The organism is Flavobacterium inviolabile, assembly GCF_013389455.1.
GTDB lineage: Bacteria > Bacteroidota > Bacteroidia > Flavobacteriales > Flavobacteriaceae > Flavobacterium > Flavobacterium inviolabile.
This window is the reverse complement of the sequence record NZ_CP058278.1, coordinates 1,614,803-1,730,145: the sequence shown is the minus strand read 5'-3', so window position 1 is coordinate 1,730,145 and position 115,343 is coordinate 1,614,803. Positions and strand designations below refer to the sequence as shown.

The 115,343-nt window shown below is 39.0% G+C and carries 98 protein-coding genes, 4 tRNA genes and 3 rRNA genes (2 of these 105 running past the window's edge); 33 read left to right on the top strand and 72 right to left on the bottom strand.

The window, feature by feature from the left end:
- Window positions 1-772, bottom strand: partial view of a Na+/H+ antiporter NhaA gene (nhaA, locus tag HW120_RS07605; RefSeq protein ID WP_177732834.1) — the 5' portion only. Its footprint begins 383 nt before the window's first position; only the first 772 of its 1,155 coding nucleotides appear in the window; its start codon is at window positions 770-772; the stop codon falls past the left edge of the window.
- A gap of 176 nt (window positions 773-948) precedes the next feature.
- Here nhaA and lipA point away from each other — a divergent pair, with 176 nt between their 5' ends.
- The 3 genes from lipA to HW120_RS07590 are packed head-to-tail and all read left to right on the top strand — an operon-like array spanning window position 949 to window position 5,088.
- The gene (lipA, locus tag HW120_RS07600; protein WP_177732832.1) at window positions 949-1,821 is read left to right on the top strand and encodes a lipoyl synthase; all 873 of its coding nucleotides are present in this window, start codon (window positions 949-951) and stop codon (window positions 1,819-1,821) included.
- 38 nt (window positions 1,822-1,859) lie between these two features.
- Window positions 1,860-2,864 carry a type I glyceraldehyde-3-phosphate dehydrogenase gene (gene gap / locus HW120_RS07595; RefSeq protein WP_177732830.1) on the top strand — a complete coding sequence of 335 codons (1,005 nt, stop codon included), beginning with the start codon at window positions 1,860-1,862 and terminating at the stop codon, window positions 2,862-2,864.
- Between the two features lie 34 nt (window positions 2,865-2,898).
- Window positions 2,899-5,088: a tetratricopeptide repeat-containing hybrid sensor histidine kinase/response regulator gene (locus HW120_RS07590; protein WP_177732827.1), complete on the top strand. Its 2,190-nt coding sequence runs from the start codon at window positions 2,899-2,901 to the stop codon at window positions 5,086-5,088.
- Here HW120_RS07590 and HW120_RS07585 read toward each other — a convergent pair.
- Window positions 5,082-5,894: a purine-nucleoside phosphorylase gene (locus tag HW120_RS07585; RefSeq protein ID WP_177732825.1), complete on the bottom strand. Its 813-nt coding sequence runs from the start codon at window positions 5,892-5,894 to the stop codon at window positions 5,082-5,084. The genes HW120_RS07590 and HW120_RS07585 overlap by 7 nt on opposite strands.
- Window positions 5,866-6,891, bottom strand: a complete 1,026-nt coding sequence (lpxK, locus tag HW120_RS07580; protein WP_177732824.1) for a tetraacyldisaccharide 4'-kinase — start codon at window positions 6,889-6,891, stop codon at window positions 5,866-5,868. Before lpxK ends, HW120_RS07585 begins: the two co-directional genes overlap by 29 nt.
- A gap of 106 nt (window positions 6,892-6,997) precedes the next feature.
- Here lpxK and HW120_RS07575 point away from each other — a divergent pair, with 106 nt between their 5' ends.
- The 6 genes from HW120_RS07575 to rluF all read left to right on the top strand — a co-directional run bounded on the left by HW120_RS07575 (window position 6,998) and on the right by rluF (window position 12,175).
- On the top strand, window positions 6,998-8,092 hold the full coding sequence (locus HW120_RS07575) for a Nif3-like dinuclear metal center hexameric protein (RefSeq protein ID WP_177732822.1): 1,095 nt from the start codon (window positions 6,998-7,000) through the stop codon (window positions 8,090-8,092).
- Between the two features lie 3 nt (window positions 8,093-8,095).
- Window positions 8,096-8,875: a zinc ribbon domain-containing protein gene (locus HW120_RS07570; RefSeq protein ID WP_177732820.1), complete on the top strand. Its 780-nt coding sequence runs from the start codon at window positions 8,096-8,098 to the stop codon at window positions 8,873-8,875.
- A gap of 34 nt (window positions 8,876-8,909) precedes the next feature.
- Window positions 8,910-9,767 carry an alpha/beta fold hydrolase gene (locus HW120_RS07565; RefSeq protein WP_177732818.1) on the top strand — a complete coding sequence of 286 codons (858 nt, stop codon included), beginning with the start codon at window positions 8,910-8,912 and terminating at the stop codon, window positions 9,765-9,767.
- A 43-nt stretch (window positions 9,768-9,810) separates the two neighbouring features.
- Complete coding sequence (locus tag HW120_RS07560) at window positions 9,811-10,206, top strand: hypothetical protein (RefSeq protein WP_177732816.1); 396 nt, start codon at window positions 9,811-9,813, stop codon at window positions 10,204-10,206.
- Window positions 10,207-10,270: 64 nt separating this feature from the next.
- Window positions 10,271-11,287, top strand: a complete 1,017-nt coding sequence (locus tag HW120_RS07555; RefSeq protein ID WP_177732813.1) for a TQO small subunit DoxD — start codon at window positions 10,271-10,273, stop codon at window positions 11,285-11,287.
- A 72-nt stretch (window positions 11,288-11,359) separates the two neighbouring features.
- Window positions 11,360-12,175: a 23S rRNA pseudouridine(2604) synthase RluF gene (gene rluF / locus HW120_RS07550; protein WP_177732811.1), complete on the top strand. Its 816-nt coding sequence runs from the start codon at window positions 11,360-11,362 to the stop codon at window positions 12,173-12,175.
- Between the two features lie 378 nt (window positions 12,176-12,553).
- On the opposite strand, the gene rrf is transcribed toward rluF, so the two are convergent.
- The 9 genes from rrf to ffh all read right to left on the bottom strand — a co-directional run bounded on the left by rrf (window position 12,554) and on the right by ffh (window position 24,038).
- Window positions 12,554-12,663 (bottom strand): 5S ribosomal RNA (gene rrf, locus HW120_RS07545).
- Window positions 12,664-12,805: 142 nt separating this feature from the next.
- Window positions 12,806-15,687: ribosomal RNA gene (locus tag HW120_RS07540) — 23S ribosomal RNA — on the bottom strand.
- Between the two features lie 115 nt (window positions 15,688-15,802).
- A tRNA-Ala gene (locus tag HW120_RS07535) sits at window positions 15,803-15,876 on the bottom strand.
- 79 nt (window positions 15,877-15,955) lie between these two features.
- A tRNA-Ile gene (locus HW120_RS07530) sits at window positions 15,956-16,029 on the bottom strand.
- A gap of 85 nt (window positions 16,030-16,114) precedes the next feature.
- Window positions 16,115-17,630, bottom strand: a 16S ribosomal RNA gene (locus tag HW120_RS07525).
- The 16S, 23S and 5S rRNA genes sit together here with 2 tRNA genes alongside, the layout of an rRNA operon.
- Window positions 17,631-18,310: 680 nt before the next feature.
- Window positions 18,311-21,088 (bottom strand): M4 family metallopeptidase, encoded by a 2,778-nt coding sequence (locus HW120_RS07520; protein ID WP_177732809.1) that lies wholly within the window; start codon window positions 21,086-21,088, stop codon window positions 18,311-18,313.
- Window positions 21,089-21,248: 160 nt separating this feature from the next.
- Window positions 21,249-21,743, bottom strand: coding sequence for a GNAT family N-acetyltransferase (locus tag HW120_RS07515; RefSeq protein WP_177732807.1), 495 nt, complete (start codon window positions 21,741-21,743; stop codon window positions 21,249-21,251).
- A gap of 3 nt (window positions 21,744-21,746) precedes the next feature.
- On the bottom strand, window positions 21,747-22,637 hold the full coding sequence (locus HW120_RS07510) for a bifunctional 5,10-methylenetetrahydrofolate dehydrogenase/5,10-methenyltetrahydrofolate cyclohydrolase (RefSeq protein ID WP_177732805.1): 891 nt from the start codon (window positions 22,635-22,637) through the stop codon (window positions 21,747-21,749).
- 63 nt (window positions 22,638-22,700) lie between these two features.
- Window positions 22,701-24,038, bottom strand: coding sequence for a signal recognition particle protein (gene ffh / locus HW120_RS07505; protein WP_177732803.1), 1,338 nt, complete (start codon window positions 24,036-24,038; stop codon window positions 22,701-22,703).
- A gap of 393 nt (window positions 24,039-24,431) precedes the next feature.
- Here ffh and HW120_RS07500 point away from each other — a divergent pair, with 393 nt between their 5' ends.
- The 3 genes from HW120_RS07500 (at window position 24,432) to HW120_RS07490 (ending at window position 27,953) form a co-directional block, all read left to right on the top strand.
- Window positions 24,432-25,703, top strand: coding sequence for an NAD(P)/FAD-dependent oxidoreductase (locus HW120_RS07500; RefSeq protein WP_177732801.1), 1,272 nt, complete (start codon window positions 24,432-24,434; stop codon window positions 25,701-25,703).
- Between the two features lie 321 nt (window positions 25,704-26,024).
- On the top strand, window positions 26,025-26,978 hold the full coding sequence (locus HW120_RS07495) for a hypothetical protein (protein WP_177732799.1): 954 nt from the start codon (window positions 26,025-26,027) through the stop codon (window positions 26,976-26,978).
- A gap of 216 nt (window positions 26,979-27,194) precedes the next feature.
- A complete protein-coding gene (locus tag HW120_RS07490; RefSeq protein ID WP_177732797.1) occupies window positions 27,195-27,953 on the top strand; it encodes an SDR family oxidoreductase in 759 nt (252 codons plus the stop codon).
- 235 nt (window positions 27,954-28,188) lie between these two features.
- On the opposite strand, the gene HW120_RS07485 is transcribed toward HW120_RS07490, so the two are convergent.
- From HW120_RS07485 to argS, 5 genes are all read right to left on the bottom strand, one after another.
- The gene (locus HW120_RS07485) at window positions 28,189-28,395 is read right to left on the bottom strand and encodes a hypothetical protein (protein WP_177732795.1); all 207 of its coding nucleotides are present in this window, start codon (window positions 28,393-28,395) and stop codon (window positions 28,189-28,191) included.
- A gap of 111 nt (window positions 28,396-28,506) precedes the next feature.
- Entirely contained in the window at window positions 28,507-30,192 is a 1,686-nt protein-coding gene (locus HW120_RS07480) for an MBOAT family O-acyltransferase (protein ID WP_177732793.1), read from the bottom strand.
- 14 nt (window positions 30,193-30,206) lie between these two features.
- Window positions 30,207-31,628 (bottom strand): GDSL-type esterase/lipase family protein, encoded by a 1,422-nt coding sequence (locus HW120_RS07475; protein WP_177732791.1) that lies wholly within the window; start codon window positions 31,626-31,628, stop codon window positions 30,207-30,209.
- Window positions 31,618-33,075, bottom strand: a complete 1,458-nt coding sequence (locus tag HW120_RS07470; protein WP_177732789.1) for an SGNH/GDSL hydrolase family protein — start codon at window positions 33,073-33,075, stop codon at window positions 31,618-31,620. Before HW120_RS07470 ends, HW120_RS07475 begins: the two co-directional genes overlap by 11 nt.
- Before the next feature lie 30 nt (window positions 33,076-33,105).
- Complete coding sequence (gene argS, locus HW120_RS07465; protein ID WP_177732787.1) at window positions 33,106-34,881, bottom strand: arginine--tRNA ligase; 1,776 nt, start codon at window positions 34,879-34,881, stop codon at window positions 33,106-33,108.
- Between the two features lie 296 nt (window positions 34,882-35,177).
- Here argS and HW120_RS07460 point away from each other — a divergent pair, with 296 nt between their 5' ends.
- Window positions 35,178-37,568 carry a TonB-dependent receptor domain-containing protein gene (locus HW120_RS07460; protein WP_177732785.1) on the top strand — a complete coding sequence of 797 codons (2,391 nt, stop codon included), beginning with the start codon at window positions 35,178-35,180 and terminating at the stop codon, window positions 37,566-37,568.
- Between the two features lie 66 nt (window positions 37,569-37,634).
- Here the strand turns inward: HW120_RS07460 and HW120_RS07455 are convergent, their stop codons facing one another.
- Together HW120_RS07455 and HW120_RS07450 are read right to left on the bottom strand one after the other, a co-directional pair.
- Window positions 37,635-38,306: a sterol desaturase family protein gene (locus HW120_RS07455; protein WP_177732783.1), complete on the bottom strand. Its 672-nt coding sequence runs from the start codon at window positions 38,304-38,306 to the stop codon at window positions 37,635-37,637.
- Between the two features lie 98 nt (window positions 38,307-38,404).
- Entirely contained in the window at window positions 38,405-39,412 is a 1,008-nt protein-coding gene (locus HW120_RS07450; RefSeq protein ID WP_177732781.1) for a 3-oxoacyl-ACP synthase III family protein, read from the bottom strand.
- A 226-nt stretch (window positions 39,413-39,638) separates the two neighbouring features.
- Here HW120_RS07450 and HW120_RS07445 point away from each other — a divergent pair, with 226 nt between their 5' ends.
- Complete coding sequence (locus tag HW120_RS07445) at window positions 39,639-42,056, top strand: S9 family peptidase (protein WP_177732779.1); 2,418 nt, start codon at window positions 39,639-39,641, stop codon at window positions 42,054-42,056.
- Window positions 42,057-42,094: 38 nt separating this feature from the next.
- Here HW120_RS07445 and HW120_RS07440 read toward each other — a convergent pair whose 3' ends face one another.
- The 6 genes from HW120_RS07440 to HW120_RS07415 all read right to left on the bottom strand — a co-directional run bounded on the left by HW120_RS07440 (window position 42,095) and on the right by HW120_RS07415 (window position 46,892).
- Window positions 42,095-42,502, bottom strand: coding sequence for a thioredoxin domain-containing protein (locus tag HW120_RS07440; RefSeq protein WP_177732777.1), 408 nt, complete (start codon window positions 42,500-42,502; stop codon window positions 42,095-42,097).
- A gap of 14 nt (window positions 42,503-42,516) precedes the next feature.
- Complete coding sequence (locus HW120_RS07435) at window positions 42,517-43,464, bottom strand: ABC transporter ATP-binding protein (protein WP_177732775.1); 948 nt, start codon at window positions 43,462-43,464, stop codon at window positions 42,517-42,519.
- A gap of 91 nt (window positions 43,465-43,555) precedes the next feature.
- Entirely contained in the window at window positions 43,556-44,869 is a 1,314-nt protein-coding gene (locus tag HW120_RS07430) for an ABC1 kinase family protein (RefSeq protein WP_177732773.1), read from the bottom strand.
- Window positions 44,870-44,890: 21 nt separating this feature from the next.
- On the bottom strand, window positions 44,891-45,562 hold the full coding sequence (locus HW120_RS07425) for a TetR family transcriptional regulator C-terminal domain-containing protein (RefSeq protein ID WP_177732771.1): 672 nt from the start codon (window positions 45,560-45,562) through the stop codon (window positions 44,891-44,893).
- Between the two features lie 144 nt (window positions 45,563-45,706).
- Entirely contained in the window at window positions 45,707-46,402 is a 696-nt protein-coding gene (locus HW120_RS07420) for an OmpA family protein (RefSeq protein ID WP_177732769.1), read from the bottom strand.
- 13 nt (window positions 46,403-46,415) lie between these two features.
- Window positions 46,416-46,892 (bottom strand): lipocalin family protein, encoded by a 477-nt coding sequence (locus HW120_RS07415; RefSeq protein ID WP_177732767.1) that lies wholly within the window; start codon window positions 46,890-46,892, stop codon window positions 46,416-46,418.
- Between the two features lie 177 nt (window positions 46,893-47,069).
- Here HW120_RS07415 and htpG point away from each other — a divergent pair, with 177 nt between their 5' ends.
- From htpG to HW120_RS07365, 10 genes are all read left to right on the top strand, one after another.
- Window positions 47,070-48,947 carry a molecular chaperone HtpG gene (htpG, locus tag HW120_RS07410; RefSeq protein ID WP_177732764.1) on the top strand — a complete coding sequence of 626 codons (1,878 nt, stop codon included), beginning with the start codon at window positions 47,070-47,072 and terminating at the stop codon, window positions 48,945-48,947.
- A 342-nt stretch (window positions 48,948-49,289) separates the two neighbouring features.
- Complete coding sequence (locus HW120_RS07405) at window positions 49,290-50,084, top strand: DUF2059 domain-containing protein (protein WP_177732762.1); 795 nt, start codon at window positions 49,290-49,292, stop codon at window positions 50,082-50,084.
- Window positions 50,085-50,276: 192 nt separating this feature from the next.
- Window positions 50,277-51,176, top strand: coding sequence for an EamA family transporter (locus tag HW120_RS07400; protein ID WP_177732760.1), 900 nt, complete (start codon window positions 50,277-50,279; stop codon window positions 51,174-51,176).
- Between the two features lie 65 nt (window positions 51,177-51,241).
- Entirely contained in the window at window positions 51,242-51,595 is a 354-nt protein-coding gene (locus HW120_RS07395) for a DoxX family protein (protein WP_177732757.1), read from the top strand.
- Window positions 51,596-51,634: 39 nt separating this feature from the next.
- Window positions 51,635-52,315 carry an aquaporin Z gene (gene aqpZ / locus HW120_RS07390; RefSeq protein WP_177732754.1) on the top strand — a complete coding sequence of 227 codons (681 nt, stop codon included), beginning with the start codon at window positions 51,635-51,637 and terminating at the stop codon, window positions 52,313-52,315.
- Between the two features lie 405 nt (window positions 52,316-52,720).
- Window positions 52,721-53,002, top strand: a complete 282-nt coding sequence (locus tag HW120_RS07385) for a TIGR03643 family protein (RefSeq protein ID WP_177732751.1) — start codon at window positions 52,721-52,723, stop codon at window positions 53,000-53,002.
- Between the two features lie 166 nt (window positions 53,003-53,168).
- Window positions 53,169-55,766: a toxin-antitoxin system YwqK family antitoxin gene (locus HW120_RS07380; RefSeq protein ID WP_177732748.1), complete on the top strand. Its 2,598-nt coding sequence runs from the start codon at window positions 53,169-53,171 to the stop codon at window positions 55,764-55,766.
- 3 nt (window positions 55,767-55,769) lie between these two features.
- Complete coding sequence (locus tag HW120_RS07375) at window positions 55,770-56,723, top strand: alpha/beta hydrolase (protein WP_177732745.1); 954 nt, start codon at window positions 55,770-55,772, stop codon at window positions 56,721-56,723.
- A gap of 45 nt (window positions 56,724-56,768) precedes the next feature.
- Complete coding sequence (locus HW120_RS07370; protein WP_177732742.1) at window positions 56,769-58,616, top strand: M61 family metallopeptidase; 1,848 nt, start codon at window positions 56,769-56,771, stop codon at window positions 58,614-58,616.
- 150 nt (window positions 58,617-58,766) lie between these two features.
- On the top strand, window positions 58,767-59,492 hold the full coding sequence (locus HW120_RS07365; RefSeq protein WP_177732738.1) for a DUF4369 domain-containing protein: 726 nt from the start codon (window positions 58,767-58,769) through the stop codon (window positions 59,490-59,492).
- A 91-nt stretch (window positions 59,493-59,583) separates the two neighbouring features.
- Here HW120_RS07365 and HW120_RS07360 read toward each other — a convergent pair.
- The 7 genes from HW120_RS07360 to idi form a co-directional block, all read right to left on the bottom strand.
- Window positions 59,584-59,657, bottom strand: a tRNA-Thr gene (locus HW120_RS07360).
- A 99-nt stretch (window positions 59,658-59,756) separates the two neighbouring features.
- A tRNA-Thr gene (locus HW120_RS07355) sits at window positions 59,757-59,830 on the bottom strand.
- Between the two features lie 80 nt (window positions 59,831-59,910).
- Window positions 59,911-60,177 (bottom strand): hypothetical protein, encoded by a 267-nt coding sequence (locus HW120_RS07350; protein WP_177732735.1) that lies wholly within the window; start codon window positions 60,175-60,177, stop codon window positions 59,911-59,913.
- Window positions 60,178-60,234: 57 nt separating this feature from the next.
- The gene (locus HW120_RS07345) at window positions 60,235-61,209 is read right to left on the bottom strand and encodes a type I phosphomannose isomerase catalytic subunit (protein ID WP_177732732.1); all 975 of its coding nucleotides are present in this window, start codon (window positions 61,207-61,209) and stop codon (window positions 60,235-60,237) included.
- Between the two features lie 127 nt (window positions 61,210-61,336).
- Window positions 61,337-61,795, bottom strand: a complete 459-nt coding sequence (locus tag HW120_RS07340; protein WP_177732729.1) for a peroxiredoxin — start codon at window positions 61,793-61,795, stop codon at window positions 61,337-61,339.
- Complete coding sequence (locus HW120_RS07335) at window positions 61,795-62,205, bottom strand: 6-pyruvoyl trahydropterin synthase family protein (protein ID WP_177732726.1); 411 nt, start codon at window positions 62,203-62,205, stop codon at window positions 61,795-61,797. Before HW120_RS07335 ends, HW120_RS07340 begins: the two co-directional genes overlap by 1 nt.
- 5 nt (window positions 62,206-62,210) lie before the next feature.
- Window positions 62,211-62,738, bottom strand: coding sequence for an isopentenyl-diphosphate Delta-isomerase (gene idi, locus HW120_RS07330; protein ID WP_177732723.1), 528 nt, complete (start codon window positions 62,736-62,738; stop codon window positions 62,211-62,213).
- 282 nt (window positions 62,739-63,020) lie between these two features.
- On the opposite strand from idi, the gene HW120_RS07325 reads away from it, so the two are divergent.
- Window positions 63,021-63,965 (top strand): S41 family peptidase, encoded by a 945-nt coding sequence (locus tag HW120_RS07325; RefSeq protein ID WP_177732719.1) that lies wholly within the window; start codon window positions 63,021-63,023, stop codon window positions 63,963-63,965.
- A gap of 50 nt (window positions 63,966-64,015) precedes the next feature.
- Here HW120_RS07325 and HW120_RS07320 read toward each other — a convergent pair whose 3' ends face one another.
- Entirely contained in the window at window positions 64,016-65,575 is a 1,560-nt protein-coding gene (locus HW120_RS07320; RefSeq protein WP_177732716.1) for an NAD(P)/FAD-dependent oxidoreductase, read from the bottom strand.
- 130 nt (window positions 65,576-65,705) lie between these two features.
- On the opposite strand from HW120_RS07320, the gene HW120_RS07315 reads away from it, so the two are divergent.
- Entirely contained in the window at window positions 65,706-65,945 is a 240-nt protein-coding gene (locus tag HW120_RS07315; protein WP_177732713.1) for a hypothetical protein, read from the top strand.
- Between the two features lie 34 nt (window positions 65,946-65,979).
- Here the strand turns inward: HW120_RS07315 and recQ are convergent, their stop codons facing one another.
- Window positions 65,980-68,175 carry a DNA helicase RecQ gene (gene recQ, locus HW120_RS07310; RefSeq protein ID WP_177732710.1) on the bottom strand — a complete coding sequence of 732 codons (2,196 nt, stop codon included), beginning with the start codon at window positions 68,173-68,175 and terminating at the stop codon, window positions 65,980-65,982.
- An 87-nt stretch (window positions 68,176-68,262) separates the two neighbouring features.
- Between recQ and HW120_RS07305 the strand changes: the two genes are divergently transcribed.
- The 4 genes from HW120_RS07305 to lptB all read left to right on the top strand — a co-directional run bounded on the left by HW120_RS07305 (window position 68,263) and on the right by lptB (window position 71,237).
- Window positions 68,263-69,228, top strand: coding sequence for a KpsF/GutQ family sugar-phosphate isomerase (locus HW120_RS07305; RefSeq protein ID WP_177732706.1), 966 nt, complete (start codon window positions 68,263-68,265; stop codon window positions 69,226-69,228).
- On the top strand, window positions 69,228-70,043 hold the full coding sequence (gene tatC / locus HW120_RS07300) for a twin-arginine translocase subunit TatC (RefSeq protein WP_177732703.1): 816 nt from the start codon (window positions 69,228-69,230) through the stop codon (window positions 70,041-70,043). The genes HW120_RS07305 and tatC overlap by 1 nt, the downstream gene beginning before the upstream one ends.
- A 3-nt stretch (window positions 70,044-70,046) precedes the next feature.
- Window positions 70,047-70,391: a carboxymuconolactone decarboxylase family protein gene (locus HW120_RS07295; RefSeq protein WP_177732700.1), complete on the top strand. Its 345-nt coding sequence runs from the start codon at window positions 70,047-70,049 to the stop codon at window positions 70,389-70,391.
- Window positions 70,392-70,496: 105 nt separating this feature from the next.
- Window positions 70,497-71,237 carry an LPS export ABC transporter ATP-binding protein gene (lptB, locus tag HW120_RS07290; protein ID WP_177732698.1) on the top strand — a complete coding sequence of 247 codons (741 nt, stop codon included), beginning with the start codon at window positions 70,497-70,499 and terminating at the stop codon, window positions 71,235-71,237.
- A 36-nt stretch (window positions 71,238-71,273) separates the two neighbouring features.
- Here lptB and HW120_RS07285 read toward each other — a convergent pair whose 3' ends face one another.
- Together HW120_RS07285 and HW120_RS07280 are read right to left on the bottom strand one after the other, a co-directional pair.
- Entirely contained in the window at window positions 71,274-72,158 is an 885-nt protein-coding gene (locus tag HW120_RS07285) for a glycoside hydrolase family 25 protein (RefSeq protein WP_177732695.1), read from the bottom strand.
- Between the two features lie 6 nt (window positions 72,159-72,164).
- Window positions 72,165-72,908 carry a CDP-alcohol phosphatidyltransferase family protein gene (locus HW120_RS07280; RefSeq protein ID WP_246297050.1) on the bottom strand — a complete coding sequence of 248 codons (744 nt, stop codon included), beginning with the start codon at window positions 72,906-72,908 and terminating at the stop codon, window positions 72,165-72,167.
- A 157-nt stretch (window positions 72,909-73,065) separates the two neighbouring features.
- On the opposite strand from HW120_RS07280, the gene HW120_RS07275 reads away from it, so the two are divergent.
- The gene (locus HW120_RS07275) at window positions 73,066-74,136 is read left to right on the top strand and encodes a putative type IX sorting system protein PorV2 (protein WP_449404286.1); all 1,071 of its coding nucleotides are present in this window, start codon (window positions 73,066-73,068) and stop codon (window positions 74,134-74,136) included.
- Between the two features lie 20 nt (window positions 74,137-74,156).
- Window positions 74,157-75,278 (top strand): lipoprotein N-acyltransferase Lnb domain-containing protein, encoded by a 1,122-nt coding sequence (locus tag HW120_RS07270; protein WP_177732692.1) that lies wholly within the window; start codon window positions 74,157-74,159, stop codon window positions 75,276-75,278.
- Between the two features lie 6 nt (window positions 75,279-75,284).
- Here the strand turns inward: HW120_RS07270 and HW120_RS07265 are convergent, their stop codons facing one another.
- From HW120_RS07265 to HW120_RS07155, 23 genes are all read right to left on the bottom strand, one after another.
- Entirely contained in the window at window positions 75,285-76,670 is a 1,386-nt protein-coding gene (locus HW120_RS07265; RefSeq protein ID WP_177732689.1) for an exopolysaccharide biosynthesis polyprenyl glycosylphosphotransferase, read from the bottom strand.
- Window positions 76,671-76,771: 101 nt separating this feature from the next.
- A complete protein-coding gene (locus tag HW120_RS07260; RefSeq protein WP_177732672.1) occupies window positions 76,772-77,788 on the bottom strand; it encodes a glycosyltransferase family 4 protein in 1,017 nt (338 codons plus the stop codon).
- A complete protein-coding gene (locus tag HW120_RS07255) occupies window positions 77,760-79,103 on the bottom strand; it encodes an O-antigen ligase family protein (protein ID WP_177732669.1) in 1,344 nt (447 codons plus the stop codon). Before HW120_RS07255 ends, HW120_RS07260 begins: the two co-directional genes overlap by 29 nt.
- On the bottom strand, window positions 79,093-80,166 hold the full coding sequence (locus HW120_RS07250) for a glycosyltransferase family 4 protein (RefSeq protein WP_177732666.1): 1,074 nt from the start codon (window positions 80,164-80,166) through the stop codon (window positions 79,093-79,095). Before HW120_RS07250 ends, HW120_RS07255 begins: the two co-directional genes overlap by 11 nt.
- Entirely contained in the window at window positions 80,148-81,158 is a 1,011-nt protein-coding gene (locus HW120_RS07245) for a glucosamine inositolphosphorylceramide transferase family protein (RefSeq protein WP_177732664.1), read from the bottom strand. Before HW120_RS07245 ends, HW120_RS07250 begins: the two co-directional genes overlap by 19 nt.
- A gap of 1 nt (window position 81,159) precedes the next feature.
- Window positions 81,160-82,278 (bottom strand): glycosyltransferase family 4 protein, encoded by a 1,119-nt coding sequence (locus HW120_RS07240; protein ID WP_177732661.1) that lies wholly within the window; start codon window positions 82,276-82,278, stop codon window positions 81,160-81,162.
- 28 nt (window positions 82,279-82,306) lie between these two features.
- Entirely contained in the window at window positions 82,307-83,305 is a 999-nt protein-coding gene (locus tag HW120_RS07235) for a glycosyltransferase family 2 protein (RefSeq protein ID WP_177732658.1), read from the bottom strand.
- Window positions 83,302-84,840 (bottom strand): glycosyltransferase family 2 protein, encoded by a 1,539-nt coding sequence (locus HW120_RS07230; protein ID WP_177732655.1) that lies wholly within the window; start codon window positions 84,838-84,840, stop codon window positions 83,302-83,304. Before HW120_RS07230 ends, HW120_RS07235 begins: the two co-directional genes overlap by 4 nt.
- Entirely contained in the window at window positions 84,837-85,985 is a 1,149-nt protein-coding gene (locus HW120_RS07225) for a glycosyltransferase family 4 protein (protein WP_177732652.1), read from the bottom strand. The genes HW120_RS07230 and HW120_RS07225 overlap by 4 nt, the downstream gene beginning before the upstream one ends.
- Window positions 85,985-87,379, bottom strand: coding sequence for a UDP-glycosyltransferase (locus HW120_RS07220; RefSeq protein ID WP_177732650.1), 1,395 nt, complete (start codon window positions 87,377-87,379; stop codon window positions 85,985-85,987). The genes HW120_RS07225 and HW120_RS07220 overlap by 1 nt, the downstream gene beginning before the upstream one ends.
- A 20-nt stretch (window positions 87,380-87,399) precedes the next feature.
- Entirely contained in the window at window positions 87,400-88,521 is a 1,122-nt protein-coding gene (neuC, locus tag HW120_RS07215) for a UDP-N-acetylglucosamine 2-epimerase (protein WP_177732647.1), read from the bottom strand.
- A gap of 12 nt (window positions 88,522-88,533) precedes the next feature.
- Window positions 88,534-89,574 carry an N-acetylneuraminate synthase gene (gene neuB / locus HW120_RS07210; RefSeq protein WP_177732644.1) on the bottom strand — a complete coding sequence of 347 codons (1,041 nt, stop codon included), beginning with the start codon at window positions 89,572-89,574 and terminating at the stop codon, window positions 88,534-88,536.
- Window position 89,575: 1 nt separating this feature from the next.
- The gene (locus tag HW120_RS07205; protein ID WP_177732642.1) at window positions 89,576-90,247 is read right to left on the bottom strand and encodes an acylneuraminate cytidylyltransferase family protein; all 672 of its coding nucleotides are present in this window, start codon (window positions 90,245-90,247) and stop codon (window positions 89,576-89,578) included.
- A complete protein-coding gene (locus HW120_RS07200) occupies window positions 90,247-91,338 on the bottom strand; it encodes a glycosyltransferase family 4 protein (RefSeq protein WP_177732639.1) in 1,092 nt (363 codons plus the stop codon). The genes HW120_RS07205 and HW120_RS07200 overlap by 1 nt, the downstream gene beginning before the upstream one ends.
- Before the next feature lie 15 nt (window positions 91,339-91,353).
- On the bottom strand, window positions 91,354-92,442 hold the full coding sequence (locus HW120_RS07195; protein ID WP_177732637.1) for a glycosyltransferase family 2 protein: 1,089 nt from the start codon (window positions 92,440-92,442) through the stop codon (window positions 91,354-91,356).
- Between the two features lie 3 nt (window positions 92,443-92,445).
- The gene (locus HW120_RS07190) at window positions 92,446-93,441 is read right to left on the bottom strand and encodes a glycosyltransferase family 2 protein (protein ID WP_177732634.1); all 996 of its coding nucleotides are present in this window, start codon (window positions 93,439-93,441) and stop codon (window positions 92,446-92,448) included.
- A gap of 1 nt (window position 93,442) precedes the next feature.
- On the bottom strand, window positions 93,443-94,234 hold the full coding sequence (locus tag HW120_RS07185; protein WP_177732632.1) for an FkbM family methyltransferase: 792 nt from the start codon (window positions 94,232-94,234) through the stop codon (window positions 93,443-93,445).
- Between the two features lie 201 nt (window positions 94,235-94,435).
- Window positions 94,436-95,455, bottom strand: a complete 1,020-nt coding sequence (locus HW120_RS07180) for a glycosyltransferase family A protein (protein WP_177732629.1) — start codon at window positions 95,453-95,455, stop codon at window positions 94,436-94,438.
- A 45-nt stretch (window positions 95,456-95,500) separates the two neighbouring features.
- Entirely contained in the window at window positions 95,501-96,640 is a 1,140-nt protein-coding gene (locus HW120_RS07175; RefSeq protein WP_177732626.1) for a glycosyltransferase, read from the bottom strand.
- Window positions 96,641-96,693: 53 nt separating this feature from the next.
- A complete protein-coding gene (locus tag HW120_RS07170; RefSeq protein ID WP_177732623.1) occupies window positions 96,694-97,680 on the bottom strand; it encodes a glycosyltransferase family 2 protein in 987 nt (328 codons plus the stop codon).
- The gene (locus HW120_RS07165) at window positions 97,677-98,579 is read right to left on the bottom strand and encodes a glycosyltransferase family 2 protein (RefSeq protein WP_177732620.1); all 903 of its coding nucleotides are present in this window, start codon (window positions 98,577-98,579) and stop codon (window positions 97,677-97,679) included. Before HW120_RS07165 ends, HW120_RS07170 begins: the two co-directional genes overlap by 4 nt.
- Window positions 98,564-99,397, bottom strand: coding sequence for a class I SAM-dependent methyltransferase (locus HW120_RS07160; protein WP_177732617.1), 834 nt, complete (start codon window positions 99,395-99,397; stop codon window positions 98,564-98,566). Before HW120_RS07160 ends, HW120_RS07165 begins: the two co-directional genes overlap by 16 nt.
- A 5-nt stretch (window positions 99,398-99,402) precedes the next feature.
- Window positions 99,403-100,680, bottom strand: a complete 1,278-nt coding sequence (locus tag HW120_RS07155) for an ABC transporter ATP-binding protein (protein WP_177732615.1) — start codon at window positions 100,678-100,680, stop codon at window positions 99,403-99,405.
- 190 nt (window positions 100,681-100,870) lie between these two features.
- Here HW120_RS07155 and HW120_RS07150 point away from each other — a divergent pair, with 190 nt between their 5' ends.
- On the top strand, window positions 100,871-101,611 hold the full coding sequence (locus HW120_RS07150) for a tyrosine-protein phosphatase (RefSeq protein WP_177732612.1): 741 nt from the start codon (window positions 100,871-100,873) through the stop codon (window positions 101,609-101,611).
- A 32-nt stretch (window positions 101,612-101,643) separates the two neighbouring features.
- Here HW120_RS07150 and HW120_RS07145 read toward each other — a convergent pair.
- The 13 genes from HW120_RS07145 to HW120_RS07085 form a co-directional block, all read right to left on the bottom strand.
- Window positions 101,644-102,869 (bottom strand): IS3 family transposase gene (locus HW120_RS07145; RefSeq protein WP_394353016.1). Its coding sequence is split into 2 segments (ribosomal slippage): window positions 101,644-102,521 and window positions 102,521-102,869, totalling 1,227 coding nucleotides; the frame shifts between segments, so codons are not numbered across the junction.
- A 95-nt stretch (window positions 102,870-102,964) separates the two neighbouring features.
- A complete protein-coding gene (locus HW120_RS07140) occupies window positions 102,965-105,340 on the bottom strand; it encodes a GumC family protein (RefSeq protein WP_177732609.1) in 2,376 nt (791 codons plus the stop codon).
- Between the two features lie 6 nt (window positions 105,341-105,346).
- Window positions 105,347-106,126 carry a polysaccharide biosynthesis/export family protein gene (locus tag HW120_RS07135; RefSeq protein WP_177732606.1) on the bottom strand — a complete coding sequence of 260 codons (780 nt, stop codon included), beginning with the start codon at window positions 106,124-106,126 and terminating at the stop codon, window positions 105,347-105,349.
- A gap of 37 nt (window positions 106,127-106,163) precedes the next feature.
- Window positions 106,164-107,993, bottom strand: a complete 1,830-nt coding sequence (locus tag HW120_RS07130; protein WP_177732603.1) for a polysaccharide biosynthesis protein — start codon at window positions 107,991-107,993, stop codon at window positions 106,164-106,166.
- A gap of 197 nt (window positions 107,994-108,190) precedes the next feature.
- Window positions 108,191-109,354 (bottom strand): DegT/DnrJ/EryC1/StrS family aminotransferase, encoded by a 1,164-nt coding sequence (locus HW120_RS07125; protein WP_177732599.1) that lies wholly within the window; start codon window positions 109,352-109,354, stop codon window positions 108,191-108,193.
- Window positions 109,355-109,493: 139 nt separating this feature from the next.
- Entirely contained in the window at window positions 109,494-110,084 is a 591-nt protein-coding gene (locus tag HW120_RS07120; protein ID WP_177732596.1) for a sugar transferase, read from the bottom strand.
- 49 nt (window positions 110,085-110,133) lie between these two features.
- Window positions 110,134-110,778, bottom strand: coding sequence for an acetyltransferase (locus HW120_RS07115; protein WP_177732593.1), 645 nt, complete (start codon window positions 110,776-110,778; stop codon window positions 110,134-110,136).
- A 9-nt stretch (window positions 110,779-110,787) separates the two neighbouring features.
- Complete coding sequence (locus HW120_RS07110; RefSeq protein WP_177732590.1) at window positions 110,788-111,390, bottom strand: sugar transferase; 603 nt, start codon at window positions 111,388-111,390, stop codon at window positions 110,788-110,790.
- Window positions 111,390-112,607: a glycosyltransferase family 4 protein gene (locus tag HW120_RS07105; RefSeq protein WP_177732587.1), complete on the bottom strand. Its 1,218-nt coding sequence runs from the start codon at window positions 112,605-112,607 to the stop codon at window positions 111,390-111,392. The genes HW120_RS07110 and HW120_RS07105 overlap by 1 nt, the downstream gene beginning before the upstream one ends.
- A 5-nt stretch (window positions 112,608-112,612) precedes the next feature.
- Window positions 112,613-113,377, bottom strand: a complete 765-nt coding sequence (locus HW120_RS07100; protein ID WP_177732584.1) for a polysaccharide deacetylase family protein — start codon at window positions 113,375-113,377, stop codon at window positions 112,613-112,615.
- Between the two features lie 9 nt (window positions 113,378-113,386).
- Complete coding sequence (locus HW120_RS07095; protein ID WP_177732581.1) at window positions 113,387-114,421, bottom strand: GNAT family N-acetyltransferase; 1,035 nt, start codon at window positions 114,419-114,421, stop codon at window positions 113,387-113,389.
- A 27-nt stretch (window positions 114,422-114,448) separates the two neighbouring features.
- Window positions 114,449-115,267, bottom strand: coding sequence for a glycosyltransferase family A protein (locus HW120_RS07090; RefSeq protein ID WP_177732579.1), 819 nt, complete (start codon window positions 115,265-115,267; stop codon window positions 114,449-114,451).
- A protein-coding gene (locus HW120_RS07085; RefSeq protein ID WP_177732577.1) for a glycosyltransferase crosses the window boundary here: on the bottom strand, window positions 115,267-115,343 show its 3' portion. It continues 991 nt past the right edge of the window; the window shows 77 of its 1,068 coding nt (coding positions 992-1,068); the start codon falls outside the window, past its right edge — the gene reads right to left on this strand; the stop codon is at window positions 115,267-115,269. The genes HW120_RS07090 and HW120_RS07085 overlap by 1 nt, the downstream gene beginning before the upstream one ends.

Genomic DNA, 115,343 nt, shown 5'->3' with positions numbered 1-115,343 from the left:
GCAATATAAAAAAGGCAACCGGTTTGTGCAGGGCATGCTGCATTTTATATGAAATTGTTTTCTTGCTGCCGTCTCCGAAAGGAATCACAAAAGCCAGTAAAACACCGGTAATGGTGGCATGCACCCCCGAATTCAGCATAAAATACCACATTAAAACACCACCCAGCAGGTACGGAAACGGATTATTCACTTTCAAACGGTTAAATACAAATAAAACTGCCATGATGCCCAGCGCAATGCCCAGGTTCATCACCGAAAGATGATCGGTATAAAAAATCGCGATAATCAGTATGGCTCCCAAATCGTCAATAACGGCCAGTGCCGTTAAAAACACTTTTAGCGATAAAGGCACGCGGCTTCCCAATAGTGACAGTACCCCCAATGCAAAAGCAATATCCGTCGCCATCGGGATTCCGGCTCCGGACTGTGTTGGCGTACCCTGATTGAAAAACATATAAATTCCCGCCGGAATCAGCATCCCTCCTAAAGCGGCAAATAGGGGCAGTAACGCATTTTTAATACTGGAAAGTTCTCCTTTATAAATTTCGCGCTCCAGCTCCAGACCAATCAAAAGGAAAAAGATGGTCATCAGTCCGTCATTAATCCAATGCTCAAACGAATGACTTCCGATCCGGAAATGCCAGATGTGTTCATAATATTCCTGAAACACGGAATTTGCTAACAACAGGGAAATAATGGTGCAGACGATCAGGACTATTCCTGATGATTTTTCATTTTCAAAAAAATCAGCAAAGAGTTTGGTTGCTTTCATAAATAATAGGGAGATAAAATCAGATTAGGCTTTTTAACGATAATCACAAAGATACCATTTTTTAAATTAGCGGTTTTACAGGTAAAAATCACGCTGATTTCATCTATTAAAAATGCGTTAAACGGATTCGGAAATACACAACATTACTTTATCTTTGCACTTCAAATTTGTATGCAATGGAAACTGTTTTAGACACAAATATACTCCCGACAGGCAAGCCGAAATGGCTACGCGTAAAATTGCCGACCGGTAAAAAATATACCGAATTACGCGGACTGGTAGACAAATACAAGTTAAATACGATTTGTACCTCGGGAAGCTGTCCGAATATGGGAGAATGTTGGGGAGAAGGAACGGCTACTTTCATGATTTTAGGAAATGTATGTACCCGTTCCTGCGGATTTTGCGGTGTAAAAACCGGACGTCCGGAAACAGTGGATTGGGATGAGCCGGAAAAAGTGGCCCGTTCCATTAAAATCATGAACATCAAACACGCGGTTATTACCAGTGTGGATCGTGACGATATTAAAGACGGTGGTTCCATTATCTGGAAAGAAACCGTTAAGGCCATCCGCCGTATGAATCCGGAAACCACTTTGGAAACCCTTATTCCTGACTTTCAGGGAATGGAAAGAAACATCGACCGTATCGTAGAAGCCGATCCGGAAGTAGTATCGCACAATATGGAAACCGTAAGACGGCTGACCCGTGAGGTGCGTATCCAGGCAAAATACGACAGAAGTTTAGCCGTTTTAAAATACTTAAAAGAAAAAGGAATCCGAAGAACAAAATCCGGAATCATGTTAGGCTTGGGTGAAACCGAAGAAGAAGTGATCCAGACAATGCGGGATTTACGCGATGCAAATGTGGATGTGGTGACCATCGGTCAGTATTTACAGCCCAGCAAAAAACACTTACCGGTTAAAGAATTCATCACCCCGGAACAATTTGCCAAATATGAAAGCATCGGTAAAGAAATGGGATTCCGTCATGTAGAAAGCGGCGCTTTAGTACGTTCTTCCTACCATGCACAAAAACATATCTTATAATCATTCCGATTATATAACACCTGAATACTGTTAGTTAAATGAATCAGAAAATAAAAATTGCCATTAATGGTTTTGGTCGTATCGGACGTAACCTGTTCCGACTTTTACTCAATCATCCATCAATTGAAGTTGTTGCGATAAATGATATTGCCGACAACAGGACCATGGCACATTTAATAAAGTATGACAGTATTCACGGCGTACTTCCGAACAAGGTTACTTTTGACGAAAACGCCATTATAATTGACGGTCATTCCTATCTGTTTTTCCATGAAAAAGAAATCTCCGGATTAAACTGGAAAGATCTGGATATTGACATTGTTATTGAAGCTACCGGAAAATTCAAGACTTATCCTTCGGCCGAAGCCCATATTAAGGCAGGCGCCAAAAAAGTAATTTTGTCTGCTCCGGCAGAAGATGAAAACATCAAAACAGTTGTACTGGGTGTTAACGAACATATTCTGGACGGTACAGAGCTAATCATTTCCAATGCCAGCTGTACGACCAACAATGCTGCTCCTATGATTCAGGTAATTCAGGAATTATGCGGTATTGAACAGGCCTATATCACCACGGTTCACTCCTATACAACCGATCAGAGTTTACACGACCAGCCGCACAAAGACCTGCGAAGAGCCCGTGGCGCTTCACAGTCCATAGTACCCACCACAACAGGAGCTGCAAAAGCACTGACTAAAATTTTCCCGGATCTGGATGGGAAAATCGGAGGATGCGGTATCCGGGTTCCGGTTCCGGACGGTTCATTAACAGACATTACCTTCAATGTAAAACGTCAGGTTTCGATTGAAGAAATCAACAACGCTTTCCAAAAAGCGGCAGCAACAAACCTAAAAGGAATCCTTGATTATACCGAAGATCCAATCGTTTCGGTTGATATCATCGGAAATCCGAATTCGTGCCTGTTTGATGCCCAACTTACTTCCGTGATAGACAAGATGGTAAAAGTTGTAGGGTGGTATGATAATGAAATCGGCTATTCTTCACGAATAATTGATTTAATTATCCACACATATAACAAATAATTAACTATATTTATACTGATTTTTAAACAAAGAAATGAGGTATATTCTGTTTTTATTATTTTTTCTACCATTAAAAAGTTTTTCACAGGAAAAAATTACCCCAATAAAAGTAGATAGTATAACCTACTATCTGGAATTATCGAATTTCCACAAGAACAACTATACCTATAATAAAGCGCTTGAGTTTGGTAAAAAAGCAGTCAATTATGCTTCCAAAAACAATCTTGAAAAAGGATTAGCCGATACCTATCTGGCTATTGGCGGTATATACTACCAGTTAAAAAAGACGGATGACGCGATTGAAAATTTCATCCGCAGTCTTGCTATTTACAACAACCTGAAACCTTCTTCCAACATTGCCTTCTGTTACTATAACTTAGGCTTGTGTTATCTGGATAAAAACAGTTTTTCGATAGCCGAAAATTATTTCGACAAAGCCATTTCCATTTATGAGCAAATCCAGATTCCGGATGCGATTGAGCTAATCAACCTTCAAAAAGGGATCATCTACAAAAAGAAAGGCAATATCAACCTGGCTACGGCGCTGTTCAAAAACATCATTGCCAAAAGCAATATCGACAACCTTTTCGAAACCAAGGCCGAGGCCTATTATCAGCTGGCGGAAATCAACGAGGCCAACAATCCGAAAAAAGCAATTGATTATCTGGAAAAAGCCAATGTACTGACGAACAACAATAACATTTCACAAAAGCTGAAAATCATCCGGAAGATCAGCACCCTCTACAACAAGACCAATGCGGTTAACCAGTCTTTCTACTATTTAAAACGATATGTACACCTAAAAGATTCCCTGACTGCCATTAACAATGACAGTATAGGCGAAGCGGCTTTTGAACGGTATATTGCCAACGAACAGCTGAAAACCATTGAAAAAATGGACAAAGAGAATAAGGAACAGGAAAAATCCATTAAATTCTCCAAACTGATCAGTATACTAAGCATTGCCCTGATTTCGATCTTATCCCTGTTAAGTCTTTCGCTATACAAGAATAACATCATCCGTAAAAAAACCAACCAGCTTTTAAAAGAGAAAAACCTCGAACTGGAAGTTGAAAAAGAAAGAGCCGAAAGAGCTTCAAAAGCGCGTGCCGAATTCCTGTCGACGGTAAGCCACGAGCTGCGTACACCGTTAAATGCCATCAACGGAATCACCCATATTTTAATTGAGGACAAGCCTAAGGAAAGTCAGCTGGCCTACCTGAACTCCCTTAAATTCTCAGGAAACTACCTGTCTACCTTTATCAATGATATCCTCGAGATCAACCGTGTGGAATCGAATGCGCTTGAGGTTGAAAAAATCAATTTCAACATACGGGAACTGTTTCAGAATATCATGGATTCCTTTATTGAACTTGCGAATAACAACAATGTTATCTGCCATCTCGATATTGATGCGAATATTCCGAACAACCTGGTTGGTGATCCTACCAAACTTTCCCAGATATTGATCAACCTGATCAACAACTCCCTTAAATTCACCAAAGATGGCGATGTCTGGATACAGGCAACCCTTAAAAAACAGATGGATGCTGTTGTGGAACTTCATTTTGAAATCCGCGACACCGGAATTGGTATCCTGAAAGAAAAACAGGAAACCATCTTCGACAGCTTCACGCAGGGTTCAGTAGAAATCAACCGTAAATATGGCGGAACCGGTTTAGGACTGTCCATTGTTAAACGTTTGGTGGAATTATTAGGCGGTAAGATCAACCTGGAAAGCGAGCTTGACGAAGGAGCCAAATTCTATTTTGACCTTTCTTTCCCTATAGGCGAAGAAATACTTGTTGAAAAGAAAACCGGCCTGGGCTATGATGAGCAATGGCTGATTGGTAAAAAAATCCTGTTGGTTGAAGACAACAAGATCAACCAGATGATTACCAAGAAAATGCTGGAACGCAAACAGATGGACTGTACCATTATTGAAAACGGAGAAGATGCCATTGAACACCTTCGCAATCATAAATATGATCTGGTACTAATGGATGTACATCTACCGGGAATCAACGGAACGATCGCCACGGAAGAGATCCGGAAGTTTGACAACATAACCCCTATTATTGCCTTAACGGCGATCTCACTGGATGAGAACAGGGAAATGCTGCTTTCGTATGGAATGAATGAGGTGATTACAAAACCTTTCGATCCGGAAAAGTTCTACGAGATTATTGCAACCACCATCATTTTTCAGAGCAACAATCAATAAGCTGCTATCAGGTTTTTAATCAGGTTACGCACATGTGGTTCTGCCGCTTTTGCTGCTTCCAGAACTTCATCATGAGTAATGCTGTCGATACTGTGTTCGTCACCCATATCGGTAATTACAGAAATACCGAAACACTCCAGGTTCATGTGTCGGGCAACAATTACTTCCGGAACGGTTGACATTCCCACACAGTCACCGCCTATGGCTTTCACCATTTTATATTCTGCCAGCGTTTCAAAAGTAGGTCCCTGTAATCCCAGGTAAACCCCGTCTTTCACATCTATATTTAATGAAGCTGCAATTTCTTTTGCTTTGGCAATCATTTTACGGCTGTACGGCTCACTCATGTTTACAAAACGAGGTCCGAAACGCTCGTCATTTTTCCCGCGCAACGGATGCTCCGGCATCATATTGATATGATCTTTAATAATCACAACAGAACCCACGCGATATTCCGGATTCACACCACCGGAAGCATTGGAAACGATAAGTTTTTCCACTCCCAGATAACGCATTACACGCACCGGGAAAGTAACTTCTTTCATATCATATCCTTCATAGAAATGAAAACGTCCCTGCATCGCCACCACTTTTTTATCGCCTATGGTTCCGAAAACCAAAGCCCCTTTATGTCCCTGAACGGTAGAAACCGGAAAATTCGGGATCTCACTATACGGTAAGGTAAATGCTATTTTAATATCTGCTGTAAATCCACCCAAACCGGAACCTAAAATAACACCATATTCCGGTGTAAAATTGGTTTTCTCCTTAATGTAATTAACTGTTTCTTGTACTTGCTCCCACATAATCTAAAATAGTTTTATCAAATTCATCTTTATTACCCACAAAAGAACTGATGATTGGCAGGTAGAATAATTGTTCTGAAGGCAATTTCCCTGCCAGCCGCACATAATCCTTTTCGGTGGTAATTATTATTTTATTATTCGCTTTTTGTTTTATTTCGGCTATATCCTTATCGGTAAAATCATGGTGATCCGGAAACGCCATACAATTGTTTTTAGCAGTTTTTAAATGATTAAAAAACGGCTCCGGCTTGGCAATACCGGCTACCAACAACACTTTATCGCTGTCTATGTCCTTAACGGCTATTGAATTCTCTTCAGAAAAAACAGCATCATGGTATTGGATAAAAGTAAAAAATAATTGCTGATGTGAAGCCAGTTTAAACCTGGTTTTAATTTCGTTCTGCTGAATGGCCGTCAAGTTTTCCGGACATTTTGTAACAACCACGATATCGGCACGGTTCACACCGCTTCTGCTTTCCCGTAAATTACCAGCTGGTAAGATCAGATCGTCAGTATACAAATCATTATAGGCTGTAAGCATGATATAAAAGCCGGCTTTTACCTTTCTGTGCTGAAAAGCATCGTCCAGCAGGATCACTTCCGGTTTTTCCTGTTGCTGCAATAACTGTTGTATTCCGTTGGTTCTGTTTGCATCGACCGCGACCATCACCTCCGGGAATTTCCTGTAAAACTGAAACGGTTCATCGCCCAATATTGCGGCATTGGAAGCCGCATCGGCCAAAACAAACCCTTCCGATTTCCGTTTATAGCCCCTGCTCAATGTCGCAATCTTATACTTTCCGGAAAGCAGCCGGATTAAATATTCGATTTGCGGGGTTTTACCGGTACCGCCAACACTAAGATTACCAACAGCAATAACAGGAAGGTCAAAAGAATGGGACTTCAGAATCCCTTTGTCAAAAAAAAGATTCCGTATACCCGTAATACCACCATACACTATAGCAAGCGGAAAAAGTATTTTTCTCAGAAAATTCATATTACGAAAGTAGCTATTTTTTATCTTTGAATATAACTTTCACGGTAAAGTTTAAGCTTTAGACTCCTTAAAAGAGTTGGCTTCACCAATTAAAAATATAATCCAAATGAAAATTAAAGAGATACTCGCGATACTGGAAGAAATGGCTCCGCTTGCCTATGCCGAAGATTTTGACAATGTTGGTCTGTTAGTTGGCGATGCCAATGCTAATGCTACCGGTGTCCTGGTTTGCCATGACGCTTTAGAGACGGTAATTGATGAAGCAATTGCCAAAAACTGCAACCTCGTGGTGTGCTTCCACCCGATACTTTTCTCCGGATTAAAAAAAATAACCGGGAAAAACTATGTGGAGCGCGCTGTCATAAAAGCGATCCGCAACGATATTGCCATATATGCCGTTCATACCGCTCTGGACAATCACCAGCAGGGTGTCAATAAAATTTTCTGCGATGCTTTGGGACTTACCCATACAAAAGTATTGGTTCCGAAACAGCACTTTATCCAAAAACTGGTTACCTATACCATTCCGGAAAATGTTGCCAAAGTGCGCAATGCCCTTTTTGATGCCGGAGCCGGAAAAATAGGCAATTATGAAGACTGCAGCTTTAACTCCACCGGAACGGGAACCTATATGGGTAATGAAAACAGCAATCCGGAAATTGGAGAATGTTTTGAATTTGTAGAAGCTGCGGAAATTAAAATCGAGGTCACTTTTGAAAAACACCTGCAGTCCAAAATTCTGAAAGCCCTTTTTGCCAGCCATGTTTATGAAGAAGTCGCTTATGAAATTTACGATCTGCAAAACACCCATCAGAACATCGGATTGGGAATGATCGGTGAATTTGACCATCCGCTTGCGGAAGCTGATTTCCTGGCACTTGTTAAAGAAAAAATGCTGGCCGGTGGTATCCGTCACAGTGCGTTTACCGGAAAAGCCATTAAAAAAGTCGCCGTACTGGGTGGTTCCGGAAGTTTCGCCATTAAAAACGCTATTGGTATGGGTGCCGATGCTTTTTTAACTGCCGATTTAAAATACCATCAGTTTTATGAAGCCGAAAACAAGCTTCTTTTAGCCGATATCGGGCATTTTGAAAGTGAAAGATATACAAAAAACTATATAGTTGATTATCTTACGAAAAAAAATGCTAATTTTGCAATCATTTTATCGGAAGAAAATACAAATCCAGTTAAGTACTTTTAAAATATGGCAAACATCAAAGAACTAAGTGTAGAAGATAAGTTACGAGCACTTTATGACTTACAGTTAATCGATTCACGCATTGATGAAATTAGAAACGTGAGAGGAGAATTACCTCTTGAAGTGGAGGATTTAGAAGATGAAGTAGCTGGATTAAGCACTCGTTTAGAGAAATTAAAAAGCGATTTGGATTCTATTGAAGAGCAAATCAAGGAAAAAAAGAATGCTATCGATGGTCACAAAGAGGCGATCAAGAAATATACAGAACAACAAAAAAATGTTCGTAATAACAGAGAATTCAACTCTTTAACAAAAGAGGTGGAATTTCAGGAATTGGAAATTCAGTTAGCGGAAAAACACATCCGTGAGATGAAAGCTTCTATCGAACATAAAAAAGAAGTTATTTCACAAACCAAAGAGCGATTGGATGCAAAACAATCTCACTTAAAACACAAAAAAGCAGAATTAGACGATATCATGTCTGAAACTGAAAAAGAGGAAACGTTCTTATTAAACAAATCTGCCGAATATCAGTCACAAATTGAAGACCGTTTATTAGCAGCTTACAACAGAATCCGTACCAGTGTTAGAAATGGTTTGGCAGTTGTTTCAATCGAAAGAGGTGCTTCTGCAGGTTCTTTCTTTACAATTCCGCCACAAACACAGATGGAAATTGCTTCCCGTAAAAAAATTATTACAGATGAGCACAGTGGAAGAATTTTAGTAGACAGTGCATTAGCTGACGAAGAAAAAGAGAAAATGGAACAATTATTTTCTAAAATATAAGTAACTTAAAGCCTCCAAACGGAGGCTTTTTTTTATGAGACTACTCAACAAAATACTATACTATATACTCACAAAGTCTATCGGATTGTATATTAATCTGATGAGTTTTTTATTTCCGGAAAAATCGGCACAGCTTGCCTATCGTTTTTTTACAGAACCCAGAGAAGGAAAACTCGATCCGAATAAAATTCCGGGTATTCTGAGCGAGGCTCACGCCGAAGCAGTCTCCTTTGGAAACCAGACCATACAAACCTATACCTGGAAAGGTAACGAACACCGCATCCTGTTAGTACACGGCTGGGAAAGCAATGCTTCCCGCTGGGAAAGAATCATCGTTCAGCTGCGGCAATCCGGAAGCACCATTATCGCACTTGACGGTCCGGCACAGGGACTTTCCAGCGGACGTGAATTCAACATTCCGGAATATGCCCGGTATGTCGATACCATTATGCAGAAATTCAATCCGAAATTCCTGATTGGTCACTCCATGGGCGGTGCCACCTGTATATTCTACCACTACACCTATAAAAACCCGATGCTGGAAAAAATGGTTATTTTAGGCGCTCCGAGCGAATTTATGATCGTACTGAACAACTATAAAAAAATGCTCAGTCTGAATAAAAAAGTATCCCGCCTGCTGGAAAAAAGAATAACCGAACGCTTTAATATTGATCCCAATGAATTTTCAGGCGACCGGTTTGCTTCCGATTTCACACTCAAAGGCTTGATTGCCCATGATGTGGACGATCTGGTGGTTTCCTTTAACGAAGGCAAGAAAATAGCCCAAGCCTGGAAGTCGGCAGAATTTATCGAAACCAAAGGACTCGGACACAGTTTACACGACGACCATTTAAACCAGCGCATTTACCGTTTCCTTTTTGAAGCCGATTAAGTTTTAACTATTTTCTTCGTTTTAAATAGCCTATTTTTGACAGATGAGGATTGGGCAAAATAAAACGGTTTCTTTTCACATCGGATTTATCCGGCTGGTGATGCTGTCGCTTTTGCTGATTCTAGCATCGTGCAATACGAAGAAATCGATCCATACAATACTGGATGTTCCGCTCACCAAAACATTAAACCTTTCCCAAACGGTTTACTTTGACAAAAGCGATTGCTCGTTTACCGAAAACTCCGAATCGTTTACATTCCAACAGCAGCATACGGCTGTGGCATACCTGGTTCCGGAAGTTCCCGTTATTCGCTGTTCCGGTTTTACCAGAAATACCATTGGCAGGCTTACTGTCAATCCGGAATATAACAGTACCAAAAAGAGGAACCTTCATCCGCTCTATCTGCTCTATAAAAAACAAAAGATTGCCTTATTGTAATTTTTAAAATCCGCTTTGCTAAAAAACCTAGCAACATGCTTTATTCATTTTAAAAATTACAACTATGACTATTCCACACAATAGCCCGACTTTTTATTGGGCAGGATTTTTCACGCTTTCCCTTCGCATCGTTACCGGCTGGACGTATTTTTCGGCTTTCTGGAGACGCCTGATACTCGAAAACAAATTAGATCCCGAAACCGCCGGATATATAGGCGAAAAATTCAATCATTTCCTCCCAAATGCATTGGGAATACAACCGTTTATCGAATACCTCGTTACCCATCCCGATGCCCTCTGGTGGTCTATGATCAGCTTTACAATCATCGAAGGAATTGTAGGTTTGTTTTTTATGCTCGGGCTCTTTACCAGATTAATGAGCATTGGTGTTTTCTTCCTTGCTCTGGGTATTCTTTTAGGCGCCGGATGGTTAGGCACCACCTGCCTGGACGAATGGCAGATCGGCGTTTTGGGATTGGCTTCCGGATTTACGGTTTTCTTTACCGGAGGAGGAAAATTTGCTTTAGACAACTATCTCCCTTTTTTAAAACAGAATCCTTTGGCGGCATTCCTCACTTCCGGTCCGCTGCCGTTATCTAAAGAAAAGATGCTCTTTACAGGAATAACCGGTACGCTGTTCATTACCTTTATGACACTGTTTACCAATCAGTATTTTCATGGTGGTGTCTGGGGAACCCTGCATAACAAATCGGTAAAACCGAAAATAGCCCTTGAAACCCTGCAATATCACAACAACGCACTTCATTTTTCTGTTTACAGAACAGAAGGAGCCGATGTGTACGGTTCTTTCCTGATTGGCATCAGCCTGCAGGATGCTGCTGCCAAAACCGTATTTGCCTTGCAACATGACGAGCTGGCGGCATTCCCGGAAGAACAGATCCAAAACAAACATGTCGCTAAAATCAAACCCGGCAAACACAGCCTGGTTATTCCGCTTGGCGCCAAGGCTGTAATTACCCTTAATGCAAAAGAAATACAGGATTTACCCCGGGGAGCCTATACATTAGTATTGACAGATATTAGCGGAATTCAATGGTCAAAACCATTAATTATTGAATAAAAAGCCCTTCTTTTTGCTGATTATTTCGTTTTTTAATTCTTAGAAGTCTTCAAATTAGCTTATTTTTGTAAAATGGAAGAAAATGTAAAACGCCTTAATAAATTCTTATCCGAAACCGGATTTTGTTCCCGTCGTGAGGCGGACAGGCTTATTGAGGAAGGTCGTGTAACCATTAACGGGATCGTTCCGGAAATGGGTACTAAAGTGACTCCTGATGATGAAGTAAGAGTAGATGGAAAACTGATTCGTGAGAAAACAGAAAAACCGGTTTATCTGGCCTTTAACAAGCCTGCCGGAATTGAATGTACCACCAATCAGGATGTCCGCAACAATATTGTGGACTACATCAATTATCCGAAACGTATTTTCCCGATTGGCCGGTTAGATAAAGCCAGTGAAGGCTTAATCTTTATGACGGATGATGGTGACATTGTCAACAAAATCCTTCGTGCGCGCAACAATCACGAAAAAGAATATGTCGTTACGGTTAACAAACCAATCACCGATCGTTTTATTCAGCGAATGGGTAACGGTATTCCGATATTGGATACGGTAACCAAAAAATGTAAGGTTGAACAGATCAGTAAATTCGTTTTCCGGATCATTCTGACGCAGGGATTAAACCGCCAGATCAGAAGAATGTGCGAATACCTGGATTATGAGGTTACTGCCTTAAAACGTATCCGTATTATTAATATTTCACTGGATGTTCAAGTTGGCCGTTACAGAGATCTAACGGATGCTGAAATCAAAACACTGAACGAGTTGATTGCTCCTTCCAGCAAAACGGAAGAAGCCAGTTTACCGAAACCGGCACCAGGCAGAGAAGTAAAAAAAGTATTTTCTCCCAGAACGCAGAACAACCGAAATTTTAGAAACAAAAAATAAATTTAATAGCAAAGCAAAGGGACACTAATGGCTACGTTCTTAACGACAGCGATCAGTTATTTGTAAAAAAAGCATAATATAAAGGGGTAAAACCTAAAAAATAAAGCCGGATCATTAAATGATCCGGCTTTTTATGTGCGTTATTATTGACAATATCTTTTATTAAAGGAGGATTTCCCAGTCCTTCACACTTCTTTTCTCTTACTTCTTTTCTCTTACTTCTTTTCTCTTACTTCTTTTCTCTTACTTCTTTTCTCTTACTTCTTTTCTCTTACTTCTTTTCTCTCACTTCTTTTCTCTCACTTCTTTTCTCTCACTTCTTTTCTCTCACTTCCTAAAAACAAAAAACCCTATCCGTTTTGGATAGGGTTTTCAAAAGAAAGGCGGCGACATACTCTCCCACAGGATTGCAGTACCATCTGCGCAGGCGGGCTTAACTTCTCTGTTCGGAATGGGAAGAGGTGAGCCCCGCCGCAATAACCACCTTAATAGGTACCATTGCTTTGAGCAAGGTTTCATTGAGTTTGATTTTTTAAACCAAATTCGAATGAACAATATCTTAACATACTGAGATAAAAATTATTTAATCTTAAAAGAAAGTTGCTTCCCCCACCGAAGCGGGGGAACCGCGTACATAAGCTTACGGGTTATTAGTACTACTCGACTATGACATTACTGCCTTTACATCTATAGCCTATCAACGTGGTCATCTTCCACGACCCTTAAAAGAAATCTCATCTTGTGGTGGGTTTCGCGCTTATATGCTTTCAGCGCTTATCCCTTCCAAACGTAGCTACTCTGCGGTGCTCCTGGCGGAACAACAGATACACCAGAGGTTTGTCCAACTCGGTCCTCTCGTACTAGAGTCAGATCCACTCAAATTTCTAACGCCCACAGTAGATAGAGACCGAACTGTCTCACGACGTTCTGAACCCAGCTCGCGTGCCACTTTAATGGGCGAACAGCCCAACCCTTGGGACCTTCTCCAGCCCCAGGATGTGACGAGCCGACATCGAGGTGCCAAACCCCCCCGTCGATATGAGCTCTTGGGGGAGATCAGCCTGTTATCCCCGGCGTACCTTTTATCCTTTGAGCGATGGCCCTTCCATGCGGAACCACCGGATCACTATGCTCTACTTTCGTACCTGATCGACCTGTATGTCTCTCAGTCAAGCTCCCTTATGCCATTGCACTCTACGCACGGTTACCAAGCGTGCTGAGGGAACCTTTAGAAGCCTCCGTTACTCTTTTGGAGGCGACCACCCCAGTCAAACTACCCACCAAGCAATGTCCCCCGCAACGCGGGGTTAGGCCTCAGATAAGCAAAGGGTGGTATTTCAACAATGACTCCACAACTCCTAGCGAAGCCGCTTCATAGTCTCCCACCTATCCTACACATCACTTATCCAAGGGCAATACTAAGCTATAGTAAAGGTGCACAGGGTCTTTTCGTCCCACTGCGGGTAATCGGCATCTTCACCGATACTACAATTTCACCGAGCTCATGGCTGAGACAGTGTCCAGATCGTTACACCATTCGTGCAGGTCGGAACTTACCCGACAAGGAATTTCGCTACCTTAGGACCGTTATAGTTACGGCCGCCGTTTACTGGGGCTTCAATTCAATGCTTCTCCGAAGATAACATCTCCTCTTAACCTTCCAGCACCGGGCAGGTGTCAGGCCCTATACTTCATCTTACGATTTTGCAGAGCCCTGTGTTTTTGATAAACAGTCGCCTGGACCTTTTCACTGCGGCCAGCATTGCTGCTGGCGACCTTTCTCCCGAAGTTACAGGTCTATTTTGCCTAATTCCTTAGCCATGAATCTCTCGAGCACCTTAGGATTCTCTCCTCGACTACCTGTGTCGGTTTACGGTACGGGTACTTATAATCTAAGTTTAGAAGGTTTTCTTGGAAGCCCTTAGGTACACTATCTCTTTGTCCGAAGACTCCGAGTACTATCGCATTTCACCAGTCCCTGCGGATTTGCCTACAGGGCCTATAGCTAAGTGCTTTAACGAACTATTCCGTCAGTTCGCGGTACTTTCATCACTCCGTCACTCCATCACAATTATAAGTAGTACGGGAATATTAACCCGTTGGCCATCGACTGTCCCTTTCGGGTTCGCCTTAGGACCCGACTAACCCTCAGCTGATTAGCATAGCTGAGGAAACCTTAGTCTTTCGGTGTGCGGGTTTCTCGCCCGCATTATCGTTACTTATGCCTACATTTTCTTTTCTAACCAGTCCAGCAATACTCACATATCACCTTCAACCCTGTTAGAATGCTCCCCTACCACTTGCGAATAAATCGCAAATCCATAGCTTCGGTAGTATACTTATGCCCGATTATTATCCATGCTCGTCCGCTCGACTAGTGAGCTGTTACGCACTCTTTAAATGAATGGCTGCTTCCAAGCCAACATCCTAGCTGTCTGGGCAGACAAACCTCGTTTTTTCAACTTAGCATACATTTGGGGACCTTAGCTGATGGTCTGGGTTCTTTCCCTCTCGGACATGGACCTTAGCACCCATGCCCTCACTGCTGGTAAACATTATATAGCATTCGGAGTTTGTCAGGAATTGGTAGGCGGTGAAGCCCCCGCATCCAATCAGTAGCTCTACCTCTATATAACTTAAGCCAGCGCTGCACCTAAATGCATTTCGGGGAGTACGAGCTATTTCCGAGTTTGATTGGCCTTTCACCCCTACCCACAGGTCATCCGAAGACTTTTCAACGTCAACCGGTTCGGACCTCCACTGTGTGTTACCACAGCTTCATCCTGCCCATGGGTAGATCACACGGTTTCGCGTCTACCACTACTGACTATGGCGCCCTATTCAGACTCGCTTTCGCTACGGATCCACACCTGAAGTGCTTATCCTTGCCAGCAACGGTAACTCGTAGGCTCATTATGCAAAAGGCACGCCGTCACCCCACGAAAGGGCTCCGACCGCTTGTAAGCGTATGGTTTCAGGATCTTTTTCACTCCGTTATTCACGGTTCTTTTCACCTTTCCCTCACGGTACTGGTTCACTATCGGTCTCTCAGGAGTATTTAGCCTTAGCGGATGGTCCCGCCAAATTCAGACAGGGTTTCACGTGCCCCGCCCTACTCAGGATACCACTATCCTTATCTTCTCTTACTTATACGGGACTATCACCCTCTTTGGTTAACCTTTCCAGGTTATTCTAATTCAATCCGCAAGAAATGTCGTGGTCCTACAACCCCAATATTGCCGTAACAACATTGGTTTGGGCTAATCCGCGTTCGCTCGCCACTACTTACGGAATCACTTTTGTTTTCTTCTCCTCCGCCTACTTAGATGTTTCAGTTCAGCGGGTTCACTCACCTATCGGTGTACTATGTCTTCAACATAGTGGGTTGCCCCATTCGGATATCTGCGGATCACCTCGTATGTGCCAATCCCCGCAGCTTTTCGCAGCTTATCACGTCCTTCATCGCCTCTGAGAGCCTAGGCATCCCCCATACGCCCTTATTTTGCTTATTGTACTTTTATCTTAAATTCTACTATTGCTAGCAGAACCCAAAATTACTGTGCTTTCTATTTTTTAAATATTTTCTTATCTCAATATGTCAATGAACGGTTTTTCCTCTCGGAATCGTGGAGAATATCGGAGTCGAACCGATGACCTCCTGCGTGCAAGGCAGGCGCTCTAGCCAGCTGAGCTAATCCCCCAATTTGTCCCGAATTTCGAATTCAGAATTAAATTGTGAATCCCAACTTCCAGAATTTCCTTCTCTTAAGTCTAAAATAGTAGTCCCGGGCAGACTCGAACTGCCGACCCCTACATTATCAGTGTAGTACTCTAACCAGCTGAGCTACGAGACTCTGTTTCTTTCTTAAGTGTATTATTTGAACTAACAGCGAGAGTAATATTTCCCTTTCGATAAACTAAATATTTATCATTCTCTAGAAAGGAGGTGTTCCAGCCGCACCTTCCGGTACGGCTACCTTGTTACGACTTAGCCCCAGTTACCAGTTTTACCCTAGGCAGCTCCTTGCGGTCACCGACTTCAGGTACCCCCAGCTTCCATGGCTTGACGGGCGGTGTGTACAAGGCCCGGGAACGTATTCACCGGATCATGGCTGATATCCGATTACTAGCGATTCCAGCTTCACGGAGTCGAGTTGCAGACTCCGATCCGAACTGTGACCGGTTTTATAGATTCGCTCCTTATCGCTAAGTGGCTGCTCTCTGTACCGGCCATTGTAGCACGTGTGTAGCCCAGGACGTAAGGGCCGTGATGATTTGACGTCATCCCCACCTTCCTCACGGTTTGCACCGGCAGTCTCGTTAGAGTTCCCGACATGACTCGCTGGCAACTAACAACAGGGGTTGCGCTCGTTATAGGACTTAACCTGACACCTCACGGCACGAGCTGACGACAACCATGCAGCACCTTGTAAAGTGTCCGAAGAAAAAACTGTTTCCAGTCCTGTCACTCTACATTTAAGCCCTGGTAAGGTTCCTCGCGTATCATCGAATTAAACCACATGCTCCACCGCTTGTGCGGGCCCCCGTCAATTCCTTTGAGTTTCATTCTTGCGAACGTACTCCCCAGGTGGGATACTTATCACTTTCGCTTAGCCACTGAGCTTGCGCCCAACAGCTAGTATCCATCGTTTACGGCGTGGACTACCAGGGTATCTAATCCTGTTCGCTCCCCACGCTTTCGTCCATCAGCGTCAATATATTAGTAGTAACCTGCCTTCGCAATTGGTATTCCATGTAATATCTAAGCATTTCACCGCTACACTACATATTCTAGTTACTTCCTAATAATTCAAGTCTAACAGTATCAATGGCCGTTCCATCGTTAAGCGATGGGCTTTCACCACTGACTTATTAAACCGCCTACGGACCCTTTAAACCCAATGATTCCGGATAACGCTTGGATCCTCCGTATTACCGCGGCTGCTGGCACGGAGTTAGCCGATCCTTATTCCTACAGTACCGTCAATCTACCACACGTGGTAGGGTTTCTTCCTGTATAAAAGCAGTTTACAATCCATAGGACCGTCATCCTGCACGCGGCATGGCTGGATCAGGCTTGCGCCCATTGTCCAATATTCCTCACTGCTGCCTCCCGTAGGAGTCTGGTCCGTGTCTCAGTACCAGTGTGGGGGATCTCCCTCTCAGGACCCCTACCCATCATTGCCTTGGTATGCCGTTACCACACCAACTAGCTAATGGGACGCATGCTCATCTTGTACCGTTGGAACTTTAGTTATCAAACCATGCGATTCGATAACACTATGAGGTATTAATCCAAATTTCTCTGGGCTATCCCTCTGTACAAGGTAGATTGCATACGCGTTACGCACCCGTGCGCCGGTCTCAAGGAAGCAAGCTTCCTCTACCCCTCGACTTGCATGTGTTAGGCCTGCCGCTAGCGTTCATCCTGAGCCAGGATCAAACTCTTCATCGTATATTTTTAATATTGTCGATAAATTATCTAGCTTATTCTTCTACTCGAAAAATCTTACTCTCTCTTTATATGCTGTCAATCCAATATGTCTATGAACGTGTCTTCTTTTTTATTCCCCTCAAAGCCTAAGCTCTGAGCCGCTAGCCTTTCAGTTAGCGGATGCAAAAGTAGAAATCCTTTTTTAATCTCGCAAGATTTTTTTTAGTTTTTTTTTCAAGCTTCTCAAAAGCTTCTTAACTCAAAAATCCTACGCAATCTCTCAATGAACTTCCCGTTTTTGCGGGCTGCAAAGGTAAAACCTTTATTCCATTTAGCCAAATCTTTTTTGAAAAATTTTTTAATCCCTTTTTCACTCCGATTCAACCTCAATATCTAATGAACTTCGCCTTGATTGCGGGTGCAAAAGTAGCACCTTTTTACTCTTCTCCAAACTATTTCTAAACTATTTTTTGCCTTTCTACAAAACAATTACTTAACAAACTGATTACTAATCCTTAATATAACAAATTATTTTTAGGGGATTTTGGTGCAAATCCCGCTTATCCGCCACCATCCCTATTAAAACAAGGCTTCCGCAATGGTTTTTGTTGTATTTTCTTTTTACAGTACTCCTTATATATAGTATAAAAGACGAGTAAAAAATCAAAAAAAAGCCCCGGGTGATACCCGGGGCTACGCTTTTATTGCTTTAAAAATTTCTTGGTGACCACTTTTTGACCGTCATTTATTTCAAATAAATATGTTCCGGCATTTAATTTGGCCATATTTATTCCTTCATCGGTCAATTCTCCCTGCTGTATTTCTTGTCCCAACAGGTTTATGACGCGAAAAGTTACCGGTCTGCTATCTGCCAAAGTGACTTTCAGCACTTCATTTACCGGATTCGGGTATAAAACAAAATCAAAATTATTCTTTTCACTACCTAATATATTTGCAGCAATCGTATTTTGAATGGCTGCCGCACCTATATTAACTGTATAATCTTCCACTTCACCATAAGAAAATGTTTCACATGCCGTAGCATCTGCTCCATATTTCATCGAAACTCTCATACGGGTCGTTCCGGCTGATGCTGTTGTGGGTACTGTAAAGGTTGCCGACAGGGTTGCATTACTCGCCGAAGATCCGGCAACAACTTTTTCGGAAGTTTCAAAAGTTCCGTTTTTGTTGTAGTCAATCCAAATATTCCAGTATTCAGTATAAGCTGTACTGGCAAATCCTGCACTTATATATATAGTGTTTGCTCCATAAGGTAAATTAGCAACTAAATTGGTAAAGTTTCCATAACCGGAATTGGACGCTGTCGTATTCACCATATTATTCAGCGCTACATAATCGATATACTCATAAGAAGCATTACTTCCTTTAGAAGTACAATAGGCCGTTCCGCTTCCGGCGGCTGTTGTTACCGAAACAGCATTACCGGATACCGACAGATTTCCGGCAGCATCTTTTGCTTTTACCGAAAAGGTATAAGCCGTTGAAGCCGTCAGCCCGGTCACAGTTGTAGTTAATCCGGTTACAGTTGTTACCAGATTTGTACCATTATATATATTGTATCCGGTAACCGCTACATTATCGGTAGCGGCATTCCAGGTCAGGACCACACTATTGGCTGTAATATTGGAGGCTACTAAATTCGTTGGTGCGGTTGGCGCCGTCGTATCGGTGGTTCCGGCATAGGCCGCACCGATTCCAACAGCATAAAAGGCGTTTGTAGTTGCAATAACTTCAGCCGATCCCGCTCCGTATAAATCAACTGCCGCCTGGATACCATAAGTTCTTGCATTGGCAAAGGTGGAATTGGCCGACAAATAGACACTTTCCAGACGATATGCAATTTTTGCCGCTTTGTCAATCGTGATTCCGGTTACATTATAAGTACTTCCGATGTCGTTCGTACCTGATTTCCCCACTGCCAGGATATAGAACCAATGGTTTAATACTCCGCTATTGGTATGTACTCCGCAATAATCATTGGATAGTGTTGGCGTTCCACAGTTCGGATTTACCCAGTAGGTTCCGCCATACGTATTGGGCTGTCCTTCACTTTTCGGATTACTCATAGAACGCAGTGCTGCATGACCGGATCTTCTTTCGATATCTTCCCCTATCAGCCAGGTAGCTTTATTCGGTGCGGCATAATATTCCACTGCCGCTCCCCAAATATCGGAAAAGCCTTCATTCATGGCTCCGGATTCTCTTTGATAAGCCAGATTGGCCGTATAGGTACAAACAGCATGACCAATTTCGTGTCCGGCAACATCCAAAGCCGTTAAAGCATCAAAGTAGGTATCACTTCCGTCACCATACAGCATCGCACTTCCGTTCCAGTAGGCATTATCCAGTTTGTATTGGTAATGCACATAACTGTTTATCGCTGCTCCGCTATTGTTATAACTGTTTCTTCCGTGTTTTGCCTGCCAGTAATCATAGGTTTTTTCAGCTCCCCAATGGGCATCCAATGCGGCATTGTTTTTATTGACACTGTGTTCTGCCGTTGTCCAGTTATTATCATTATCCTGAAAGTTGATTGCCGCACCAAAGTTGGAACCGGTTTGCAGGTTATAGGTATTGATTCCGCCACCCCGGGTGGCATCTTTTAAAATATAAACACTTCCGCTTAACGTTGTTTCAATGGTTTGCGCTCCGCTATAACGGGTTGCTGCATTTCCGGCAACCATTTTCTGTAGAGCAGTTGCCGCTTTTTCGTTATCTGCAGCATGATTGTGTCCGCAATTTTTCTTGGGCAACACCAATCCGTCCGAAGTATGTCCGAAATGTGTTGCGTGTTTTATCGTCGCATTGTAAAACAACGCCTTTCCGGTTACTGCATCGATATACAGATCTCCTCTGCTGATCGGCTCTACCGCATAGATATCAAATTTATACGCCAGGCGCAACTGGTCTTTTGCCGTACTTTCCCCTTCAAAAACCGGAAGCAGTACCAGTTCGCCCTCCGGCTTTGTATATCCCAGTGCCGCGGCAGACTGTGGATCATCCCAAAGGTATTTGACTGCCCCGGTATGGATCATTGCGCGCTGCAAAGCCTGCGTTTTTGATAAAGCCGGTGCTACATTAATATTGTTAAGTTTATAAAATTCACCACTCATGGATTCCAGTTTCCCGGATTTTGAGTGTAATGTATAAGTTGCAAATTCGATTTTCACGCCCTGAAAAAAGAGCTGGTATTTTTCATGTATAAAACCCAGGTTATCGGCTTCCGATCTGATCTTTGCAAAGGAGGTGTTTTCTTTTAGTCCCAATTGTTCCTGAAAAACCTTTTGAGCATCATTCTGTTTGTAGGTTGCTTTTTCATCGAAAACAATCAGTTTGGGCAAACCATTTTCTCCGATTACTTTTTCTTTCACCCCTCTTTTGTCCTGGGCATGGGACGAAAGTGCCAGCATGACTACCACAACCGGCAGCACATACCCTTTTAGTAGATTTTTTTTCATTTTTTCGGTAATTTTGGTTAAAATTTAAACTTTGTGTTATAAAAACACCATCAAATTTATTTCATTAACCGCAAAATGACCGACCATTACTACACCATAAGTGTATCTTAAATCCGGGCAATAAAAAACCCAAGATACTGATCCTGGGTTTTTTATATTTCTAAAATGGTTTTTCCATGATGTAATCTTCCATCAGATAGCCGTTGCCAATATCGATGTCTTCTTCTGCTATTACTTCAAATCCGTTCTTTTTGTAAAACGCAATGGCTTTGTTATAGCGGTTAACATTTAAAAGCAATGCCTGGTTTTCGTTAAGCTTTACCGCTTCTTCCACTGCTGCCAATAATGTTTTTCCAACTCCTTTACCCTGCGTTTGCGGCAGAACGTATATTTTGTGAAGTTTGGTTTTTCCGGAATTCTGGTAATTCACTTCATAAGAAGCAAATCCGTAAAAAACACCGTCTTCTTCTGCTAACAGAAAAACATGCCCTGATTCCATTTGCTTTTCCAATGACGGAATTGCATATATTTTATCAAGCATATAAGCCAGTTGCTGCTCCGACAAAATGGTTCCGTAAGCATCCGGCCAGATAGCATGAGCCAGATCCCTGACGGTTTGCAGCTGATCTGAAGATATTACTCTGGTAATAATCATATATTATAATGCTGTTTTTAATCTTTTTTGTTCTCTTGCCAATAAGGTATTTTTCATTAGCATGGCGATAGTCATTGGTCCTACACCACCCGGAACTGGTGTGATAAAAGAGGCTTTTTTGCTAACGTTATCAAAATCAACATCTCCGGTAATCACATAACCTTTTTCAGCTCTTTCATCTGCAACACGGGTAATTCCCACGTCGATAATAACCACATCGTCTTTTACCATTTCTGCTTTCAGGTAGTTTGGTACACCCAAAGCGGTAATGATAATATCGGCCTGACTGGTGATTTGCGTGATGTTTTTAGTATGGCTGTGTGTTAGCGTCACGGTTGAGTTGCCCGGAAATCCTTTTCTTCCCATTAAAATACTCATCGGTCTTCCTACAATGTGGCTTCTTCCGATTACCACCGTATGCTTTCCTTTTGTTTCTACGTTGTAGCGCTCCAGTAATTCCAGAATTCCAAATGGTGTTGCCGGAATGAAAGTTGTCATATCCAAAGCCATTTTACCGAAGTTTTCCGGATGGAAACCGTCTACGTCTTTACTTGGGTCGATAGCCATCAATACTTTTTGGGTATCAATCTGATCCGGTAAAGGCAACTGTACAATGAATCCGTCGATATTGTCGTCTTCATTCAGTTCCTTGATTTTTTTCAGCAATTCGGTTTCTGAAGTCGTACTGGGCATTTTTACTAAAGTAGATTCAAAGCCTACTTTTTCGCATGCTTTTACTTTACTGCCCACATACGTAAGACTCGCTCCGTCATTACCAACGATAACCGCTGCCAGGTGAGGCACTTTTTCCTTGTTGTCTTTCATTTTCTGCACTTCGGCAGCAATTTCATTTTTGATTTCGTCCGAAACCTTTTTTCCGTCTAGTAGTTGCATTCCTGTGTATTTGTGTTGTTGTTTTTATGTAAAAAAGAAGACGCGACAAATCGCGTCTTTATTTTATCTCATTCCTTTCATTCCTCCCATCATTCGCATCAGGTTTTTCCCTCCTGCTCCCTGCATCATCTTCATCATTTTGCTCATCTGGTCGAATTGTTTCAGCAGTTGGTTAACCTGCTGGATGTTGGTTCCGGAACCTTTTGCAATTCTGGTTTTTCTTTTTGCATCCAGTAATGCCGGTTTCTGTCTTTCGGATGGTGTCATCGAGTGGATAATCGCTTCAATGTGTTTGAAAGCATCGTCTTCAATTTCTACATCTTTAAGGGCTTTTCCGGCTCCGGGTATCATTCCGACAAGGTCTTTCATGTTACCCATTTTCTTAACCTGCTGTATTTGTGTCAGGAAATCGTCAAAACCGAATTCGTTTTTAGCGATTTTCTTTTGTAGTTTTCTGGCTTCTTCTTCGTCATATTGCTCCTGCGCTCTTTCCACTAAGGATACCACGTCACCCATACCTAAAATACGGTCGGCCATACGGGAAGGATAAAACACATCGATTGCTTCCATTTTTTCACCGGTACCGATGAATTTAATCGGTTTGTTTACTACCGATTTAATAGAAATCGCTGCTCCACCACGGGTATCACCATCTAATTTGGTCAGGATCACCCCGTCAAAGTTCAAACGGTCGTTGAATGCTTTTGCTGTATTCACCGCATCCTGTCCGGTCATGGCATCCACTACGAATAGGGTTTCCTGCGGTTGGATTGCTTTGTGAACGTTAGCAATTTCGGTCATCATTTCCTCGTCAACCGCCAAACGTCCGGCTGTATCGACAATAACCACGTTGAATCCGTTTGCTTTCGCATGCTGGATTGCATTTTGAGCAATCTGAACCGGGTTTTTATTTTCAGGTTCGGAATATACTTCTACTCCGATTTGTTCTCCCACTACATGCAACTGGTTAATTGCCGCAGGACGGTAGATATCACAAGCAACCAATAACGGTTTTTTGTTTTTCTTTGTTTTCAGGAAGTTTGCCAATTTTCCGGAGAAGGTTGTCTTACCGGATCCTTGTAAACCAGACATCAAAATCACAGAAGGGTTTCCGGAAAGATTCACACCTGCTACATCACCACCCATTAATTCGGTTAATTCGTCTTTAACAATTTTAACCATTAATTGTCCCGGCTGTAACGTAGTCAATACGTCTTCACCTATTGCTTTTTCCTTTACTCTAGTGGTAAAATCTTTGGCAATTTTAAAGTTAACGTCGGCATCCAATAAAGCTCTTCGAACTTCTTTTAAGGTATCGGCAACGTTTACTTCTGTAATTTTTCCATGACCTTTTAATATATGAAAGGCTTTATCGAGTTTATCACTTAAATTATCAAACATGATTTTGTGTTTCGTTTAATGAGGTGCAAATTTAAGAATTTGATTTTGAAGTTTCACAGATTCATTTGATAAAAAAACAGGAATTGTACCGGTAGTGTTATTGTTTTGTGAATTGTTCGTTTTACGGTTTGTTTTTTGACCTGTTTGCAAAGCAATTTTTCATCAAAAACAACTCCAATCCAGCATTATACTTTTTGCAATGAAATTATAGAATACCGGATTTTTTTTACTGCATTGTCTGCAATTTTACTCAAACGCTAAATTTTTCTTAATATTAATCCAAAAGTCAGCTTTTCGATTGGTCATCCGTTTTAAAAGGGATAAATTTATAGTGTAAAGCATTAACACGAATATGGCTTATAAAACAGTCCGTGTTTTTAAAATCACATTAATATGAAAATAGTAATAATAGGCGGTGGTTTTGCAGGTATCAATCTGGCAAAAAGCCTGGCCAACAATAAGGATTTTCAGGTTACATTAGTTGACAAAAACAATTATAATTTCTTCCCCCCTTTGATCTATCAGGTGGCTACGGCTTTCCTGGAACCTTCGAGCATCAGCTATCCTTTCCGGAAGTTGTTTTTTGGCAAAAAGAACATCACGTTCCGCCTTGCCGAATTGATCCGGGTGGATGCCGCCGCGAATAAAGTGATTCTTTCCAATGGAGAACTGGAATACGACCAGTTGGTTTTTTCCACCGGAGCGGAAAGTAATTATTTCGGTATGGAGAACGTACAGAAAAATGCCATTCCGATGAAAACGCTGACGGATGCCGTGGAGATGCGTAACCGTTTGCTACAGCAAATGGAGAAAGCCGCTATTTGTGAAGATCCGCGAAGACGAAGACAGTTATTAACGATAGTCGTGGCCGGCGGCGGCCCTACCGGAGTAGAGCTTTCCGGAATGTTTGCCGAAATGCGCAACGGGATCATGCGAAAGGAATATCCGGAGCTGGCAACAACACTAAGCGATATTTACCTGGTGGACGGCGGTTCGGCGGTATTGGCACCGATGAGTGTCAAATCACAGCAAAACACCTACAAAGCCCTGACGGATCTGGGTGTAAAAGTACGTTTGAATGCACAGGTTAAAGATTATACAGACGGCACTGTTTATTTTGCCGACGGTAAAACGATAAAAACAGAAATCCTGATCTGGGCAGCCGGAGTGAGCGCAAAAGTTTTTGACGGTATTCCGGCGGAAGCTTACGGCCGTGGCCGACGTATGCTGGTAGACGAGCACAACAAACTGACTTTATTCCCGAATATCTATGCTGTGGGCGATACCTGCCTGCAGGTTACCGATCCGCAATTCCCGAACGGGCATCCGCAGCTGGCTCAGGTAGCCATACAGCAGGCGCTTCATTTGGCTAAAAATTTTAAGGCGATGGTTACGAACAAACCTTTAAAACCTTTTAGCTATAACGATATGGGATCGATGGCGATTATCGGTAAAAACAAAGCGGTTGTGGATTTAGAAAAACCAAAAGTGCATTTTAACGGTTTCTTTGCGTGGCTGGTATGGTTGTTTATTCACTTAATGTCTTTAGTGACTTACCGCAACCGATTACAAACGTTATACAACTGGACCGTGGCTTATTTTTCTAAAGACCAGCCTCTGCGTATGATTATCCGCCCGGGTAAAAACGGAGATACATCGTCTTAGGTGTGAGGTTTAATTTATGAAGTATGAGGTTTGATTTACGATAATCCCTCATACTTCTCATATCTGACCTCAAATATTAGATATATGAGGTTTGATTTACGATATACATCCTTTAAATATTAGAAGTATGAAGTATAATTTACGATATATATATCCCTCATATTTCTAATTTCTAATTTCTAATATCTAACTTCTTACTTCTCACCTCAAATATCTTCCTAAATCCCAGCACTTTGAAGTTTTACACTATTTTATTTTTACATAAGAAAAAAATATCCTTCCTTAGTATCCATTAAAATATTAAAACTTCAATAGTTGAATATGAAAATCAGAAAAATACTATATACCGGTCTTTTCCTTATTGCGACTGTAAATTCTTTTTCGCAAGTGAACGAGCTGGAAGCATTTCGAAAAAAGCTAACGCTTTTTATTTATTACGATCTAGGGAAAATCGATTCCATTCCCAAAACAGCATTAAATACCGTTAAGTTAAAAAAAGAGGCTCAGGATGCCTTTATCCGTTTTATACTAAACAAAGACAGTAAAAACTTAGACAATTTAAAACAGCAGGCAAAAAGCGGTGGCGGCAGCTATTGGTTTAATCAATATTCCTATTATTTCAACAATCAAAGAAGAATTCCAACCGTTAAATCTCTTGATAACAATGTAAACTATAACATTTCCTTTTATGGTTTATATGATTATCAGTTATCCAATTTTGTTTCGATGTATATGCAACCGTATACAGTGAATGGAAAAGAGTATGTGGTATATTATTACAGTACCAATGGAGAAGGCACTTACTATGTGAAAGATCTTTCCAGCAATAAGATTGTCTACAAAGGTGCTGCACTAACTTCCAATGCTCCTATTCACAGGCTGAATAAAATTGACGACAAACATCTTCTTATCGTAGAAGATATGGGCGATAATGGGCTACGAGCCATCGTACTGGAATCGGACATGCAAAACTGGACTTCCGTTAAGGGTTTTAAAGGAAATGCCTTTACCGAAAACACTAAAGATTTTTCTAAAAAGGTATTTACAGACAAGCGTGCCTATCTGCGTTTGGCCAGCAACCGGACCATCGCCACTCATTACGGCTCCCGCTACCTGAACATTGCTTTTGACGAAAATTCCAAAACAATTTCATACAAACAGAACAGTGCTACTCCAAAATCAATAGAGGCAACGTGGAAAAATAATCAATTCACTATTGATGATTATTATTTAGGCGAGCATCTTAGTGATAAACCGGTACCCATGCCGGATTAAATCTGGATACGAGGGTTGATTTATGAGGTTTGATATACGAAGTTAGATATATGATATTCATTCTTCGTACATCGTACTTCAAAAATCACACTTCATCCCTCATACTTCATCAATCACACCTCTTACTTCTACTTCATCTTCTATTCCGCAAGAATCGGGTTTTATGACAGCTCCAACCGGAGCAATTTTGCAACATCACTTTAAATCTTTAAAACGATGACAAAATTAAACGGTAAGGTAGCCTTTATAACCGGTGCTACCAGCGGTATCGGAAAAGCTACTGCTATAGATTTTATTAGTAACGGTGCTTCGGTGATTATTACCGGGCGCTTCCAGGACACGCTAACCACTACACTGCAGGAGCTTGGCAGACAGGCCAAAGGTTTTGTTTCCGATGCCGGAAAGATGGACGACTTATTGCAACTGGCCCAAAAAACACAGGCAATCAGTCCTCATATTGACATACTATATGTTAATGCCGGTTTTGGGAAATATGCTCCTATTGAAGCTATCGATGAAAATCATTTTGACGAGCAGTTCAATGTACTTGTAAAAGGTACGCTATTTACCGTACAGCAGCTACTGCCATTAATGAAGGCCGGCGGAAGTATTGTTCTGAATACTTCCATAGTAACCGAGATCGGGATGCCGCACGCCGCAGTCTATTCGGCAGCCAAAGCAGCAGTACAGTCTTTTGTAAAAACATTTGCCGCAGAATTAGCCGCGAAAAAAATCAGAATTAATGCCGTTAGCCCGGGACCAATTGTTACGAATTATTTTGACCGTTCCAATTTAACAGCAGCGCAATATCAGGGTATGACGGATTATGTGCTCCCGCAAGTACCGCTTGCCCGTTTCGGTCAGCCGCAGGAAGTGGCAAAAGTTGTAACGTTTCTTGCCTCGGATGAAGCTTCCTTCATTCACGGAACCGAAGTGTTTGTTGACGGCGGTTTTCCGAGGATAAAGGGGAATTAGTAAAAAGCAAAGGGCAAATAGCAATTAGTAAAAAGTAATTAGCAAAGGGCAAAGGACAATTGCCTTTTGCTTTTTGCATTTTGCATTTTGCCAATTTATCTTTTACCAATTATCAAGATGTAAAACTACACTGTAAAGCATCATGCAAATAATACCTTCGTTTTTAACTATCACCCGGGTTATAAAATAAAAAAGCCACTCAATGAGCGGCTTTCTTTCTGTACAATACTATTCCTTATGCTTTTTTAGCATCTTTTGAACAACAAGCTTTTTTCTCAGCGCTAGCTGTAGCTTTATCAGCTGAGCAGCATGCTGCTTTTTTAGTGTCTTTTCCTTTAGCTGAACAGCACTCTTTTTTGTCTTTTGGTTTTTGCTCCTGAGCATTAACATTCATTGAAACTGTAAAAAGCGCTACCGCTGCAATTGCCATTAATTTTTTCATTGTTTTGTATTTTAAATATTAGATTTCTGTTTCGATTCTTTTTGAATTGCTCCAAATTTAGCAAAAAAACGGAAGTATCCTTATTTCTATTTCTTAATTTTTCCTTATAATTTAAAACTGAAAGTAAATAAACGGCTGCGGTCCTGCAGATGCCGTAGCATAAACCAACCAGTAAACCAATCCCAATATAATTGCTTTTAGCACTAACGGTAAGGCTCTGAAAGCCCCCTGCATGGCATTGACCACTTTTTCCGGCAGGAAATGCCAGATGAATCCGATTGCCATTAAAATGAATACGTTTTTATATCCTTCGGCAATAACTTTCCAATGTTCCGGTTCGAAGGTTACCTTACCAATGTTTCCAATCACTTCCAAAGCTGTTGTAAAGTCTTTGGCACGGAAGAAAATCCAGCAAAAGGTTACAAAGTGGAATGTCAGAATCACGGCAAAGAACGTCCAGATTGCTCCTCCGAAAGTTTTTTTCGAATCCTGTTTTGACGGGAAGAATTCAATAAATATTTTATGTACCGCCAGAGCTACTCCGTGTAAAGCACCCCAGATGATAAAACGCAAGCTCGCCCCATGCCATAATCCGCCCAATAACATCGTGGTTAACAGGTTTACGTTCGTAAACATATTGCGCTCTCTGTCTTTAGACAATAGAAACGTCAGCGAGAAAACCACTAAAGAACATACCGCAATGATCAACGGAATGTTACTGGTTGGTGCATAGGTGATTCCCCAAACAATCAGTCCGAAGAAAAACAATGCCGGAAACAGGAATCCTGCGAAAGTACCGTTACGGTTCCCTCCTACCGGTATGTATAAAAAGTCTTTTAACCAGGTGGATAACGAAATATGCCATCTTCTCCAGAATTCGGTAATGGATGCCGACTGATACGGCGTGCGGAAGTTGGTTGGCAATTTAAATCCTAACAACAATGCCACCCCGATAGCCATATCCGAATAACCGGAAAAATCACAGTAAATCTGAATGGCATAACCATAGGAAGCCATCAGGTTTTCGAAAGCGGTATAACTGGACGGTGCATCAAAAACACGGTCGACAAAGTTGATCGAGATATAATCGGAAATAACCGTTTTTTTAACCAATCCGCCAATGATTAACAGTAAAGCCCTGTTGACATCGTCTTTGGTCAGATTTAGTTTCTGGTAGATCTGCGGCAAAAAGTCTTTGGCACGAACGATCGGTCCGGCAACTAATTGCGGAAAGAAGGACACGAAAAAGAGGTAATCGATATAGCTCTTGGTCGGCTCGATTTCCTTACGGTATACTTCTATGATATAACTGATTGACTGAAAGGTATAAAACGAAATACCTACCGGTAAAATGATTTTCTGAAAATCCAGATGTCCGCCGGAAAGGGCGTTATAGTTTTCAATAATAAAGTTCGTGTATTTGAAATACCCCAAGAAACTCAGGTTCAGAATCACACTGAATGCCAGGTAGAGCTTTTTAGTCAGTACCCTGCTCTCCCGGTGCAATATATTTCCCAGGTTATAGTCCACTACAGAAGAAGCAAGCAGTAACAGGAAGTAGATACCGCTGGATTTATAATAGAAAAACAGGGAGAAACAGATCACGTAAACCAGTCTCAGGTGGAATGTTTTCCGGGTCAGGATATACACACTGTAAAAAACCAAAAACAGTCCCAGGAACAAACCGGTATTGAATAACAACGGTTCTTTAGGATTGTAAATAAACCAATTTTTTACTGTTTCGGCAGTAAGGCTGGTGAAAAGCGACGTTATATTTTGGGCGAACCAATCTTGCATATTCAAAAACGTAATCAATTTTTCGTACTTAATTTATAACTCTCGTAGGCTTGCAATAAGGCTTCTGTGAAAAGCGTGCCTTGTTTTTCATATCCGGCTTTGGAATAATGCACTTTATCTCCTGCCATTAATCCTTGTCTGTAATTTTTGTTCACACCATACAATCCTCCGAAAATGGAAAACAAATCCCAGGAAGCATGGTTCCGCATTTCTGCCTGCACATTGATTTCTTTAGCATAATCCGCAGCATACGTATTTAACGAACGTCTGTATAATAATGACGGAGGCGGTGTCATGACTAAAATTTCAACATCAGGATTTTTCTGTCTGATGTTTTCAATAAACTGGTTCAGCTGACTCATATAGGCAGGCATTTCCATTTTATCGAACGTTTCATTCGTTCCCAGCGACACGACCAAAAGATCGGGCTGCAATACCGGAACCTGTTCAAAGAACAGCGGGTATTTGTTATAGTCGGAGAATTTAGCACCGTTAACACCAATACTGCTATAGATTACTCCGGGTGTATTTTTCCCGAATACCAGTCCGTTTAAAGCAAACTGCGATGCTTTTTTATTGGGCAGCAGGTATATTTTTTTTATGGCCTCTTCCGAAGTATAACTAAACGCATTGGCTTCTTCCGTTAGCGACAACGGAATAAATTCGGAGCGTTTGATGCTTTTTTTCTGCATTTCATTCGTAGGGATCCGCAATACTTTTCCGGCACGAATGTTATTATTTTTCAGACCGTTGGCACGTTTGATCTCGGCAACGGACACATTGTATTTATCGGCTATAATGGAAATCGCTTCGCCTTTTTTAATCTTGTGGTTGATTTTTTTAGGGACGTTGGATTCCAGCACTATTGTTTTGGAACTGGTAGCCACATCAAACAGGTTTTGTTTCTGCGGGGTAACAATTTTTAAGGTATTGAATTCGTAAGCCGGATCTTTTACATTAATCTCGATTGCAAAGTCCTTGGCCCTGGTTGTCAGTCCGATTCCGCTTAATCCCACCGGAGCACCGTTTACCGGGTAAATATTCCGGTAGCTGTTCCATGATTCGTTTGACGAATACCGCACATAATAACTTCCGTTTGTTTTAGCCAGGTTATACGGAAAAGAGAATCCCAGTCCGGCATTTCCAAATTTGTCCTGCAATGCTTTGCGGATCACACCGGTAAACAAGTCGGCCTGAATATGGGAATCGCCAATATGGACAATATTTACTTTTCCGGTTTTGGTTGTTTCCAGCTGGTACAGTTTGTCAAAAAACTTTTGCAGTGCTTTCTGATTCGCGATTGCATTTTCGCCGTAAACCACCGGTTCTTCAACCATCAGCGTATCGAGTACTACTTCCGTAGAATCGACTACCTGTGCAGCAGCGGGACCGGTAAAAAACAGGTACAGCAGTACAAAACAAAGTTTATTCAACATGAGTGGTATCTTTTTTCACCATAACGCTGTCTTTCTTTACTAACGGCTTCGCCACCGGAGCTTTTCTTTTGGCTCTCAGTTTTTTGTACTGTTCGTATCCCTGACTGATCTGGTTATAAATTAAATCGGATATTTTTTTAGCACCTCTGTGATTGAAGTGTGTATAATCTTTATTGGCCGCAGCCGGAACTTCTTCCACCCATTTCACCATCGAACCGTCACCGCCCATCAGCGTATACAGGTTGATAAAACCGGCTTCCGACTGAACCGCATATTTTTTCTGGGCAACCGTTAGCGGCACTACTGCCGAATCGGTTTTCATTTCCAGGTCGTATTTGGTCGACTTGTCGGCTGTGGATACGATCAGAATCGCAACACCCGGGAAGCATTCTTTTAAATGATTTACCACCGCGTTCATTTTGCGTTCGTACCAACCGTAATTGTAAGAACCGTAGTTCAGTACATTGGTTCCGTAATGCAATACGATCAGGTCATATCCCAGTTTTTCCTGGAACTGACGCATAACATCGGTATTGAAAGTAGTGATAGGCAAACCGGAGTTTCCTCTGTTTGAAAAGTTATCGACATGTACGCCTTTACCATCGTCAAAATTGAAGCCATAAACCGGAATGGAGTCCGCTTTTACGAAATCGACTTTTAAACTCTTTGTTGTATTCCCGATAGTCATGGTGTTGACCAATCGCGACGGGTTCAGTTTTTTGTAAATCGTATCGTTGCCAACTTTATAAGCGATCTTTCCTTCTTTGTTTCCGGATCGACCGTAAAAAAGGGTTGGATTATACAGTTCCGAAAGGTTTTTCAGATTACTGGCTTTATACTTCACCCATTCCACATGGGCAGTATCGTTAGCAAAGAAAACGTGTCCGTTTACGCCGAAAGGACTTTTCGGGTGTTTGATATTCAAATAGGACTGCGTTTTCCAGTTGGTCGAAAATTCGTGTTTGATGGATCCTCTGGATGCTGCCGATTCGGAAGTGATGTTTACAAAGCCAACTCCATTACCGCCAAAACGGGTCTGGAAGTTGCTTCTGAAATCCTGTACGATCATATCGCCATCGGTCATGGAATCGCCAAAGTAAGCAATACGCACATTTCCCTGCTGATTGGTTTCCAGCTGGAATAGTTTTTCAAAGAAGTTAACCAAATGCTGGAATCCTTTGTAATCCTGGAATGTTTCGGTTGGAAACACGATACCGTCAACAGCCTGAAATTTAATGGGCTGCATAGAGATAGTATCTTCTTCATTTTGATGCGCATCTTTTTCAATAGCTTCCAAAAGCATACTGTCGATGACCACATTTTTGGAGCTTCCGGGTTTTTCCGTAAAGAGTTTCTTTGGCAGAAAGGATTTGAAAGCAATAAAAGCTACTATCGAAATGGCTATGATAGTGAGCGATTGAAAAAAATATGATTTTGGCTGATTCACCGCTTCTTTATTTTAAACGTTTATCCTGAATTACATTCTCTCGGGCACACTGATCCCTAAAAGTCCGAAAGCAGACTTTATGGTTTCTCCAACTTTCTTGGATAATTGTACTCTGAACACTTTTTTGTCTAAGTCTTCTTCTCCTAAAATGGAAACGGTCTGATAGAAAGAGTTGTATTCTTTTACCAGGTCGTATGTATAATTCGCAATTAACGCCGGACTATGGTTGGCCGCCGCATTCTGAATTATTTCCGGATAGAGTTCAACTTGTTTTAGCAGTTCTTTTTCTTTTTCGTGCAATACTGTTATGGTCGTACCGGAAAGGTCGAAATCTGCTTTTCGCAATATCGACTGGATTCTGGCATAGGTATATTGTATGAACGGTCCTGTGTTTCCGGCAAAATCTACCGTTTCTTCCGGATTGAACATCATTCCTTTTTTAGGATCCACTTTCAGCATAAAATATTTTAATGCCCCCAATCCGATAACTTTATATAATTCTGCTTTTTCAGCATCCGTATAACCGTCCAGTTTTCCTAATTCTTCCGAAATGGCTTTTGCTGTTGCCGTCATTTCTTCCATTAATTCATCGGCATCTACAACGGTTCCTTCACGCGATTTCATTTTTCCGGTAGGCAATTCCACCATACCGTATGATAAGTGGTACAGGCTTTCCGCCCAGTCAAAGCCCAGTTTTTTAAGAATCAGGAACAACACTTTAAAGTGATAATCCTGTTCGTTACCTACAGTATATACCATTCCTCCTACATCCGGGAAGTCTTTCACACGCTGAATAGCCGTTCCGATATCCTGTGTCATGTACACCGCCGTTCCGTCTGATCGCAATACGATTTTTCGGTCCAGTCCGTCTGCTGTAAGGTCAATCCAGACGGAACCGTCCGGATCTTTTTCAAAGATGCCTTTTTCCAATCCAAACTGTACGACTTCTTTCCCTAATAAATAGGTATTGCTTTCGTAGTATTCTTTATCGAAATTCACACCCAGGTTTTTATAGGTAACTGCAAAACCGTCATAAACCCACTGGTTCATTTTTTTCCACAAGGCTACAACTTCTGCATCACCCGCTTCCCATTTGCGAAGCATTTCCTGAGCTTCAATAATAATTGGAGCCTGTTTTTTTGCTTCTTCTTCTGTTTTACCCTGAGCCATCAAATCGTTGATCTGATTTTTGTATTCTTTATCAAAAGTCACATAAAAGTTTCCAACCAGTTTGTCTCCTTTTAATCCGGTAGTTTCCGGAGTCTGATCCTGTCCGAATTTCTGCCAGGCAATCATGGATTTACAAATATGGATCCCTCTGTCGTTAATGATCTGTGTTTTGTAAACTTTTTTTCCGGAAGCTTTTAAAATTTCAGCAACCGCAAAACCCAACAGGTTGTTACGAACGTGTCCCAAGTGTAACGGTTTGTTCGTATTGGGTGAAGAGTATTCCACCATTATTGCTTTTTCACCTTCTTTAGGTGTTACAAAGCCATATTGTTCGTTGTTTTTTATTTTCCCGAAGAAATCCAGGTAATATGCATCGGCAATAACGATATTCAAAAATCCGGAAACCACATTAAAAGCCTGTACTTCCGAAGTATTGTCTACCAGATATTGTCCTATTTTGCTTCCCAGTTCTGCAGGATTGCTTTTGATTACTTTTAAAAGCGGGAAAATTACCATTGTAATATCGCCTTCAAACTCCCTGCGTGTTACCTGAAACTCAACTTTTTCGAGTGTAACATCAAATAAAGCCTGAACCGCTTTTTGTATCTGGGGCGTAAGAATTTGTGATAATGTCATGGTGATTTATTTTTAAGGGTGCAAAGATAAGCTTAATTCAGCAATTTGTAAATTTGAAAATAATAAAAATATCCTTTGACAGCCAATCAGTTACATTTTTTATTTCACATTGAAACTTTTTTTTGAAATTTTTTGTAACAAAACACCCCTTTTTCTGTCTATTCATAGTGGTTCTTCGTTAGCGAAGTCTTTATTTTTCGTTAAATTTTGCATAAAACAGTACCTTGTTATACAAATTAGCTTAAAAAGCCATACATTTGCAACAGCAACAAACATCAATAAAAAACAAATCAGACATGAAACTAAAACTATTCTTAATCTGTATGCTTACCGCAATTGGTAATTTATACGCTCAAAATCCCGGAAATGTCACGGGTAAGGTGGTCGACAAAGCCACCAAGGAACCCATATCGTATGCAACGATTGCCATTAAAGAAGACAACAAAGTAATAACCGGTGGTATTACAGAAGACAACGGTTCTTTTAACATCACCAACCTGGCTCCTAAAAATTATACCTTAGAGATCCAGTATATGGGTTATAAAACCTTAACGAAAACTTTTTCGATTACTGCCGATGCCAAAACCGCTGCTTTGGGCACTATTGCTTTCGAACCGGAAGCCAAACAGCTGGAAGGTGTTACCGTAGTAGCAGAACGTTCTACGATTGAACAGAAAATTGACCGAAAAGTTATTAATGTAGGCCGTGATTTAACAACAGCCGGAGCAACTGCTTCTGAAATTATGAGCAATATTCCGTCTGTAAATGTGGATCAGGATGGAAAAATATCGCTTCGCGGTAATGAAAACGTGAGAGTATTGGTAGACGGAAAACCAACCAATATGGATGCTTCGCAACTATTAAAACAGATCCCTTCGACTTCAATCAAAAAGATCGAGTTAATCACGAATCCTTCGGCCAAATACAATCCGGAAGGGATGTCGGGAATTATCAACATTGTCCTGCATAAAAACTCCAATGACGGATTTAACGCAAATTTCAATACCGGAATTACCTTTGCCGATGTTCCTAAATTCAACAATACTATCGATATGAACTACCGTAAAGGGAAAGTAAACTTTTTCGGTACGTATGGCAACACTTTGGGAGATCGTTTAAACAAAGGAGAGATCAAGCAATTTGATGACAATTCTTTACAGTTATTCGATATTGTTAACGACAACAAAACTCACATGTTTAAAGCGGGAATGGATTTTTATATCGATGATAAAAACACGATTTCGGCCTATACCAACCAGAGTTTCACCTCCGGTTTAGGAAACGTAAATACCGACTTATATTTCCCGAACAGTGCCAACAATATTTCACAAAAGGATATTTATGATACGGACAATGTGAACAGTGCTTACAACTTAGCTTTTAAACATTTATTTGCCAAAGAAGGACACACGCTGGACATTGAAGCCAACTACAACAATACCAAAAACACTCAGGATGCATCTTTTAACCCTGTAGGTGGTGGTTTAACGCCATACGGCGATCACATTAAAGATACCCGAAACAGTACGATTATCAATGTGGATTATGTAAATCCACTGGATAAAAAATCGACTTTAGAAATAGGTGCTGAAGCCCGATTGATGCGAACTGACAACGATTACCTGACCAGTCGTTTCAACACACCAAACGCTAAATTCAATTATGATGTGGACATTTACTCTTTCTACACCACTTTTGGTCAGCGTTTTAAAAAGATCAGCTACCAGCTTGGTGCCCGTTTGGAAAGTTATAAAGTTCAGGCTGATTACGTTCAGAACAATCAAAATGCACCCTTTAAAAACGACTATATAACGGTATATCCGTCGGCTTACTTTACGTATACACCAACAGAGAAAAACCAGTTCCAGTTGAGCATGAGCCGTCGTGTTGACCGCCCAAGTGTGGAGCAGACAAAACCTATCAGAGAGTTTAGTACCCCAAGAGTTACTTCTATCGGTAATCCGGAATTAGTACCACAGTTTACCAACTCTATCGAGGTGAATTACACCAGAACGCTTAAAAAGGGAACGGTTACTGCCGGGATCTATTACCGCGACATCAGTGATGAGATCACCCGTACATTCTATCCGGACCCGAATGCCGATCCGGAAACGAAAAAGATTATCATGAGCTACACGAACTTTGATAAAAACAATGCTTACGGATTTGAGGTTTCGGCTAATTACAAGTTCACTTCCTGGTGGGATGTTCAGCCAAGTGTTGATTTCTCGAACATTCGTCAGAAAGGTGTTGTAGCGATTAAAAATGATGTAACCGGTGATTTTGACTATACGTTAAAACAAATTAATGCTGCTGCTTTTAATGCCCGATTGAACAACAACTTCAAGGCTACAAAAAGTTTACGTTTCTCTTTATTCGGATTCTACAGAGGTCCGGTAGACGGCGTACAGGCAAACAGCAAAGCCATGTATAAAATTGATGCCGGAAGCCGTTACAGCTTCTGGGAAAACAAAGCTTCTTTGAGCTTGCGTTTCAACGATATCTTCAGAACTATGAAATACGGTTTTGAAAGCCAGAACCCTTATCCGGGTGAAGGGGAATTCCGTTGGGAAAGCCAGTCGCTATTTGTAGGATTCAACTATATGTTTGGTGGTGGCAAGAACAGAGCTTTACAGCGTAAACAACGTGAAGACAATACCAAACAAGCCGGTGGCGGTTTATTCTAATCTGAGTTTTTGATTTTTATTATATTTATTTGGAAGACCTCGAAGTAAAAAAGCTTCGAGGTTTTTTTATGGCTTTTTCTTTTCAAACAAAAGGGCTTTGGTTTTTTCGGGATCTTCTTTTGTTTTGGTTAAATCGAACATCGTTCCGAACACCCGGTCCCAAAAGGTATTACTGACGCCAAATCCCAATTGTTCATCCTTGTAGTGATGCAAGTGATGGTTCCGCCACAAAGGCTTCATAAACTTAAAAGGCGGCGCAAAGGCATGAATGGCATAATGCATGGAAGCATACAGCAGATAACCAAACATAAATCCGGGAAAGAATGCCCAGGTGTAATCCCTGAGAAACAGGTAATGCAATCCGAATAATGTGGCGGCCAGGATCAGGCTGGGTACCGGCGGCATGAACAGCCGTTCCCGATCCCGGGGATAATCGTGATGATTGCCGTGAAGAACGTAGGCGATCTTTTTTAGCTTCGGATTATCGGTAATAAAGTGAAACAAATACCGGTGGGCTATATATTCAAAAAAAGTCCAGAATATCATTCCTGCAAAAAACAGATAAATGACATTCCGGACTTCTATAGCAAATTTTGTATGTGCCATAAACAATAAATATCCCAGTATCGGGATGTACATACCCCAGATTACTGCGGGATGTGTTTTCGTGAGCATTTCCAGGTATTTGTTCTCAAACAATCTGGCCTGCCCTTTGTTATGAATGGTTTTATGATTCATCGTACCCGGTTTTAGTGAAACAATTCACGAAAGCATCAGTACGAAATTTACAACATTTTCTTTACATTCAAAAAATTAACATTCAGAATTTTAAGCGTTTACCATTTTATAACGGCACTCGCCCAGGTAAATCCGCTTCCGAAAGCGGCCAGTACTACCGTATCGCCTTCTTTAATTTTCCCCTGCTCCCACGCTTCCGTTAAAGCAATCGGAATAGAAGCAGCAGTAGTGTTACCGTATTTCTGGATGTTGTTATACACCTGGTCGTCTGTTAGCTTGAATTTCTGCTGAATGAATTGCGAAATCCTGAGATTTGCCTGGTGCGGAATTAACATATCGATATCGGAAACCTGTAAATTGTTTGCCTGAAGTCCTTCCATGATGACCTCACTAAAACGTACCACCGCATTTTTAAAGACAAACTGCCCGTTCATATACGGATAGTAGCTTTCGTCATTCGGGTCGTTATCGGCTATAATATCCGAAACCCAGCGTTTTCCCATTCCCGGTGCCTTCAACACTAATTCATCGGCATGTTCGCCTTCCGAATGCAGGTGTGTTGATAAAATTCCTTTACCCGGTTCGTCAGTTCTGCTCAATACGGCTGCTCCGGCTCCGTCACCAAAAATAACGGAAACACCGCGGCCTCTGGTTGTCATGTCCAATCCGGTAGAATGTACTTCGGAACCGATAACCAGAATATTTTTATACATGCCTGTTTTGATAAACTGATCGGCAACCGAAAGCGCATATACAAATCCGGAACACTGGTTTCTAACATCCAGCGCACCAACCGTCCGCAATCCTAAATCACGTTGAACGGCAACACCCGGTCCCGGAAAATAATAATCAGGACTTAAGGTTGCAAAAACAACAAAATCAATATCTTCTTTAGCCACTCCGGAGCGTTCAATGGCAATTTTTGCCGCCTTCACTCCCATGGTTGTTGTGGTATCCTCTCCTTTGATCACATGACGTCTTTCCTGAATACCGGTTCGCTCCTGTATCCACTCGTCATTGGTATCCATTATTTTTGACAAATCGTCATTAGTCACTACATTTTCGGGAACGTAATAACCTAATCCTGAAATCTTTGATTGATGCATTATTTTTATTTTTTTATTAAAAACAGGGATGCAAATTTACACATTATAAAAAAAACTACGACTATTCCGAAGCATTTTTTCAATTATCACAAACAGCCTCCCGGACAGCCGGATTTCTTTTAACAAAACTTAAAGCTTTTTTGTAACATGTAAACAGTATATTCGACCTATAATTTCAGAATCAACTGTGAACGCATTAATATCTATTTAATCCCTTAACAATTTTATGAAGCTAATTTACAAATCCGTATTATTCCTGCTGCTGGGCACCTCATCGCTTATTGCACAGGAAAACGTTACGTATCAAAAGCCTTCGGCAAGTATTTTGCAACTGGCCGATTTTGAAAGAGCACCATCGGTAATCATGGATACCAAAAAAGAATGGATGCTGTTAAGCTACAGAAACACCTATAAAAATCTTGAAGACCTGAATCAGGAAGAACTCCGTTTGGGCGGTTTGCGCATCAATCCGATCACCAACATTTCCAGTTCGGTTACCTATACCAACAACCTGAAAGTGCGCAGGGTGAAAGACAAAAACGAGGTTCAGGTTCAGGGCTTACCGCAAAATCCGAGAATCAGCAGCCTGGCATGGTCACCGGATGAGAAAAAAATCGCCTTTGCCCATACTACTGCAACCGGAATAGAATTATGGATCCTGGATATTGCTTCGGCAAAAGCGAGTAAGCTTACCACTGCAACGATCAATGCCAATATCGGCAGTCCGTTTAGCTGGTTTAAAGACGGACAGAGTCTTATTGTAAAGATGCTTCCTAAAAACAGACCGGCTTTAATTGATGCCAAAAAAGACCTGCCAAATGGTCCTATTGTTTCCAATAGTGAAGGTAAGGTTTCTCAAAATAGAACCTACCAGGATTTATTAAAGAACAGAACAGACGAGGCTAATTTTGAAAATATTGTAACGTCTGAACTATACAAAGTAAACCTGGACGGAACAGCTTCGTTGTTTAAACCGGCAGATATGTATGCCGGAGAGAGTTTCTCTCCTGACGGGAATTATGTAATGTTAACCACCCTGCAAAAGCCGTTTTCCTATATTGTTCCGTTAAACCGTTTCCCTCAAAAAACAGTTGTTTATGACAAAACCGGAAAAGAGATCAAAGTTGTGAACGAAGTGCCTTTAACGGAGATCATGCCAAAAGGTTTTATGGCAGTACGCAAAGGAAAAAGAAGCATGAGCTGGAGAAATGATGCTCCGGCTACCTTGTATTTCGCAGAAGCTCTTGATGAAGGAAATCCGGAAAACAAAGTGGCTTACCGCGATGAAGTGTTTTTATGGCCGGCACCTTTTACCGCCAATCCAACTTCTCTGGTAAAAACACAACAGCGTTTTGACGGCATTACCTGGGGTAACGATAAGATCGCCATTGTTTCCGACAGCTGGTACGATACCCGTAATGTTAAAACTTACCTGATCAATCCGTCGAATCCGTCGGAAACGCCTAAAGTTATCTCCGACAGAAATTCTCAGGATATTTATTCGGATCCGGGAAATTTTGAAACGGTAAAAAACAGCTACGGCAAACAGGTTCTGGCGTTAGAGAACGACAATGCTTTTTTAATTGGTGACGGTTATACCAAAAACGGGCAATTCCCTTTTATTGACGAGTTCAATATTAAAACCTTAAAAACAAAACGTCTTTATCAGTCGGCTTATACCGATAAAATGGAGCGTATTTTCTCTATTGAAGATTTCAAAAAAGGCGATGCTTTAATACAGATTCAGTCAAAAAGCGAATATCCGAATTACTACTTCCGTAATTTTAAAAAGAAAAACCAGTTAACCCAGATAACCGATTTTAAAAATCCGTTTGAAAGCATTAAAAATGTTTACAAAGAGGTTATCAAATACAAACGAAAAGACGGTGTTGAACTTTCCGGAACGTTATACTTACCGGCAGGATATGACCGAAATGCTAAAAAAGAAAAATTACCGCTTTTAATCTGGGCATACCCTACAGAGTATAAAGACAAGAACAGTGCCGGACAAACCTCATCCAACCCGAATGAGTTTACTTTCCCTAACTACGGTTCTTTTGTGTACTGGGTAACCAAAGGTTATGCTGTGCTGGATGATGCTGCTTTCCCGATCATCGGAGAAGGAACGACAGAACCAAACGACACTTTTATCCCGCAATTGGTTGCCAATGCCGAAGCAGCTATAGATGCAGTAGACAAACTGGGTTATATCAACCGTAAAAAAGTAGCGGTTGGCGGACACTCTTATGGTGCTTTTATGACTGCCAATTTATTAACCCACTCTAATTTGTTTGCCTGCGGAATTGCCCGAAGCGGTGCCTACAACAGAACACTAACTCCTTTCGGATTCCAGAGCGAGCAACGTAATTACTGGGAAGTTCCGGCTATTTACAACGGAATGTCACCGTTTATGAATGCGGACAAAATGAAAACACCGCTATTGTTAGTGCATGGAGAAGCCGACAATAATCCGGGAACCTTTACTTTACAGACGGAGCGTTATTTCCAGGCTTTAAAAGGATTGGGAGCACCGGCAAGAATGGTTATCCTTCCAAAAGAATCCCACGGTTATGCAGCAAAAGAAAACATACTGCATTTGCTTTGGGAACAGGATCAGTTCCTGGAAAAGTATCTTAAAAACTAAATAAAAAAAATCCCCTGAACAGTGTTCAGGGGATTTTTTTATGATGCTGATTCTTGTTTTATCCTTTGTATTTTCCCGCTTCTTTCCATAGAAAAGGTAGCCGTTTCTTTGTCTACATGGGTATAAATAAGCAGTGCTTTTGCATACAGGTTTTGTTTGTGGTAGCCTTCTTTTCCGGTTTGTACCAGATAGTCGGCAAAGAGTTCCATATTTTCGGCCGAAAAGCCGGGATTTTCTAACAGGAACGGAATCAGTTGATCGGCATCAAGGTCTAAAAACTCCTGCCAGTCCAATCCCAGTTCCTCTTTCAGTGCCACATTGTCGGCCAGACTGCTTTGTGAAATACCGCCACCGCCGCCTTTTCCGCCTTTCATCCGCTCCATCAATCTTCTTAAGGCAAAACCCAGTTCGCTGATTTGCCGCATTAAAACATCTTCTTTTGGCATAATGTCTGTTTTTTTTAACTTATCATCAATGTCACTTCCTCGTTCATTGCTAAAGCGGTTTCATGTTCAAAGAAAATTACTTTTCTGTTGAATACCGCTTTTATCAGGTAGTGACTTCCTTTATAATAGGATTGTTTTGCTGTGACTTTCATCATCCCGTTCTCAACAACCCGCAGCTGATGCGGATACAACAGCAGCAGTTCATCGTCCCCGGCATCCACAACCGTAATATCCGAAAGTTTCAGTTCGTTTACTTCCCCAAAAAGGGAGGCAACATATTTATTCACCGGATTGTTATAAATATCGGCCGACAATCCTTTATCTACGATCTTACCGTCAAACAACACAAAGGTTTCGTCTGCAAAAGACAAAGCATCCGTACTGTCGTGTGTAGCAATAATACAGGTCACTCCTTTGGCTTTCAGGTAGGCAAAAAGGTTACGGCGCAACGCATTTTTCCGGAAATTGTCAATATGGCTGAATGGTTCATCCAGCAGCAATACTTCCGGTTCCAGTGCAAGCACTCTTGCCAGCGCGACACGTTGCTGCTGTCCGCCGCTCAGAAATTTTGCTTTTACATTCGCATATTCGGTCATTTCTACAATCTCCAGCAATTCCTGAATGCGCTGTTTTTTTTGTTCCGGGTAAAAATTTGATAAAAACTTACCCACATTTTCGGCTACGGTAACATACGGCATCAAATCAAAATCCTGCGCCAGGTACTTCATAAACGGCATGCCGGGCACCAGATGGAATTTCGGACCTAATACTTCCGTATCGTTCCAGAAAATCTGTCCTTCATCCAAATCATACAATCCGTAAATCAATTTCAGAAGCGTACTCTTACCACAACCGCTTTCGCCTATAACGGCTATATTTTGTCCTTTTTTTATTGTAAATTCAATGTTTTTGATTATCGTTTTTTCATGATAACCAAAAGATATATTTTTAACGTGAAGCATTCTTAATTTTTAAAGACACAAAATTACAAAGTTTCTGCATACGGAAACGCATCCAATTTTGCCATTCGCTTATTCTTGATGTTTTGGGCGTTTACTGCGGAATATATTGTTCGAAATTCCGGGTGTTGATGCGGGCTTTCAGGTCGTGCAGCAAATTATACAATCCGAAAAAAGTACGGTTGATATATAAAAAGTGCTGGGAACCACGGTTGCCGTTCATCTTGCGCAATTGAGTATCTTTAGAGAACTCTTCACCCATTCTGGCAATATTTTCAAAAAACACCTCATCGGAAAAATCAAAATAATCCCCGTGGAACGGCTGGGTAAACAAACTCAGCAGCTGATGGAACAAACCGGAGAAATATTCAATTTCTTTTGGCGTATCATCTGTTCGCAGGATTTCCAGTTCAAACAGTTTTTCCCGGAACAGTTTCGGATCGTCAATAACTTCCGGCCGCGCCAATTCGAAATACGGCACATAAAATTCTTCCGGTACGTGTTTGATGCATCCGAAATCGATTGCAATCAGGTTGGTCTCTTTATCGATTAGGAAATTCCCCGGATGCGGATCGGCATGTACCTGTTTTAAATGGTGCATCTGAAACATATAGAAATCCCAGAGTGCCTGTCCGATGCGGTCACCCGTTTCCGGATCGTTGTTTCGGGCAGCAAATTCCGAAAGGTGCTCCCCTTCCATCCAGTCCATTGTAATGATCTTCTCGGAAGACCATTCCGGATAGTAAACCGGAAATCTGAGGTTTTTTATTTTTTCACAGGCTTTTGCTATCGCTATTCCCTGTTTTAATTCCAGTTTATAATCTGTTTCTTCCAGCAGTTTGTGTTCTACTTCTTTGAAATATTTATCGGAATCTTTTCCCTGCAGGTTGAACATTTTAATCGCAAACGGCTTTACAATTGCCAGATCGGAACTGATGCTATCGGCAACACCCGGATACTGGATTTTTACAGCCAGCTGTTTTCCGTTTTTAGTAGCCTTATGTACCTGTCCGATACTTGCCGCGTTAACGGAATCCGGTGTAAAGCTGTCGTAAATTGCTTCCGGATAATGTCCTAAATACCGTTTAAAGGTTTTCCGAACCAGCGGTGCTGATAAGGGCGGAACGGAAAATTGTGCCAAAGAGAATTTCTCCACGTATGCTTTGGGCATGATATTCTTTTCCATGCTGAGCATTTGCGCTACTTTTAAGGCGCTTCCTTTCAGGTTTTTCAACCCGTCATAAATATCTTCCGCATTGTTTTCGTTCAGCTTGTCTTTTGTCAGCGAAGGATTGACCATTTTTTCGCCGTAATAGGCCAGATAGTTTCCTCCGACTTTGAGACCGGTTTTCACAAGCTCTCCTGCCCGTTCAATTTTATTGGTCGGGATTTTATTTAACGTTTTCATGGCTTTTTATTTTCGTTCCTACTAATTGAAGCGCTCCTTCCAGACAAATTTCCCCAAATCGAAAAGGCTTTCCAGAGGTGTGGTGTCCAGAATATCAAAAGTTGCTTTTACGGACTTTTCAATCATAATATCGGTTTTTTCAAACCCTATGGAAGTATCTTCAACCCAGAATTTCAGGATAAACAGAAACTGAACCCATGCTGCTTCGGATAAAACAGGTTTGGCTATTTTATCTATTTTCTCATGTTTGTCTGTGACTGTAGTCTGAATTTCTTCCTGAATGAATTTTTTGAAACGGTTGCGCAATTTTCGCAATTGCTTTAAATTCTGCAATCCCTGTTTATTTTCTTTCAGTACAAAATAAACATAGCTCCTGTTTAGCGTGAGTATTTCAAAAAAGGTAAAATATAGTGACAGTAGTTTATTCCTGTTCGAGTAGGTTTCAAAAGCTTCCTCATTTTTAAGTCCGCTAACGGCATTTTCAAATAGCTTTATCCATATTGCTTCTTTCAAACCGTCTAAAGAAGGGAAAAAACTATAAAAAAGTGTTTCTTCCATTTTGCTTTCTTTACAAAAGTGAAACACACTTGCCGGTTCCTGATGTTTTTCCAGAACCTGATTCATGTAGGTGGAAATAATCGTTTCTTCTGTAATGGTTTCTTTTTTTCCGGCCGCTCTCTTCGTCATCGCCATAATAAAAAATGTTTTAAGGTTTTGTAAAGTTACAAAGCGTTTTATCCCGTAATCAAAAAAATAAACAAAATATTTGTTAAAGTTCTTTCAAAAAAAAAGACCACCTGATCGGTGGTCTTTTTTGAATATCAATAAGGATAAGAATTAGTTTCCTGCTTCTTTTTTAGCATCCTGAACCATTTTCTCGTTAGCTGTAATTGCAAACTCTACACGACGGTTTTTGCTTCTTCCGTCCGGAGTATCATTTGTTGCAATCGGATCAGCAATACCCATTCCGGTTGTTTTGAAACGGTTTCCGGATAAACCTTTTGTCGCCAAGTATGCTTTTACAGAAGCAGCTCTTTGTTCTGACAAGTTCAGGTTGTATTCTGCTTTACCTGTATTATCAGTATATCCGTAGATTACGATATCCGTATCCGAATAGTTTTGGAATACCGGTACCAATTTGTCTAAGTTTGCTTTTGCAGCCGCTGTTAATGTTGATTTGTTGGTATCAAAACGAACAGCATTTTCACCTAAAACCAGTTTAATACCTTCTCCTACTCTTTCTACCTCAGCACCCGGAACAGCCTGTTCGATCTCACGGGCCTGTTTGTCCATTTTATTACCGATAACACCACCGGCAACACCTCCAACAACACCACCTAAAACAGCTCCTAAAGCACCGTTTCCTCCTTTTCCAAGGTTATTTCCCAATACCCCTCCTAAAACAGCACCGGCTACGGCACCGATTCCTGCTCCTTTTTGAGTATTATTAGTATTTTTTACTGCTTCACAACTCGTTAATACCGAGGTTAACGTGAATACTGTTGCTAATGTAAATATTACGATCTTTTTCATATACTACTGCTTTTTAGTTTGTTTTTTCAAATTGATATACCACATCTGTCAATTTACCGCCAACGTTAATTTTATCAATCAACTGGAAAGAAGTTTCCGACTGATTCGCGATTCTTAATACATAACCTTCTTTTACTTTTTTCGCTTTTTCTCCGGCGTCAAGAAGTTTCAAAACAAACTCTCCTTCTTTATTTACAAACCATGTAAATGCAGAACTGAATGCAGGGCAATTTGCCTGTTCGAAAGCCATGTTCCCTTTGTTGTTATTCGAAATAAATTTCCAGCTGCTACCTTCAAAGCACTTTGAATCGGCTATTTGGAAAGAAGTAACCTTGATGTATTCCGAACCGGGATAACTAACAGAGCTTAACACCCAGTTACCTTTGATTGCAACCTGAGAAGTTCTGTCTAACTTCGTGTTGGTCACTGACGTTGACTTACATGAAAATAACATCAATGTAAGTGCACTCAAAAAAATTAATTTTTTCATATATAGCGCTTTAAAATGTTAACACAAATATACTACCTACAGAATTAATTTGTTAAATTTTGAATGATAATTTTTCCTGAAATTTTAACATAACCGTCATTTTGTCACTTTCACCAGATTTGGTACTTAATTTGTATAAATACCGGAAAAGTTTAACATCAAAAATATATTCTGAATATGACTACAGGAAAAATTAATGTCTCGGTTGAAAACATCTTTCCTTTAATTAAGAAATTTTTATACAGCGACCACGAGATTTTTCTTCGTGAATTGGTTTCAAATGCCACGGATGCTACTTTAAAACTAAAACATTTAACCAGTATTGGCGAAGCCAAAGTAGAATACGGCAATCCGGTTATTGAGATAAAAATTGACAAAGACAACAAGAAAATCCACATCATCGACCAGGGATTGGGGATGACAGCCGAAGAGGTTGAAAAGTATATCAACCAGGTAGCTTTTTCGGGTGCGGAAGAGTTTCTTGAGAAATACAAGGATACTGCCAAAGATTCCGGAATTATCGGTCACTTCGGATTAGGATTCTATTCGGCTTTTATGGTTGCCGAAAAAGTGGAGATCATCACCAAATCCTACAAGGATGAACCGGCTGCACACTGGACGTGCGACGGCAGCCCGGAATTTACACTTGTTGCTGCAGACAAAACAACCCGCGGAACCGAAATTATTCTGCATGTTGCGGAAGATTCGTTAGAATTTCTTGAAGAGGGCAAAATCCGTGAACTGTTAACCAAATACAACAAATTCATGCCGGTTCCTATTAAATTCGGAACCAGAAGCGAAACTATCAAAACCGGAGAAGGTGACGATGCCCAGGAGGAAACCGTTGAAGTGGACAACATCATCAACAACCCGAATCCGGCCTGGACAAAACAGCCAAGCGATCTAACGGAGGAAGACTATAAAAACTTCTACCGTGAATTGTACCCGATGCAGTTTGAAGAGCCGTTATTCAACATTCACCTGAATGTGGATTATCCGTTTAACCTGACCGGTATTTTATATTTCCCGAAAATGTCCGGTGATTTACAAATTCAGAAAGATAAAATCCAGTTATACCAGAACCAGGTTTTTGTAACGGATAATGTGGAAGGTATTGTTCCGGAATTCTTAACCATGCTGAAAGGGGTTATCGATTCGCCGGATATTCCGCTGAACGTTTCCCGTTCGTATTTACAGGCAGACGGTAACGTAAAGAAAATATCCAATTATATTACCCGTAAGGTAGCCGATAAATTAAAATCGCTGTTTACCGAAAACCGTGAGGATTTTGAGCAAAAATGGAACGATATTAAAATCGTACTGGAATACGGCATGCTTTCCGAGCCTAAGTTCTATGAAAAAGCAGGTGCCTTTGCCTTATATCCAACGGTTGACAACAAATATTTCACACTGGAAGAATTAAAGGAAACTTTAAAAGAGAAACAAACGGATAAAGATGACAAACTGGTTATTCTGTATGCTTCAAACAAAGACAGTCAGCACAGTTATATTGATGCTGCTAAAGAAAAAGGCTATGAAGTCCTGCTAATGGACAGCCCGATTGTTTCGCATTTAATTCAGAAACTGGAAGCGGATAATGAGAAACTGACGTTTACCCGTGTAGATTCGGATCACATTGACAACTTAATCAAAAAAGATGATACGCCTATTTCGAAATTATCGGATGAAGAGCAAAACAATCTGAAAACCGTTTTAGAGGAAATCGTTCCTAAAGCGAATTATACTGTTCAGCTGGAAGCGATGGACAGCAAAGCAGCTCCGTTTATCATTACACAGCCGGAGTTTATGCGTCGTATGAAAGAAATGAGCCAGACCGGCGGCGGCATGTTTGGAATGGGGAACTTCCCGGAAATGTATAACCTGGTTATCAATACCAATTCTGACCTGGCAACTACCATTTTAAATACTACCGACAAACCGGCTCAGGAAAGTCTGGTAAAACAGGCTTTGGATTTAGCGAAACTTTCTCAAAACCTTTTAAAAGGAGAAGAGTTAACCGCTTTTGTAAAACGTAATTTTGAGCTTATCAAATAAGCTGCATCATTATATTCGATTTATAGTGAAAACGCTGTCAGTATTCCTGACAGCGTTTTTTTTTAATCCCCACAAATCCAGTTTAAACCTGTAATTACTGATTCGTTTTTCCTGACCAGTATTAAAGCGGTAACCATTTATTTTTGACGATTTGATTTTCAGTAAGATAATTGGAATACAAAGCAATCTGCCGGCCGGCTTATAGAATCAACAACTGCTTTTATCACGATTCGCACTCAAAACGCACCAATAATATTTTATTAATACAATAATAATATACCGTTTGTAATCATTTTAAGACGTTTTTCATACATTTGGCATACAAAACCTTAAATCTTTTTTATGAAAAAAATTACTTTTTATGCCCTGACATTATTTATGTCATTAACAGCTGGTACTGCTTTTGCGCAATCTACTGCACAACAAAATCTTGACAATGCTATCGGAATGGCCGAAAACATTAAGCAGGATACGCCGGTTGCTAAAAATGCTGCCGTACAATTAGCCAAACAAATTGTGCTTTTAAATGCACCTAATGCACAACAGTTTTATGATGCGATGTTTGTACAGGTTGCTTCCATCCAAAATAATGCTGACGATGTTGATTATTTTGTAAATGAAGCACGGATTGCTTCTCAGAATGCTTTCACTACTGCCGGTGTAAATGCGATTACTGCCGATCTGGTTAACTTAAACGATCTGTTAATTGGTTTAACCTATCAAATTAACGATGCCTTACAGGCTAACGACAACAATACTGCTTTAAATCTTATCCCTAATGTTAAAAATGTATTGGATTTACAAAACAGTACTACTGACAATTTAATCGCTGAGATTAACGCTATTGCCAGTGCTATCAAAACATACAATGTTTGTATTCAGTTAGTGGATCATTTGGGAAATCCTGTTTATTATACAGATTTACACGGGTATTATGCTCATAACGATGCTACCAATGCCTATATCACTCCGGAAAGAGACGAAAACTGTTTCTACAATTTAGCTCCGGGTACTTATACTTTCGATTCTCACGATGGTTATTTCAGCGGAACTTCTCCGGCAACCGTAACTTTATCAGACAGTCTGGTAAATGCTAACGGTGTGATCATTGTGAACTTAGTATACTGGTCTGAATAATCAGGATATACATTATCATACAGAAAAGGACTAACTCAGGTTAGTCTTTTTTGTTTCCGCAAGACAGCAAAAGATTGTTATTTTTCATCACAAATAAATGCCATTTTAGCAATTAACTTTTTTTTTCATCGCTTAATGGTTCTAAATAATAACTAAGCCATATCTTTGCAGGCTGTTTTAAAATGAATAAAAATGTCAGGAAATAACGTATTAAAAGGAGTTTTTTTAGTAGGATTAGGTGCAACAAGTTACGGGATGTTAGCAACATTCGTAAAACTGGCCTATCAGGAAAACTATACTACTGCAGAGGTTACCTCTTCTCAATTTATCTTAGGAATCATCGGGATTCTGATTATTAATGCCTTTCAGAAATCTAAAAATAAAGGTACCGTAATCAAAAAAGCGACCAAAAAGAATATTGCACAGCTGATGCTTGCCGGAACATCCCTGGGCATGACCAGTGTTTTTTATTATCTGGCGGTAAAATACATTCCGGTTTCGATTGGTATTGTACTGTTAATGCAAACAGTATGGATGGGTGTTTTACTGGAAATGTTTATTGACAAAAAACTGCCATCGCTTCAAAAAGTGATTTCTGTTGTTATTGTATTGGCAGGAACGGCACTGGCGACCAACATACTTACCAGTGAAATAGAACTTGACTGGCGAGGTTTGATGTGGGGAATGCTGGCAGCAGCTTCTTTTACAACGACTATGTTTACGGCAAACAGTGTGGCAACCGAAATATCGTCGGCACAACGAAGCCTGTACATGCTGTTGGGTGGTGCGGTTATCGTTTTCGGGTTTGGTATTTTTACCCAAACCACTCCTTACAACTTTGATATCTTCTTAAAATGGGGAATTGTGCTTTCCCTGTTCGGAACCATTATTCCGCCAATGTTAATGAACTCCGGTTTCCCGCACACCGGGATCGGACTGGGAAGTATTGTCTCTTCCTTAGAACTTCCGGTATCGGTAATGATGGCTTTTGTGATCTTAAATGAAGAGGTCGTTTTAACACAATGGTTAGGAATAGTACTGATAATTTTAGCGATTGTGATCATGAACATTTCTTTCAAAAAAAAGGAATAATATAGAATTTTCCTGTAAAAATGATTATATTCGTGTAACGGATATAATCATTTAATTACCTGAAAATGAGTTTACCTTGGCATTTATATCTCATGTCTTCGCTTTATATCATAGCAGGCATTAATCATTTCAGAGTTCCAAGGTTATACCTGAAAATCATCCCTCCCTACTTACCGAATCCCCGATTACTAAACTATATCAGCGGCATTGCAGAAATCGTTTCAGGCATACTGTTATGCTTTCCTGAAACCAAATCTTTTGCTGCCTGGGGAATAATAGTGCTTTTATTTGCCGTATTTCCGGTTAATCTATACATGTACCTGAATGATAAGGCTTCCTTAGGCTTATCAAAATGGGTGCGTTTTATCCGATTGCCCTTACAGATCATCCTTATTTACTGGTCTTACAATTATACATGATTGCATTTATTACCCATTGTTTAACTAATCCCCTTTATTATGAAAAAATTTGTAGCAGAATTTATCGGAACTTTTTGGTTGGTTTTAGGAGGTTGCGGTAGCGCAGTTTTAGCCTGTAATTTCCCGGATGCGGGAATCGGATTCGTAGGAGTCGCACTGGCATTCGGACTTACAGTACTCACCATTGCTTATTCTTTGGGCCATATTTCCGGAGCACATCTTAATCCCGCAGTTTCCATAGGTTTATGGATGGGCGGCCGGTTTGAAGCAAAAGAACTCGTTCCTTACATCGTGGCACAAATACTTGGAGGTATCGCAGCTGCGGCTGTCCTTTATGTAATCGCAACCGGTAACGGAAGCGATATCGGAGGTTTCGCCTCCAATGGTTACGGAGAGCTCTCTCCCGGAAAATACAGTATGAATGCCGCCTTTCTAACCGAGGTGGTCATGACTTTTATTTTCCTGATTGTCATATTAGGCGCTACCGATGAACGGGCTCCGAAAGGCTTTGCCGGAATTGCGATTGGTCTTGCCTTAACGCTGATTCACCTGATCAGTATTCCGGTTACGAATACTTCGGTAAATCCTGCCAGAAGTATCAGCCAGGCGGTTTTTGTGGGTGGTGAAGCCATCAGTCAGCTTTGGCTGTTTATTGTCGCCCCGGTATTAGGCGCTATTATCGCCGGAATTGTGTACAAATCCATTTTTAGCAAAGAATAATGATTCAAAAATACCTTACACTAAAAAGCACCACCAGTTGGTGCTTTTTTATTTATTTTACAAAATGCACCAACACATCAAGCAACAAAAACACATTATGCCTTTATTTTTAAAAACTGTTTTTATTCTGAAAACAACTTTAAACTTTATTTCCACTTCCAAAAGGCCGGTAAAAGCATTGCCTTTAAAATTTTAAAAAAAGCAAAAAACACGGCTCAAACCCGAACATATCTTACATTTCAAATATTTTTTGATACTTTTTTTCAAAAGCAAAAAGTATTTTGGTCTGATTTTTGAAAATTCAAAAAAAATAAAAAGTTGCTATTGCTCAATTATTTTTTTTAGTAATATTGAGTATAGAATTTAACCATTTAAAAAAAATTATCTGAATTAATTTTTCATCTGATGAAAAAAAGTAAAGTTTTAGAATTCGACAAGGAAACAATTGACAGAATTGTCGCTATGGCTCAGGAGGAAAGAAAACCTTTTGAAGTATTAAAAGAAGAGTTTGGAATTTCTGAAAGTGAAGTAACAGAAATGGTTCGCAAAAAGTTATCGAAAGATAATTTTGAGCTTTGGAAAAAAAAGGTTGCTGCTAATAAGCCTAAACCGAAACCTCAAAAATATAATGAACTGGAAGACGATGATTTAGACAGCAAATATTACTTTAAAAATAAATTTGACTAAAAAATGCCCGCAGCCGCGGGCATTTTTTTATACTTTTCCCCGATAAAACCGTCTGGAAACAGCCCTGCCGGAAAGCCTGAAAATCACCCTTTTAATTTTAGCTGTTTCCTTTCCGTTTCCCAATTTTTAGCCGTAAATTCACACTATAATTTAATTTTTTACAGCCATGAAAAAAACAATAATCGCCGCTTTACTATTCTTATCCGGTTATGCCTATTCTCAGGACACTTTATGGATCAATCGGTATCATAAAACAACACAAAAAGAACTTGCCAAGTATTTCAGAATTGACAGGAAAGACAAAAACGGTACTTTTCTATCCACGGAATATTATCGGAACGGAACAAAAAAAGCCGAAAGATTTACAGCCGAAAAAAACAGCTTACTCTTTAACGGCCCTGCTAAATTTTACTCCAAAAACGGCCAATTGTCTTTAACCGCCAATTATATAGACGGCATTATTGAAGGTACAGTAACCTATTATCTTAAAGACGGAAGCAAATCGGAAGCAGTTTTTAAACACAACATGCTTTACAATGGGAAAATAACGTTTGAAGAAGATGATAATTCTTTCACTTTAGAAGCTAAGGACGGGCAGTTTCTTCATTCCGAAGTATACCCCATTAAAAATCCGAAATTAAGACAGGAAAATTTTTATGAAGGTATGCAATTAGTCCGGCAGATTTCACACAATAAAGACGGTGATCTTATCAGTGATGTTACCCTGACCGACAATACGATTCAAAATGGTCTGGAAGCCATTTATAACTCTTATCCTTTCTTCTTAAGCACCGTAAGTAAATATGCCGACGGAAAAGTGACCGAAGTGACCGCTTTCTATAAAAACGGTTCGGTAAAATCCCATTCGGTAAAGGACAAGGCTTCCCAACGGTATACGATCTATTACCATCCCGATGGTTCCCAAGCGGGTGATCTGACCGAACAACTGGACGAATATGATTATTCCTCTCCTCTGGACGGTATACAGCTTCATTATTTTTATGACGATCAGGAAGAAGGTAAAGATCAGGATATCGTGGAAACCTGCTCGGAATACAAAGATGGGGCTCTTGTAAAAACAAAAAAATACCGTCCGGACGGCAGCTTACTGAAAACAGATCTGTACAATGACGACGGAATGATAATGACAACCGACAATTATGACCGTTTTGGCAAAATAAGCAGCAGTCTGAGTTATAACCCTGATTCTTCCAAGCCGTTAGACGGAACCGAAATAGCAGACAATATTATCCGTATTTACAAAGACGGTATTATTATTTCGGAAACTATTTATTACAGTAACCAGAAACCTTTTAAAAAATTTGAAGGCAAAACGGCCGTCTTTTTTGATAAAAAAGGAAAAAACATCGGTACCCTGACCTATTCCGATTCCTATAGTCCGGGCAATTACGATACACCTGCAGACGGAATGCTTTATACGATGTATGACGATATTATCAGCTATGCTCATGAGTATAAAGGCGGAACTTATGCCAAATCCATAGTGTACAATATGACCATTTCCGATGAACTCCTCCCGGAAAAAGTGAGTTTTTACAAAAACGAAAGACTCTCAAAAGACATCAGCTACTATAAAAACGGAAAAATAAAATCCGACATCACCTATGGCACCTATGATCCCGAAATGGGCATCTTCTATAATGAGAAGGGTAAAAAAATAAGCGAATACGACTATATAAAACAAAACGGAACCCTTTATACTTTCTTTGAGGGCAGCGATGATATTCAATCCATTCAGAAATATGCAAACGGAAAACAGCTTTATGAAAAGCTTTATACGTTTAATTCCCCTATCTCTTCAAACGGCAACAAGTACCAGTTAATAAGCGAAATCGACTATAACAAATCGGGAGTGTTTTATCAGGACGGAAAGCCGTTATATACTACACAATACAAAGACGGAGCTCCTTATAACGGGAAAGTCATCACCACTGACGGTTACTATTCCTATCAGATTGACAATTATGCAAACGGAATCAAACAGGGCGAGCAACTCACACTGGACGCCTCAACGAAAGAACCGATCAGCAAATCCATTTATGAAAACGGCATGTTAGCGGAGACCACTACTTACAAAAACGGGATCATCGCCACGAAAGCGCAGTACGTCGATGATCTTATTAACGGGGATTATATTTTTTATAACAGCAAGGGAGAAGAAATTTCCAGAGTAACCTATAAGGATGATCTACCGTTTAACGGCCAGGCTATTATTGAAGAAAGTGAAAACAGCACATCCAAAACAACCTATCAGAACGGACAGCTCACAGAACAAAGTACTTTTTCCGGAAACATCCTGATCAATAAGAAAACACTGTTGGATGCTGCGGCCCTGAGCTACCAGACAACGGTTTATTATGATAATGGCAAACTAAAAATGAGTTATTCCGAAAAGGATGGTATGCTACACGGTAAAGTGACGTATTTTAATCCGAAAGGCAAAAAAGAATATCAAGCCGATATTACTGACGGTAAATTAAGCAGCGGAACCGTATGGGTAACCTCATATTTCCTGAACACCAGCTCAAAATACCTTAAAGTGACCAAATCAAAAAACAACCTGCACATTATCGGAATCGGAGAATCCGATAAACCTAATTTTGAAATGAACCTGACAATGATTAATCCGGAGGATACGGTATTCCGTGAAATCGAAAATATCAATTTATACATCCTTTATCCGAGCAAATATGACGGGCAAAATACCGATGAAACAGCTCCTCCAATATCTATAAAAGACTAAAACATGATAAAAAACATAATTCTTACAGGTTTCCTTCTTATAGCCGGTTTAAAAAGTTATGCCCGACAACAGCCTTTTGCTGTGGAAGAACTACAGGTTAACGAATTACTGAAAGGCGACCTGTATTCACCGGCAAAAAGTCAGCCGCAAAAAACAACGCTCATTATTCTTATTGCCGGTTCCGGACCGACTAACCGGAACGGAAACCAGCTGAAAGGCAGGAACAATTCGCTAAAGTATCTTGCCGAAGATTTATGCAAAGACAACTATGCCGTTTTCACATACGACAAGCGAGTTATTGCCCAGATAATTGCCGGAACTGTCAACGAAAAAGAAATGCGTTTTGACGACATGATTGCCGATGCCGTTACTGTATTTGACTATTTGAAAAACAAATACCATTATTCAAAGATCCTTTTTGCCGGACACAGCGAAGGCTCCCTGATCGGGATGATCGCCGCCCAAAAAACAAAAGCGGATGCTTTTATCTCTTTAGCCGGTCCCGGAAGACCGATTGATGAAATTCTTGTGGAACAGATAACCCGCCAGACGCCTGCTTTAAAAGAGGAACTGGTTCAGAGTTTTGCCGCCCTGAAAAAAGGAGAAACCATCGAGATTAAAAAACCATTGCTGGCCTCGATTCTCCGGGAAAGCGTTCAGCCGTACATGAAATCCTGGATGCAATACAATCCGCAAACAGAGATCAGTAAATTAAAAGTTCCTGTACTGATCATAAACGGCGACAAAGACCTTCAGGTTCGCGTTCTGGATGCCGAGTTATTGCAAAAATCAAAACCGGGTGCCACGCTAAACATCATTCCGAACATGAATCATGTCTTTAAAAACATCACCGGCGACGAAGCCGAAAACTTAGCTTCCTATTCCGATCCGGATACCCGGAATACACCGAAACTTTCGGAAAAAATTAATCTTTTCCTAAAAAAGAATAAACTGTAACAAAAATCGAATTCCAACTACAAATAGTAAACTAAAAATAAAACGATGAAGAAACTTATCTGTACATTGGCACTGGCAGTGATGGTTATGAGCTGTAAAACAACTCAGGAAAAAACATCCGCTACCACTATAAACGAGGTAAAAGTTGCCATTGACCTTAAAAATGTAACGGATGACAAAGTAATGGTAACCATTACTCCTCCAACCTTTACTACAGAAACAGCAACATTCCATATCCCAAAAATTATCCCGGGTACTTATTCGGAAGACGATTATGGTAAGTTTATTGACAATTTCAAAGCACTTGATGCAAACGGAAATGCACTTGCCGTTTCTAAAACAGATGACAATACCTGGCAGATATCCAATGCAAAAGCCCTGGCAAAAGTAACGTATCTCGTTAACGATACTTATGATGTGGAAGGAACGCATGATATCTTTTCACCAGCCGGTACCAATATTGCGGCTAACGAAAACTTCATGCTGAACACGCATGGTTTTGTAGGATACTTTCAGGGGAAAAACGAAATCCCGTACACGGTAACCGTTTCCCATCCGGCAACATTATGGGGTGCTACATCTTTAGTTGACAATGATCCGAGCAATGAAGTGGATGTTTTCCACACGCCAAGATATGCCGAACTGGTTGACAGCCCGATCATGTATTCCAAACCGGATTATACCACATTCAATGTGGACGGTATGGATATCCTGATCAGCGTATATTCGCCAAACGGAACTTATACGGCAAAAGACATCACTCCGGAAATGGAAACAATGATGCGTGCGCAGAAAAAATTCTTAGGTCCGGTAAACAGCACTAAAAAATACAGTGTGTTGCTGTATTTATCCGATATGAAAAAACCGGATGCCAAAGGATTCGGAGCTTTGGAGCACACCACTTCCACAACCGTTGTTATGCCGGAAATGATGCCTAAAGCACAGCTTTTAGAACAATTGAAAGATGTGGTTTCCCACGAATTTTTCCATATCGTTACACCATTAAGCATTCACTCCAAAGAAATCCAGTATTTCGATTACAATACTCCAAAAATGTCCGAACACTTATGGATGTATGAAGGAGTTACCGAATATTTTGCAAACCTGTTCCAGGTAAACCAGGGCTTAATCACAGAAGACGAATTCTACAACAGAATGGCGGAAAAAATTGAAGCATCAACCCGTTTCAACGACAAAATGCCGTTTACAAACATGAGCAAGAACATCCTGGACAAACAATATAAAGATTCGTATTATAATGTTTATCTGAAAGGAGCGCTGATTGCGATGTGCATTGACATTCAAATGAGAGAAAGCAGCAACGGAGCAAGAGGAATCTTAAGCTTAATGCAGGCACTATCGAACGAATACGGTAACAACAAACCGTTTAACGATGAAGATCTTTTTGCTAAAATTACCGCATTAACCTATCCGGAAATCGGTGCATTCCTAAACAAATATGTAGCCGGTGATACTCCGATTCCTTATAACGACTATTTTGCCAAAGTGGGTGTTATCAAAGGAAGCGTTAAAAAACCAGCCAATCCGTTCTTAAAAGGTGATATGCCTTATATCACGGTAAACCCTGCGACAAAAGAAATTATGATACCGCCGGGAATGGAACTAAACGGTTTCATGAAAAAAATTGGTCTTAAAAACGACGATACCCTCTTAGCGATTAACGGTACCGCTTATAATCTGGATAACATTTATGAGCTGATCATGTCCAGCATGGATTGGAAAGAAAACGACCCGATCACGATTAAAATAAAACGCAACAACAAGGAACAGACTTTAAAAGGAAAAGTAACCTTAACCATGGAAGATGTGGAAGGATTACACTTTACAGACAACAGTAAAGCAAAAATCAAAGAAGCCTGGTTAAAAGGATAATGCTTTATCCGGAATATTCTCAAAATCCCCAATAGCTATTGGGGATTTTTTATATCCGAAATTGCCGTATTAAACCATACTATTTCAACAACTTCCTTAGCATCTGAATATTTTTTTCTTTACTTTGCAAACTTTAAAATCGTAACCCTAATGAAAAAAACACTTATAGCCTTATTTTCGCTGGCCTTATTAACCGCTTGTAATAAAGAGAACGAATCAGCAAACAACCTTCATCTTACAGGAACAGTTAACGGATTAAAGCAGGGTAAACTATACTTAAAAAAAATCGTTGACACTTCATTTGTAACGATCGACAGTTTCCTGATTAAAGGAAATTCCAATTTTGAGAGCAACTTAAAAATTGATTCTCCGGAAATGTACTACCTGTTCCTGGATCGCGGTACTTCCAATTCTATCGACAACAGCCTTATGTTTTTTGCAGAACCGGGTGAAATGAAGATTACGACCGACTTAAAAGAGTTTTACGCAAAAGCAAAAGTTACAGGCTCAAAAAACAACGAACTATACGAAGACTACAAAAAAATAAAATCACGCTTTACAGACGAAGAAAACAAGGTTTTAAGCCTAAGTCTTTATGCGCAGAAGTTCAACAAAACAAAAATGATGGACAGCCTGAACGAGCGTAACGAAAAGCTAATCATCCGACGTTATCTGGATGCGGTGAATTTTGCGGTAAACAATGCCAAATATGAAGTAGCACCTTATATTGCCCTGACGGATATTTACGATACCAATCTGAAATATATGGATACCATTCAGAAATCGTTATCGCCTGAGGTGGCTCAATCCCATTATGGTAAAATGCTAAAAGAGTTTATTGCGAAAAGAAAACAGCAGGAACAAACTCCACAATAAAAATAAAAAGCGGCTTATTTTCATAAGCCGCTTTTTTTAAACCTTTATAAATAAAAAAAACCACTTTCTTCAAGTGGCTTAAAGACGATTGAGCCGATGGAGGGACTCGAACCCACGACCTGCTGATTACAAATCAGCTGCTCTAGCCAGCTGAGCTACACCGGCATCTCAATTCGGTTGCAAATATAAGGTTGTTTTTCAAACTCCCAAATATTTTTATTCTTTTTTCAATAAAAACCGCAAAAACATGCAGTAAAAAAATTGAGCCGATGGAGGGACTCGAACCCACGACCTGCTGATTACAAATCAGCTGCTCTAGCCAGCTGAGCTACACCGGCGTCTCAATTCGGGTGCAAATATAAGGTTGTTTTTTAAACTTCCAAATATTTTTTTCACACTTTTTTATTGATTTTTCTGACTACAATGCGTTGATTTTATCAACCAATTGATTAGCAGCAATTTCAAGATCTTTATTAATTTGTTTGAAATGTAATTTTTTATTTTCAACATTTTTTTGGTTCACTTTAGTGATCAAACTGTCAAATGTTGTAATCGCTTCTTCTACTAATGCGTCTGAAGCCGCAGTTGGTTTTCCTGTAGTAGTCATTTCCCAAATGTAAACTGCTTCAATAATATCACCTAAAACGTAGTTGATGTCTTTTTTTAAGTTTTTAACGCTTGCCATTTTTCTTTGATTTTTAAATTTCGTTGGCAAAATTACAACTAATCTTTTGATTAAAGGTTATGAAATGAATATTTCTAACAGCGAAGCCTGTCCTGAAATTTCAAAATCGGTAATAACCGCAGGAATTAAAACGGTATCTCCTTTTTTAAAGTCGGTTTTTTCAGCCGTATCCGGAATATGAATCGAGAAATCACCTTCCGTACACACCAAAACGGTAAAAGAATCTCCGTTTTTAGCAAAGGACAGCACTCCATCCAAAGGAATATAATTTGTAGTAAAGTAAGGACAATCTATTACCAGATTGGACTTGTTGTTTTCTTTTGCATAAGCAATCTGTGCATTACCTGCCGAATAATCGATGGCTTCCAATGCCAGGTCAATATGCAGCTCTCTTGAATGCCCGTTTGCATCTACCCTGTCCCAGTCATAAACCCGGTAGGTAATATCGGAAGTCTGCTGAATTTCGGCAATGACAATTCCGGCACCAATGGCATGGATCGTTCCGGTTTCCAGAAAGAATGCATCGCCTTTTTTAACCTTAATTTCTTTTAGTATTTTGGTCAACGTTTTATTTTCCAGATGGTGCACATATTCTTCCGACGATGAAGGTTCTTCAAAACCGATTATGATCCGGGAATCTTCATCGGCCTGCATAACATACCACATTTCGGTTTTCCCGAAAGAATTATGCCTGATTTTCGCTAATGCATCATTGGGATGTACCTGAATGGACAAATCTTCCTTAGCATCCAGAAACTTGAATAACAACGGAAATTCATTACCGAATTTTCCGTACACTTTTCTACCCAGTAATGCTTCCGGCTGTAAGGCTAAAAGTTCATTAATGTTTTTTCCGGCTAAGGCTCCGTTTTTAACGGTACTGATATCTCCGGGAACAGTTGAGATTTCCCAGCTTTCGCCGGTAGTTTCGGAAATAATCTCTTTATGAAGTAACGAATATAATTTGGTTCCTCCCCAAATTCTGTCTTTCAAAATGGGGTTAAAAATAAGTGGATACCAATTTACCGTCATAGATTTATTTGTTCATTAGGTTCGCAAAAATGCAAAAAAGTTTTTGAAATAACCAATCTGAACCCAAATCATTTTTAGAAAGCAGTGTTAAATACAAACGCAAAGACCGGATTGTTGCATTCCCGGCTTATCCTTTCATTGCCTTTACCGCTTCCAAAGCTTTTGGCATGTGCTGCGTTGCATTCATACTGTTAAAGACAAAGCGGATTATTCCGTCACTATCCGCAACATACGTTACTCTTCCCGGCAGCAGTCCTAATAAATTAGTCGGCACTCCGAAAAGATTCCGGATATGTTTTCCTTTATCAGACAATAGTATAAACGGCAGCCGGTACTGGTCTGCAAATTTTTGATGAGAAGCACTGCTATCGCCGCTAATCCCGATTACTTCGGCGCCCAAAGCCGTAAAATCTTCGTATAAATCCCGGAATCCGCAGGCTTCTTTGGTACAGCCGGGCGTATTGTCTTTTGGGTAAAAATAAATCACCAATGGTTTCTTCCCTAAAAGAGAAGCCATATTAAAAACGGCACCCTGCGCATCTGTCGCCTGAAAGTCCGGTATTTTATCTCCTGTTTTTAAACGCATCACGATCCTTTATAGGTTACAAAATTTCTGGGTGTTTCATACAAAACAACCTCCAGTTCCTTGTCTGAAGCAATTTTTGCCCTGATCTTATTCCAGATAACAACCACAATATTTTCTGCCGTCGGGTTTAAATCCGCAAATTCCGGCACATCCATATTAAGGTTCTTATGATCGAATTTATCTTCTATCTCATTCCGGATAATCGCAGCTAAATCCCCCAGATCCATTACATATCCGGTTTCCGGATCAATTTCTCCGGTCACACTCACAATCAGTTCATAGTTATGCCCGTGATAATTAGGATTGTTGCATTTCCCAAAAACTGCCTGATTTTTCTCAAAAGTCCAATCTTTGCGATACAGACGGTGTGCAGCATTAAAATGGGCTTTTCGGCTTACAGTAACTTTCATAGCAATTAAACTTTATGAGCTTCTAAATAGTGATAAAACTTGTCAAAAATTATTTTGAACCATACCGTATAGATATCCGGATGTACTTCCATATCTTCTTTTACCGCTTCAATGGACATCCATTTCCAGCTTTCCACTTCTTCCGGATTGATCTCGGGTGCTGCATTGTAGTAACCGATCATTACATGGTCAAGCTCATGTTCTGTCAGTCCATTATCGAAAGGTGCCTTATAAATAAACGAAAACAATTCTTTTAACTCAGCGGTGAATCCCATTTCTTCACGCAGTCTTCTTACACCTGCCTGAATATTGGTTTCTCCTTCTCTCTGATGACTGCAACAGGTATTGGTCCACAGCAAAGGAGAATGGTATTTGTGCTGCGCCCGTTGCTGCAGCATGATTTCATTATCAGCATTCAATATAAAAACCGAAAAAGCACGGTGCAATACTGCCTTTTCATGTGCTTCCATTTTTGGCATTAAGCCAATTTGTTCATCCTTTTCGTTAACTAATATTACTCTTTCTTCTGTCATAATTCTTGATTACCTGTCAAAAGTACAAAAAAAGAAATGCATTCACTTTTGCCCTATTTTATAATTTTCACCAATTGCACCGCCAGAAAGCATAAAAACCAAAGGGTAATCCTCCGGGCAAACACCAAACAATCCAGAATATAACTATTTTTGCTGCTACAGATTCCATCACAACACAGCATATTCAACTGTATTAGCAGACAGGTACGTAAAATAACCGGATGTACCGGAATAATTTAGCACTGCCTGCGTTATTACAAAATACCAAAACACCAAAAGTTCATGAAAAACATACTCTGCTCCTTTTTAATACTGACATTACTTATCGGGTGCGATAAAAAAGAACCGGCAGCTTCCCCGGAAGTACAGGCCTATATTAACGAGGTCGTTACTTTATTAAAAGCAAAATCCGTTAACCGGAAAAACATTGACTGGGATAAATTCAAAGCTTCCGTTTTAAAGCATGCCGAAAAAGCCGTCAGCATACAGGATGCTTATCCGTCTGTTGAATATGCCGTTACCCAGCTGCATGACCATCACAGTTATTTTGCTGCGGCAAATAATAATGAGGACAGCGAAAAAGCGCCGCCCACTTTAACCGACGAAACCGTTCCGTCCGATATTGGCTATATCCGAATCCCTTACTGTATGGGTGATGAAGATCAGCTTGAAGCGTATCGCAACAAGGTACTGGAACAGCTGAAAGAGCGGGATAAAGCTAATTTAAAAGGCTGGATTGTTGACTTAAGAGGAAATTTCGGAGGCAATATGAGTCCGATGTTAACCGGTATTGCTCCGGTATTAGGCAACGGAATCGTTGGCTATTTCATTGATCCGGACAATAATGCAGAACCCTGGATCTGTAAAGACGGAAAAGTACTTTACGGTACAACGACAATTGAAGATATACACGAATTTTATTCCCTGAAAAAAGCAAACCCTTATGTAGCGGTATTAACCGATTCGCTAACCGCCAGCTCCGGAGAAGCAGTCGCGGTAGCCTTTAAAGGCAGACCAAAAACCAGAAGTTTTGGAACCAAAACTTTTGGTGTTTCCTCGTCAAATGAAGTGTACATTCTTTCCGATGGTGCCAGAATCAACCTTACGGTAAGCACCTTTGCCGACAGAAATAAGCAAAAATACGGCAGTTCAATAATTCCGGACCAAAAGTGCGCCCCGGAAAAAACACTGGAAGAAGCTGTAAAATGGCTTCAGAAAAACAATTAATTGCTTCAGCTCCTGATTATTTACGGAAAGTAATCAGGAGCTGATGTATGCTAATGCAAACTTTCCGCTGCTTTCTGTGCGCATTTCTCGCCGTCGATAGCAGCCGAAATAATCCCGCCGGCATAACCCGCTCCTTCACCGCAGGGATACAATCCTTTAATCTGCACATGTTCCAGCGTGTCATTGTCACGCGGAATACGAACCGGTGAGGACGTACGGCTTTCCGGTGCATGTAAAATTGCTTCGTTTGTCAGATAGCCCCGCATTGATTTTCCGAATGCGACAAAACCTTCCCGCATTGTCTGCGTTAGGAATCCCGGAAATACTTCTCCTAATTCTACCGATGTTGTTCCCGGTACGTAGGATGTTTTCGGAATGGAATCCGATATTTTATGCTGCGTAAAATCCACCATTCGCTGTGCCGGAACTTTTTGAGTACCGCCCGCCACCTGCCAGGCTTTTTGTTCAATTGCTTTTTGAAATTCCATTCCTGCCAAAGCACCGAATTTGGCAAATGGCTGAAAGTCTTCCAATTTTAATTCTACTACAATACCGGAATTTGCCGTTTCCTGATCGCGTTTGGAAGGCGACCATCCGTTTGTAACCACTTCTCCCGGACTTGTTGCACAGGGAGCGATTACACCTCCCGGACACATACAGAACGAATACATACCGCGTCCGTTAACCTGCTTCACAATAGAATAAGGTGCCGGCGGTAAAAATTCTCCTCTGAAATCGCAGGAGTACTGAATACTGTCGATTAATGTTTGCGGGTGTTCTGCCCGAACTCCTAAAGCAAACGGTTTGGCTTCTATAAAAACTTTTTTACGGTCTAACAGTTCAAAGATATCACGGGCCGAATGTCCGGTTGCCAATATTATTTTCGGAGCTAAAATCTGTGTTCCGGTATGGGTTTCCACACCATAAACCTCATTATTTTTAATCAGGATATCTTTTACCCGGGTTTCAAACAAAACCTGTCCGCCATGTTCAATAATTTTCTCGCGGATATCCTGAATGATCTGCGGCAGTTTGTTGGTTCCGATATGCGGATGTGCTTCAACCAAAATTTCCGGAGAAGCGCCATAGGCCACCAATAATTCCAGAATACGGTTTACGTCCCCTCTTTTTTTAGACCGGGTATACAGTTTCCCGTCAGAATAGGTTCCGGCACCGCCTTCTCCAAAACAATAATTCGAATCTTCATTTACAATGTGATCCCTGTTGATTGCTTTTAAGTCACGACGTCTGCCACGAACATCTTTTCCTCTTTCAATCAGGATCGGTTTTAAGCCCAACTCGATTAACTGCAAGGCTGCGAAAAGTCCGGCTGGTCCGGCTCCCACAACAATTACTTCCTGCGCATTGGTTACATTTTTATATTCCGGCAGCTGTATTTTTGTTTCACTAAAATTTTCGCCCTGAAAAAAAACAGTTACTTTTAAGTTAATCTTAATCGCTTTCTGGCGCGCATCGATGGAGCGTTTCAATACCGAAACATGTTGGATTTCCGCAACACCTGTGTGCATTAATTTCGCGATATGCTCGGTCAGTAAAGCGCTGTTTGCCGCTATTTCCGGCGTAACCTGTATTTGTAATTCTCTTGGCATTTTTATCGGGTTGATTTTAAATCAGAGTGCAAAAATAGTGATTTGCACCGGAATTGATGATCAGCCATCCATTTTTCAGGCAGCGATTTGAATTATCATTCGTAACTTTGTTCTTTAATTTCCTTTAAATATGTCAAGACAAATAAAACTCATTTGGGATTTCCGGGGTCCGGCTGCCGCAAAAACAGCCGAGCATCACGAGATCCATCTGAAAGAATATATTGCTATCGAAAAATTAGATTTAAACATTACCGGATTTGAAATCCTTAACGATATGTATGCAACAGCTTTTATGGTTGTTACCGACGATACTATGATTGCTGTCAGGGATGCCCTGAAACCGCATCGGGGAGAATTGTATTCGGAATAAAAAAAGAGGCATTATATAATGCCTCTTTTTTTATTTAGTTTGCTACCTCACTGATAAACTTAATGCGCATCAGTCGCAATTCTTCGGTATCGTAATCGCCGTCAAATTCTTTTAAGGCATCTTTAATATTATCCGATTCGGATTCCATAAAATACTCGTGGATTTCTTCCTGCTGGTCGTCATCCAGTATTTCATCTACCCAGTATTTGATATTTAATTTCGTTCCCGAATAAACAATCTGTTCCATTTCTTTAAGCAGGGTATCCATATCCAGTCCTTTTGCCGCAGCAATATCGTTTAACGACAATTTCCGGTCAATATTCTGAATAATGTACAGCTTTAAAGCCGAATTAGCCCCGGTAGATTTTACAACAAGATCATCCGGACGAACAATGTCGTTATCTTCAACATAACGGGCAATAAGTTCAACAAACTCTTTTCCGTATTTTTTAGCTTTACCTTCACCTACACCGTGGACATTTCCTAATTCTTCCAGATTAACAGGATATTTTAACGACATGTCTTCGAGTGACGGATCCTGAAAAACAACAAAAGGTGGAACCCCGATTTTCTTGGCTACTTTTTTTCGCAGGTCTTTAAGCATTGCCATCAAAGCTTCATCGGCCGTTCCGGTCGATTTTGCCGATGTAACAATTGCCTCATCCTCCGTTTCGTTATATTCATGATCTTCCGACATCATAAACGAAACCGGTTTCTGAATAAATTCCTCTCCTTTTCTGGTCAGCTTTAAAACACCGTAGGTTTCAATATCTTTCGACAGCAATCCATCAACCAATACCTGGCGGATTAAAGCCATCCAGTATTTTTCTTCAAAGTCTTTTCCTTTTCCGAAAAATTTCTGAGCATCCGTTTTGTGTGCTTTAATTGTCGCATTGATCTTACCAATCAACGTAAAGATCACTTCTTTGGATTTATACAGCTGCTTGGTATCACGAACTACTTCCAGCAAAGTAACCACCTGATCCTGCGCTTCTACTTTTTTCTTCGGATTGCGGACATTATCATCCATATCGGCCCCTTCGCCATTTACTTCATCAAATTCCTCACCGAAATAATGCAGTAAAAATTTACGACGGGACATTGATGTTTCCGCATAAGCGACTACTTCCTGCAACAGCGCGAACCCGATTTCCTGTTCGGCCACAGGTTTACCGGACATAAATTTTTCCAGTTTCTCAATGTCTTTATACGAGTAATAGGCAAGGCAGTGTCCTTCTCCTCCGTCACGTCCGGCTCTACCGGTTTCCTGGTAGTAACTTTCCAGTGACTTCGGAATATCATGGTGAATAACATAGCGCACATCCGGCTTGTCAATTCCCATTCCGAATGCGATGGTTGCGACCACCACTTCCACATCTTCCATCAGGAACATGTCCTGGTGTTTTGCTCTGGTTTTAGCATCCAATCCGGCATGGTAAGGAACGGCACTCACTCCGTTTACCTGTAGCACCTGTGCTATTTCTTCAACTTTTTTACGGCTTAAACAGTAAATTACACCGGATTTCCCTTTGTGCTGCTTGATGAAACGAATAATATCGGATTCGACATTTTTCGTTTTGGTGCGTACTTCATAGAATAAGTTCGGACGGTTAAACGATGCTTTAAAAGTATTGGCATCGGTCATGTCCAGATTCTTTAAAATATCTTCCTGTACTTTAGGCGTTGCCGTAGCAGTCAATCCGATAATCGGAATGTCACCCAATTGTTTGATGATATTTCGAAGGTTGCGGTATTCCGGACGGAAATCGTGTCCCCATTCGGAAATACAGTGTGCTTCATCGATAGCTACAAAAGAAAGCGGTACTTCACGTAAAAAGTTTACATATTCTTCTTTTGTTAAAGATTCCGGTGCGACATACAATAGTTTTGTCAGCCCGGAAGTAATGTCTTTTTTTACCTGATTAATTTCAGTTTTTGTTAATGAGGAGTTCAAAACGTGTGCAATTCCGGCTTCTGAGGATAAGCTTCGGATAGCATCAACCTGATTCTTCATTAATGCAATTAGAGGCGAAACTACAATAGCGGTTCCACCCAGTACTAATGCCGGCAGTTGGTAACATAGGGACTTCCCGCCACCGGTAGGCATAATAACAAAAGTGTTGTTACCCGTAATAATACTTCGAACAACATCTTCTTGTAAACCTTTGAATTGGTTAAAACCAAAATATTTTTTTAACTCTTTATGCAAGTCAATTTCGGTTAGTTTCATTATTTATTATACAGTATTTTACATAAATTTGCAGAATATAAAGATACAAAAATCTTTAATACATACAAATTTTATAAAACTTCTGATTTGAGTAACATTGAAAGCATTTTGGCTACTGCCAAAAAAACAATACAGTCTGAAAGTGAGAGCATTGCAAATCTTGTAAATTACCTTAACGATGATTTTGCAGCAGCCGTAAATACAATCTATCAAAGCAAAGGCCGCCTTGTTGTAACAGGGATAGGAAAAAGCGCTATTATCGCTACAAAAATCGTGGCAACGTTAAATTCTACCGGTACTCCTTCCTTATTTCTTCATGCTGCCGAAGCCATCCACGGTGACCTTGGAATGGTACAGCCTGACGATGTTATCATCTGTATTTCCAAAAGCGGCAACAGTCCCGAAATCAAGGTTCTGGTTCCACTCTTAAAACGCTTCGGAAATATCCTTATCGGAATGACTGCCAGCGAAACCTCTTTTCTGGCAAAAGAATCCCATTATGTATTAAATGCTTATGTGGAAGCAGAAGCCTGCCCGAACAACCTTGCCCCTACAAACAGTACTACGGCACAGTTGGTTTTGGGTGATGCCTTAGCTGTTTGCCTGATGGAGCTTCGCAATTTCAAAAGTGAAGATTTCGCCAAATACCATCCCGGTGGTGCTTTGGGCAAAAAATTACTATTACGCGTTCAGGACATGCTGGACAATACCCATAAACCACAAGTGAGCCCGGATGCCAGCATCAAAACGGTTATCATGGAAATTTCCGAGAAACGCCTGGGTGTTACCGCAGTGGTGGAAAATGAAAAAATCACCGGAATTATCACTGACGGGGACATCAGAAGAATGCTGAACAACCGTGATACTTTCAGTGACCTGACCGCTAAGGATATTATGACTAAAAACCCTAAAACGGTTAAACCAACCGATATGGTTGTGGATGCTTTCAACATCATGGAAAACAATTCCATTACGCAGTTAGTCGTTGCCGATGAAGGCGCCTACATTGGCATTATCCACATTCATGACATTTTAAAAGAAGGAATTATATAATGGCTAAAAAAACCATGAAAGAAATGTCGTTTCTGGACCACCTGGAAGAATTCAGATGGGTTCTGATACGAAGCACACTGGCAATTGTTATTGGCGGATGTGTCGCTTACTATTACAGTGATTTTATTTTTGATACTATAATCTTCGGACCAAAAGACGGTAACTTTGTAACCTATCGCTTCTTTTGCGAAATAGCACAGAAATATGACCTGGACAGAAGTTTCTGTATGACAGAGCTTCCTTTTGAGCTTCAGAACCGTACCATGGAAGGGCAGTTTGCCATGCTTATCTGGACTTCTATTACCGCCGGATTTATACTGGCATTCCCTTTTATCCTTTGGGAATTATGGAAATTTATAAGTCCTGCGCTGTATGAAAAAGAGAAGAAAAATGCCCGTTATTTTATCTTTATCTCTTCGTTATTGTTTTTCATGGGTGTATTGTTCGGGTATTTTATCATTACCCCGATGTCCATCAATTTCCTTTCCAATCTTACGGTCAGTAAATATGTTATCAACTCCATTGATATACAGTCGTATATCGGCCTGGTAAAATCCACTTCGTTATCAACAGGACTGGTTTTTGAATTGCCTATCGTTATTTACTTTTTATCCCGTTTGGGAATTGTATCACCGAGTTTCCTGAGAACGTACCGAAAATACGCTTACGTTATTATCCTGATCATCGCTGCAATTGTAACGCCGCCTGACGTTATCAGTCAGATTATCGTTACGATTCCACTGGTAATTCTATATGAAGTGAGTATTTTCATTTCCAAATTTGTAACCCGAAAAGAAGAACTAAAAAACACATAAGACATGGCTGATTTAGTACAGGAATTTAACGATTATCGTTCCAAGATGAATGATAAGCTTCTGAATGATAATAACAAAATCATCAAACGTATTTTCAACTTAGACACCAATGCCTATATGGAAGGCGCGCTGGATGTTAAAACCAAAGAGCTTTTAGGTTTGGTTGCTTCTGCTGTTTTACGTTGTGACGACTGTATCAAATACCATTTGGAAACATCCTATAAAAACGGCATTACCAAGGAAGAAATGATGGAAGCCATGGGAATTGCAACGCTTGTGGGCGGAACAATTGTGATTCCTCATTTGCGCAGAGCGTATGAATTCTGGGAAGCTTTAGAAAATAATTAATTGTTAATTTATACATCCGTTAATCCCTTTATTTGTTTATTTGCAGGGAGTTTCACAACAAATATGTTGCTGTATCCTTCCTCAACTTTGTAACGTTATCGAAAAATGAAATTAAGAGCTGAAAATTTAGTAAAAACCTATAAAGGAAGAAGTGTTGTAAAAGGCGTTTCCGTTGAAGTAAATCAAGGGGAAATTGTCGGGCTTTTAGGGCCGAACGGCGCCGGAAAAACTACTTCTTTTTATATGATTGTAGGCTTGGTAAAACCCAATAGCGGAAACATTTATCTGGATGACATGACCATTACCGATTTCCCGATGTACAAGCGGGCGCAAAACGGTATCGGATATCTGGCTCAGGAGGCTTCGGTTTTCAGAAAGCTAAGTATCGAAGACAACATTCTGAGTGTACTGCAGCTGACAACGTTAACCAAAAAAGAACAGGAAGCTAAAATGGAATCTTTAATTGAAGAGTTCAGCCTACAGCATATCCGCACCAACAGAGGGGATTTACTTTCCGGAGGAGAAAGACGTAGAACGGAAATTGCCCGCGCACTGGCAACCGATCCTAAATTCATTCTTCTGGATGAGCCTTTTGCCGGAGTTGACCCGGTAGCGGTGGAGGATATTCAGCGTATTGTAGCGCAGTTAAAAAATAAAAACATCGGAATCCTGATTACCGATCACAACGTTCAAGAAACCCTTGCTATTACCGACAAAACCTACCTGATGTTTGAAGGCGGTATTCTTAAAGCCGGTATTCCGGAAGAACTGGCCGAAGACGAAATGGTACGTAAAGTATATCTGGGACAAAACTTTGAGCTGAGAAAGAAAAAATTAGAATTTTAAAACATACCAAAAAGGGATACATAAAGTATCCCTTTTTTATTTCCGGAGTGTGCTATTTTTCAGATCTTTTCTATTTCCGTTAAAGACATTAATATCGACCAGTCCTTTAATACCGGGAATTTCGGCCTTTTCGGTAAACTGCCAGATCAGCCACTCGTCTTTTATATTCTCTACAAAGAAATTATAGTTTGCAATCCAGAAGGTATAGCCTTTAAATTCTTCTTTTAAGAAGTCATTATAATAGCTTTCGCCGGAATAAATTATCGGTTTTACACCATAATGTCTTTCAACTTTTTTCAACCAGCGTTTCAAACCGGTCTTCAAACTATCTACCGACTGGTTTTTAGGTAATTCTTCTATATCCAGAACCGGAGGAAAATCGCCTTTATGGAGTTTAACCGTTTTAATAAACAGTTCTGCCTGTTCTAATGAATTTTCATTTGGACGGTAATAATGATACGCCCCTCTTACGAAATCGTGGTTTTTAGCGGCTTTCCAGTTTTCATCAAATCGGGAATCAACCCGGTCATTTCCTGCCGTAGCACGGATGAATACAAAACTAAGCGGAAATTCCCCGTCTATTTTGTCAATGGCCTTCCAGTCGATTTTTTCCTGATATTCCGAAACATCAAAACCAACCAACCGGGTATCGTGGCGGCTCAATACTTCAAAAATGCGTACGTCGGCTATTTTCCGCTCTTCTGTACTTAGCTTGCCAACTGTTTTATCGGTTTTAAAGCCCAGGTAATACAAAAAGCCATTGCGATACTGATATGCCGCAGCCATAATGGTAATTACAACGGCAATAGCCGAACAGTACAGTATGATTTTCCCAACGGGAATTTTACCTTTCTGTTTTGATTTTGTTTTGTAATTCCGCGGAGTTGCCGTTTTTTTCTTTGGAGCCGGACGTCGCTTCATTGCTGTTTATGCTACTTTCTTTTCCATTTTGTTTGTAATCACAGAAAGCAATACATAAAACAGTATGATCATCGGAATTCCCAGGTATTGGAAGAATATCAGGAACAATGCCGAAATGATCATGAATAAGATCTGTGTTTTATTATTTGCCCAGTTTAAGTATTTCACTTTTAGTGAAAACAACGGAATTTCAGCATTTAAGATATAAGCACTGAAAATACTGATTCCTACCAATACATAAGGATTGCTCAATAAATTAGACAATGCCTCAAATTGGTTATCGAACAATATCATTGGCAAACTCATGATTAACAAGGCATTTGCCGGCGTTGGCAATCCGATAAAAGAATCCGTCTGACGGGTATCGATATTGAATTTTGCTAACCGGTAGCAAGATCCTAAGGTTATTAAAAATCCTAAATAGGGAACAATTCCCATATAAAAAGTTTCCTGCGTCAGGTTATAATCCGGTTGGTTTTCCTGGATATCTGCCAGCATTTTATACATTACCACACCCGGCACTACTCCGCTGGTCACCATATCGGCCAAAGAATCCAGCTGTAATCCCAGTGCACTTTGTACTTTTAGCAGACGGGCAAAAAATCCATCCCAAAAATCAAAAAATATCCCTACACAAACACACGAAAATGCTTCATTATAATTACCGTTAAAGGCATGTATTAAAGCAAAAATACCGGCAGAAAGATTTAAAAGGGTAATAACATTTGGAATGTGCTTCTTTATTGACATATACAATTACATTTTAAAGATGATCAGACGCCCTGCATGACTGGTGTCGCAAAAATCTAATTTACAAATTTTATGACAAAGGTAATACAATAAGTTAATACAAAATAGAGTTTAGTATTTGAGATTTTTATTTCATATTTGTATAAAATAAATGGCTTTGAAAAAAACCTTATTACTTTTCTTTTTTTCTTTTCATCTCCTTTCTTATAGTCAGGCCGTTAGAAAGTATTCGAATGAGTTTATGAATATTGGTGTTGACGCTGCAGCATTAGGAATGGCGAATGCCGTTGTAGGACATACGGCAGATGTTAACTCCGGCTACTGGAACCCGGCAGGTTTACTAAAAGTTGACGGCAAACAGATCAGCCTGATGCACGCGAATTATTTTGCCAACATTGCCCAATACGATTATGCCGGCTTTGCCATGAAAATTGACGAACGAAGTGCTTTGGGAGTTTCCTTAATCCGCTTTGGGGTTGATGACATTTTAAATACCACACAATTAATAGACAGCCAGGGAAATATTGACTACAATCGTATCAGCCTTTTTTCGGCTGCCGATTACGGCGTAACGTTTTCCTATGCCAGATCGCTTCCTTTAGACGGTTTTAATTATGGTGTGAATGCCAAAATTATCCGCCGTATTATTGGTGATTTTGCCAGTTCATGGGGTTTTGGATTTGATTTGGGGATTCAGTATGAAAAAAACGACTGGAAAATCGGGTTAATGGTTCGCGATATCACTACCACGTATAATGTGTGGACAATTGATGAAGACGAGTTTAACAAGATTAAAGATGCCGTACCGGGAGAAAACCAGGAACCGCCGGAAACGACCGAGATAACATTACCCAAAATGCAGCTGGGACTTTCCAAGAAATTCATCATCCGTTATGATTACAGCATTCTGGCCGCCACGCAGCTAAACATGCGTTTCGCCAGAACCAATGATATTATTTCCACAAATGCCGTGAGTATCGATCCGGCAGCCGGTTTTGAATTCGGCTATACCGATCTGGTCTTTTTACGTGCCGGTGTTGGAAATTTCCAGAATGTAAAACAGATTGACAATTCCGAAAAACTAAATTTCCAGCCTAACTTAGGGTTGGGTTTTAAATATAAAGGTATTCAGGTTGATTATGCCTTAACAGACATTGGCGACCAGAGTGCCGCACTTTATTCGAATATTTTTTCTTTAAAAGTTGATTTAGGGATTTTTAGCAGATAACTCAATACAGTAAACAACTCATGCGCTCTTTTATATTCTCCATCGTAACCGTTTTACTTCTTTTTTCACAAAAGGGTTCGGCTCAGACCAATTTACTGCTTCCGGAACAAACGGAAATCAGTTTACTAACCTGCGGTTCGGGTACGCAATTACACTCACTTTTCGGGCATACTGCTCTTCGTATTCACAATACCGTAAATGGCGTTGATGTGGTTTTTAATTATGGTGCCTTCGATTTTGGCACTCCTAATTTTTACTGGAAGTTTGTAAAAGGTGATTTGCAGTATTTTGTAGCCACCGGCTCTTATGAGGAATTTGTACAGCAATACCAATATGAGAATCGTTCCATTCATGAGCAAAAGCTTTCCCTGACGCTGGCGCAAAAGCAGCAGCTGACCGCAAATCTGATAGCCGTACTTTCGTCCGATAAAAAATATTACACCTATAAGTTCATCGATCGCAATTGTACTTCTATGGTCGAGGATCTTCTCAATGGTGTTACAGAGCACAAAATCAACACTGCCGTTCCGGATACTCAAAAGGATTACAGAACGATCTTAAACAGCTATCTTGTCAATAATTTTTATGAAAAACTGGGCATCAATCTGATTTTCGGATACAAAGTCGACAAGCAGTCGGATCAGTTATTTCTTCCTTCCGAATTAATGGAAGGCGTATCGAAAACCAAAAACTTCGGAAATCCGTTATCGCAGGAAACGACAACCGTTTTCCAGCAGGAAGCAACCGGAAGTGCCGCTTCCGTATGGAACAATATCTATACTTTTATCGCTGTAATGCTGCTTTTTGCTTACTTTTCAAACAAAAAACCGGTACTTATCTTCTATTTATTACTAATGGGCCTTTTAGGACTATTTTTTGCTTTGGTAGGGTTCTATTCTTTCCATGAAGAGTTATTGCTGAATTACAACACGCTTCTGATAAATCCTTTATTGCTTTTGGTATTGCTCTTCCAGATCAGAAAGAATACAAAATGGTTAACGATCAGTATCTATACCTGTCTGACTCTTATTGGCTGCTATACCGTTTTTATACTCAATAAAGCACATTTAACGATCATGCTGCCTATAATACTGACAACATCTTTTATTTTGATCCGGTTACTGAGAAAAGAGGTTAAATAAAACTGCTTATTGCCCTCTGTAGAACAACACCGTGCTCAATGTTTTGATCACGATATTGACGTCTAAAAAGATACTTCTGTGTTTGATGTAGTATAAGTCATACTGGAGTTTTACCAGACTGTCTTCAAGGCTTTCCCCATAGGAATAATTTACCTGTGCCCAACCGGTTAGTCCCGGTTTGATAACATGTCTTGTTTCATAAAAAGGCATGGTTTCTGAAATTTTCTTTACAAAAACCGGCCGCTCCGGTCTGGGACCGATTACCGCCATATCGCCTTTAAGGATATTGATAAACTGGGGAAATTCGTCAATACGGGATCTTCTTAAAAACTTCCCGAAAGGAGTAATCCGAACATCATTTGCCTTTGCAAAAACAGCTCCGTTTGATTCTGCATTCTGAATCATGGATCGGAATTTATAAATCAGGAAAGGAACCCCGTTTTTACCGACTCTTTCCTGCGTATAGAAAAGCGGTCCTCTGTTACCAATACTGTTTCCGATATAGACTATCGGGATTAATACAATCCCAAATATTATACCGATCAGCGAGAACAGTATTTCAAATATCCTTACTATATATAAGTATAGTTTATTCTGATTGCTGCGGCTAAAAGGGAAAAACTTATAAAAGTCCTTAGTGTCCTGAAGTATTGGCAAGCGCTGGGTGGAGTGTTCGTAAACCTGTGTATATTCTCTTATGGTCACTCCTTTTTCCAGCAGGTACAAAAGTTCCTGATACAAATCCGGGGCAATGGTTTCTGTCTCTCTGAAACCGATAACCACTTCGGCAACGGAATGCCTGTTTACAAAATTTTCCAGTTCGGGTAACGCGACTTCTTTATAGAAAACAGATTGTTTCTCACCGGAAACATCAGTAGGCACATAGCCTATTATCTGATAGTGCGGATCGGCTTTTCCCAGTTCCTGTGCTAGTTGTTCTATTTCATCACGGTTGCAGACAAATATTACATTCTTAACAAAGCGGTGTGAAGCGAGAAAGTGCAGGTAGAAAAAACGCCAGGCAAAAAGGCTGATCAGTACTGCCAGAAAGAAGTATACAATCTGCAAACGGTTAGACGGGAGAATGGGAGTAAAAATGGGCGTTAGCAGGTAAAAAAAGACGGTTACAAAGGTTGTCAGAATGATACTCTTTACCACCTGATACTGGTTACTTGCCACCTGTAAATTATACATTTCGAAAATTGTTCCGAAAAGGTTAATGTATATTGCCAGGAAAAGCATCGAACCTACCGATGGCCTTTCGAAAGAGAAATAATGGAATTCGAAAAAATACTCTGAAAGATATAGTGCCAGTAAAACAGCAACAACATCTATTAAACGCAGTAATACCTTACGCTCCGAAATTTCGAAATGTATTTTCTTTGCATTCATTCCTGTGTGTCCCTAAATAAACAGATTTTACTTAATTAAAAGTATTATCAGCCGATTTTTATATTTAATCCTAAATAAAACTAAGCAAACTTACGATAATATTAATGATTATTAAGCAAGTTATCCCATTGCTTTTTCACTTCTGTCCAATCAAATGCTATTATTTTCCGGTAGGCATTTTTAGTTTGCTCCCGGGCAAAATCAGGATTTTCGATCAGCTTAACAATTGCTTCGGTCATTTCCGTTACTGCATTATCGCCAACCAACTGAGCATCAATATCATGAGTTAACAAATATGGTATCCCCCCAACATTCGTTGCAACAACCGGCATTCCTAAAGCCATTGCTTCCAGAACGCTAACCGGTGTGTTATCAAAATGTGTTGTTGAAATAAAAATATCAAAGTCCGGTGCCAAACCGGTCCATTCTTTTTTAGTAAGCCTACCGGTAAACTGAACCGTTACTTTTTTTGCTTCCGCATATTGCTTTGTTGCTGCTAAACTTCCGTCTTTTTCCGGCCCAACCATACAAAGCGATACTTCCGGATATTTTTTTTGCAGTTCACTAAGGACGGCTACAGCCATTTTAGGGTTATAGATATCCGCAAAAGCTCTTACCCAAAGCAACCTTGGTTTCAAACCGATTCGTTCTTTAAAGTCATACTCCTTAAGTTCGATAACGTTAGGGATATAGCTTACATTGGGAACTTTAAAATCTTCAAATATTTGCTTTAAATATAGCGATGGTGCTACGTTTCTATAGGCATTATTGAAGATCATCCTGCACCACCGGGGACTTTTACTGAGTCTTTCCGGCAGATTGCCGCCATGCAGAAACGGTATGTACCGGCATTTTAAAATTCTGCAGCACTGGCTCACCAGAAAAGCATACCAGAAGTTAGCAGTGCTATAGGTATCGATAATTACAAAATCGGTTGTTTTAGCATGCCTGAATAAGGTTGCCAGCATGTCCAGAATGCGCACTACTTTATTGTTTCGGGAGGAAGCACTCACAACATGATAGCCTTCATTAGCAAAAAGTACCGAAAGGGTATCTACCGTTGTCGGATTATGTCCGTGAACCGCCAGTTTATTCCCTATGTACAACAGTTTTTTCATCCGGATAGACTTTTAATAACGTTAGTGCATAGACAAAAGCCGGTGCTGCCATTCGCATGGCCGCATGGTTAATGGTGAGCAGCCAGAAAGCGAAAAAGGACAACAACAGGAAGTGGTGTTTATTGTCAAGATACAGCGTTAGAGGTGTTATAAAGAGTATTAGTAAACCAATAACTCCCAATAGTCCGTGTTCGGCAAGCATTCTTGTTATTTCGTTGTGTGTTGCTAATTCGACCCCTGTTAACTCCTGTCTGTATTCTTTGTTTTTCCCGACACCTATCCCTAAGAAAGGATGGTCAACAAACATTTGAATCTCTGTTTTAATAAGGTCTTCTCTTCCCGACAGTTTACTTTGTTTTTGTCTTCCTAAAGCATCTTCATTAGCATATCGCTTATCAATTAGACCACTGGTCTGATAGGAGCTATAAGTCCAGACACCCAGCGTTGCCACTAATGAAAAAATAAAGATGACACTCATTTTACTTTTTCCATTTTTATTGAGCATAAAATAAACGATGATAATGAGTAAAAGAATCATCGCACAACCTGTAAACATCCCGCCTCTTGAAAACGTCACGATCCCGCGATAGGCTGCTAACAACGTTAATGAGATATTGATAATCTGAATTTTTCTGGTAGGAGAATTCAGTAAAAATTGTGTAAAAAACAGAAAAGTACCTAATCCTAAAATTGTGGATACCTGATTAGGTCCAAATCCACCTGAGGTTTCAAAGTTAGACTGGGTTCCGGTTACCACATCCCGTATACTAGGCGTATATAAAAAAAGATAGGTTATTACTGTTACTATAGGCAATGAAAAAGCCGGCAGCAAATTCAGCAGTTGTTGCTTTGTTATTTGCCTTCTATAGCAATATACCGAAGCAACACCCAGACATACCGGTCCCGAAATATTAAAGGCTATTGCTTTTCTCAGATTTGCTTCATAAGAAAGGGTGACGGTAGAAACGACAATTCCGGGTATCAGTAATACTATGAAAAGCCAGTAAATAATCGCATTTTTGGAAAAACCGCTATACACCATGCCGATTAACATGTATATCATTACACTGTATTTCCCGTATTCATTAAAAATCATTCCTCCGGTCATTCTCAAAAAAACCTCAACACCAACAATATATGCCGCCAAATAAAGTGCTTCATTATTTTTGTTCCTGGTTTTTATCAATATTAAAACGGAGCATACAAAAATTAAAATTGTCAGTATTTTCGCCAGGAATGGAAGAAAATAAACAATACCTCCAATACCTATATGGATCAATACCAGTTTGAGATAGTTATTGTTATTAATTGTCATGCCTGATAAATTTTAAATATTTTTCCACAACTACCTTTTTAGAATAGTTCAAATGGATTTCCTGTTTCAAGTTGGTTCCAATTATTTTTCTTCGCTCTTCATCCTGAATGATCTTTGTCAGCTCTTTTTCAAAGGAAACTGCATCTTCTGAGTTTATCAAAATACCGTTATTCTCTTTGATTATTTTTGGAATCTCGCCTACAGCAGTTACAACTACCGGTAACCCTAAGTAACCATATTCCAAAAGTGAGACTGGCAGTCCTTCAGAAAGAGATGTCAAAACACCTATTGTCGATTGGTTTATAACCGACTCAATTGCATTTACGGAACCATAAGTATAAACATTTTGCTGTAAATTATTTGAAATAATTTTATCGTTAATAGCTGCCGAATATTCATCATGGAAATCTTTTCCTACCAGATGAAAAGTCCAATCGGGGAAAGAAATTACAATTTTTCTGGCGACTTCAAGTAACATTAAATGATTTTTTTGTTTCCGGAAATTTGCCAGACAAAGAATTCTTTTACCGCTTATTCCATACAGGTTTATTTTTTCCGGACTCTTATTGATAGCAACAAAATTGGGCAGGTACAATACTTTATTACAGTATAGGTTTACTTTTGCCCATTTCTCTAAAATTTCATTAACGGCAATTATCCTATAGAAAAAAAGTGAGGCTATTTTTAGGGTGTTTATATTTTCCCTCTTGTGTAAAAATTCACTATTCCCAAAATGGTCATGCCAAATAATTTTGAGTGACGGATAAACACATTTGAGCAGAAACGCCAAAAAGAAGGAACTACTATGTGCCTGAACAAACGTTATCTTATTTTCCTTGACAAATTTCCGCAAGCGGAAAAGTGCCTTAATATCTAATACTGATTTCCTGTTTAGAGCGAGGTACTTTACTGCTACTGCTAACTCTTTTTTTAGTTCTCCTTCTTTACGGGTTGTAACCAAAGCCGAAAAAGAGTTAATATCCAAAAGTGCATTAGCATAGCTAACCGCCATTTTTTCTGCTCCTCCGGGTTCTAAACTATCTATTAATTGAAGTATTCGCATTGTTGCTGGTAAAACCAATTTTTTAAATCAATATAGTTCCACTTAATCGGCCCTCTGAAATTCAAATCTTTAACATCGCTTTCCAATCTGTTTCCATCGTAAACGAAATAATATTTCCCGTCTACTTTCTGGATATCCAGCTGGTGCATCCCGGCATTAAATTCTTTTATTGTTTCATTTCGTTTCAGAAAAAAGGGAAGTTCTCTTTTAACAGTGTAGTTATCTCCTTTAAAATTGAAACGATAGATGGACAATCCGTATCCGTAACCCTGTGTAGAATTCTGAACCGGTAACAATAGTCCTTTTTCATCAGCAAAAAAGCGTCCTCCTGCTCTGGCTTCGGTTCCCATCATCACTTTTGCTTTCTTATGAGCTCTCCATTTCCCGTGTAAAGAATCTGCTTCAAACATATACATATTGAGGTGATCATCTGAGGCAACCATGACATTTAATGTATCCGACAAATAAATTGTAGGATCCTTCAATTCCCTGTTTTTAATTAATGTGTCACAAACTTTCCATCCGTAAGGAAAATTTGCTGCTTTGTATAACAATACATGCCCCGATCTTTTGGCTTCGGGCAGCATATAATAATCGTTTTTATATTTAAAAACCTGAGGATAGGACAAATGGAATTTCTCTTTTAACACTGTTCCTTTATATTGATAATTAACCCCGTCAACGGAGGTCAGCAGGGCGATATCTGCATTGGGAGCGTATTTTTTATGCTCAAAAAACAGATAAAAGGTGTCTTTTTCTTTTATAAAAAACGGATCAGCAAGGAAAGCGGTGCTGTCATTGTGCTGTTTTAATTTTTCTAAAGGATACAGGATATTTTTTTCGAACAGCATCTTATCGGGAAATTTTTCAGACAGCCCAAAACCAATAGACCAGGGTCCGCTTTGAGGTTGTAAAAAAGGTGTTCTGTAATTAATTACAATAGCTAAAAGTCCAATGCTAACAATACTAAATAAAATCACTTTTTTTTTCATCTTACCCTGCAACTATATTTTTTATTTCCGCTTCAAAATAATCAATGGTATACTGTCTGGACCAATTTACACCTTGGGTTATCATTTGCTGATACTCCTGATTATTTGTGATTACTGTCATTATATTTTTACTGTCGGTCTCCTTGTTCATTGTCAGGATCAGTCCTCTTTTACCATCATCCAGCATGTTCGCAACACATGAAACAGCTGTTGCTATCGGGACGCATCCCCAAAACATGGCTTCTGCAACAACTTTAGGCCATCCTTCACTTTGCGAAGGTAATATTAAAAAATGATTGTTTTGGTATGCTTTTTTAACCGTTTCCTGAGTTTGATTCCCCTGTAACGTTACGATATGCTGAAGTTTACCGGCAGCTAAATAGCTTTCAATTGCTGTTCTTTCTTTTCCTTCTCCATATATTTTCAAGGCAACATCCAGTCCTGAATGATACAGCGATTCTATTAATTGTACGGCATACAGCGCTCTTTTTCCTTCTGATAAGGTTCCGGCAAATAAAAACGTAATTGTTTTTGTCAAATCCCTTGGCTGTATTGCTTCTTTTTCATGCTCCCGATACGTTGCCGTAAAAAACGGGAGTATGTTTTTGCTTCTATGCTGCCATTCACCATAAACCAGCACTTTCATATTCCGGGTTAAAAAGGTATTGCTTAAAATCCATTTTTGCAAGCGATAACTCCAGGGTTGTTTTGCTTTTGGATCCCAGTTCCCAGCATATTTTGCGGTTTTCCTCTTATTGGGAAACAGAATTTGAACCAAACATCCGATTAAGCCCATATTTCCGGGACAACGCAAATGAATATGGTCTGCCTTTTTCATTACTTTGAAGGTACTCCAAAATAGCTGAGGCAAATAAACCATTGTTTTTAAAATCTCTTTTACAGACAATAATGAAAATGCCGGAACCGGAAAAAAAGAAACAGCAGCATGGTTATAGGCCAAATCTACAGCCGATAACGGTGCTTCTGTCATGGGTGCCACGAGCAATACTTCATCAACATATTTAAACCATATATTCATTTCCTTAACATAGGGACCGTATGCAAAATACCGTTCATCCGTATGGATATGTGGAACATGTGTTATAAGGGCTAATTTCATTGGTTATTACTCTGATTTTAAATTCCGATTATTTATTTTTTGGTTTATTTACCAGCAGGCTCAACAATCCTGTTATTCTGCCCAGCACCTCGGTAGTTGCTTCTTTTTTGTTATTCGTTGTAAATATATTACTAAATCGTATCGCAATTAGCAGCAGTGTTATTGCATTCCATTTGAATCTTGCCAACAGATCCGGTTTGGGGTTTGCTATCCGCCAAACGTACCATCCGTTTCTAACGACCATTTTACCGTACTGATACTGATTGGGACGCCCCGAAACATGATGATGATGCGACAGCCGTGCCTTTGTATTGATATATAATTTTCCAATCTTTGAAAGCCTTAAACTAAAATCGGCATCTTCATACAAGCCGTAACCTACAAAATAATCGGAAAATCTGATTTTCTGAAAGATCTCTTTTTTAAAAGAGGAAACTCCGCCCATAAGTTGTTCTGCCGGATAAACCTTACCTGAAGGCGGTAAGAAACTGACACTTCTTCCATGTGAAAACTCCGGAGAAAATCCTGGCGGAACATTACTGTCCAGTCCCATTTTTTTGCGCAGGATAAACCTACTGCTCTCTTTTCGTTTCCATCCGTCATAACAGAATTCATTATTTGCCGGTTTATAATTTTCCGGGACTTCAGACCAATTCACTTCATTGGTAATATAACCGCCAACGCCCAAAGCTTCGGGATATACCGCATATATACTGATTAATTCTTCAAAATAGTTTTCTTCCAGTATGGTATCGTCGTCCAGAAAACAAATTACCTGACTGTTTTCCGCTACTTTATTGATTCCAAAGTTACGTTGTTTCGTAAGTCCTCTATGCTCCGGCGGAACTTTATAGTAGTGCAGCTTTTCAAATTTATTTGCTGCAAGGATCTTTTCGGTCTCCTCATCCGGAGAACCGTCAATTATCAGAATCTCGTCAGGATAACGCGTTTGATGCGCTACTGATTTTAAGAGCTTCAGCAAAGGATTTGCTCTTTTATAGGTACAAACTATTAATGTAAAATTCATTTTCCCGCTCTTAAAATATTAGCCCAATAAATACTTCGCTCCCAGCTTTTTTTAAAGTTGTTATAGTATTTCACCGGATGTTTATGTTCCTGATGTTTATAAAATTTTAAGAACAGGGTTGTTTTATAGCTTCTTAACTGTTCTTTTGTATTGTAACGCAGCTTAAATAACATTACCGTTGGCGACGGTTTTGGTTTTATACGGTCGTTATTCCATTCCAGCATTACTTCCGTTCTAAATCCGCCAACGGGCGCTTTTAAATGTAATAGTTCGGGCGATGGCAAATACAGGATATCACAACCTTTATTTCTTAATTGCATTCCAAAATCGGTATCTTCTCCAAAACCATGTTCATAGCGATCGTCAAAGCGTAAATCTGCAATGGCTTCACTTTTCACAATACTACAGCCGGATCCAAAGGTTGTCCATTGAAAGATATTGGCCGAAACCGGTTTATCTCCTTTACGCAAACAGCATATTGTAAAAGCGCGGTTTCCTGTTTTTTCAATTTGTTTAAAGGCCGTTTCTAAAAAATCTTTTTCAAACCGGATATCGTCATCTGCAAAAAAGACCCATTCCTGTTCAACATGTTGCAACGCCTGATTCCTTGCATTGCATGCACCGGTCCGGTGGGTAAACAGGTGTTTGATCTGAAAAGGCCATGATTCCTTTTCAAGGTAATCCAATTCACTCGTACTGCCTTCCAGCGGGTTTTGTTCTACTATAATTACTTTTTTGGGAATTATTGTCTGTTTTGACAAGTCCTTTAAAACATCGTATAAAAATACTTTTCGTCCAATAGTAGGAATAATAACATCTAAAGAATGTGATACCCTACTTTTTGTCTTTAATTCCATCTGGATTTTATCCAGCTGTTTTACATCCGGTTTTTTCCTTTTAAAGAACACGGTATACAGGCAGGCCAATACCGGGAATCTTCTTTCGTAGATTAGCAGATTCACAAACAATAAAAGGATCCAACGCGCTCTGTAATGTTCTTTTACAAATTTGAACAGCGAGTAAATACCGGCCTCTCCACTACGCCTATTCGTTATTTTTTTCAATAACTGAGGTTCATTGTAGCACAACAAACCGTGGGGCATTCCTATTTTTGCGAGGGAACACAAAAAATAATCAAAGTTCGTGTCTATAAGTTTATCGACTTCCAAAGCGTTTAATGTTCCGCCATAAATTCCGCCAACAAGGCTGCTCATCTGCCAGGTTGGATATACACTTTCTTTATCGGGATTAACAAATAGGCTTTCATCAACATATCCTATTTCTGAAGGGATGTAATTGGTCGTTCCTCCATAGGAAAGCAGTATTTTTTTATGGTTAAACAGTTCGGGCAATGCCTCCCAATTTATGTCTTCCTGACAATCTTTATGATACCAAAATAATAAGTCATCCGGAAATAAACGGCCTAATCTGACAATATTCTGTGCAATACTTTCATTACAAACGTCAAGATACGCTGAACTTTCGTATGCGATTATACTTTCTACTTTGTTGTTATGATGACAGATTATAATCACTTGCCAATTGTTTTTTGATAAAACGCAATATTCTGTTCCACAATAGTATCAATATTAAAAACAGTGCAGACTCTTTCTTCTGCTTTTAATCCTATTCTTTGTCTTAGCTGATCGTCTTCCAATAAGTCTGAAATTTTGGACGAAAAGGTTTCATGTTCCCCCGGATGTACCAGATAACCGCTTTCGCCATCTATTATGAGCTCCTGAGCCCAGCCTATATTGCTGTTCACCACCGCTTTTTTCATGGCCATGGATTCAATAGTTACCATTCCTAAGGTTTCCGCAAAAGTGGGAAACACACAAACCTGTGCTTTTTGAATATAATCCCGGACTTCCTGATAAGGTACTTTGCCCAGATACTCAATGCTGTTTTTCACATTATCATCCATCAATTCCTGCATCAGCTGCCAGGTTGACTGCGTTCCGGTGGCTGCATCATAAGAGTCACCGCCAATCAGGATGAGCTTTGCTTCCGGCATTTTGGCAATTACCCTTTTCATAATATCCGGCAGTTCCAGCACTCCTTTTTTGCGAATAACCGTTCCTATATACAGCAGCAGTCCTTTTTCTTCATGTACGGCATTATCATTCCTGAATTTTTCTACTTCCAGTCCGTAATGGATAGTTGCTATCTTTTTATTCCTGATTTTAAAAAGTTGCTGCGTTAACTTTCCGGCAAAAGCAGTAGGTGCGATAAATGCTTTTGCTTTTTGTATTGCCAGTTTCTCAAACCAGAAGTTTTTACGTTTTTGTTTTCTGTTTTCCAGATGGCAGAAATACGTATCACTTCCGTGAAACCGGATTACTAACGGTGCTTTTAAGTTCATAAAAGCAGTGATGCCGGTCCAGTCCGGTGCTTCAACCAGGTCTACTTTATTTTTAACGATCAATGCATTCAAATAGTCCTGAAGGTACTTTCTGTAAAAATACCATGTTGCCCATTTGTATTTTCTCTTTTTTACCAGATGTATTTCAACACCGTCTTCCTGAATTATTGCATCTTCTGATTGTCCATAGACAACCACAGACACCTTGATGTCCTTTTTCACTAATGCAGCAACAAGATTTTTGATACTCGTGCCTATTCCTGCACTGTGGAGCACTTTTGAATGTGGATATTCGGGTGTTAAAAAAGTAATGTGCATTACGATACCATTTTTTTTATGCTATTCCATATATTTTCAGAAGCTGAATCCGGTGGAAATTTATTGATAATCTGAAACCATTCCTTTGCTTTTATAGTATTTTGACGACTATCTTTTAACGCAAGCTGAATTTTCCTTTTAATTTCATCTTTATTATCAAGCCAGATAACCGATTCTTTAGCCGGCATTGATCGGAAGTGAATATAGTTGTATATTTTTTTTACGGACCAGTCTTCTATCCGTTTATGTTTAACATCATAATTAATATAAGCGCACGGTTTTCCATGTGCCGCATAATCAAACACCATTGAAGAGCCCAGGTTAATAACCATATCTGTATGGGCAATGGTATTCATTTGCAGGTCTACATCTTCCGGAGTTGGCAGGATTGTATTCCACATGCCGCCTTTTTTCTCCCATTTCGGATTGACCGGAACAATGATGTCTTTGTATTGCGTCAGTACGCTGTCAAACCGATCGGAAAAATCGACCGGACACCTGCGGAATAAAATACCGATGGCATCTCCTTCTTCATTCATTTGTTTTACTGCCGCCGCTACATCGTCCAGATATTGCGGATCATCGGGACAGGTGGTCACATCGTCACCGGAATAACAGATGTAACGCCTGGTTATATCCAAACCATTCTGTTTAAAAAAGGTTTCTTTTGCAACCAGTCTATCGGTTTCATAATGGGATTCAAATTGCGGTGTTCCGGTTATATGAATATTTTCTGCTTTTATATATGGATAATATTGCAACAGTTCTTCTTTCATGTATTCACTCCACACAAAATAGGTATCGGTTTCCACCACCATCGTAGCTTTGGGTAAATTATCCCAGGAAAAAATAAAGGTTGCCGTAGGAATTCCTAATTCCTGAGCAGCCAAAAGCGGGGCAATTGCCAATAGCGGCCGTTGATTGGTACAAAAAACCATAGCCGGCTGTTCTCTTTTCAAAACGGCCAGACATTCCTGAAAATAAGCCGTTTTCTTTTCCTGTTCTTTAATTTTATTCCGGACTTTCTGCAATCCTTTTTCCGACGTATGACTAACAGCTAATAGTTGCGTCAGTATACTTTTTGCCGCTGTTTTTATATTTTTATAGGCATACGGAAAACGATAGGTATCGTAAACCGCATCCTGAAATTTCTTTTTATTGAGGTTCAGCTCGATTTGTTTCCGTGCATTTTTATATATTTCTGTCTGCTTGTTTGTTTTCGGATTTTGTATCGGAATGTCCTTAAAACCCAAATCCGATAACTGAAACGGGGTATTGTTCCAGAAAACCACGTCATATCCCTGCGTGATTCCCAGTTCATAAAATTTAGAATAGGCGAAATTACGCAATCCGATACCATCCGGCAGCAATATAAAAATCTTATTGTTTGGCATTTAGCTGAATCTTTTTTCAGTTATATATCTCTAAACTGTTTCTGATGATTTAATTCCCAAATATCACTATTCTCCAAGGATTCTAAAAATAATGTTGCACTATTTCCTGTTCCGAAATCATTATAGCTGTTTTTTACTTCATGCTTTTCAATTTCCTGTAACGCATTTAGTATTGCTTCTTTGGTATGATCAACATTTATAATATCTGTATTGACGGATCTGTTCTTTTGGCGGCTGCCAATATTGATAATCGGCAATCCGTAGTAAGGTGCTTCTCTGATTCCGGCACTGCTGTTTCCTATAATAAAGCGGGCATTTTTTAATAAGGTTAAAAAATACTCAAAGCGAAGGGATGGGAAAACACGAAAACGGGGATTTCCTTCCAATTGTTTGTAAGCTTTCAATATGGCCGCACTACCCAGATCGTTATTGGGATAAATAACCACAAAATTGTGTTTGTCTGCTAATAAAGTTGCCACAAAATCGTTGGCATACTCTTCCATATTTTTAAATTCTGTTGTGATGGGATGAAACATGGCGACGGCATACGCATCAAAATCGATAGCATAGTATTGTTTTGCTGTTTCCAGGTCCGGAAGCTGGTCGGAGAACATTATGTCTACGTCCGGCGATCCGATTGTAAATACAGATTCTGATAATTCTCCCATCTGGATCAGTCTTTTTTTGGCTGTTTCATTGGATACAAAATGTACATGACTCATTTTACTGGTGGAATGCCGGATCAATTCATCAATCGTACCGGAAACTTCACCACCTTCAATATGCGCCACCAGAATATTGTTTAGTGAGCCCACAATGGCACCTGCCAGTGCTTCCACCCGGTCGCCGTGAATGATGATCATATCGGGCGTTACACTTTTCACATAGGCCGATAATCCTTCAATCGTTTTAGCGAGTGTGAGGTCCATGGTTGTTTCATGCGTATGGTTTTCAAAGGCATGTATATTACGGAAACCACAGCGTTCAATTTCAATTAAGGTATATCCGTATTCCTGCTGCAGGTGCATGCCGGTGACAAAAATGTAAGGTGTAAAATGTTCATGCTTTTCCAGTATCCGGATCAGTGATTTAATTTTACCAAAGTCGGCTCTTGTACCGGTCAGAAATACAATTTTCTTCATGATTCCGCTATATTATACGATATCTTCCCAAACCAGCTGTGCATCGTTTTCGATGTCACGACTTGCTTTTTTACCGATGATATTATCAAAATGTTCCGCTAATATCTTACCTGTTCCGGGACGTTTTACCCATATATTATCTTTTGTAAAGATTGTTCCTTTTTGTATAGGCGCAATACTGCATACGGTTGCAAAGGCAAAATCGATAGTGACCTGCTCTTCTGCTGCCGGTTTTTTTGTTCCTCCCCGCATCAACGCCATTTCTGCCGCATCGACAATCAGGTTATGGCAGTTTTGTTCGTCCATACTACACACGATATCCGGTCCGGTCCGGTTCATGTGGTCTGTGAAGTGTCTTTCCAAAACGGACGCTCCCAGTGCAACTGCTCCCAGACAGGCATTGTTGTTTAAGGTATGGTCGCTTAATCCGAACACTTTATCCGGGAAAGCCTTGTGCATTTCCATCATCGCACCGAAACGTACTAAATGTACCGGAGTCGGATATAAATTTGTGGTGTGCAGTAAAGCTACCGGCACGTTGTGTTTATCAAAAATGGCTACGGCTTTCTGAATACTTTCTATCGTATTCATTCCGGTGCTTAGAATTACCGGTTTCCCAAAAGAAGCGATATGTTCCAGCAGCGGATAATTATTACATTCGCCCGATCCGATCTTATAGGCCGGTATGTCAAATTTCTTCAGTCTTTCGGCGGCAGCTCTTGAAAACGGTGTGGAAATAAAAATCATTCCTTTACTTTCCACATACTTTTTAAGCTCCAGCTCTTCTGCTTCATTTAAGGCACAACGCTCCATAATTTCATAGATTGAAACATCGGCATTTCCGGGTATCACTTTTTTTGCCGCACCACTCATCTCATCCGCAACAATATGAGTCTGGTGCTTTACCACTTCCACCCCTGCTCTGTATGCCGCATCGACCATTTCTTTTGCTGTTTGTAAAGAACCTTCATGATTGATTCCTATTTCGGCTATTACTAAAGGCGGAAAATCCTGTCCTATTTTTCTACCTGCTATTTCTATATATGGGTTCATGCTATTGTTCTTTGTATTTTTGTTGTAAATATGATGCATATTCAAAATCATCCTGGGTATCGATATCGATAGCCGCAAAAGGATGCTCCACTATCATCGGATATGCCTTTTCACTAATAATCCTGTTTTCTTCTAAAATCAGTTGTGCCCTGGTTATATACAGCAATCCGTTTTCAAAATACAGCGGTTCCAGATCCTGGCTTCTTTGCCCTATCTCATAATTGAACGGTACAAATCTATGTGCATTGATCTTTCCCAGTTTCTGTTCGTTACGGGTAACTGTAAACAGGCTATCGCAGTTATTTTTGATAAAAATATCCAATGCTTTATCCAGCAGTTCTTTCGGCCGTAATGGATTTGTAGGTTGTAAAAGAATTACAATCTCCGGTTTTTCTTCAATACTTTCCAGCACATGTTTTAAAGCGGATACTGTGGGTTCAAAATCTCCGGACAGCGATTCCGGTCTGTTAATTACAATTGCATTATTAGCTAAAGCTACCTGTTTTATTTTTTCATCATCGGTGGAGACAAAAATGCCGTCAATGCTATTGTTATGCGCTTTTGCATACGCAATTGAGTGTACAATCAGCGGTTTGCCATCAAGAAGTTTTATATTCTTTTCCGGTAATCTTTTTGAACCTCCCCTGGCTGGAATTATCACAATTGTCTTCATTAGGATATGCTTTTTTTAGCGGATGCAATTATTGAGTTCATTCCGGCATTCCAGCTTTTTGTCGTATATAATTCCGGATCAAACAAATTGTTCTTTTGAGAATCGTCCGTATATTCTAAAATCGCATTTTCCCATTCCGAAACAAAATTTGGTTTCGCAATCAGCTTTCCGAATTTACCGTATTGCAATACTTCCGGAACTCCTCCATTTGCCGAAGCAATACAGTAATTCCCGCAATGCAGGGCTTCTATAAGACTCAGTCCAAAACCTTCGTGCCATAATGTCGGGAATAAATAACAATCCGACAGCTGCAGGTATTTTGCCAATTCGTCATTGGGTATTCTCCCAAAATAACGAACGCCTTCCATGGCTTCTTTCGGTTCGGTTCCAATAACCCACAACGCGATATCTTTTCTTTTTTCGATTACTCTTTTCCAGGCATCCAGTACAATATGCAGTCCTTTTTTAGGACGGTCCTGGGAGCACCAGACAAATACTTTTTTACCGGCTACTCCAAATTGTTCTTTCCCAAGTTGTTTTTCTTCCTTTGAAAGTGTGTGAAATTTTCTTGTATCGACACCATTATGAAGTACCGAAAAACGGGTTGGCAAAATGGTGTAATATTCTTTATGGGCTTTATAGGAGTCTTCCGTTAGCAGTACCATTTCATCTATTGCTTCAAAAAACCAGCGTCCGGAAAAGTTTTCATAAAAAGGCGGAAAACCGTGATAGCAAAATTGAATATAGCAATTCTTCCGAATACCTAATTCCTGCAACAGGGCTATTAATGGTTTGATTATTCCAAAATTATCGACAACCTGCAGAATATATTTTTCATCATTTTTCAGAATATTTTGCAAGGCATTGAGATAACCCACATACGGATTTTTCTTTCCTCTTTTAACAATCTTGGTTATCAAGTCATTGGACACCAAGCTGTATTGAATATCTTTAAATTTACCTTCCGGATTTTCGCATACGATATAATCAATCTGATGATGACTCTCTAAATAATTCCGATAGAGTGTTGTCCAGCTTCCTATACCCGAATATGGCAATGGCAATTGTGAAATAAGAATTACTTTGGGCATAACTTCAAAATATATTTATAACTTTAACCTTAGTTCTATGGCTTCCAAATCAGCTGTTATTTTATAGCTGTATGGGCAATCTCTATAAAATGAGATCAGATGTAACAATACCAAATCATTTACTTCTTTTAAAGTATAATATTCCGGTACTTTTTTACCTAAAATCTTTTTCACTTTATATTTCAGGGATTTTTCATAGCTATCTCTGGTAAACTTTACCGTAATTACTGTATTGGTTACATTAGGTAAAATTCCATAGATGAAATGGTCAATATTAACTTTCCTGTTCAGTATTACCTGATTAACCGTTACGTTATCCAATTCTTCAAGTACCGCATTTGCCGATACTTCTCCCCATTGTTTATAATTAATAGTTACACCATCCTGTTGATTGAAAAACAAGTGTTGGTGATTAATCTGTACTATTCCTTTTATCTGTAAATTCTTCGTCAGTTCCTTGCTTTCTGTTTTTCTATATGACGTATGCCATTGGTGCAGTAACAAGGTTTCTTCTTCATAAAAAACAGATTCGCAGCCTTTTCCGGAGAGTCTGAAATGAATATCGGCATCTTCAGCACCCCAAAAATGATAAAACTCGTCAAATCCTCTATTTTTGCGCACTGTTTCCGTAGGGAATAATGTCATCCCTTTTGCATCAACCTTAGAATAAAACTCTACCTGATAATCTTCAAATGATTTTTGCAACAGGGTTTCTTTTTCGGACAGATAACCTACTTTATAAAAATGCATTTTATCCTTATCTTTCATATCATGAAGCAGGTTTATAAATTTCGGATGAAAAATAATATCTATGTCTGAGATGAAAAAAAAGGGTTCTTCTATTTTTTTAATGATATAGTTAAGGGCTCTGGATTTATTCCATGGCTGATTCTGGTATGCCAGATAATTATATTTTACAAATGAATAGTCACCAATCAATAGTTCCAATTCTTTTGTAAGTTCCGTTGAAGATCCATAATTCACAAATTCTACTCTAAAATTCTGATTGGACTGCAACACCAATGAGTCTAATGTTCTCTTTACTCTTGTTAGATCTCTATTTTTAAAAGCGTAAATTAATACGATGGGCGCTTCTAATTTCATAAACTATATCATTGATTTTATCAAAACTTTTACCTGTTCTTTTTTACTAAAAAAAGCGGTATACTTCCTGATGAATATAAAGCTTTCTGAGACACAAAATGATTTATTTCTCAGGAAATAGCTTCTTATTTTTTTTATTCTAATATCATCAAGGAGCGTTCTGAATAAAGGAACATTCAATGATTCATTTTTCGTTATTGCTGTCCTAATCAAATCAAGGTTATTAAGCTGTGATTCCAGGTCTTTCAAAGTTCCTTCATAATTAAATTCAAAGCATTTTTTGAATACTTCATAAGGCAACTTAAAATCCGGAATGTATTTTTTAAACAAATCATATCTTACCTCATAAGATATTTCTTTTTGTTTTTGGGCTTTTATTTTGGAAATCTGCCCTGAATGTACTCTGTATTTAAGCAATATTTCCTGAATATTAAAAAACCTGGTTCTTGAAAGCAAACGACTCCAAAGCTCATAATCTTCAGCCGGTTCTTTTGTTTCATCATATTCCATTTCCTGATTGAAAAGCTCTTTTCGCATCATTACCGACGGATGCGCTACCACACATCTAAACAGCATACAGGTTAGAATATCGCTATGCTCTTCCGGCAGTTCAATACTGTTTTTTTGAGGGAATGTTTCGTAGGCCGTTCCGCAAACTCCTATTCCCGGATTTGCTTCAAGCAATTGTACCTGCTTTTCAAATCTTGTTTCTACCAGAACATCATCGCCGTCCATTCTGGCAATATATTTGCCTTTCGCCAATTTAAGTCCGATATTCAAACTATTGGCCAATCCGGAATTAGTGTCTTTTTTTATTATTTGTAATCGTGAATCCTGATATTTTTCGATAATGGAACAGGTATCATCCGTAGAGTTATCATCAATGATAAGGCATTCAAAATTGGAATATGTCTGATGGAGTATACTGTCTATTGCTTCTCTAATATAGCCTGCTACATTATAGACGGGTACAATAACTGTTATTAAAGGGGATTCCATTTTAAAAATAGTTTCTGTTCATACCTATTGTTAGTTCTCCGGATGGAAATAATATAAACCCATAACTTTTCAAAATTGTTTCAATTGTTGTTCTTACATTGAACTCATCATGAATTTCTATTGCTATTATTTTCACTTTTTCTAAAAACGCACAACTATCCTGAGATTCAAAAATAAATCGTTCAGCGCCTTCAATATCAATTTTTAAAAAGTCCACGATATCCAACATATTCTCTTTCATAATATGCTGAACGGTTATTGATTTCACGGCACTTTCTTCTGTTGTTATTTTTGTTGTAAAAGCCCAGTCTTTTTTATCTCTGAATTCATTTTCAATCACAACATTCAATCCATCCTGATTGTGTAATGCTTTATTATACAATTTTATACGGCTTCCATCAAATCCATTATGAAAAATATTCTTTTCTATAGTTTGATAATTCGTAAGCGAAGGTTCAACTGCATAAAGTTTTGCCTTTTTAAATTCTGATAAAAAGAATACAGACGTATAACCTACATTCGCACCGGCATCAATGATAACCGGCTGTTCTTCCTTATTGAATTTCAATATATCCCTGATAATCTCATATTCCCCGTCTCCAAATATCTGATTGAACACCAGATAGTCACTATGTTCCAGTGATCGGCAGTATATTTTTAAATTATTCTTGAGTTCAATTAAAAAAGAGTCGGAATCCACAATTGTGATCGCTCTGATTATTCCTTTTTTAACCAGTTTATCTTTTAATTTATTTTTTGTTTTATTTTCTTGAGTACTGATAAAATTAATCATTTGTTTCTCAAGTTTAAGCAACTTTGTTATCAGCATCTTTCTCAATGTTATTGGTTGTGTTACATTCTCTTACCAAAGATATAAAACTTAATAACGCTACTAAGTTTTAATCTACACTGCTCTTGCCCTGTATTTCCTTAACATTATGTCGCTTCAGAATATTTACAACCGGGATTTTACAGTTTTATTTATTATAAATCATCAATATTTCCCTGAAACATCTTTAGGCAGTCCTTTCATCCATAAAATCTTACTCAGAATCTTTTTAGCAAAAATAATTTTAGCGAAAAGTTTAATTTTCAAATAATATTCCAGACGTGATGCTTTCCGTTCAAGGAGTGCCGGTGCTTCAGATGGAGTAGCATTCTTTTTAACGCTTAATAATTTTTCTTTCATCCAGGGCTCAACTACATTTCCCAAATGACAGGCATAATTATCTTCTGTTGACAATCTCCAAAATCCTCTTTTGACTGATGGCAAATCTAAAACTTCCTGCTCACTGGTTCCTCCCAAACGATATCGTGTGAATTTGGGTAATTTACCGGCAAAGACTTCTTCCCGATACGTTGCTATGAAATGTCCGGCTCCGACAACAGCTTTAGTTCCCTCGTTAGAAGATACCGTTAAAAATTGTTTCAGATGATACTCTTTATAAAATTCTTCATTTCCTATACTATGGGCAAATGCTTCCAATGCTGCTCTGTTTTTGACAGGAGTAAACCGTAGTTTTTTTGACCAAAATAAATCCCAATAAATATTAGATGTAAAGGTCTTATACGATTTTGAAGAAGGCGTCGGACAAACCACCCCTGCTTTTGGAAAAGAACGAAAAACATTGTAGGTGGCTTCCTGCCAACCGGTTAGAAACATCACATCGGCATCAGAAATGGTAATTAAAGGAACCCTGACTCCTGCCAAGCCTTTTAAAACGGCATTAATCTTCCCAATATTAGTTGTATTAATCAGTTCCTGAATTTTATTTTCGGATAATAACCTTTCCAGATAAACGGTAACTTCTTTACAGCTTCCATTATTTACGATGGTGATGTATGTTTTTTTATGGGATGATTGGAACAGCGATTCCAGGCAAAGCTTTAAAATTTCAAAACTATCTTTAAAATAACCTTCAAAAGATGGTATATAAACAGGCAGTATTACCTGATGAAAGTAATCACCGGTTTCTTGTATTTTGTCTTTGTGTGGATTAAATCCTACCCGCATAATTTTCTTTTTTAAAAGTCTCTAACCGTATAAAAGCTGTTACAATTAAGAAGCCTGAACTCTTTTATATGCTTCCATTATCTTTATTCTGTTGCTTTCATAATCCAGTTGCTGCTTAGCAATTTCTTTATTGATTTCATATACTTCTTCCATCATCTCCTTTTCTTTCAACGCTACTATTATTAATTCCCTGATATTTTCAATATCTTCCGGGTTTTCAATCAGTAATCCGTTTACACCATTGTTTATTATTTCTGCGGAAGCGCCGCCGGGATTTGACTGAATGGGATAGGCTCCCATAATTATCGCTTCTAACAAGGTGTTTGGCATCCCATCTGAAATATTGTTACCGATATAAATCAATGATTTCCCCATTAGTTCCAACGTTTGCTGGTGTTCTAAATCATGGCGTCCATATACCGAAAATGGCAATTTTTGTTGTGTTATATAGTCTGCAACAACAGGATGCGCTCCAAAAACAACAATTTCAAAACCTTCTGTTTCCTTTGGCATTCCCTCCAATGCTTTTACAACATTCAAAGCTCTGCCAAAAATATGCTGATAGCCTTTTACAAGGATTATTTTTCTTTGTGTAACCGGTTGTTTATATTTTTCCAATGCTGCAAGATGGAATCCGCCTCCGGTGGGAATAACCCCTAAATCTTTTCCTGCAAATCCCATTTGTGCTGCTAAGACAGCGTCTCTTCCACAATCGGCATGCATAAAGTTTACTCTGTTTAGCACTGCCCGGATTTTTTTATTGTGCTCTTTAAAATTACGATAGTAGTAAATATCATTTCCCCAACACGAATATATCCATTTTATCCGGGCATATTTATTCATTGTCTGAAGTATCGGATAGCTACATCCCTGCATTTCAAAACTGTGTACAACATCCGGGTTAATCTCTTTAATGATCTTTTCCAACTGCTCATTAACCGTTGTCATTAGAAAAGGTGACAGCCATTCATAAACTGCAGGTATTTTTTTTGAGATGTAATACTCTCCTTTTATATAGGGAAGTTTTCTATGCTTCCAATCATAAAACTGTTTGATATTTCCAATACCTTTTAGTGCTCCACGATCTAAAACATCGAACCAATATAATTCAAAATCAGTGTTTTTTAAATTTTCTACCCATCTTATAAAGTGGATCGAAGGCATCGCTATAAAAAGTATTTTCATTTTGTAAATTATATAATTGCTAACCGTATCTCTTTATTGTTACAACAGATTGTTTAATTTTCAATAGCTTCAATCATATCGATTTTTGCGCTTTTTAAAAAATTATATCCTTTGCCGGAAATCGCAACCAGGATATACCCGATATAAATTCTAATCTTACTTTTTAACGGATATTTTGTATGGTAAATATTTTTTAAGACTTTGAAACCACTCCCCTGAATTGTTTTACCCGAATTGTTTTTTATCAGATGAAACAAGCCGAGTTGTCTGTACAGTATATATTGTTTGAGTGGATTTTTATTCTGAATATCCGATTCTTCTACTACTTTAAATGCTTTCAGGAAAAATTTAAAACGGGAAACATGAGAGGTAAATTCATTCGATTTATCCTGTGTGATACTCTGATGTCCTCTTCTAATAGAAAACAGTACATCCTCTTTATAAACATACTTTAAGTTATTTGACAGCATCCTGAAATGAAAGTCCGTTTCATGACTATTCGATAATTCTTCATCAAATAATGCTTTGTTGAGTAAAACCGAACGTCTCCACAATGGACATGCTGTAAAAAAATAATGATTTTTGGTAAGATACGCCGTTAATACATCCTCTTCAGGAGTCCTGTTTGCTCTAAAAACAGTTTTATCATTTGTCCCTTCAGTAAAGCCTTGTGCCAGGCAAACACAAAAATCCAGTTCTTTTTCTGTTTCCAGCAGCTGAACCTGTTTTTCCAGAAAATCGGCATGCATCAGGTCATCACTATCAAACCACTTGATATATTCTCCCCGACTATTTTCAAAGCCATAATTCCTGCAGGCATTGGCTCCTTTAATTCTATCATCTGGTCTTCTGTAAAATCGGAACCGGTTATCATTATCCAGGTATCGGGATATGATTTCTTCTGTGTTATCCGTTGAGCCATCATCAACTATAATACATTCCCAATGGCTATAGGTTTGAGAAATAATACTGTCTAAGGTCTGTCCAATTAGATTTGCTCTGTTATATGTAGGAACAATTACGGATACTAAAGCTTTCATTTTTTAAAAGTACTGATAAAAAAACGTCTTATAAATTTTAATAATGCTAACCCGTTAAAGTTAATCAGATAATAATATCCTAAAGTCAGCCATTCTTTCCCTATCGGGTTTCTTTGGTCTTTTATGGCCACTTCATAAGCCAGCAACAGTTCTAATCGCTGTTTCTTATTAAAATCACTTAATCTTTCCAGAATAAAATCTTTAAAAAATTGTTCTTTCGCCTTCATTTTTAAGGCAATATTATCTTTCTTTCCTGAAATATTTATTTCTGAAAGTCTGATCATAATAAGGCTTTCATTAATACAATAAATTTCTTTTTGTTCTGAGAAAGCTATCCAGGCACTGTCATCGCTATACCATGCTAACGGATAATCATAGAAACCATGTTCATCATATGCCTTTTTTGCAAAAATATACTCCGACAAAGAGCTTCTTGTAAGTGCTTTAAATTTTCTAAAATAGGAATCCGTTGCTTTTTCCCAAACAGGATGTAAATAGGGTTCGGAAGTTGTAGCGTTTTCCTGAAAAATTAGTTTTGTTGCGAACTTCACAACATTTGCCTTATCCTTAAATTGTTCGTAATTGCGATACCAGGATGCTACCGTGTTATCTGTCAATACATCATCATCCCCAAGAATCATGATCCATTTTTCATCCTGAATCAGATCAATACAGCGTTGCCACTGTTTCACTAACGAAATACTCCCTAAGTTTTCATTGAAATGAGTATAGGTAAATGTTATTTTATCCCGGTATGCTTCTAACAATTCCTGAGGGTTCTCAGGACTGGCATCATCTCCAATATATACGTTGAATCGCTTATCTGTCTGGTTCGCTAAAGATTCTAACGTCTCTCTAAAAAAAACAAGTTTGTAATATGGAATTACGATTGCAAGCATTTTCTATATATCTTTTTTAAGAGCTTGATGGGCAATAATATACGATGTCCAACTTTATAAGAGTTGGAATTATAAACTTTTTGAAGTTGATTATCTATCTCTTTTTCTATTATTTCCGTTCCTTCAAAAACCGATAATCCTTGTTTTTCAAAAGCCGAATCAGAGGCTATTACGATTAAATATAATGGTGTGATTACCGTTTTGGTTATATCGAGATAATTGCCTGTAATAAAGGAAACATTGTCCTGTTCATTATCATCCGTAATTAATGAGTTTCCATTTACATAACGCTGAGTGAGAAGCTGCTGGTTATTAAAATATCCTGAGACTAAATCACTAAATTCTTTTTTATACAGTTCTTTTATATGAAACTGATTTTTAAAATTTCTTTGGTCGGTATAATACAGTTTATCCGGAGTGGAGATCATGACGATTCCTCCCGGTTTTAAAACACGTTTGATCTCTTTAAGCATTTCATCATGCTGGTCATGATGTTCTATTGTTTCAAAACTGATGACAACGTCGACACTATTGTCTTCAAGCGGAATTGCACTTGTACTTCCTGTTGCGTATTGAATATTTTCTTTTTTATACTTTCGTTTAGCTGCTTCAATAGTATCCGGGTCAATGTCTACACCATAAACAAACGATGCGCTATTTCCCATTAAATTCGTCCCGTAACCTTCACCGCATGCAATATCCAATACCGTTTTATCTTTTATAAACGATAACGCAATGCCATATCGGTGTAAATGATCGACAGCATCTCTACCGTATATGAATGTTTCCAGGCGTTCACCGGACCATTTTTTTTTCATTTTTTTTATTCCCATTTTAATAACGGCCTTACAATTCCAGGGAATCTTCCAGAATAATTTCCTCTGGCTGTATTTTCTCCCATTTCATCAATTATATTAAATCCAACAACATCCATTTCGTGAAATTCAACGTGAAACGGACTGTATCGCATGATTGCAAAACTGCAGGAATACCCTCCTTCTGCCAAAAAGTTACCGGGTATGATTATTGTTTTTGTATATATTCCTTTTGATAACGGTTTTGACAGGGTATCCGAATCTTTATCGTGTGAACTTAAAATATGTGTATTTTGATTATTAAACAGGTTAAAGCCATGCGTGAAAAGTTGGTTTTCGGCTAAAATTTCATAGGTAAACCGGATCATTACCGGATTTGAAATTATATGATTTAAGGAAACCTCTTCATTTGAATTAAGCACTTCTGCTTTGTGTAGTCGTATAAAATCAGAACCCGGATGTTCTTCATTCCATGTCTTGCTTGCGCTACTGTTTGATTCTTTCAAATATTCATCAATACAATCATCTACATTACCCTGAAAAACTACTCTTCCATGTTCCATCACGATTCCTTTGGTACAAAGACTTTTTACAGCCGCCATATTATGGCTCACAAACAGTACTGTTCTTCCCTCTCCTTTGGAAATATCCTGCATCTTGCCAATTGCCTTTTTTTGAAATTCGGCATCACCCACAGCAAGTACTTCATCAACGACCAAGATTTCCGGTTCTAAATGAGCTGCAACGGCAAACGCTAATCGCACTGTCATCCCGCTACTGTAACGTTTTACCGGTGTATCGATATAACGCTCACAACCACTGAAAGCAATAATCTCATCAATTTTAGAGTTGATCTCTTTTTTTGTCATACCCAAAATTGAACCGTTGAGATAAATATTTTCCCTACCGGTCATCTCAGGATGAAAACCTGTACCTACTTCCAGCAAGGAGGCAATTCTTCCTTTGGTTTTAATAATTCCGGTTGTTGGTGCAGTTACCCGGGATAAAATCTTTAGTAAAGTTGACTTTCCGGCACCATTCTTTCCAATAATCCCTAATACTTCACCCCGCTCTACCTCGAAACTAATGTCGTGCAATGCCCAGACATAATCGCTATCGCCTTTACTGGACCTGTCATTTATATCGCCAACTTTAAGATACGGATCCTCTTTCCCTCTCATTTTATGCCACCATCTGTTTAAATCATGGCTTATTGTTCCTGTGCCAACCGTTCCTAACCGGTATTGTTTGGAGATATGTTCGGCTTTTAGAATTATATCTTTCAAAAGATTATTATTGCTAATTATACTGTTAATTGCTTACAAACTTATCTATAAATTTAGACGCTGTCAAATATAGTAAAATTAAGAACCGGAAAACGATGTAACCATAGAATTAACGCTACTTATTCCCGTTTCGATATCTCGTTTTTCTAACCTTAATAAATTTCTTTTTAATTTTAATTATCTTTGTCACATGTTATCATTTTTTAAATCAAAACCGCTTTTAAAAGAGCTTATTCCTCAAGGCTATACCGACATTCATTCCCACATCCTTTATGGTATTGATGATGGTGCAAAAACAATAGATGACACTTTGTTTTTATTAAATTCCTGTAAAGAATTCGGATTTAGCAACATGATTACAACTCCCCATACCTGCTCCGGTATATGGGATAATACCAAAGAGGGTATAACCGAAAAGCTTGCAGCTGTTAAAACGCAGCTCCCGGATCTAACCGGTGAACTAAATTTACGGGCTGCCTCGGAATACATGATAGACGATACATTTCTGAAATTATTCGGGAGAGAACCGCTACTAACCTTAAAAGACAATTATGTTTTAGTGGAAATGTCCTATATCAATCCGCCAATTCAATTGTTTGATATATTGTTTGAATTGCAGGTAGCGGGTTACAAACCTGTTTTAGCCCATCCGGAGCGTTATAATTTTTACCACAACAATTTTGATGCTTATAAAAAATTAAAAAAAGCCGGTTGTCATTTTCAGGCGAACCTGTTATCTACTGTAGGTTACTATGGAGAACCCGTTACCAAAACAGTCGACAAGCTTTTTAAAAATGACATGATAGATTTTACCGGTTCTGACATTCACCATAAAAATCATATTGATTCCTTTTCAAGGAAAATAAAAATCAGCGAAGCGAAATCATTGATCGCCGCTATGAAACGAAATTCTTTCTTTGAGTCGTCCTAAAATAGGTTGACAGATTTTAGAATAAAAATATATTAACCAGTCAGGTTTACCTGGCTGGTTTTTTCATGTATAAAATTAGGCGTTTTCATCATTAAACTCAAATGAGGTCTTTTAGCATTATACGTTTCTATCGCTGTTTTTATAAGCTTTCCTAAAGTCTGACCATCTTTGCATTTATAAAACAAGAATTCGTTTTTTAAAATTCCGTTTATTCTTTCAGCTAAAGCATTTTGATAACAATCATATCCGTCAGTCATAGAGGGTGTAATACCGTTTTTAGCTAATACTTCCTGATAAATTTTAGAACAATATTGTAATCCTCTATCGGAGTGATGTATCAGGGGTAATGTTGATTTCCTATTCTGTATAGCCATTTTTAATGCCTGTACCACATTTTCAGAACTCATATCATCACTCAGCTTATACCCCATTATTTTTCTGCTATAAGCATCAGTAACTAAAGACAGATAATGGGTTTTCCGGGATGATTTGACATAAGTGATGTCGCTTACATATACCTGTTCAGGACGTTTAATCTCACACTCTTTCAAAAGATTTTCGTACTTGTGTAGCCAATGTTTAGAATAGGTAGTTTTAGTGTAACTCTTCATTGGTTTAACAAGTAACTTCTCCCTTCTTAGATAACCAAATAAGGCATCACGACCTATCTTTACACCCTGTTGATCAAATTGCTTCGAAAGTAGGTAATATAGTTTACGTGTCCCTATACGTGGCATTTCCAATCGCAAAGAAAGAACCAGATGCTTTACTTTGAGTAACTCAGATTCCCGATCGAGGATTCTTTTTTGTTCCTGATATATAGCTTGCCTACTTATCCCAAACAATCGGCAACTTTTGGACAAACTTATTCCTGCTCCTTCCCGGAGTCGGAAGATGGTTTGGGAGAAAACTTTTTTCGGATCTGGGTTCCGTACTGACTATCAGAAATGTCGATCATCGTATTGAGAATCTTATTTCGAAGTTTCTCACCTGCCAGTTCTTTCTCTAATCGTTTAATAATCTGAGCCGGGGTTTCTTTAGATTTAGACATAAATAACAGATTTGGTTTACTCCAGTCTAAGTTACCATATTTTCGCAGCCAAACCAAAACAGTACTTCTGCCTTGGATACCGTAAACAGTTTGAGCCTGTTTATAGGTCATTTCGCCTTGTTCAACTCGGGAAACTACAGCTAATTTAAAAGCCATATTATAATCCTTTTGAGTACGCTTAACTCGCGTTGTTGTTGTGTCTTTCATAATAAGTCGATTTTGTGTCAACTTATTTCAGGACGGGACACTTCCAATAAAAAAGCCCTTATTAATAAGGGCTTTTTTATTAAAATTCAGCAGGTCTATCTGCTTAACAGTTTTCTCCACCAAGGTCTATCGTCTTCAACATCTGCACCATAGCCATAACCATAACCATAGCCTTTAGTTGTATCTGTATCATTTAACAACATACACATGTTTGGCAATTTCTTTTCTTTATAGATGATTTGCGGCACACCTAACATACGTTTATCCAGATAATTTGCTCTCACTACATATATAAATACATCTGCCAGATGAGCAACCAACATGGTATCCGTCACTAAGCTAACCGGAGCAGTATCTACAATAATATAATCGTATTCTTTCTTAAGTTCCTCAAAAAGAGAATTGACTTTTTTACTCATCAGTAACTCAGCAGGATTAGGAGGAATAACTCCTGAAGGCAGTACATAGAACTCTTCAAACCCTTCATGCTTAATTATATAATTCTTGATAGAATCATCTTTTGTGGAGAGGTAATTTGTTAGTCCTTTTGCTGGTATTGGAATATAATCATCCAATCTTGGATTACGGATATCCATACCGATTAACAATACTTTTTTTCCTGATAGTGCAATTGTAGCTGCCATATTAGCCGTCACAAATGTTTTCCCTTCTTTCGGGAAAGTAGAGGTCAGAAAAATAGTTTTGGCCTGTCCGTCCGGAACATGATTCAACATAAACTCCAGGTTTGTTTTGGCGATTCGCAAGGCTTCTGCAGCACCACTTCTGCTGGTGGCATTAATTAACTCATTAGCAGAAAGTGATTGCGGGATATCACCCAAAAACGGCGCTTTGATTCGTTCCTCGATATCTTGTCTCGTTTTTACTTTGGTATCGAGTAAATCAATAAAATAGATAACTCCAAATGGCAGTAATAATCCTATAATTAATGCCCCTAAATAAATAATACTTTTCTTTGGAGAAACAGGAATATCAGATGCATTTGCAGCATCAACAACTTTTGCATTGGGTGCTGTTACAGCCAGTGAAATAGCTGTTTCTTCTCTTTTCTGCAATAAATAAAGATAAAGAGACTCTTTGATTTGCTGTTGGCGTTGTAAAATTCGGAATTCTCTTTCCTGTCTCGGAATCTGTGAAATACGACCACCCAGTAAACCTTCCTGTCTGTCCAAATCTGTTTTTTTGATCATCAGAGCCGATTGCATTCTTGACAAACTTTCATCAACTCCAGCTTTCAGCGAAACAATTTTTTCATCCAATGAAATCACAACCGGGTTATTTGGCGTAGAGCTCTTTAAAATACGATTGCGTTCCAAAACCAATTTATTGTACTCATCAATAGAGGTGGAAGTATTTGCATCGGAGGTTATATTATTCGGAAGCAGATCTCCCGTTTTACTGTTTTTCAAGAATTCCTTCATAGAAGCCACAACCTTAAGCCGCGTTTCCGTTTCTACAACATTCTTTTCATATTGGCTGGCATTTTCCAAAAACAATCCTGCTTCTGAAGTAATATCCGTAATTTTATTTTGCTTCTTATAACCTTCCACATTTTTTTCAACACCGTCCAACTCATCCGTAATCAATTCTAAACGCTGTGAAATAAATCGGGATGTATTTTCAGAGATAAAGTTTTTGTCTGCTATAGCATCTTCATTATATATTCTCACTAAAGCATTTAAAAAATCCTCCGCTCTTTCTTTTACAGGATCGGTTAGCGATAATTCGATAACACTGGTATTTTTGCTTAACGGATTTACTATCAATTTTGATTTAAAATTTTCAGTAACTTTCGACAAGGAAACTATTTTAACATGAACAACGAAAGGATTATTACTATTGCTTTTACCTTCAGCATCTATCAGGTTTTCTAATTTTTTATTAACAATTAAAGTTCCAAATTTGGTTTTTACTTCACTACCATAAGAATATTCGCCTAATTTATTTTCTTTGTCATCGTAGATAAAGAAACGTTTATTGCTTTTATTTTCTATTGTATAAGTAAAATTTCGCAAATAAAAATCTTTGCTTTTATTTGTAAACACAATTTCAATTGGAGATTCTTTATATAAAAAAGAAGACTTAACTCTTCCTTCAGCGATATAGAATACGTTTAGATCTAATCTTTGTATAACGTTTTCAACTAATGTTCTGGATTTTAAAATCTCCACTTCATTATCGACACTGCTTTTTGCCCCAGTTAGCATTCCAATATCTGAAAACGCTGCCAGCTCAGAAGCAATACCTCCTTTTTTATCATCTTTTACAAGTATAGTTGAAACAGCTTTATAACTGGGCGATGTGTAATAACGCAAATACAGAAATGCTGCTACTAATGAAAGAATTACCCCCAGTACAAACCAACGCCAATGGATTAAGTATTTATCAATCTGTTCACGAATAGAGAAGTTATTTTCGTTTTGCTCTTCAAAATTATTAAATTCCTGATTCATCTATATCTATCTTGTGGTTAAAGCAATTATCGTTATTAATAGGGAGATTGCTGAAATCGCAACCGTAATATTTGGTCCGATAACAGAAGAGTTGACTTTTGTTTTATTAGGCTCCACATATACTACATCATTTTGTTTCAGGTAATAAAACGGAGAGTTTATAAAATTTGAATTCGTTAAATCTACTCTGGTTGAAGTCACTTTTCCATCCATTTCTCTTAACACCAATATATTATTACGTTTTCCGTAAACTGTTAAATCACCGGCCATACTAACTGCTTCCAATAGTGTAATCCGTTCCGACTGTATTGGATATGTACCCGGTCTGGTTACTTCACCCTGAATCGTAATCTTATAATTCAGGATTCTCATATTAACCGTTGGATTTTTAATATATACCTCCAATAGTTCTTTTAATTTTGCCATCGCCTCACTTCTTGTCAAGCCACCCAATTTTATATTACCGATAACCGGGAAAGAAATCTCTCCTTTAGAATCTACTAAATATGTTTGCAAACGGGGCTGACTTGCTGCTGTTTCAAGACTACTCTGTACTGTTACCGCATACAGATTAAATGGGGCTGCAGCTTCAGGGTTTTCAGCGGAAACAACAATCATTAATAAATCATCAGGCTGCAATTTTGGCTCAAAAGAAGCAGAAGCTGTTCCCGTTGCGAACTGGTCAATATTCTGATAATAAACAATGTCTTTTTTTTGCGCACATGACGACAAGAAAAGTACCGTTATTACTGACAGTAAACAGAAAAAGCGAGGAAAAATATTCATAATAATAAAATTTGCGCAAAGATATGCTTTTGATTTTTTAATTAACATCTAAGGTCGAAAACGCCGAATTCAAACTGATAAACTCCGGGACAATTGTTTTCATCTGCATCACAATTTTTGACATCTCATGTCCCTCTTCAGCCAATTGAATTAATATATTTATTGCCTGAGAAATATCTTCAAATGTATCGGTTACTTCAACTGCCACCATTATTTTTTCATGATGGGTTGGTAATGTTTTTGAAGAATCATTCAACAGCTCTTCGTATAATTTTTCACCGGGACGTAAACCTACAATTTCAATTTTGATGTCCTTGTCCGGCTGTAAACCAGCCATCCTGATCATTTTACGGGCCAGATCGATAATTTTTACCGGTTTTCCCATATCGAAAATATAAATCTCACCACCACTTCCCATTGCTCCGGCTTCCAATACTAATTGACAGGCTTCCGGAATGGTCATAAAATAACGGATGATTTTAGGATGTGTTATTGTTATTGGTCCGCCATTTGCTATTTGCTGTTTAAACAAAGGCACTACAGAACCGTTAGATCCTAATACATTCCCAAATCGGGTTGTAATAAACTTAGTTTCTTTTAGTCCATTATTATGCAAATGATAATTAAGCGTCTGCACATATTTCTCTGCAATACGCTTACTGGCTCCCATAACATTACTTGGATTCACAGCTTTATCTGTGGAAACCATCACAAACTTTGACGTTTTGTATGCTACCGACAAGTCTGCCAGATTCCGGGTTCCCATAACATTGGTATATACCGCCTGAATAGGGTGATCTTCCATCATAGGAACGTGTTTATAGGCAGCCGCATGAAATACGATATCGGGATTATGTTTCGCAAATATGGTTTCTATTTCCTTTCTGTTCCGGATATCGGCCACATAAGGAAAAATATTGGTTGCCGTCGTTTTCTTATTCAGTTCAAGAGTCAGATGATATATAGGCGTTTCTGCCTGATCGATCAGAATAACTTTTTTAGGAGAAAACGCAATGACCTGATTAACGATCTCGCTACCGATTGATCCTGCTGCTCCGGTAATTAAAACGGTTTTATTGCTCAATTCATTTCCAATTGAGGTATTGTCCAACTGAATTGGTTTTCTTTCCAAAAGGTCTTCAATCTGAATTGATTTTACTTTTTTAGAGATGTCTTTCGCGTCAGACCAGTCGGCAACTACAGGAATGGTATATACTTTAAATCCATATTCCAGACATTCATCGATAAGTTCCATCATCAGGTCTTCCTTCAGACTGTTTGTTGCGATTATTAAAGCATTCGCACCAACCGAACGCAGGAGCACCGGAATCTTTTTCTTAACGATAAAAATGGGTAAATCTAAAATCCTTTTTGTAGTATTGGATCGGTCAGAATCTACAAATCCTAACAGTTTAAATCTGGCCGGGCGCTCTGATCGTAACGCATTGGCTAATGCCGTTGCATTGAATCCATCACCATAAATCAGTGCTCTTTCCAGTTTATTGTTTTTAGATTCTGTAAGATAATGTTCAAAGAATTGTTTTACCACAATACGGTATAAAAACAACCCCATGAATGAGATAATGATATTGATGAACAAACGGGTATTCAGGAATAATTTGTCACCTATTGCCTGTTCAAAATATACATTTATAAAAAACATTACCAGAAAAGTAGACGATTGCGCAAAAAACAAGCGAATACCGTCTATAAAAGTGGAGTGCCTTATAATTCCGGAATAAGTGCGGAATAACCAAAAGAAGAAAATCGTAACCGAGAAGTAAACACTTACAACATATATAAACTTGTCTTTATTTAATACTAACTTAAACTGAATACCAAGTCCGTCCAAAAGAAAGTAACTCATTATGGACGCAATAATCACTACAGAAATATCTATAAATAAGACAATCCATCTTGGTAAATAGCGCAAACTTTGTAAGGAAAAGTCATCTCTAAAGGTAGTTGAAGCCTGTTCCAAATTCGAATATAGCCTACGAAAAATACTATTTTTCAAGTTTAAATGTATTATTATTCATTATAAAAATAATTATCCTGATAAAACTAATATGTGAAAGTGTGTTTCAATTTCAACTGGAAGAACGTATCAAGAACCGTTCCAATTCTTTCCATTTCTGCTTCAGTTAAATTAGAACCTGACGGCAAACACAATCCGTTTTTAAATAAATTCTCAGCAACCGTTTCTCCATAATAAGGTGTTCCTTCAAAAACCGGCTGTAAATGCATTGGTTTCCAAAGCGGTCTGCTTTCAATATTGTTTTCTTCAAATAACAAACGTAAATCTTCAGCCGATTTTTCGCCGTGAATTTTCGGATCCAAATATATCGCGGTTAACCAATGATTCGAAAAATAATCCGAATTTGGCTCCTGTAATACGCTCACCCCTTCAATATTCCCGAAGTACGTTACATAGTACTGATTGACTTTTCTACGCAGTTGTACATGATCATCCAATACTTCCATCTGCCCTCTGCCAATTCCAGCACAAATATTGCTCATTCTATAATTATATCCAATAACACTGTGCTGATAATGTGGTGCTTCATCTCTCGCCTGCGTTGCTAAAAATACGGCTTTCTTTTTTAGTTCGGCATTTTTAACGGCTAATGCTCCGCCACCGGAGGTTGTAATGATTTTATTTCCGTTAAAAGACAAGATACCAAACTCACCGAAAGTTCCGCAGGAAATGCCTTTATAAGTACTTCCCAATGCTTCTGCACTGTCTTCAATAACCGGAATATTATATTGCTGTGCTATTTTATTTATTTCATCAACTTTATACGGCATACCGTATAAATGTACCGCAATAATCGCCTTAGGGGTTTTACCTAACGAAATTCTGTCAATAATTGCCTTTTCTAAAGCTACAGGACACATATTCCAGGTATCCGGTTCGCTATCAATAAAAACGGGAGTCGCACCCTGATAAGCTATCGGGTTTGCTGATGCAGAAAAAGTCATTGACTGGCAAATCACTTCATCTCCCTGTCCTACTCCTAATAATATTAAAGACAAATGCAATGCTGCTGTACCGGAACTTAACGCCGCTACCTCAACATTGTTTGCTAAATAGGATTGTAATGAATTTTCAAAGCCTGTAACATTCGGTCCCAAAGGCGCTATCCAGTTACTTTCAAAAGCTTCATTTATATATTGTTGCTCTGTACCTCCCATGTGAGGTGAAGAAAGCCAAATCTTCGAATTCATTATCTAAAATTTTAATTTACAGCTTTTATTAAATGCAAAAGTAACTATTCTTTTTTCAATGTAAACAAATCGCAGCTATATATCCAAAATAGTTTAGTGCCCGCCTGCTATTTATCAGCCACTAAACAATGTTGTAAATTTAACAAAAACGAAACAGAGTGTTAAATAATATTTTTATATCCCCAAAAAAGCTCCGTTTATAATAATACTCCAGATTCATTTTTACCTTATCCGGGAAAATTACCTCATCATTATATTGTTCAGGATTCTTCTGTTTCTTTAAAAGATTTTCCTCGTCAGCGTATTTAATACTTGCTTCACAGGTCACACCTGGTTTTAATTGTAATATTTTTCGCTCTTCTCCTTCTAATTGATCATAATATCCCGGTAAATCGGGTCTCGGACCAACAAAACTCATATCTCCGCTGATTATATTGATTAATTGTGGTAATTCATCAAGCTTATATTTCCGAAGCGCAGCACATACCGGAGGAATAATTGCTCTATTTACATATTCGCCCGATACCGGATCTCTTAAGGCAATAGAACGCATCGTTCTGAATTTTATTATAGTAAAGGTTTTCCCGAACTGTCCTATTCTTTTTTGAAAAAAAAGCCCGTTTGATTTTGTTGCTATAGCTGACAATAACCATACAACAACCATCAATAATAAACCAATCATTAATAGCAGTATCGCTAAAACAACATCAAACAAGCGTTTCATTAGCATAAGGTCATAATTTTTCGGTTAAATGCCAATCTGTTACCTAGTCCTATAATTATTCATGAAATTTAATTGGTTTAGCCGGTATTCCAACAGCAGTGCATTTTGCAGGCAATGATTTTGAAACTACGGCACCAGCCCCAACAATTGTCCCTGTGCCTATTTCAAGCTGATTGATAATTTTTGCTCCCGTTCCAACATATACCTTATCCTCTATTTTAACTTCACCCGAAATATTAACTGAAGGCATAAAAGAGGCAAAAGAGCCTATCTGTGTATCATGCCCAACAGTACACATAAGGTTAAGTGTGACAAACTCCTTAATAAGGATATTACAGGTAATAATTGTTCCTGCACAAATTATCGTTCCTTTTCCTATAGACACTTCATCCTTCCCTATCAAAACACTAGGATGAATCATTTCAGGAAATTCAATATCCGGATTTGTAATTCTACTGATAATTTTTGATTTCAAATTAGGATCACCTATCCCTAATGCAACACAAAGCTTTTTATCAGTCTTATTCAAATCATCTATTCCTCCCAAAACAATATGATTATTCACTACTGTCCCTTTTTCTAATCCATCATCGTAAAAACCGATGAAATTATACTTTGCTCCTCTAGAATTGATATCGTCAATAAGCATTTTTACTTCCCGACCAAATCCTCCGGCTCCTATAATTGCTATATTTTTCATAGTTTAGTTTTAATTCCCTTTAAACGCTTCTGTTGTTGCCATACCTTCTGCAGCTATTCCTTCTCTCACGACAACTTTTTTAACAGTTAAAAATATAATTTTCATATCGTTCATAAAGCTAATATTATTTACATAGAAAACATCATATTCAAATTTTTGCTGCCAACTGATTGCATTTCTGCCATTAACCTGTGCCCAACCGGTTATACCTGGCCGAACATCGTGACGTTGTTTTTGCATCTCGTTATATAATGGCAAATACGCCGGCAATAACGGTCGTGGCCCTATTAAGCTCATATCGCCTTTTAAAACATTGATTAGCTGAGGAATCTCATCGATAGATGTTTTACGCACAAAACTTCCAACTTTTGTTAAACGTTCCGAATCCGGTAATAAATTCCCATTAGCATCTTTCTTATCATTCATAGTCTTAAACTTAATGATTTTAAAAAGTTTTTCCTTTTTCCCAGGTCTGACCTGAAAGAAAAAAGGTTTGCCCTGATTAGCAAAATAGAGGCAAATCGTTGCAACTACAAAAATGGGAAATAGTAGTATACAACCAAATAATGCAACGGTAAAATCAAAAAATCGTTTACAATAATTTTTATACATTATAATATCTTATTAAAAACCCCTATATACTTTTCAACTGCTATTTCCAATGAATAGCTACGTTTAGCAACTTCCAAAGCCCAGATGGATTGCTTCTTAACCAGCGCAACATTCTGAGTGTAGTTTACAAAATCATGAGCTGCAAATTTGTCAATTTTTTCCGGAAGTACATAACCTATGTCCTCAGATTCGATCTTATCTTTCTGCCATCCGGGATGATTAATCAATATCGGTTTTCCTGCCGCCAAAGTATCAAAAAATTTATTGGCTGAATTGGCCCACAATTCTTTCACCGGTATCACAAAAGAACTTCCCATATTGCATTCATAATACAGTTGTGGCAACTCTTGTTTGGAAACCGGATCAAGTATGAAAACATTTTTATTCAAAACGCCCTCATCTAAAGCTAACTGTGTGATCATTTCTTTTTCTGCACCGGCACCAATCAATACAAAAACAACTGTCGGATCTATTGCTATTACTTCTTTGGCTAATTTCACAACATAACCTATTCCATTCACACGACCGAAAGTTCCGGCATATAAAACCGTAAATCGGGGTACAAACCCTATTTTTTCTTTCAATAATGATTTGTCCTGATTATGGCTGTTTTGAAAGCGTCTGATTTCAGAAATGTTCTCTATAATTTCAATAGGCTTCGTTTTAAATTGCGGATATCTATCGACAATGGATTTCTTCATATCAACCGATAGGGGAACAATTGCAGCTGCATTTTTATAAATTATTCTTTCCAGTTGGTACAATAGTTTCTGCAAATAAATATTTTTTATTGCTCCTATTGCAATAACAGCTTCCGGCCACACATCTCTTGCTTCAAAAACAAATGGTGTTTTAGTCATCCATTTTTTTATCAAAGCAGGAATACCTATAGACAAAGGTGTAGAAGTCGCTAAAACTAAATCGGTTTTTATTGCCAACAGTTTAAATGAAGCAAACCAAAGAAACTGAAAGAAAACCAGACTCCTTTTAAAATAAGATAAGTGATTTCCATACGGCAAATAGATGTAATGTACTATTAAACCATCTTTTTGCAACTTTACCCAACGTTTCGCCTGGTTATATTCCGGATCTGAAGTGGATGTCACTATTTCGATTTCATATCCCTTTTCTGCAAATCCAGTAGCCAGATCATAGGAACGTGTCCCTCCATTTTCACTTGGAAATTTAAAATATTGATGTAAGTATAAAATTTTCATGCTCTTTATGATTTCAATAAAAATTTCCGAATCCTTAAATAATTTGTCCCTAATAAATACTTAAACAGAATTAAACTTTTCCATTTCACAATCTGTCTTAAACGCGTTAACGAAATAGTTTTCAATAAATCTTCAACTTCCGTAACCTTTGTATTGTTATAAATTGCGAATCTTCCTATAGTGCGACAATTATCACTGATAAACTCTATTTTATTAGTAGGTTGTGATATGAATATCGATTCAATTCCCTTGTTAGCAAGTATATTTCCCATTTCCTTAGAAAAGGAACCGCCAGGAATCGATACATGTGTGGTTTTAGTCTTTAACAGATCATTTAATATTTTAATTGAAACGGACCACTCCTCTTCCAATTCTACTAACGGCAATTTATTTAACATCCCCGGATGTGTATGAGAATGTGCTCCTATAAAATGTCCTTCTTCATGCAGCGAAATCACCTGATCTGATGTTAAAAATCCTTTAGTATTAATAAATGCGGTGCTAATAAAGAAATATCCCTTAAAACCATATTCTTTTAAAATCGGTGCTATTATTGAATAAAAAGAAGACCCTCCATCATCAAAGGTGAGCATTATATTTTCTTTTAAAATATTTCTATCACTACAATATTTGGATATACTTTGAATTTGTTTTGCAAATTCCTCTTTTGAAATTTTATATTTATTGGCTGGTGATGTTTGAAAACCACTTTCCTGGACTGTATATTCATATACATCATGATACATTAAAGAAATCATTTTTCTCATCATTTAATATTATTATACACCTTCATTGACTCTTCTACCTTTAAGCAATGCTCCAATTTTTCTAACAGTATAAAATGCTGATTTGGCAAATGACTTGGCAGGAATAAGCCAGGGCAGGCTCGATGCAATAATTTTTGGTTTGACATAAGGCGTAGGACCGTACTTTTCTTTATAACGGCGCCCTCCACCAAATTCCATATATTTCACGCCCTTATCCTTCAACATTTCTATAGCACTCCACATGATTAATTCATTAGGACAGTAACTCTGTGCCGATTGGTAGCTTGCTCCTCCTGAAAAGAACCCATAATTACCAGCATAAGGAAAAAATGCTGAAGCCAGACATTCTCCTTCAGGATTAACGGCATAAAGAGCAATCATATTCTCAGAAAAGGTATGCTGCAACATTGTCCTGGTTTGCTCCATAGAATGGGTAGGCGTTAAACCTTGTTTCTGAAAAACCTCTTTCAACTGTTTATAATATTCGTGAGCATATTCATTTACGTCCGAAATTTCCTTTACTTCTACTCCCTTTTTTCTGGATTTATTAATTGAATAACGCACACTGCTGTAACTCATGTTTTTATAAAGCTCTTCCTTATCTTTTGTAAGATCCAGCACATAACCTTTCTGCAATTCAATAGTAAAATTACGATGCAGGCACTCCGCAACTTCCAATTGCCAATCAGAAACCTGAAAATAACGACAGTGCTTATTCTTAAACAACCATGCTATTAATTCTTCATAAATATCCAATCTTTGATTCACCGTTATCTCTTTCAACATTGATAAACCCTGATAAGATGTTGACCAACCCTCAAAAGGCGACGCTACTATCTGAACGCCTAACTTCTTTATTTTATGTCCATAAAAATAGCCGATCTCTTTATCTTTTTCAGATACAGAAACAACAAACGGAGCCACATTATAGAACTCCTTCAGAAAATTCGCCCAGTTTTTGGACTTAAATACAGTATGGTCATAGCATGAGGCCATTTTATCCCACAAAATATCGGGAGATGTAATAACTTCAAAAGTATATTTCATTATTTATTTTCTTTAAGTCGGTTATTATTAATGGATAAGGGTTTTAAAAATATATTGCATTTCAGCTAAAATTCTCGTTATATAAAACTTGAAACTGTACTGTCTCCAATGCGTAAAATAAACCTGTGAGTACTTTTTACACAAGCCTAAGCTGCATAAAATACGGGGTATTTTTTTTTGTTTTTTTCTGCTTGCCGATAATGGCCGTAAACCTCTAAAATAAACAGCTTTTTCGTCTGCCAGGCTCATTTCATTTATGCTGCCGGATATTTCGAAACCAAATAAGGAATCTTCACCGATAGCAAAATGCGTATCAAATCTGGTTTTTCCGATAACAGATAACGGAATGAGTTTCGCGCATACTGTTGATAGAAAACTCCTGTAATTTATGATATTATATTTTTTTCCCTGATTTTTTTTAAAACAACTGGAGAGATAATCATCACCGAGCTTTTCATCTGTGTTTTCAACAAAGGTTTTGGTATTGGATACCACAATGACATCTGGTTGTGCCTTTTTTAAGCATTCTTCTACAAAAGACGGACTTAATCTGTCGTCATCATCCAAAAAGGCAACATACGATGTATTACTGTTTGCGACATAATCAAGCGCTATATTTCTTGCATTTGATACCCCGGGGATATCTGTATAGAACAGCTTGTAATTAACATTGTGCTTTTTCAGCGCTGACGCTATACTATCATAATAAGGCTCTCTTTCCCCATTTAAGACAACTACAACCTCAAATACAGAATTGCCGCAAGTCTGAACAGAAAGCGACTCGAAGCATTGATATATATAATCTCCGGGTTTATAGGTCGGAATAATAACAGAAACTAAATGCATCAGCTAAAAATTTGCTCGTAATTATAATTAACAATCTTGTTAGTAGTAGTCTTTTTCAAATGATCTATAGCCATAA

What these genes read in the sequence shown, in the direction of transcription:
- lipA (WP_177732832.1), top strand. Translation starts at nt 949, where the DNA reads ATGGAAACTGTTTTAGACACAAATATACTCCCGACAGGCAAGCCGAAA.
- gap (WP_177732830.1), top strand. Translation starts at nt 1,860, where the DNA reads ATGAATCAGAAAATAAAAATTGCCATTAATGGTTTTGGTCGTATCGGA.
- HW120_RS07590 (WP_177732827.1), top strand. Translation starts at nt 2,899, where the DNA reads ATGAGGTATATTCTGTTTTTATTATTTTTTCTACCATTAAAAAGTTTT.
- HW120_RS07585 (WP_177732825.1), bottom strand. Translation starts at nt 5,894, where the DNA reads ATGTGGGAGCAAGTACAAGAAACAGTTAATTACATTAAGGAGAAAACC.
- lpxK (WP_177732824.1), bottom strand. Translation starts at nt 6,891, where the DNA reads ATGAATTTTCTGAGAAAAATACTTTTTCCGCTTGCTATAGTGTATGGT.
- HW120_RS07575 (WP_177732822.1), top strand. Translation starts at nt 6,998, where the DNA reads ATGAAAATTAAAGAGATACTCGCGATACTGGAAGAAATGGCTCCGCTT.
- HW120_RS07570 (WP_177732820.1), top strand. Translation starts at nt 8,096, where the DNA reads ATGGCAAACATCAAAGAACTAAGTGTAGAAGATAAGTTACGAGCACTT.
- HW120_RS07565 (WP_177732818.1), top strand. Translation starts at nt 8,910, where the DNA reads ATGAGACTACTCAACAAAATACTATACTATATACTCACAAAGTCTATC.
- HW120_RS07560 (WP_177732816.1), top strand. Translation starts at nt 9,811, where the DNA reads ATGAGGATTGGGCAAAATAAAACGGTTTCTTTTCACATCGGATTTATC.
- HW120_RS07555 (WP_177732813.1), top strand. Translation starts at nt 10,271, where the DNA reads ATGACTATTCCACACAATAGCCCGACTTTTTATTGGGCAGGATTTTTC.
- rluF (WP_177732811.1), top strand. Translation starts at nt 11,360, where the DNA reads ATGGAAGAAAATGTAAAACGCCTTAATAAATTCTTATCCGAAACCGGA.
- HW120_RS07520 (WP_177732809.1), bottom strand. Translation starts at nt 21,088, where the DNA reads ATGAAAAAAAATCTACTAAAAGGGTATGTGCTGCCGGTTGTGGTAGTC.
- HW120_RS07515 (WP_177732807.1), bottom strand. Translation starts at nt 21,743, where the DNA reads ATGATTATTACCAGAGTAATATCTTCAGATCAGCTGCAAACCGTCAGG.
- HW120_RS07510 (WP_177732805.1), bottom strand. Translation starts at nt 22,637, where the DNA reads ATGCAACTACTAGACGGAAAAAAGGTTTCGGACGAAATCAAAAATGAA.
- ffh (WP_177732803.1), bottom strand. Translation starts at nt 24,038, where the DNA reads ATGTTTGATAATTTAAGTGATAAACTCGATAAAGCCTTTCATATATTA.
- HW120_RS07500 (WP_177732801.1), top strand. Translation starts at nt 24,432, where the DNA reads ATGAAAATAGTAATAATAGGCGGTGGTTTTGCAGGTATCAATCTGGCA.
- HW120_RS07495 (WP_177732799.1), top strand. Translation starts at nt 26,025, where the DNA reads ATGAAAATCAGAAAAATACTATATACCGGTCTTTTCCTTATTGCGACT.
- HW120_RS07490 (WP_177732797.1), top strand. Translation starts at nt 27,195, where the DNA reads ATGACAAAATTAAACGGTAAGGTAGCCTTTATAACCGGTGCTACCAGC.
- HW120_RS07485 (WP_177732795.1), bottom strand. Translation starts at nt 28,395, where the DNA reads ATGAAAAAATTAATGGCAATTGCAGCGGTAGCGCTTTTTACAGTTTCA.
- HW120_RS07480 (WP_177732793.1), bottom strand. Translation starts at nt 30,192, where the DNA reads ATGCAAGATTGGTTCGCCCAAAATATAACGTCGCTTTTCACCAGCCTT.
- HW120_RS07475 (WP_177732791.1), bottom strand. Translation starts at nt 31,628, where the DNA reads ATGTTGAATAAACTTTGTTTTGTACTGCTGTACCTGTTTTTTACCGGT.
- argS (WP_177732787.1), bottom strand. Translation starts at nt 34,881, where the DNA reads ATGACATTATCACAAATTCTTACGCCCCAGATACAAAAAGCGGTTCAG.
- HW120_RS07460 (WP_177732785.1), top strand. Translation starts at nt 35,178, where the DNA reads ATGAAACTAAAACTATTCTTAATCTGTATGCTTACCGCAATTGGTAAT.
- HW120_RS07455 (WP_177732783.1), bottom strand. Translation starts at nt 38,306, where the DNA reads ATGAATCATAAAACCATTCATAACAAAGGGCAGGCCAGATTGTTTGAG.
- HW120_RS07450 (WP_177732781.1), bottom strand. Translation starts at nt 39,412, where the DNA reads ATGCATCAATCAAAGATTTCAGGATTAGGTTATTACGTTCCCGAAAAT.
- HW120_RS07445 (WP_177732779.1), top strand. Translation starts at nt 39,639, where the DNA reads ATGAAGCTAATTTACAAATCCGTATTATTCCTGCTGCTGGGCACCTCA.
- HW120_RS07440 (WP_177732777.1), bottom strand. Translation starts at nt 42,502, where the DNA reads ATGCCAAAAGAAGATGTTTTAATGCGGCAAATCAGCGAACTGGGTTTT.
- HW120_RS07435 (WP_177732775.1), bottom strand. Translation starts at nt 43,464, where the DNA reads ATGCTTCACGTTAAAAATATATCTTTTGGTTATCATGAAAAAACGATA.
- HW120_RS07430 (WP_177732773.1), bottom strand. Translation starts at nt 44,869, where the DNA reads ATGAAAACGTTAAATAAAATCCCGACCAATAAAATTGAACGGGCAGGA.
- HW120_RS07425 (WP_177732771.1), bottom strand. Translation starts at nt 45,562, where the DNA reads ATGGCGATGACGAAGAGAGCGGCCGGAAAAAAAGAAACCATTACAGAA.
- HW120_RS07420 (WP_177732769.1), bottom strand. Translation starts at nt 46,402, where the DNA reads ATGAAAAAGATCGTAATATTTACATTAGCAACAGTATTCACGTTAACC.
- HW120_RS07415 (WP_177732767.1), bottom strand. Translation starts at nt 46,892, where the DNA reads ATGAAAAAATTAATTTTTTTGAGTGCACTTACATTGATGTTATTTTCA.
- htpG (WP_177732764.1), top strand. Translation starts at nt 47,070, where the DNA reads ATGACTACAGGAAAAATTAATGTCTCGGTTGAAAACATCTTTCCTTTA.
- HW120_RS07405 (WP_177732762.1), top strand. Translation starts at nt 49,290, where the DNA reads ATGAAAAAAATTACTTTTTATGCCCTGACATTATTTATGTCATTAACA.
- HW120_RS07400 (WP_177732760.1), top strand. Translation starts at nt 50,277, where the DNA reads ATGTCAGGAAATAACGTATTAAAAGGAGTTTTTTTAGTAGGATTAGGT.
- HW120_RS07395 (WP_177732757.1), top strand. Translation starts at nt 51,242, where the DNA reads ATGAGTTTACCTTGGCATTTATATCTCATGTCTTCGCTTTATATCATA.
- aqpZ (WP_177732754.1), top strand. Translation starts at nt 51,635, where the DNA reads ATGAAAAAATTTGTAGCAGAATTTATCGGAACTTTTTGGTTGGTTTTA.
- HW120_RS07385 (WP_177732751.1), top strand. Translation starts at nt 52,721, where the DNA reads ATGAAAAAAAGTAAAGTTTTAGAATTCGACAAGGAAACAATTGACAGA.
- HW120_RS07380 (WP_177732748.1), top strand. Translation starts at nt 53,169, where the DNA reads ATGAAAAAAACAATAATCGCCGCTTTACTATTCTTATCCGGTTATGCC.
- HW120_RS07375 (WP_177732745.1), top strand. Translation starts at nt 55,770, where the DNA reads ATGATAAAAAACATAATTCTTACAGGTTTCCTTCTTATAGCCGGTTTA.
- HW120_RS07370 (WP_177732742.1), top strand. Translation starts at nt 56,769, where the DNA reads ATGAAGAAACTTATCTGTACATTGGCACTGGCAGTGATGGTTATGAGC.
- HW120_RS07365 (WP_177732738.1), top strand. Translation starts at nt 58,767, where the DNA reads ATGAAAAAAACACTTATAGCCTTATTTTCGCTGGCCTTATTAACCGCT.
- HW120_RS07350 (WP_177732735.1), bottom strand. Translation starts at nt 60,177, where the DNA reads ATGGCAAGCGTTAAAAACTTAAAAAAAGACATCAACTACGTTTTAGGT.
- HW120_RS07345 (WP_177732732.1), bottom strand. Translation starts at nt 61,209, where the DNA reads ATGACGGTAAATTGGTATCCACTTATTTTTAACCCCATTTTGAAAGAC.
- HW120_RS07340 (WP_177732729.1), bottom strand. Translation starts at nt 61,795, where the DNA reads ATGCGTTTAAAAACAGGAGATAAAATACCGGACTTTCAGGCGACAGAT.
- HW120_RS07335 (WP_177732726.1), bottom strand. Translation starts at nt 62,205, where the DNA reads ATGAAAGTTACTGTAAGCCGAAAAGCCCATTTTAATGCTGCACACCGT.
- idi (WP_177732723.1), bottom strand. Translation starts at nt 62,738, where the DNA reads ATGACAGAAGAAAGAGTAATATTAGTTAACGAAAAGGATGAACAAATT.
- HW120_RS07325 (WP_177732719.1), top strand. Translation starts at nt 63,021, where the DNA reads ATGAAAAACATACTCTGCTCCTTTTTAATACTGACATTACTTATCGGG.
- HW120_RS07320 (WP_177732716.1), bottom strand. Translation starts at nt 65,575, where the DNA reads ATGCCAAGAGAATTACAAATACAGGTTACGCCGGAAATAGCGGCAAAC.
- HW120_RS07315 (WP_177732713.1), top strand. Translation starts at nt 65,706, where the DNA reads ATGTCAAGACAAATAAAACTCATTTGGGATTTCCGGGGTCCGGCTGCC.
- recQ (WP_177732710.1), bottom strand. Translation starts at nt 68,175, where the DNA reads ATGAAACTAACCGAAATTGACTTGCATAAAGAGTTAAAAAAATATTTT.
- tatC (WP_177732703.1), top strand. Translation starts at nt 69,228, where the DNA reads ATGGCTAAAAAAACCATGAAAGAAATGTCGTTTCTGGACCACCTGGAA.
- HW120_RS07295 (WP_177732700.1), top strand. Translation starts at nt 70,047, where the DNA reads ATGGCTGATTTAGTACAGGAATTTAACGATTATCGTTCCAAGATGAAT.
- lptB (WP_177732698.1), top strand. Translation starts at nt 70,497, where the DNA reads ATGAAATTAAGAGCTGAAAATTTAGTAAAAACCTATAAAGGAAGAAGT.
- HW120_RS07285 (WP_177732695.1), bottom strand. Translation starts at nt 72,158, where the DNA reads ATGAAGCGACGTCCGGCTCCAAAGAAAAAAACGGCAACTCCGCGGAAT.
- HW120_RS07280 (WP_246297050.1), bottom strand. Translation starts at nt 72,908, where the DNA reads ATGTCAATAAAGAAGCACATTCCAAATGTTATTACCCTTTTAAATCTT.
- HW120_RS07270 (WP_177732692.1), top strand. Translation starts at nt 74,157, where the DNA reads ATGCGCTCTTTTATATTCTCCATCGTAACCGTTTTACTTCTTTTTTCA.
- HW120_RS07265 (WP_177732689.1), bottom strand. Translation starts at nt 76,670, where the DNA reads ATGAATGCAAAGAAAATACATTTCGAAATTTCGGAGCGTAAGGTATTA.
- HW120_RS07260 (WP_177732672.1), bottom strand. Translation starts at nt 77,788, where the DNA reads ATGAAAAAACTGTTGTACATAGGGAATAAACTGGCGGTTCACGGACAT.
- HW120_RS07255 (WP_177732669.1), bottom strand. Translation starts at nt 79,103, where the DNA reads ATGACAATTAATAACAATAACTATCTCAAACTGGTATTGATCCATATA.
- HW120_RS07250 (WP_177732666.1), bottom strand. Translation starts at nt 80,166, where the DNA reads ATGCGAATACTTCAATTAATAGATAGTTTAGAACCCGGAGGAGCAGAA.
- HW120_RS07245 (WP_177732664.1), bottom strand. Translation starts at nt 81,158, where the DNA reads ATGAAAAAAAAAGTGATTTTATTTAGTATTGTTAGCATTGGACTTTTA.
- HW120_RS07240 (WP_177732661.1), bottom strand. Translation starts at nt 82,278, where the DNA reads ATGAAATTAGCCCTTATAACACATGTTCCACATATCCATACGGATGAA.
- HW120_RS07235 (WP_177732658.1), bottom strand. Translation starts at nt 83,305, where the DNA reads ATGAATTTTACATTAATAGTTTGTACCTATAAAAGAGCAAATCCTTTG.
- HW120_RS07225 (WP_177732652.1), bottom strand. Translation starts at nt 85,985, where the DNA reads ATGCACATTACTTTTTTAACACCCGAATATCCACATTCAAAAGTGCTC.
- HW120_RS07220 (WP_177732650.1), bottom strand. Translation starts at nt 87,379, where the DNA reads ATGCCAAACAATAAGATTTTTATATTGCTGCCGGATGGTATCGGATTG.
- neuC (WP_177732647.1), bottom strand. Translation starts at nt 88,521, where the DNA reads ATGAAGAAAATTGTATTTCTGACCGGTACAAGAGCCGACTTTGGTAAA.
- neuB (WP_177732644.1), bottom strand. Translation starts at nt 89,574, where the DNA reads ATGAACCCATATATAGAAATAGCAGGTAGAAAAATAGGACAGGATTTT.
- HW120_RS07205 (WP_177732642.1), bottom strand. Translation starts at nt 90,247, where the DNA reads ATGAAGACAATTGTGATAATTCCAGCCAGGGGAGGTTCAAAAAGATTA.
- HW120_RS07200 (WP_177732639.1), bottom strand. Translation starts at nt 91,338, where the DNA reads ATGCCCAAAGTAATTCTTATTTCACAATTGCCATTGCCATATTCGGGT.
- HW120_RS07195 (WP_177732637.1), bottom strand. Translation starts at nt 92,442, where the DNA reads ATGAAATTAGAAGCGCCCATCGTATTAATTTACGCTTTTAAAAATAGA.
- HW120_RS07190 (WP_177732634.1), bottom strand. Translation starts at nt 93,441, where the DNA reads ATGGAATCCCCTTTAATAACAGTTATTGTACCCGTCTATAATGTAGCA.
- HW120_RS07185 (WP_177732632.1), bottom strand. Translation starts at nt 94,234, where the DNA reads ATGATTAATTTTATCAGTACTCAAGAAAATAAAACAAAAAATAAATTA.
- HW120_RS07180 (WP_177732629.1), bottom strand. Translation starts at nt 95,455, where the DNA reads ATGCGGGTAGGATTTAATCCACACAAAGACAAAATACAAGAAACCGGT.
- HW120_RS07175 (WP_177732626.1), bottom strand. Translation starts at nt 96,640, where the DNA reads ATGAAAATACTTTTTATAGCGATGCCTTCGATCCACTTTATAAGATGG.
- HW120_RS07170 (WP_177732623.1), bottom strand. Translation starts at nt 97,680, where the DNA reads ATGAAAGCTTTAGTATCCGTAATTGTTCCTACATATAACAGAGCAAAT.
- HW120_RS07165 (WP_177732620.1), bottom strand. Translation starts at nt 98,579, where the DNA reads ATGCTTGCAATCGTAATTCCATATTACAAACTTGTTTTTTTTAGAGAG.
- HW120_RS07160 (WP_177732617.1), bottom strand. Translation starts at nt 99,397, where the DNA reads ATGAAAAAAAAATGGTCCGGTGAACGCCTGGAAACATTCATATACGGT.
- HW120_RS07150 (WP_177732612.1), top strand. Translation starts at nt 100,871, where the DNA reads ATGTTATCATTTTTTAAATCAAAACCGCTTTTAAAAGAGCTTATTCCT.
- HW120_RS07140 (WP_177732609.1), bottom strand. Translation starts at nt 105,340, where the DNA reads ATGAATCAGGAATTTAATAATTTTGAAGAGCAAAACGAAAATAACTTC.
- HW120_RS07135 (WP_177732606.1), bottom strand. Translation starts at nt 106,126, where the DNA reads ATGAATATTTTTCCTCGCTTTTTCTGTTTACTGTCAGTAATAACGGTA.
- HW120_RS07130 (WP_177732603.1), bottom strand. Translation starts at nt 107,993, where the DNA reads ATGAGTTACTTTCTTTTGGACGGACTTGGTATTCAGTTTAAGTTAGTA.
- HW120_RS07125 (WP_177732599.1), bottom strand. Translation starts at nt 109,354, where the DNA reads ATGAATTCGAAGATTTGGCTTTCTTCACCTCACATGGGAGGTACAGAG.
- HW120_RS07120 (WP_177732596.1), bottom strand. Translation starts at nt 110,084, where the DNA reads ATGCTAATGAAACGCTTGTTTGATGTTGTTTTAGCGATACTGCTATTA.
- HW120_RS07115 (WP_177732593.1), bottom strand. Translation starts at nt 110,778, where the DNA reads ATGAAAAATATAGCAATTATAGGAGCCGGAGGATTTGGTCGGGAAGTA.
- HW120_RS07110 (WP_177732590.1), bottom strand. Translation starts at nt 111,390, where the DNA reads ATGTATAAAAATTATTGTAAACGATTTTTTGATTTTACCGTTGCATTA.
- HW120_RS07105 (WP_177732587.1), bottom strand. Translation starts at nt 112,607, where the DNA reads ATGAAAATTTTATACTTACATCAATATTTTAAATTTCCAAGTGAAAAT.
- HW120_RS07100 (WP_177732584.1), bottom strand. Translation starts at nt 113,377, where the DNA reads ATGATGAGAAAAATGATTTCTTTAATGTATCATGATGTATATGAATAT.
- HW120_RS07095 (WP_177732581.1), bottom strand. Translation starts at nt 114,421, where the DNA reads ATGAAATATACTTTTGAAGTTATTACATCTCCCGATATTTTGTGGGAT.
- HW120_RS07090 (WP_177732579.1), bottom strand. Translation starts at nt 115,267, where the DNA reads ATGCATTTAGTTTCTGTTATTATTCCGACCTATAAACCCGGAGATTAT.